At 37.4% G+C, this 115,343-nt stretch carries 104 protein-coding genes, 29 tRNA genes, 4 rRNA genes, 2 pseudogenes and 3 other annotated features (1 of these 142 running past the window's edge); of the genes and pseudogenes, 33 read left to right on the top strand and 106 right to left on the bottom strand.

The annotated features are described in order from the left end of the window. Positions 1-6: 6 nt before the first annotated feature. The 26 genes from CAO17_RS21435 to CAO17_RS14770 form a co-directional block, all read right to left on the bottom strand. Positions 7-273 (bottom strand): hypothetical protein, encoded by a 267-nt coding sequence (locus CAO17_RS21435; RefSeq protein ID WP_218775516.1) that lies wholly within the window; start codon positions 271-273, stop codon positions 7-9. 407 nt (positions 274-680) lie between these two features. Next, positions 681-2,245: ribosomal RNA gene (locus tag CAO17_RS14650) — 16S ribosomal RNA — on the bottom strand. Positions 2,246-2,429: 184 nt separating this feature from the next. Beyond that, positions 2,430-2,505 (bottom strand) — tRNA-Ala (locus CAO17_RS14655). Between the two features lie 15 nt (positions 2,506-2,520). Beyond that, positions 2,521-2,597: transfer RNA gene (locus tag CAO17_RS14660), tRNA-Pro, on the bottom strand. Between the two features lie 4 nt (positions 2,598-2,601). Then, positions 2,602-2,678 (bottom strand) — tRNA-Arg (locus tag CAO17_RS14665). 3 nt (positions 2,679-2,681) lie between these two features. Next, positions 2,682-2,770: transfer RNA gene (locus CAO17_RS14670), tRNA-Leu, on the bottom strand. Positions 2,771-2,778: 8 nt separating this feature from the next. Then, positions 2,779-2,853: transfer RNA gene (locus tag CAO17_RS14675), tRNA-Gly, on the bottom strand. Positions 2,854-2,881: 28 nt separating this feature from the next. Beyond that, a tRNA-Leu gene (locus CAO17_RS14680) sits at positions 2,882-2,966 on the bottom strand. 5 nt (positions 2,967-2,971) lie between these two features. Beyond that, a tRNA-Lys gene (locus CAO17_RS14685) sits at positions 2,972-3,047 on the bottom strand. A gap of 16 nt (positions 3,048-3,063) precedes the next feature. After that, positions 3,064-3,139: transfer RNA gene (locus CAO17_RS14690), tRNA-Thr, on the bottom strand. 163 nt (positions 3,140-3,302) lie between these two features. Then, positions 3,303-3,378 (bottom strand) — tRNA-Val (locus CAO17_RS14695). Positions 3,379-3,385: 7 nt separating this feature from the next. Beyond that, positions 3,386-3,500 (bottom strand): 5S ribosomal RNA (gene rrf, locus CAO17_RS14700). 113 nt (positions 3,501-3,613) lie between these two features. Beyond that, positions 3,614-6,534, bottom strand: a 23S ribosomal RNA gene (locus CAO17_RS14705). A 221-nt stretch (positions 6,535-6,755) separates the two neighbouring features. Continuing rightward, positions 6,756-8,320, bottom strand: a 16S ribosomal RNA gene (locus tag CAO17_RS14710). Together the 16S, 23S and 5S rRNA genes with 20 tRNA genes alongside form the textbook arrangement of a ribosomal RNA operon. A 282-nt stretch (positions 8,321-8,602) precedes the next feature. Next, a tRNA-Ile gene (locus CAO17_RS14715) sits at positions 8,603-8,676 on the bottom strand. A gap of 10 nt (positions 8,677-8,686) precedes the next feature. Next, positions 8,687-8,760: transfer RNA gene (locus tag CAO17_RS14720), tRNA-Gly, on the bottom strand. Between the two features lie 65 nt (positions 8,761-8,825). Next, positions 8,826-8,902: transfer RNA gene (locus CAO17_RS14725), tRNA-Pro, on the bottom strand. Between the two features lie 10 nt (positions 8,903-8,912). Continuing rightward, positions 8,913-8,989 (bottom strand) — tRNA-Arg (locus tag CAO17_RS14730). Between the two features lie 44 nt (positions 8,990-9,033). After that, a tRNA-Leu gene (locus CAO17_RS14735) sits at positions 9,034-9,117 on the bottom strand. A 14-nt stretch (positions 9,118-9,131) separates the two neighbouring features. Continuing rightward, a tRNA-Lys gene (locus CAO17_RS14740) sits at positions 9,132-9,204 on the bottom strand. 49 nt (positions 9,205-9,253) lie between these two features. Beyond that, positions 9,254-9,325 (bottom strand) — tRNA-Gln (locus CAO17_RS14745). A gap of 8 nt (positions 9,326-9,333) precedes the next feature. Continuing rightward, a tRNA-Asp gene (locus CAO17_RS14750) sits at positions 9,334-9,407 on the bottom strand. Between the two features lie 24 nt (positions 9,408-9,431). Continuing rightward, positions 9,432-9,503, bottom strand: a tRNA-Glu gene (locus CAO17_RS14755). A gap of 7 nt (positions 9,504-9,510) precedes the next feature. After that, positions 9,511-9,601: transfer RNA gene (locus CAO17_RS14760), tRNA-Ser, on the bottom strand. A gap of 3 nt (positions 9,602-9,604) precedes the next feature. After that, positions 9,605-9,679, bottom strand: a tRNA-Asn gene (locus tag CAO17_RS14765). A gap of 728 nt (positions 9,680-10,407) precedes the next feature. Further along, positions 10,408-10,863 carry a SprT family protein gene (locus CAO17_RS14770; RefSeq protein WP_085993414.1) on the bottom strand — a complete coding sequence of 152 codons (456 nt, stop codon included), beginning with the start codon at positions 10,861-10,863 and terminating at the stop codon, positions 10,408-10,410. A gap of 439 nt (positions 10,864-11,302) precedes the next feature. On the opposite strand from CAO17_RS14770, the pseudogene CAO17_RS14775 reads away from it, so the two are divergent. Continuing rightward, positions 11,303-11,827, top strand: a pseudogene (locus CAO17_RS14775) (catalase); the annotation flags it as partial. A gap of 67 nt (positions 11,828-11,894) precedes the next feature. Here the strand turns inward: CAO17_RS14775 and CAO17_RS14780 are convergent. The 10 genes from CAO17_RS14780 to CAO17_RS14825 all read right to left on the bottom strand — a co-directional run bounded on the left by CAO17_RS14780 (position 11,895) and on the right by CAO17_RS14825 (position 13,932). Then, positions 11,895-11,971, bottom strand: a tRNA-Pro gene (locus CAO17_RS14780). 10 nt (positions 11,972-11,981) lie between these two features. After that, positions 11,982-12,058 (bottom strand) — tRNA-Arg (locus CAO17_RS14785). A gap of 44 nt (positions 12,059-12,102) precedes the next feature. Then, a tRNA-Leu gene (locus CAO17_RS14790) sits at positions 12,103-12,186 on the bottom strand. A gap of 14 nt (positions 12,187-12,200) precedes the next feature. Beyond that, positions 12,201-12,273: transfer RNA gene (locus CAO17_RS14795), tRNA-Lys, on the bottom strand. Between the two features lie 49 nt (positions 12,274-12,322). After that, positions 12,323-12,394: transfer RNA gene (locus CAO17_RS14800), tRNA-Gln, on the bottom strand. 8 nt (positions 12,395-12,402) lie between these two features. Then, positions 12,403-12,476, bottom strand: a tRNA-Asp gene (locus CAO17_RS14805). Positions 12,477-12,500: 24 nt separating this feature from the next. Beyond that, positions 12,501-12,572 (bottom strand) — tRNA-Glu (locus tag CAO17_RS14810). Between the two features lie 7 nt (positions 12,573-12,579). After that, a tRNA-Ser gene (locus CAO17_RS14815) sits at positions 12,580-12,670 on the bottom strand. A 3-nt stretch (positions 12,671-12,673) separates the two neighbouring features. Continuing rightward, a tRNA-Asn gene (locus tag CAO17_RS14820) sits at positions 12,674-12,748 on the bottom strand. 728 nt (positions 12,749-13,476) lie between these two features. After that, positions 13,477-13,932: a SprT family protein gene (locus CAO17_RS14825; RefSeq protein WP_085993414.1), complete on the bottom strand. Its 456-nt coding sequence runs from the start codon at positions 13,930-13,932 to the stop codon at positions 13,477-13,479. 439 nt (positions 13,933-14,371) lie between these two features. On the opposite strand from CAO17_RS14825, the gene CAO17_RS14830 reads away from it, so the two are divergent. After that, positions 14,372-15,856, top strand: a complete 1,485-nt coding sequence (locus CAO17_RS14830) for a catalase (protein ID WP_085993415.1) — start codon at positions 14,372-14,374, stop codon at positions 15,854-15,856. Between the two features lie 428 nt (positions 15,857-16,284). On the opposite strand, the gene CAO17_RS14835 is transcribed toward CAO17_RS14830, so the two are convergent. The 14 genes from CAO17_RS14835 to acpS all read right to left on the bottom strand — a co-directional run bounded on the left by CAO17_RS14835 (position 16,285) and on the right by acpS (position 28,449). Continuing rightward, positions 16,285-18,453: a Tex family protein gene (locus CAO17_RS14835; protein ID WP_085993416.1), complete on the bottom strand. Its 2,169-nt coding sequence runs from the start codon at positions 18,451-18,453 to the stop codon at positions 16,285-16,287. Between the two features lie 101 nt (positions 18,454-18,554). After that, positions 18,555-19,154 (bottom strand): SpoIIE family protein phosphatase, encoded by a 600-nt coding sequence (locus CAO17_RS14840; protein WP_085993417.1) that lies wholly within the window; start codon positions 19,152-19,154, stop codon positions 18,555-18,557. Next, the gene (gene sigB, locus CAO17_RS14845; protein WP_085993418.1) at positions 19,151-19,942 is read right to left on the bottom strand and encodes an RNA polymerase sigma factor SigB; all 792 of its coding nucleotides are present in this window, start codon (positions 19,940-19,942) and stop codon (positions 19,151-19,153) included. Before sigB ends, CAO17_RS14840 begins: the two co-directional genes overlap by 4 nt. Further along, entirely contained in the window at positions 19,917-20,390 is a 474-nt protein-coding gene (rsbW, locus tag CAO17_RS14850; RefSeq protein WP_085993419.1) for an anti-sigma B factor RsbW, read from the bottom strand. The genes sigB and rsbW overlap by 26 nt, the downstream gene beginning before the upstream one ends. Next, on the bottom strand, positions 20,380-20,721 hold the full coding sequence (locus CAO17_RS14855) for an STAS domain-containing protein (RefSeq protein WP_085993420.1): 342 nt from the start codon (positions 20,719-20,721) through the stop codon (positions 20,380-20,382). Before CAO17_RS14855 ends, rsbW begins: the two co-directional genes overlap by 11 nt. A gap of 95 nt (positions 20,722-20,816) precedes the next feature. After that, positions 20,817-21,830, bottom strand: coding sequence for a PP2C family protein-serine/threonine phosphatase (locus tag CAO17_RS14860; RefSeq protein ID WP_085993421.1), 1,014 nt, complete (start codon positions 21,828-21,830; stop codon positions 20,817-20,819). An 83-nt stretch (positions 21,831-21,913) separates the two neighbouring features. Beyond that, positions 21,914-22,321 carry an anti-sigma regulatory factor gene (locus CAO17_RS14865; protein WP_085993422.1) on the bottom strand — a complete coding sequence of 136 codons (408 nt, stop codon included), beginning with the start codon at positions 22,319-22,321 and terminating at the stop codon, positions 21,914-21,916. A 4-nt stretch (positions 22,322-22,325) separates the two neighbouring features. Next, positions 22,326-22,682 (bottom strand): STAS domain-containing protein, encoded by a 357-nt coding sequence (locus CAO17_RS14870; RefSeq protein ID WP_085993423.1) that lies wholly within the window; start codon positions 22,680-22,682, stop codon positions 22,326-22,328. Positions 22,683-22,687: 5 nt separating this feature from the next. Beyond that, the gene (locus tag CAO17_RS14875) at positions 22,688-23,557 is read right to left on the bottom strand and encodes an RsbT co-antagonist protein RsbRA (RefSeq protein ID WP_085993424.1); all 870 of its coding nucleotides are present in this window, start codon (positions 23,555-23,557) and stop codon (positions 22,688-22,690) included. Between the two features lie 603 nt (positions 23,558-24,160). Next, complete coding sequence (locus tag CAO17_RS14880; RefSeq protein WP_085993425.1) at positions 24,161-24,520, bottom strand: type II toxin-antitoxin system PemK/MazF family toxin; 360 nt, start codon at positions 24,518-24,520, stop codon at positions 24,161-24,163. A gap of 4 nt (positions 24,521-24,524) precedes the next feature. After that, entirely contained in the window at positions 24,525-24,809 is a 285-nt protein-coding gene (locus tag CAO17_RS14885; RefSeq protein WP_085993426.1) for a CopG family ribbon-helix-helix protein, read from the bottom strand. Positions 24,810-25,417: 608 nt separating this feature from the next. Beyond that, a complete protein-coding gene (locus CAO17_RS14890) occupies positions 25,418-26,473 on the bottom strand; it encodes a LolA family protein (RefSeq protein WP_085993427.1) in 1,056 nt (351 codons plus the stop codon). Between the two features lie 41 nt (positions 26,474-26,514). After that, on the bottom strand, positions 26,515-28,038 hold the full coding sequence (locus CAO17_RS14895) for an NAD(P)H-hydrate dehydratase (protein ID WP_085993428.1): 1,524 nt from the start codon (positions 28,036-28,038) through the stop codon (positions 26,515-26,517). Positions 28,039-28,095: 57 nt separating this feature from the next. Beyond that, positions 28,096-28,449, bottom strand: coding sequence for a holo-ACP synthase (acpS, locus tag CAO17_RS14900; RefSeq protein WP_085993429.1), 354 nt, complete (start codon positions 28,447-28,449; stop codon positions 28,096-28,098). A gap of 372 nt (positions 28,450-28,821) precedes the next feature. On the opposite strand from acpS, the gene CAO17_RS14905 reads away from it, so the two are divergent. Next, positions 28,822-29,586, top strand: coding sequence for a rhomboid family intramembrane serine protease (locus tag CAO17_RS14905; protein ID WP_085993430.1), 765 nt, complete (start codon positions 28,822-28,824; stop codon positions 29,584-29,586). Positions 29,587-29,637: 51 nt separating this feature from the next. Here the strand turns inward: CAO17_RS14905 and cshA are convergent, their stop codons facing one another. Further along, the gene (gene cshA / locus CAO17_RS14910) at positions 29,638-31,104 is read right to left on the bottom strand and encodes a degradosome RNA helicase CshA (RefSeq protein ID WP_085993431.1); all 1,467 of its coding nucleotides are present in this window, start codon (positions 31,102-31,104) and stop codon (positions 29,638-29,640) included. Positions 31,105-31,534: 430 nt separating this feature from the next. Between cshA and CAO17_RS14915 the strand changes: the two genes are divergently transcribed. Then, positions 31,535-32,446, top strand: a complete 912-nt coding sequence (locus CAO17_RS14915) for a DMT family transporter (protein WP_085993432.1) — start codon at positions 31,535-31,537, stop codon at positions 32,444-32,446. Positions 32,447-32,471: 25 nt separating this feature from the next. Continuing rightward, positions 32,472-33,326 carry a DegV family protein gene (locus tag CAO17_RS14920; protein WP_085994511.1) on the top strand — a complete coding sequence of 285 codons (855 nt, stop codon included), beginning with the start codon at positions 32,472-32,474 and terminating at the stop codon, positions 33,324-33,326. Positions 33,327-33,420: 94 nt separating this feature from the next. On the opposite strand, the gene CAO17_RS14925 is transcribed toward CAO17_RS14920, so the two are convergent. After that, complete coding sequence (locus CAO17_RS14925) at positions 33,421-34,107, bottom strand: alpha/beta hydrolase (RefSeq protein ID WP_085993433.1); 687 nt, start codon at positions 34,105-34,107, stop codon at positions 33,421-33,423. A gap of 173 nt (positions 34,108-34,280) precedes the next feature. Further along, positions 34,281-34,676 (bottom strand): YppG family protein, encoded by a 396-nt coding sequence (locus CAO17_RS14930; protein ID WP_179151969.1) that lies wholly within the window; start codon positions 34,674-34,676, stop codon positions 34,281-34,283. Between the two features lie 142 nt (positions 34,677-34,818). Here CAO17_RS14930 and CAO17_RS14935 point away from each other — a divergent pair. Further along, positions 34,819-35,079, top strand: a pseudogene (locus tag CAO17_RS14935) (5'-nucleotidase C-terminal domain-containing protein); the annotation flags it as partial. A gap of 199 nt (positions 35,080-35,278) precedes the next feature. On the opposite strand, the gene CAO17_RS14940 reads toward CAO17_RS14935, so the two are convergent. The 6 genes from CAO17_RS14940 to CAO17_RS21440 form a co-directional block, all read right to left on the bottom strand. Further along, on the bottom strand, positions 35,279-36,010 hold the full coding sequence (locus tag CAO17_RS14940) for a PepSY domain-containing protein (RefSeq protein WP_179151970.1): 732 nt from the start codon (positions 36,008-36,010) through the stop codon (positions 35,279-35,281). Between the two features lie 182 nt (positions 36,011-36,192). Beyond that, positions 36,193-37,578, bottom strand: coding sequence for a HAMP domain-containing sensor histidine kinase (locus CAO17_RS14945; protein WP_085993437.1), 1,386 nt, complete (start codon positions 37,576-37,578; stop codon positions 36,193-36,195). After that, positions 37,575-38,270, bottom strand: coding sequence for a response regulator transcription factor (locus CAO17_RS14950; RefSeq protein ID WP_085993438.1), 696 nt, complete (start codon positions 38,268-38,270; stop codon positions 37,575-37,577). Before CAO17_RS14950 ends, CAO17_RS14945 begins: the two co-directional genes overlap by 4 nt. Before the next feature lie 239 nt (positions 38,271-38,509). After that, positions 38,510-38,830 carry a thioredoxin family protein gene (locus CAO17_RS14955; protein WP_085993439.1) on the bottom strand — a complete coding sequence of 107 codons (321 nt, stop codon included), beginning with the start codon at positions 38,828-38,830 and terminating at the stop codon, positions 38,510-38,512. Positions 38,831-38,921: 91 nt separating this feature from the next. Continuing rightward, on the bottom strand, positions 38,922-39,737 hold the full coding sequence (locus tag CAO17_RS14960; RefSeq protein ID WP_085993440.1) for a DUF368 domain-containing protein: 816 nt from the start codon (positions 39,735-39,737) through the stop codon (positions 38,922-38,924). A 129-nt stretch (positions 39,738-39,866) separates the two neighbouring features. Continuing rightward, positions 39,867-40,016 carry a hypothetical protein gene (locus CAO17_RS21440; RefSeq protein ID WP_218775572.1) on the bottom strand — a complete coding sequence of 50 codons (150 nt, stop codon included), beginning with the start codon at positions 40,014-40,016 and terminating at the stop codon, positions 39,867-39,869. 279 nt (positions 40,017-40,295) lie between these two features. Here CAO17_RS21440 and CAO17_RS14970 point away from each other — a divergent pair, with 279 nt between their 5' ends. Beyond that, positions 40,296-40,478: a hypothetical protein gene (locus tag CAO17_RS14970; RefSeq protein ID WP_085993442.1), complete on the top strand. Its 183-nt coding sequence runs from the start codon at positions 40,296-40,298 to the stop codon at positions 40,476-40,478. 58 nt (positions 40,479-40,536) lie between these two features. Next, complete coding sequence (locus CAO17_RS14975; protein WP_085993443.1) at positions 40,537-41,391, top strand: dimethylarginine dimethylaminohydrolase family protein; 855 nt, start codon at positions 40,537-40,539, stop codon at positions 41,389-41,391. Positions 41,392-41,407: 16 nt separating this feature from the next. Here the strand turns inward: CAO17_RS14975 and CAO17_RS14980 are convergent, their stop codons facing one another. The 7 genes from CAO17_RS14980 to CAO17_RS15010 form a co-directional block, all read right to left on the bottom strand. After that, positions 41,408-41,680 carry a YkvA family protein gene (locus CAO17_RS14980; RefSeq protein ID WP_085993444.1) on the bottom strand — a complete coding sequence of 91 codons (273 nt, stop codon included), beginning with the start codon at positions 41,678-41,680 and terminating at the stop codon, positions 41,408-41,410. A 67-nt stretch (positions 41,681-41,747) separates the two neighbouring features. Beyond that, on the bottom strand, positions 41,748-42,467 hold the full coding sequence (gene treR / locus CAO17_RS14985) for a trehalose operon repressor (RefSeq protein WP_085993445.1): 720 nt from the start codon (positions 42,465-42,467) through the stop codon (positions 41,748-41,750). Between the two features lie 90 nt (positions 42,468-42,557). Further along, positions 42,558-44,198, bottom strand: coding sequence for an alpha,alpha-phosphotrehalase (gene treC / locus CAO17_RS14990; protein WP_085993446.1), 1,641 nt, complete (start codon positions 44,196-44,198; stop codon positions 42,558-42,560). A 37-nt stretch (positions 44,199-44,235) separates the two neighbouring features. Further along, positions 44,236-46,161, bottom strand: coding sequence for a PTS system trehalose-specific EIIBC component (gene treP / locus CAO17_RS14995; protein WP_085993447.1), 1,926 nt, complete (start codon positions 46,159-46,161; stop codon positions 44,236-44,238). A 281-nt stretch (positions 46,162-46,442) separates the two neighbouring features. Continuing rightward, positions 46,443-48,272 carry a translational GTPase TypA gene (gene typA / locus CAO17_RS15000; protein WP_085993448.1) on the bottom strand — a complete coding sequence of 610 codons (1,830 nt, stop codon included), beginning with the start codon at positions 48,270-48,272 and terminating at the stop codon, positions 46,443-46,445. Positions 48,273-48,359: 87 nt separating this feature from the next. Then, on the bottom strand, positions 48,360-49,700 hold the full coding sequence (locus tag CAO17_RS15005; protein ID WP_085993449.1) for a sensor histidine kinase: 1,341 nt from the start codon (positions 49,698-49,700) through the stop codon (positions 48,360-48,362). After that, complete coding sequence (locus CAO17_RS15010) at positions 49,700-50,389, bottom strand: response regulator transcription factor (RefSeq protein ID WP_085993450.1); 690 nt, start codon at positions 50,387-50,389, stop codon at positions 49,700-49,702. Before CAO17_RS15010 ends, CAO17_RS15005 begins: the two co-directional genes overlap by 1 nt. A gap of 279 nt (positions 50,390-50,668) precedes the next feature. Between CAO17_RS15010 and CAO17_RS15015 the strand changes: the two genes are divergently transcribed. Beyond that, positions 50,669-52,138: a S1C family serine protease gene (locus tag CAO17_RS15015; RefSeq protein ID WP_245831858.1), complete on the top strand. Its 1,470-nt coding sequence runs from the start codon at positions 50,669-50,671 to the stop codon at positions 52,136-52,138. 35 nt (positions 52,139-52,173) lie between these two features. Here CAO17_RS15015 and CAO17_RS15020 read toward each other — a convergent pair whose 3' ends face one another. Together CAO17_RS15020 and CAO17_RS15025 are read right to left on the bottom strand one after the other, a co-directional pair. Continuing rightward, complete coding sequence (locus CAO17_RS15020; RefSeq protein ID WP_085993451.1) at positions 52,174-52,380, bottom strand: zinc ribbon domain-containing protein; 207 nt, start codon at positions 52,378-52,380, stop codon at positions 52,174-52,176. A gap of 47 nt (positions 52,381-52,427) precedes the next feature. Then, positions 52,428-53,114, bottom strand: coding sequence for a TraR/DksA C4-type zinc finger protein (locus tag CAO17_RS15025; RefSeq protein ID WP_085993452.1), 687 nt, complete (start codon positions 53,112-53,114; stop codon positions 52,428-52,430). Positions 53,115-53,355: 241 nt separating this feature from the next. On the opposite strand from CAO17_RS15025, the gene CAO17_RS15030 reads away from it, so the two are divergent. Next, positions 53,356-54,231, top strand: a complete 876-nt coding sequence (locus tag CAO17_RS15030; protein WP_085993453.1) for an NAD(P)-dependent oxidoreductase — start codon at positions 53,356-53,358, stop codon at positions 54,229-54,231. A gap of 81 nt (positions 54,232-54,312) precedes the next feature. Here CAO17_RS15030 and CAO17_RS15035 read toward each other — a convergent pair whose 3' ends face one another. The 4 genes from CAO17_RS15035 to CAO17_RS15050 form a co-directional block, all read right to left on the bottom strand. Beyond that, complete coding sequence (locus tag CAO17_RS15035) at positions 54,313-54,612, bottom strand: hypothetical protein (protein ID WP_085993454.1); 300 nt, start codon at positions 54,610-54,612, stop codon at positions 54,313-54,315. A 1-nt stretch (position 54,613) separates the two neighbouring features. After that, positions 54,614-55,303, bottom strand: coding sequence for a class I SAM-dependent methyltransferase (locus CAO17_RS15040; RefSeq protein WP_085993455.1), 690 nt, complete (start codon positions 55,301-55,303; stop codon positions 54,614-54,616). Between the two features lie 520 nt (positions 55,304-55,823). After that, positions 55,824-56,021 (bottom strand): cold shock domain-containing protein, encoded by a 198-nt coding sequence (locus CAO17_RS15045; RefSeq protein ID WP_017795660.1) that lies wholly within the window; start codon positions 56,019-56,021, stop codon positions 55,824-55,826. A gap of 295 nt (positions 56,022-56,316) precedes the next feature. Continuing rightward, positions 56,317-59,163, bottom strand: a complete 2,847-nt coding sequence (locus CAO17_RS15050) for a 2-oxoglutarate dehydrogenase E1 component (protein ID WP_085993456.1) — start codon at positions 59,161-59,163, stop codon at positions 56,317-56,319. Between the two features lie 543 nt (positions 59,164-59,706). Between CAO17_RS15050 and trhO the strand changes: the two genes are divergently transcribed. Beyond that, the gene (gene trhO / locus CAO17_RS15055) at positions 59,707-60,684 is read left to right on the top strand and encodes an oxygen-dependent tRNA uridine(34) hydroxylase TrhO (protein WP_085993457.1); all 978 of its coding nucleotides are present in this window, start codon (positions 59,707-59,709) and stop codon (positions 60,682-60,684) included. Between the two features lie 156 nt (positions 60,685-60,840). Here the strand turns inward: trhO and CAO17_RS15060 are convergent, their stop codons facing one another. Together CAO17_RS15060 and CAO17_RS15065 are read right to left on the bottom strand one after the other, a co-directional pair. After that, complete coding sequence (locus CAO17_RS15060; RefSeq protein WP_085993458.1) at positions 60,841-61,713, bottom strand: IS3 family transposase; 873 nt, start codon at positions 61,711-61,713, stop codon at positions 60,841-60,843. Further along, positions 61,710-62,000 (bottom strand): helix-turn-helix domain-containing protein, encoded by a 291-nt coding sequence (locus CAO17_RS15065; RefSeq protein WP_085993459.1) that lies wholly within the window; start codon positions 61,998-62,000, stop codon positions 61,710-61,712. The genes CAO17_RS15060 and CAO17_RS15065 overlap by 4 nt, the downstream gene beginning before the upstream one ends. 209 nt (positions 62,001-62,209) lie before the next feature. Here CAO17_RS15065 and CAO17_RS15070 point away from each other — a divergent pair, with 209 nt between their 5' ends. Next, positions 62,210-62,686 carry a glutathione peroxidase gene (locus CAO17_RS15070; protein ID WP_085993460.1) on the top strand — a complete coding sequence of 159 codons (477 nt, stop codon included), beginning with the start codon at positions 62,210-62,212 and terminating at the stop codon, positions 62,684-62,686. A gap of 167 nt (positions 62,687-62,853) precedes the next feature. Here CAO17_RS15070 and CAO17_RS15075 read toward each other — a convergent pair whose 3' ends face one another. The 16 genes from CAO17_RS15075 to ytzI all read right to left on the bottom strand — a co-directional run bounded on the left by CAO17_RS15075 (position 62,854) and on the right by ytzI (position 79,605). Then, the gene (locus tag CAO17_RS15075) at positions 62,854-63,576 is read right to left on the bottom strand and encodes an amino acid ABC transporter ATP-binding protein (RefSeq protein WP_085993461.1); all 723 of its coding nucleotides are present in this window, start codon (positions 63,574-63,576) and stop codon (positions 62,854-62,856) included. Then, the gene (locus tag CAO17_RS15080; protein WP_085993462.1) at positions 63,569-64,228 is read right to left on the bottom strand and encodes an amino acid ABC transporter permease; all 660 of its coding nucleotides are present in this window, start codon (positions 64,226-64,228) and stop codon (positions 63,569-63,571) included. Before CAO17_RS15080 ends, CAO17_RS15075 begins: the two co-directional genes overlap by 8 nt. A gap of 21 nt (positions 64,229-64,249) precedes the next feature. Next, positions 64,250-65,071 carry a transporter substrate-binding domain-containing protein gene (locus CAO17_RS15085; RefSeq protein WP_085993463.1) on the bottom strand — a complete coding sequence of 274 codons (822 nt, stop codon included), beginning with the start codon at positions 65,069-65,071 and terminating at the stop codon, positions 64,250-64,252. A 36-nt stretch (positions 65,072-65,107) separates the two neighbouring features. Further along, a complete protein-coding gene (locus CAO17_RS15090) occupies positions 65,108-66,280 on the bottom strand; it encodes a M20 family metallopeptidase (RefSeq protein WP_085993464.1) in 1,173 nt (390 codons plus the stop codon). 415 nt (positions 66,281-66,695) lie between these two features. Continuing rightward, complete coding sequence (proS, locus tag CAO17_RS15095; RefSeq protein ID WP_085993465.1) at positions 66,696-68,135, bottom strand: proline--tRNA ligase; 1,440 nt, start codon at positions 68,133-68,135, stop codon at positions 66,696-66,698. A gap of 113 nt (positions 68,136-68,248) precedes the next feature. Beyond that, positions 68,249-68,490, bottom strand: a binding site (T-box leader). Positions 68,491-68,653: 163 nt separating this feature from the next. Then, a complete protein-coding gene (locus CAO17_RS15100) occupies positions 68,654-70,117 on the bottom strand; it encodes an aldehyde dehydrogenase family protein (protein WP_085993466.1) in 1,464 nt (487 codons plus the stop codon). Positions 70,118-70,270: 153 nt separating this feature from the next. Beyond that, positions 70,271-70,822, bottom strand: a complete 552-nt coding sequence (locus tag CAO17_RS15105) for a cysteine hydrolase family protein (protein ID WP_085993467.1) — start codon at positions 70,820-70,822, stop codon at positions 70,271-70,273. Positions 70,823-70,840: 18 nt separating this feature from the next. Further along, a complete protein-coding gene (gene thiD, locus CAO17_RS15110) occupies positions 70,841-71,671 on the bottom strand; it encodes a bifunctional hydroxymethylpyrimidine kinase/phosphomethylpyrimidine kinase (protein ID WP_085993468.1) in 831 nt (276 codons plus the stop codon). 20 nt (positions 71,672-71,691) lie between these two features. Continuing rightward, positions 71,692-72,177, bottom strand: a complete 486-nt coding sequence (locus CAO17_RS15115; RefSeq protein ID WP_085993469.1) for a DUF456 domain-containing protein — start codon at positions 72,175-72,177, stop codon at positions 71,692-71,694. 15 nt (positions 72,178-72,192) lie between these two features. Beyond that, positions 72,193-72,816 carry a glycerol-3-phosphate acyltransferase gene (locus CAO17_RS15120; RefSeq protein ID WP_085993470.1) on the bottom strand — a complete coding sequence of 208 codons (624 nt, stop codon included), beginning with the start codon at positions 72,814-72,816 and terminating at the stop codon, positions 72,193-72,195. 518 nt (positions 72,817-73,334) lie between these two features. Next, a complete protein-coding gene (locus CAO17_RS15125; protein WP_085993471.1) occupies positions 73,335-74,780 on the bottom strand; it encodes an ABC transporter ATP-binding protein in 1,446 nt (481 codons plus the stop codon). A 12-nt stretch (positions 74,781-74,792) separates the two neighbouring features. Further along, positions 74,793-75,575 (bottom strand): ABC transporter permease, encoded by a 783-nt coding sequence (locus CAO17_RS15130; RefSeq protein ID WP_085994513.1) that lies wholly within the window; start codon positions 75,573-75,575, stop codon positions 74,793-74,795. Positions 75,576-75,616: 41 nt separating this feature from the next. Further along, positions 75,617-76,606, bottom strand: coding sequence for an ABC transporter permease (locus tag CAO17_RS15135; protein ID WP_085993472.1), 990 nt, complete (start codon positions 76,604-76,606; stop codon positions 75,617-75,619). A 15-nt stretch (positions 76,607-76,621) separates the two neighbouring features. Further along, entirely contained in the window at positions 76,622-78,202 is a 1,581-nt protein-coding gene (locus tag CAO17_RS15140) for an ABC transporter substrate-binding protein (RefSeq protein WP_085993473.1), read from the bottom strand. Positions 78,203-78,484: 282 nt separating this feature from the next. Then, positions 78,485-79,447: a Gfo/Idh/MocA family protein gene (locus tag CAO17_RS15145; protein WP_085993474.1), complete on the bottom strand. Its 963-nt coding sequence runs from the start codon at positions 79,445-79,447 to the stop codon at positions 78,485-78,487. After that, on the bottom strand, positions 79,444-79,605 hold the full coding sequence (ytzI, locus tag CAO17_RS20805; protein ID WP_143833769.1) for a YtzI protein: 162 nt from the start codon (positions 79,603-79,605) through the stop codon (positions 79,444-79,446). The genes CAO17_RS15145 and ytzI overlap by 4 nt, the downstream gene beginning before the upstream one ends. Positions 79,606-79,964: 359 nt before the next feature. Here ytzI and ehuB point away from each other — a divergent pair, with 359 nt between their 5' ends. The 4 genes from ehuB to ehuA all read left to right on the top strand — a co-directional run bounded on the left by ehuB (position 79,965) and on the right by ehuA (position 83,303). Next, positions 79,965-80,891 (top strand): ectoine/hydroxyectoine ABC transporter substrate-binding protein EhuB, encoded by a 927-nt coding sequence (ehuB, locus tag CAO17_RS15150; protein WP_085993475.1) that lies wholly within the window; start codon positions 79,965-79,967, stop codon positions 80,889-80,891. A 260-nt stretch (positions 80,892-81,151) separates the two neighbouring features. Then, a complete protein-coding gene (locus tag CAO17_RS15155; protein WP_085994515.1) occupies positions 81,152-81,814 on the top strand; it encodes an amino acid ABC transporter permease in 663 nt (220 codons plus the stop codon). Next, positions 81,811-82,530: an ectoine/hydroxyectoine ABC transporter permease subunit EhuD gene (ehuD, locus tag CAO17_RS15160; protein ID WP_085993476.1), complete on the top strand. Its 720-nt coding sequence runs from the start codon at positions 81,811-81,813 to the stop codon at positions 82,528-82,530. Before CAO17_RS15155 ends, ehuD begins: the two co-directional genes overlap by 4 nt. Further along, positions 82,530-83,303 carry an ectoine/hydroxyectoine ABC transporter ATP-binding protein EhuA gene (gene ehuA / locus CAO17_RS15165; protein WP_085993477.1) on the top strand — a complete coding sequence of 258 codons (774 nt, stop codon included), beginning with the start codon at positions 82,530-82,532 and terminating at the stop codon, positions 83,301-83,303. Before ehuD ends, ehuA begins: the two co-directional genes overlap by 1 nt. Before the next feature lie 236 nt (positions 83,304-83,539). Here ehuA and murB read toward each other — a convergent pair whose 3' ends face one another. The 4 genes from murB to CAO17_RS15185 all read right to left on the bottom strand — a co-directional run bounded on the left by murB (position 83,540) and on the right by CAO17_RS15185 (position 86,804). Next, on the bottom strand, positions 83,540-84,457 hold the full coding sequence (murB, locus tag CAO17_RS15170; protein WP_085993478.1) for a UDP-N-acetylmuramate dehydrogenase: 918 nt from the start codon (positions 84,455-84,457) through the stop codon (positions 83,540-83,542). Positions 84,458-84,613: 156 nt separating this feature from the next. Continuing rightward, positions 84,614-85,429, bottom strand: coding sequence for an alpha/beta fold hydrolase (locus CAO17_RS15175; protein ID WP_085993479.1), 816 nt, complete (start codon positions 85,427-85,429; stop codon positions 84,614-84,616). Between the two features lie 16 nt (positions 85,430-85,445). Continuing rightward, on the bottom strand, positions 85,446-85,829 hold the full coding sequence (locus tag CAO17_RS15180) for a YbaN family protein (protein ID WP_085993480.1): 384 nt from the start codon (positions 85,827-85,829) through the stop codon (positions 85,446-85,448). 171 nt (positions 85,830-86,000) lie between these two features. Beyond that, the gene (locus CAO17_RS15185) at positions 86,001-86,804 is read right to left on the bottom strand and encodes a histidinol-phosphatase HisJ family protein (protein ID WP_085993481.1); all 804 of its coding nucleotides are present in this window, start codon (positions 86,802-86,804) and stop codon (positions 86,001-86,003) included. A 214-nt stretch (positions 86,805-87,018) separates the two neighbouring features. On the opposite strand from CAO17_RS15185, the gene hisZ reads away from it, so the two are divergent. The 8 genes from hisZ (at position 87,019) to hisIE (ending at position 93,919) form a co-directional block, all read left to right on the top strand. Further along, positions 87,019-88,254, top strand: coding sequence for an ATP phosphoribosyltransferase regulatory subunit (hisZ, locus tag CAO17_RS15190; protein ID WP_085993482.1), 1,236 nt, complete (start codon positions 87,019-87,021; stop codon positions 88,252-88,254). After that, on the top strand, positions 88,255-88,881 hold the full coding sequence (hisG, locus tag CAO17_RS15195; RefSeq protein WP_085993483.1) for an ATP phosphoribosyltransferase: 627 nt from the start codon (positions 88,255-88,257) through the stop codon (positions 88,879-88,881). 6 nt (positions 88,882-88,887) lie between these two features. Next, the gene (hisD, locus tag CAO17_RS15200; protein WP_085993484.1) at positions 88,888-90,174 is read left to right on the top strand and encodes a histidinol dehydrogenase; all 1,287 of its coding nucleotides are present in this window, start codon (positions 88,888-88,890) and stop codon (positions 90,172-90,174) included. Continuing rightward, positions 90,167-90,751 (top strand): imidazoleglycerol-phosphate dehydratase HisB, encoded by a 585-nt coding sequence (gene hisB / locus CAO17_RS15205; protein ID WP_085993485.1) that lies wholly within the window; start codon positions 90,167-90,169, stop codon positions 90,749-90,751. The genes hisD and hisB overlap by 8 nt, the downstream gene beginning before the upstream one ends. A gap of 448 nt (positions 90,752-91,199) precedes the next feature. Next, on the top strand, positions 91,200-91,808 hold the full coding sequence (hisH, locus tag CAO17_RS15210; RefSeq protein WP_085993486.1) for an imidazole glycerol phosphate synthase subunit HisH: 609 nt from the start codon (positions 91,200-91,202) through the stop codon (positions 91,806-91,808). Then, positions 91,805-92,527, top strand: a complete 723-nt coding sequence (gene hisA / locus CAO17_RS15215; RefSeq protein WP_085993487.1) for a 1-(5-phosphoribosyl)-5-[(5-phosphoribosylamino)methylideneamino]imidazole-4-carboxamide isomerase — start codon at positions 91,805-91,807, stop codon at positions 92,525-92,527. Before hisH ends, hisA begins: the two co-directional genes overlap by 4 nt. Continuing rightward, complete coding sequence (gene hisF, locus CAO17_RS15220; protein ID WP_085993488.1) at positions 92,517-93,275, top strand: imidazole glycerol phosphate synthase subunit HisF; 759 nt, start codon at positions 92,517-92,519, stop codon at positions 93,273-93,275. The genes hisA and hisF overlap by 11 nt, the downstream gene beginning before the upstream one ends. Before the next feature lie 5 nt (positions 93,276-93,280). Next, a complete protein-coding gene (hisIE, locus tag CAO17_RS15225; protein ID WP_218775573.1) occupies positions 93,281-93,919 on the top strand; it encodes a bifunctional phosphoribosyl-AMP cyclohydrolase/phosphoribosyl-ATP diphosphatase HisIE in 639 nt (212 codons plus the stop codon). 229 nt (positions 93,920-94,148) lie between these two features. Here the strand turns inward: hisIE and CAO17_RS15230 are convergent, their stop codons facing one another. The 8 genes from CAO17_RS15230 to fni all read right to left on the bottom strand — a co-directional run bounded on the left by CAO17_RS15230 (position 94,149) and on the right by fni (position 102,061). Beyond that, positions 94,149-94,847, bottom strand: a complete 699-nt coding sequence (locus CAO17_RS15230; protein WP_179151971.1) for a SurA N-terminal domain-containing protein — start codon at positions 94,845-94,847, stop codon at positions 94,149-94,151. Between the two features lie 183 nt (positions 94,848-95,030). Continuing rightward, positions 95,031-95,645: a PH domain-containing protein gene (locus CAO17_RS15235; protein ID WP_085993490.1), complete on the bottom strand. Its 615-nt coding sequence runs from the start codon at positions 95,643-95,645 to the stop codon at positions 95,031-95,033. Between the two features lie 98 nt (positions 95,646-95,743). Further along, positions 95,744-96,685: a siderophore ABC transporter substrate-binding protein gene (locus CAO17_RS15240; RefSeq protein ID WP_085993491.1), complete on the bottom strand. Its 942-nt coding sequence runs from the start codon at positions 96,683-96,685 to the stop codon at positions 95,744-95,746. A gap of 347 nt (positions 96,686-97,032) precedes the next feature. After that, a complete protein-coding gene (locus tag CAO17_RS15245; RefSeq protein WP_085993492.1) occupies positions 97,033-97,788 on the bottom strand; it encodes an iron ABC transporter ATP-binding protein in 756 nt (251 codons plus the stop codon). Continuing rightward, complete coding sequence (locus CAO17_RS15250; RefSeq protein ID WP_085993493.1) at positions 97,782-98,732, bottom strand: iron chelate uptake ABC transporter family permease subunit; 951 nt, start codon at positions 98,730-98,732, stop codon at positions 97,782-97,784. Before CAO17_RS15250 ends, CAO17_RS15245 begins: the two co-directional genes overlap by 7 nt. Beyond that, complete coding sequence (locus CAO17_RS15255) at positions 98,722-99,675, bottom strand: ABC transporter permease (protein WP_085993494.1); 954 nt, start codon at positions 99,673-99,675, stop codon at positions 98,722-98,724. The genes CAO17_RS15250 and CAO17_RS15255 overlap by 11 nt, the downstream gene beginning before the upstream one ends. Before the next feature lie 469 nt (positions 99,676-100,144). Continuing rightward, positions 100,145-100,879 (bottom strand): DsbA family oxidoreductase, encoded by a 735-nt coding sequence (locus CAO17_RS15260; RefSeq protein ID WP_085993495.1) that lies wholly within the window; start codon positions 100,877-100,879, stop codon positions 100,145-100,147. Between the two features lie 132 nt (positions 100,880-101,011). Continuing rightward, positions 101,012-102,061 carry a type 2 isopentenyl-diphosphate Delta-isomerase gene (gene fni / locus CAO17_RS15265; protein ID WP_085993496.1) on the bottom strand — a complete coding sequence of 350 codons (1,050 nt, stop codon included), beginning with the start codon at positions 102,059-102,061 and terminating at the stop codon, positions 101,012-101,014. Between the two features lie 641 nt (positions 102,062-102,702). Between fni and CAO17_RS15270 the strand changes: the two genes are divergently transcribed. Continuing rightward, positions 102,703-103,242 (top strand): HD domain-containing protein, encoded by a 540-nt coding sequence (locus CAO17_RS15270; protein ID WP_085993497.1) that lies wholly within the window; start codon positions 102,703-102,705, stop codon positions 103,240-103,242. Between the two features lie 184 nt (positions 103,243-103,426). On the opposite strand, the gene CAO17_RS15275 is transcribed toward CAO17_RS15270, so the two are convergent. From CAO17_RS15275 to CAO17_RS15285, 3 genes are all read right to left on the bottom strand, one after another. Beyond that, complete coding sequence (locus CAO17_RS15275; RefSeq protein WP_085993498.1) at positions 103,427-104,251, bottom strand: aldo/keto reductase; 825 nt, start codon at positions 104,249-104,251, stop codon at positions 103,427-103,429. Positions 104,252-104,340: 89 nt separating this feature from the next. Beyond that, positions 104,341-104,835, bottom strand: coding sequence for an uL29 family ribosomal protein (locus CAO17_RS15280; RefSeq protein WP_342744212.1), 495 nt, complete (start codon positions 104,833-104,835; stop codon positions 104,341-104,343). Between the two features lie 128 nt (positions 104,836-104,963). Further along, on the bottom strand, positions 104,964-105,806 hold the full coding sequence (locus CAO17_RS15285) for a sulfurtransferase (RefSeq protein ID WP_085993500.1): 843 nt from the start codon (positions 105,804-105,806) through the stop codon (positions 104,964-104,966). A 149-nt stretch (positions 105,807-105,955) separates the two neighbouring features. Between CAO17_RS15285 and pepT the strand changes: the two genes are divergently transcribed. Both pepT and CAO17_RS15295 read left to right on the top strand, forming a co-directional pair. After that, on the top strand, positions 105,956-107,188 hold the full coding sequence (pepT, locus tag CAO17_RS15290) for a peptidase T (protein ID WP_085993501.1): 1,233 nt from the start codon (positions 105,956-105,958) through the stop codon (positions 107,186-107,188). A gap of 294 nt (positions 107,189-107,482) precedes the next feature. Beyond that, positions 107,483-108,508, top strand: a complete 1,026-nt coding sequence (locus CAO17_RS15295; RefSeq protein WP_085993502.1) for a D-alanyl-D-alanine carboxypeptidase family protein — start codon at positions 107,483-107,485, stop codon at positions 108,506-108,508. A gap of 231 nt (positions 108,509-108,739) precedes the next feature. Here CAO17_RS15295 and CAO17_RS15300 read toward each other — a convergent pair whose 3' ends face one another. Continuing rightward, the gene (locus CAO17_RS15300) at positions 108,740-109,198 is read right to left on the bottom strand and encodes a DUF2269 family protein (RefSeq protein WP_085993503.1); all 459 of its coding nucleotides are present in this window, start codon (positions 109,196-109,198) and stop codon (positions 108,740-108,742) included. Positions 109,199-109,434: 236 nt separating this feature from the next. On the opposite strand from CAO17_RS15300, the gene CAO17_RS15305 reads away from it, so the two are divergent. The 6 genes from CAO17_RS15305 to CAO17_RS15330 all read left to right on the top strand — a co-directional run. Continuing rightward, complete coding sequence (locus tag CAO17_RS15305; protein WP_085993504.1) at positions 109,435-109,986, top strand: nitroreductase family protein; 552 nt, start codon at positions 109,435-109,437, stop codon at positions 109,984-109,986. 501 nt (positions 109,987-110,487) lie between these two features. After that, positions 110,488-110,731 (top strand) — a binding site (T-box leader). Between the two features lie 34 nt (positions 110,732-110,765). After that, positions 110,766-111,041 (top strand) — a binding site (T-box leader). An 83-nt stretch (positions 111,042-111,124) separates the two neighbouring features. Beyond that, positions 111,125-112,525, top strand: a complete 1,401-nt coding sequence (trpE, locus tag CAO17_RS15310; protein ID WP_085993505.1) for an anthranilate synthase component I — start codon at positions 111,125-111,127, stop codon at positions 112,523-112,525. Further along, a complete protein-coding gene (locus CAO17_RS15315) occupies positions 112,509-113,087 on the top strand; it encodes an anthranilate synthase component II (RefSeq protein WP_085993506.1) in 579 nt (192 codons plus the stop codon). Before trpE ends, CAO17_RS15315 begins: the two co-directional genes overlap by 17 nt. Continuing rightward, positions 113,084-114,109 carry an anthranilate phosphoribosyltransferase gene (trpD, locus tag CAO17_RS15320; protein ID WP_085993507.1) on the top strand — a complete coding sequence of 342 codons (1,026 nt, stop codon included), beginning with the start codon at positions 113,084-113,086 and terminating at the stop codon, positions 114,107-114,109. Before CAO17_RS15315 ends, trpD begins: the two co-directional genes overlap by 4 nt. A gap of 1 nt (position 114,110) precedes the next feature. Continuing rightward, positions 114,111-114,893 (top strand): indole-3-glycerol phosphate synthase TrpC, encoded by a 783-nt coding sequence (gene trpC, locus CAO17_RS15325; RefSeq protein WP_085993508.1) that lies wholly within the window; start codon positions 114,111-114,113, stop codon positions 114,891-114,893. A gap of 2 nt (positions 114,894-114,895) precedes the next feature. Next, positions 114,896-115,343 carry the 5' portion of a phosphoribosylanthranilate isomerase gene (locus CAO17_RS15330; RefSeq protein ID WP_085993509.1) on the top strand. Its footprint extends 191 nt past the window's final position, so only the first 448 of its 639 coding nucleotides appear in the window; its start codon is at positions 114,896-114,898; the stop codon falls past the right edge of the window.

Here is a 115,343-nt window from a genome sequence, read left to right on the forward strand (position 1 = left end):
TTTTGACTACAGGGCTGTTACCCTCTTTGGCTCATCTTTCCAGATGGATTCGTCTAAAGAATTCCTTTGTAACTCCATGTGGAGTGTCCTACAACCCCAGAGAGCAAGCTCTCTGGTTTGGGCTGTTTCCGTTTCGCTCGCCGCTACTTGGGAAATCGCATTTGCTTTCTCTTCCTCTGGGTACTGAGATGTTTCAGTTCCCCAGGTATGCCTCTTGTGCCCTATGTATTCAGACACAAGTCCTGTTCCATTACGAACAGTGGGTTTCCCCATTCGGAAATCTCCGGATCAAAGCTTACTTACAGCTCCCCGAAGCATATCGGTGTTAGTCCCGTCCTTCATCAGCTCCTAGTGCCAAGGCATCCACCGTGCGCCCTTATCCACTTAACTAATTAACAATGAATAAGCGTTGTATCGCTTTAATTTGATGTCTTGATTACTCTTATTTAGTTTTCAAGGTACAAAAATTGAAAGAGATTTACTCTCTCAAAACTGAACCAAACAACTCAGTATGTTTTATCCAAATAAATATTTAGATATTCCGTAATAATCTAGCTTCAGCTCCTAGCGGTTCGCGTCATAAGCAATTGACACTCCAAGCACCAAAGACCAGGTGCTTTACGGTCCCTTGCTTATGCGGTCACCGCTGAACAGTCGCTTACGCCTTTTATCTTCCTTAGAAAGGAGGTGATCCAGCCGCACCTTCCGATACGGCTACCTTGTTACGACTTCACCCCAATCATTGGTCCCACCTTCGGCGGCTGGCTCCAAGAGGTTACCTCACCGACTTCGGGTGTTACCAACTCTCGTGGTGTGACGGGCGGTGTGTACAAGACCCGGGAACGTATTCACCGCGGCATGCTGATCCGCGATTACTAGCGATTCCGGCTTCATGTAGGCGAGTTGCAGCCTACAATCCGAACTGAGAATGGTTTTATGGGATTTGCTTGACCTCACGGTTTCGCTTCCCTTTGTACCATCCATTGTAGCACGTGTGTAGCCCAGGTCATAAGGGGCATGATGATTTGACGTCATCCCCACCTTCCTCCGGTTTGTCACCGGCAGTCACCTTAGAGTGCCCAACTGAATGCTGGCAACTAAGATCAAGGGTTGCGCTCGTTGCGGGACTTAACCCAACATCTCACGACACGAGCTGACGACAACCATGCACCACCTGTCACTCTGTCCCCGAAGGGAAAATCCTATCTCTAGGAGTGTCAGAGGATGTCAAGACCTGGTAAGGTTCTTCGCGTTGCTTCGAATTAAACCACATGCTCCACCGCTTGTGCGGGTCCCCGTCAATTCTTTTGAGTTTCAGCCTTGCGGCCGTACTCCCCAGGCGGAGTGCTTAATGCGTTAACTTCAGCACTAAAGGGCGGAAACCCTCTAACACCTAGCACTCATCGTTTACGGCGTGGACTACCAGGGTATCTAATCCTGTTCGCTACCCACGCTTTCGCTCCTCAGCGTCAGTTACAGACCAGAGAGTCGCCTTCGCCACTGGTGTTCCTCCACATCTCTACGCATTTCACCGCTACACGTGGAATTCCACTCTCCTCTTCTGTACTCAAGTCCTCCAGTTTCCAATGACCGCTCACGGTTAAGCCGCAAGATTTCACATCAGACTTAAAAGACCGCCTGCGAGCGCTTTACGCCCAATAAATCCGGACAACGCTTGCCACCTACGTATTACCGCGGCTGCTGGCACGTAGTTAGCCGTGGCTTTCTGGTTAGGTACCGTCAAGGTATGATCAGTTACTATCATACTTGTTCTTCCCTAACAACAGAGTTTTACGATCCGAAAACCTTCTTCACTCACGCGGCGTTGCTCCGTCAGACTTTCGTCCATTGCGGAAGATTCCCTACTGCTGCCTCCCGTAGGAGTCTGGGCCGTGTCTCAGTCCCAGTGTGGCCGATCACCCTCTCAGGTCGGCTACGCATCGTCGCCTTGGTGAGCCTTTACCTCACCAACTAACTAATGCGCCGCGGGCCCATCTGTAAGTGACAGCCGAAGCCGTCTTTCAAACTCTCCATCATGCGATGAAAAGTATTATCCGGTATTAGCTCACGTTTCCGCAAGTTATCCCAATCTTACAGGCAGGTTGCCCACGTGTTACTCACCCGTCCGCCGCTCGTTCCACTAACGTCACCCCCGAAGGGGATCAGTTAGCTTCCCGCGCTCGACTTGCATGTATTAGGCACGCCGCCAGCGTTCGTCCTGAGCCAAGATCAAACTCTCCAAAAAAGTTTGTATAGAATTAACACCAATTAATTCTATGTCTTAGCTATAGTTAAAAGAAAAACGAGTTCCTTTTAATATCTTAACATACTGGTTGTTTTGTTCAGTTTTCAAAGAGCAAATTTGGTTCGCTTTGTAACAGCGACTTTATTAATTTAACATACTAATTAACTTCTGTCAATCGATATCCTGGTGGAGCCTAGCGGGATCGAACCGCTGACCTCCTGCGTGCAAAGCAGGCGCTCTCCCAGCTGAGCTAAGGCCCCATCATTCATCTATAATGGTCGGGAAGACAGGATTTGAACCTGCGACCCCATGGTCCCAAACCATGTGCTCTACCAAGCTGAGCTACTTCCCGATAATGGCGCGCCCGAGAGGAGTCGAACCCCTAACCTTCTGATCCGTAGTCAGACGCTCTATCCAATTGAGCTACGGGCGCTTATGGTGCCGAGGACCGGAATCGAACCGGTACGGTAGTTACCTACCGCAGGATTTTAAGTCCTGTGCGTCTGCCAGTTCCGCCACCCCGGCACATAGTCTGGAGCGGAAGACGGGATTCGAACCCGCGACCCCCACCTTGGCAAGGTGGTGTTCTACCACTGAACTACTTCCGCATGACAATGTTTTTATAGTATATTATAATGGTGCGGGTGAAGGGAGTCGAACCCCCACATCCGAAGATACTAGATCCTAAGTCTAGCGCGTCTGCCAATTCCGCCACACCCGCATAAATGGTGAGCCATGAAGGATTCGAACCTTCGACCCTCTGATTAAAAGTCAGATGCTCTGCCGACTGAGCTAATGGCTCATATATTTTATAGAAATGGTGCCGGCCAGAGGACTTGAACCCCCAACCTACTGATTACAAGTCAGTTGCTCTACCAATTGAGCTAGGCCGGCGTATTATGTTTTAGATAATATTATTAGATGGTGCACTACTTTTTTTATGCTCGTCGTGTTGTAAGTTCATTCGGTTAAGTTGCACTTCTCACAAGCCTGCACATAGTAGGTTTTGATGAAATAAACGGCTTGCTCTACCAATTGAGTTAGACCGGATTATATATGGTGGAGGATACAGGACTTGAACCTGTGACCCCCTGCTTGTAAGGCAGGTGCTCTCCCAACTGAGCTAATCCTCCGGATGAAACCTGGCGGCGTCCTACTCTCGCAGGGGTTAACCCCAACTACCATCGGCGCTGGAGAGCTTAACTACTGTGTTCGGCATGGGAACAGGTGTGACCTCTCCGCCATCGCTACCAGATAATACTTATTCATAAGAACAAGTTATATTATATGCATTTTTGACAAAAAGTGCAAGGGTTTTTTATACCCTAAAAACTAAATAAGAGGTAATCACTGACATCCTTTAAGAAGTTAGTTAAGTCCTCGATCGATTAGTATTCGTCAGCTCCACGTGTCACCACGCTTCCACCTCGAACCTATCTACCTCATAGTCCCTGAGGGATCTTACTCACTTAGAAGTGATGGGAAGTCTCATCTTGAGGGGGGCTTCATGCTTAGATGCTTTCAGCACTTATCCTTACCATACGTAGCTACCCAGCTATGCTCCTGGCGGAACAACTGGTACACCAGCGGTATGTCCATCCCGGTCCTCTCGTACTAAGGACAGCTCCTCTCAAACTTCCGGCGCCCACGACGGATAGGGACCGAACTGTCTCACGACGTTCTGAACCCAGCTCGCGTACCGCTTTAATGGGCGAACAGCCCAACCCTTGGGACCGACTACAGCCCCAGGATGCGATGAGCCGACATCGAGGTGCCAAACCTCCCCGTCGATGTGAACTCTTGGGGGAGATAAGCCTGTTATCCCCGGGGTAGCTTTTATCCGTTGAGCGATGGCCCTTCCATGCGGAACCACCGGATCACTAAGCCCGACTTTCGTCCCTGCTCGACTTGTAGGTCTCGCAGTCAAGCTCCCTTCTGCCTTTACACTCTGCGAATGATTTCCAACCATTCTGAGGGAACCTTTGGGCGCCTCCGTTACCTTTTGGGAGGCGACCGCCCCAGTCAAACTGCCCGCCTGACACTGTCTCCGAACCGGATCACGGTCCTGGGTTAGAAGGTCCATACAGCCAGGGTGGTATCCCACGGATGCCTCCACGTAAGCTGGCGCTCACGCTTCTGAGGCTCCCACCTATCCTGTACAAGCTGCACAGACATTCAATATCAGGCTACAGTAAAGCTCCACGGGGTCTTTCCGTCCTGTCGCGGGTAATGCGCATCTTCACGCATAGTATAATTTCACCGGGTCTCTCGTTGAGACAGTGCCCAAGTCGTTGCACCTTTCGTGCGGGTCGGAACTTACCCGACAAGGAATTTCGCTACCTTAGGACCGTTATAGTTACGGCCGCCGTTTACTGGGGCTTCGGTTCTAAGCTTCGGACCAAAGGTCCTAACTCTTCCCCTTAACCTTCCAGCACCGGGCAGGTGTCAGCCCCTATACTTCGCCTTTCGGCTTCGCAGAGACCTGTGTTTTTGCTAAACAGTCGCTTGGGCCTATTCACTGCGGCTCTATCTCTATAGAGCACCCCTTCTCCCTAAGTTACGGGGTCATTTTGCCGAGTTCCTTAACGAGAGTTCTCCCGCTCACCTTAGGATTCTCTCCTCGCCTACCTGTGTCGGTTTGCGGTACGGGCACCTGTGATCTGGCTAGAGGCTTTTCTCGGCAGTGTGAAATCCGGAACTTCGGCTATAGTTGCCTCCCCATCACAGCTTGAAATGGCCAGACGGATTTGCCTATCTGACTTTCTCACTGCTTGGGCGCACACGTCCATCGGTGCGCATTCCTTATCCTACTGCGTCCCCCCATCACTCATAACGATCACGAGGTGGTACAGGAATATCTGCCTGTTGTCCATCGCCTACGCCTTTCGGCCTCGGCTTAGGTCCCGACTAACCCTGAGAGGACGAGCCTTCCTCAGGAAACCTTAGGCATTCGGTGAAAGAGATTCTCACTCTTTTTTCGCTACTCATACCGGCATTCTCACTTCTAAGCGCTCCACCAGTCCTCACGGTCTGACTTCACAGCACTTAGAACGCTCTCCTACCATTGTCTAAAAGACAATCCACAGCTTCGGTGATACGTTTAGCCCCGGTACATTTTCGGCGCAGAGTCACTCGACCAGTGAGCTATTACGCACTCTTTAAATGATGGCTGCTTCTAAGCCAACATCCTGGTTGTCTAAGCAACTCCACATCCTTTTCCACTTAACGTATACTTTGGGACCTTAGCTGGTGGTCTGGGCTGTTTCCCTTTCGACTATGAACCTTATCACCCATAGTCTGACTCCCAAGTCTAAGTAGCTGGCATTCGGAGTTTGACTGAATTCGGTAACCCGATGAGGGCCCCTAGTCCAATCAGTGCTCTACCTCCAGTACTCTTATCTTTGAGGCTAGCCCTAAAGCTATTTCGGAGAGAACCAGCTATCTCCGTGTTCGATTGGCATTTCACCCCTACCCACACCTCATCCCCGCATTTTTCAACATACGTGGGTTCGGGCCTCCTGTCAGTGTTACCTGACCTTCACCCTGGACATGGGTAGATCACACGGTTTCGGGTCTACGACCGCATACTCATTCGCCCTGTTTAGACTCGCTTTCGCTGCGGCTTCGTGTCTTCCACTTAACCTTGCATACGATCGTAACTCGCCGGTCCATTCTACAAAAGGTACGCCGTCACGCGTAAATGCGCTTCGACTACTTGTAGGCACACGGTTTCAGGTACTCTTTCACTCCCCTTCCGGGGTACTTTTCACCTTTCCCTCACGGTACTGGTTCACTATCGGTCACTAGGGAGTATTTAGCCTTGGGAGATGGTCCTCCCGGATTCCGACGGAATTCCACGTGTTCCGCCGTACTCAGGATACACTCCGGAGAGAATTCTCTTTTGACTACAGGGCTGTTACCCTCTTTGGCTCATCTTTCCAGATGGATTCGTCTAAAGAATTCCTTTGTAACTCCATGTGGAGTGTCCTACAACCCCAGAGAGCAAGCTCTCTGGTTTGGGCTGTTTCCGTTTCGCTCGCCGCTACTTGGGAAATCGCATTTGCTTTCTCTTCCTCTGGGTACTGAGATGTTTCAGTTCCCCAGGTATGCCTCTTGTGCCCTATGTATTCAGACACAAGTCCTGTTCCATTACGAACAGTGGGTTTCCCCATTCGGAAATCTCCGGATCAAAGCTTACTTACAGCTCCCCGAAGCATATCGGTGTTAGTCCCGTCCTTCATCAGCTCCTAGTGCCAAGGCATCCACCGTGCGCCCTTATTCACTTAACTAAGTTTACAATGAATAAGCGTACTAAATTAATAGCCTTGCTTTACGTTTTAATCTAGATTCAGCTCCCATAATCAGTCGCTGCATCCTTTTATTTTTGATGTCGTTGATTACTCTTATTTAGTTTTCAAGGTACAAAAATTAAGAGATTCACTCTCTCAAAACTGAACCAAACAACTCAGTATGTTTCATCCTAAATAGGATGTTCCGTAATAATCCTTAGAAAGGAGGTGATCCAGCCGCACCTTCCGATACGGCTACCTTGTTACGACTTCACCCCAATCATTGGTCCCACCTTCGGCGGCTGGCTCCAAAAGGTTACCTCACCGACTTCGGGTGTTACCAACTCTCGTGGTGTGACGGGCGGTGTGTACAAGACCCGGGAACGTATTCACCGCGGCATGCTGATCCGCGATTACTAGCGATTCCGGCTTCATGTAGGCGAGTTGCAGCCTACAATCCGAACTGAGAATGGTTTTATGGGATTTGCTTGACCTCACGGTTTCGCTTCCCTTTGTACCATCCATTGTAGCACGTGTGTAGCCCAGGTCATAAGGGGCATGATGATTTGACGTCATCCCCACCTTCCTCCGGTTTGTCACCGGCAGTCACCTTAGAGTGCCCAACTGAATGCTGGCAACTAAGATCAAGGGTTGCGCTCGTTGCGGGACTTAACCCAACATCTCACGACACGAGCTGACGACAACCATGCACCACCTGTCACTCTGTCCCCGAAGGGAAAATCCTATCTCTAGGAGTGTCAGAGGATGTCAAGACCTGGTAAGGTTCTTCGCGTTGCTTCGAATTAAACCACATGCTCCACCGCTTGTGCGGGTCCCCGTCAATTCTTTTGAGTTTCAGCCTTGCGGCCGTACTCCCCAGGCGGAGTGCTTAATGCGTTAACTTCAGCACTAAAGGGCGGAAACCCTCTAACACCTAGCACTCATCGTTTACGGCGTGGACTACCAGGGTATCTAATCCTGTTCGCTACCCACGCTTTCGCTCCTCAGCGTCAGTTACAGACCAGAGAGTCGCCTTCGCCACTGGTGTTCCTCCACATCTCTACGCATTTCACCGCTACACGTGGAATTCCACTCTCCTCTTCTGTACTCAAGTCCTCCAGTTTCCAATGACCGCTCACGGTTAAGCCGCAAGATTTCACATCAGACTTAAAAGACCGCCTGCGAGCGCTTTACGCCCAATAAATCCGGACAACGCTTGCCACCTACGTATTACCGCGGCTGCTGGCACGTAGTTAGCCGTGGCTTTCTGGTTAGGTACCGTCAAGGTATGATCAGTTACTATCATACTTGTTCTTCCCTAACAACAGAGTTTTACGATCCGAAAACCTTCTTCACTCACGCGGCGTTGCTCCGTCAGACTTTCGTCCATTGCGGAAGATTCCCTACTGCTGCCTCCCGTAGGAGTCTGGGCCGTGTCTCAGTCCCAGTGTGGCCGATCACCCTCTCAGGTCGGCTACGCATCGTCGCCTTGGTGAGCCTTTACCTCACCAACTAACTAATGCGCCGCGGGCCCATCTGTAAGTGACAGCCGAAGCCGTCTTTCAAACTCTCCATCATGCGATGAAAAGTATTATCCGGTATTAGCTCACGTTTCCGCAAGTTATCCCAATCTTACAGGCAGGTTGCCCACGTGTTACTCACCCGTCCGCCGCTCGTTCCACTAACGTCACCCCCGAAGGGGATCAGTTAGCTTCCCGCGCTCGACTTGCATGTATTAGGCACGCCGCCAGCGTTCGTCCTGAGCCAAGATCAAACTCTCCAAAAAAGTTTGTATAGAATTAACACCAATTAATTCTATGTCTTAGCTTTTAGAAGTGTTACCTTCTATTTATAATGAAAGAAAAAACGAGTTTCTTTCTTGACATACTGGTTGTTTTGTTCAGTTTTCAAAGAGCAAATTTAATTATCACTTCTTAAAAGCGACCTTATTAATCTATCATACCAGAACACCTTTGTCAATATTTTTTACATCTTATCTTTTGGTATTTTTCGATAGATTTATACAATATCATTTCTCAATAATGAAAGTCAACAACTTTTTATTGAGTGGGCCTGAGTGGACTCGAACCACCGACCTCACGCTTATCAGGCGTGCGCTCTAACCAGCTGAGCTACAGGCCCACATTTATAATGGAGCGGGTGAAGGGAATCGAACCCTCGACATCAGCTTGGAAGGCTGAGGTTTTACCACTAAACTACACCCGCATAGTATTAATCGATTCTGTCATCGATAATTTCATGAACAACATATCAATCCATTAATCTATCAATGGTCGGGAAGACAGGATTTGAACCTGCGACCCCATGGTCCCAAACCATGTGCTCTACCAAGCTGAGCTACTTCCCGTTTTTATAAATGGCGCGCCCGAGAGGAGTCGAACCCCTAACCTTCTGATCCGTAGTCAGACGCTCTATCCAATTGAGCTACGGGCGCTTAAAAAACACTATATTTCTTCTGGTTTGTTATATGAATCAAAGTGCGGTCGAGAGGACTTGAACCTCCACGGGATTAACTCCCACTAGGCCCTCAACCTAGCGCGTCTGCCATTCCGCCACGACCGCATAAATGGAAAAAGTGAGCCATGAAGGATTCGAACCTTCGACCCTCTGATTAAAAGTCAGATGCTCTGCCGACTGAGCTAATGGCTCATATTATTACTACGTTAATAGTTAATGTGTTTTTTGAGAATAAAAAAGGCTGGGCCACTAGGATTCGAACCTAGGGTACACGGGATCAAAACCCGATGCCTTACCGCTTGGCTATGGCCCAACAACTGACGGTCCGGACGGGACTCGAACCCGCGACCTCCTGCGTGACAGGCAGGCATTCTAACCAACTGAACTACCGGACCCAACTTTTTTATTAACATTTGTGATGACCCGTACGGGATTCGAACCCGTGTTACCGCCGTGAAAGGGCGGTGTCTTAACCACTTGACCAACGGGCCAATAGAATGGCGGAGAAGGAGGGATTTGAACCCTCGCGCCGCTTACACGACCTACACCCTTAGCAGGGGCGCCTCTTCAGCCACTTGAGTACTTCTCCATATGGCTCCACAGGTAGGATTCGAACCTACGACCGATCGGTTAACAGCCGATTGCTCTACCACTGAGCTACTGTGGAATATTTTTTAGGATTGATTGAATCACACCTAAATATCAACAACATTTTACATAATACATTAAATAACTATTTTTGTCAACGTTTTATTATAATATTTTTTACCTTCGTATCTCAAATCGACAGCTTTATTAATTTATCATATATTACATTGTACGTCAATAACTTTTATGAATAGACATAAAACTTCCCCTTTATTCCTCACGCTTAACATCAAAAGTTAGTTAACCTATCCTTGTAGATAATGCATCAGATCCATCTCTGTAGATGCAAAAACCGATAACAATTTACAACTTCCATTAAAATAATTCCGATTATAATTTTGTAACAACCTGTGAGGGTCATAAGGGTAGAGCAGTTTCACTCTTTCAGCTACAATAATCTATTTTACTCCAAGAATCTTCTACAAGAAGAAATGCCTTTTAGATATATAATAAGTATCTCTATCATCTTATTATTCCACTTCACCGTGATTAATACTTCCGTCACAATTAAATGAAAGTACCGAAATCTCATTTAAATAACCTAGCACCCGTTCAAGAAGTTTTAAAAACCTTCCATCTTTATACTTTCGATAATAACTCCAAATTAATTACATAAGGCTTTACTATTTCCTATCAGAATATACAATATAGTTGTTCTGTAAAGTAGTAGTACATTTTATTGTAAAAATTATTATCGACCAACCAGGATTGGAAGATATTATTTGCAAAAGCTCACTCTAGAAACAGCTATGAACGTAATAATATCTTTCCCCCGCATTTTCCACAACGATACTTTGTTACATTCACTCTACGTTTTCTTTTATATTTACTTTGACACTTCTTACATATATAAAGATACTTATATCCATCCTTTTGTGAAGGTAATGGTTTACAGAACCTTGGAGAACCAGTCTCCCTTAATAATTGTTTAAAATCATTATCACCATGTTTATAGCCTCTTCCTTCTATATGAAGGTGGTAATGGCATAGTTCATGCTTAATGATACCTATAAATTCACTTTTTTCCATTTCTTGAACATATTTTGGATTTAACTCAATTATCCTTTTTGTAGGGATGTACCTTCCTCCAGTCGTTCGCAGTCTATTATTAAATGTAACCTCATCAACAAATGGTTTGCCAAAGTATTCAAGCGATAATTCATTTACTAATTCATATAATGCTTTCTCATTGATTGGACCCATTCCTATTAAACACCTTCATTTCATTTGTTGTTATTGTAACATATTACACTTAATTCTCTGGTACACACTCATATAATTCGTTTATAACGAATAGGAATAATATTGTTTTTCCTCTAAAATAATATATAATATAAATTGTAATGAATTTTATATTTCTTCTGAATTATTATAAATTTCCATATAATACTATTGAAACAGCCAAAATAGCTCCACTTTATATTCATTTTTTAGCAAGGTGGGTACGTTTGTAATAAAAATATTCTCATTTAAAATAAACAAATGAGAATATATCATACGATAGAATTTAATAATCAGGAATAGAAAATGCCTGAATTGGTGCAGTCTCGCTTTTTATTAATTTGTGAGTCTACAAAATAGTAATTTTATAATTACTATGATATTATAATAATTGTATTTAACATGTAGGAGGGATTTATGAATGAGTGAAGAAAAGAAAAAATTGACTACAGCGTTTGGTGCTCCTGTACCTAATGATGATGATGTTAAAACAGCGGGAAAACGTGGTCCTCTATTAATGGAAGACTTCTGGTTTATTGAAAAACTTGCACACTTTGATAGAGAGGTTATTCCTGAGCGTAGAATGCACGCGAAAGGTTCAGGTGCATATGGTACATTCACTGTAACAAACGATATTACTAAATATACAAAAGCTGATATTTTCTCTGAAGTTGGTAAGAAAACAGATATGTTCATCCGCTATTCTACCGTCGCTGGTGAACGCGGTGCTCCAGACGCTGATCGTGATATTCGCGGTACGGCAATGAAGTTCTATACAGAAGAAGGTAACTGGGACTTAGTAGGTAATAATACTCCTGTATTCTTCATGAGAGATCCTAAGAGATTCCCAGATTTAAACCATGTTGTTAAACGTAATCCAAAAACAAACATGCATAGCCCTCAAGCAAACTGGGATTTCTGGACATCTCTACCTGAAGCACTTCATCNATAGTATTAATCGATTCTGTCATCGATAATTTCATGAACAACATATCAATCCATTAATCTATCAATGGTCGGGAAGACAGGATTTGAACCTGCGACCCCATGGTCCCAAACCATGTGCTCTACCAAGCTGAGCTACTTCCCGTTTTTATAAATGGCGCGCCCGAGAGGAGTCGAACCCCTAACCTTCTGATCCGTAGTCAGACGCTCTATCCAATTGAGCTACGGGCGCTTAAAAAACACTATATTTCTTCTGGTTTGTTATATGAATCAAAGTGCGGTCGAGAGGACTTGAACCTCCACGGGATTAACTCCCACTAGGCCCTCAACCTAGCGCGTCTGCCATTCCGCCACGACCGCATAAATGGAAAAAGTGAGCCATGAAGGATTCGAACCTTCGACCCTCTGATTAAAAGTCAGATGCTCTGCCGACTGAGCTAATGGCTCATATTATTACTACGTTAATAGTTAATGTGTTTTTTGAGAATAAAAAAGGCTGGGCCACTAGGATTCGAACCTAGGGTACACGGGATCAAAACCCGATGCCTTACCGCTTGGCTATGGCCCAACAACTGACGGTCCGGACGGGACTCGAACCCGCGACCTCCTGCGTGACAGGCAGGCATTCTAACCAACTGAACTACCGGACCCAACTTTTTTATTAACATTTGTGATGACCCGTACGGGATTCGAACCCGTGTTACCGCCGTGAAAGGGCGGTGTCTTAACCACTTGACCAACGGGCCAATAGAATGGCGGAGAAGGAGGGATTTGAACCCTCGCGCCGCTTACACGACCTACACCCTTAGCAGGGGCGCCTCTTCAGCCACTTGAGTACTTCTCCATATGGCTCCACAGGTAGGATTCGAACCTACGACCGATCGGTTAACAGCCGATTGCTCTACCACTGAGCTACTGTGGAATATTTTTTAGGATTGATTGAATCACACCTAAATATCAACAACATTTTACATAATACATTAAATAACTATTTTTGTCAACGTTTTATTATAATATTTTTTACCTTCGTATCTCAAATCGACAGCTTTATTAATTTATCATATATTACATTGTACGTCAATAACTTTTATGAATAGACATAAAACTTCCCCTTTATTCCTCACGCTTAACATCAAAAGTTAGTTAACCTATCCTTGTAGATAATGCATCAGATCCATCTCTGTAGATGCAAAAACCGATAACAATTTACAACTTCCATTAAAATAATTCCGATTATAATTTTGTAACAACCTGTGAGGGTCATAAGGGTAGAGCAGTTTCACTCTTTCAGCTACAATAATCTATTTTACTCCAAGAATCTTCTACAAGAAGAAATGCCTTTTAGATATATAATAAGTATCTCTATCATCTTATTATTCCACTTCACCGTGATTAATACTTCCGTCACAATTAAATGAAAGTACCGAAATCTCATTTAAATAACCTAGCACCCGTTCAAGAAGTTTTAAAAACCTTCCATCTTTATACTTTCGATAATAACTCCAAATTAATTACATAAGGCTTTACTATTTCCTATCAGAATATACAATATAGTTGTTCTGTAAAGTAGTAGTACATTTTATTGTAAAAATTATTATCGACCAACCAGGATTGGAAGATATTATTTGCAAAAGCTCACTCTAGAAACAGCTATGAACGTAATAATATCTTTCCCCCGCATTTTCCACAACGATACTTTGTTACATTCACTCTACGTTTTCTTTTATATTTACTTTGACACTTCTTACATATATAAAGATACTTATATCCATCCTTTTGTGAAGGTAATGGTTTACAGAACCTTGGAGAACCAGTCTCCCTTAATAATTGTTTAAAATCATTATCACCATGTTTATAGCCTCTTCCTTCTATATGAAGGTGGTAATGGCATAGTTCATGCTTAATGATACCTATAAATTCACTTTTTTCCATTTCTTGAACATATTTTGGATTTAACTCAATTATCCTTTTTGTAGGGATGTACCTTCCTCCAGTCGTTCGCAGTCTATTATTAAATGTAACCTCATCAACAAATGGTTTGCCAAAGTATTCAAGCGATAATTCATTTACTAATTCATATAATGCTTTCTCATTGATTGGACCCATTCCTATTAAACACCTTCATTTCATTTGTTGTTATTGTAACATATTACACTTAATTCTCTGGTACACACTCATATAATTCGTTTATAACGAATAGGAATAATATTGTTTTTCCTCTAAAATAATATATAATATAAATTGTAATGAATTTTATATTTCTTCTGAATTATTATAAATTTCCATATAATACTATTGAAACAGCCAAAATAGCTCCACTTTATATTCATTTTTTAGCAAGGTGGGTACGTTTGTAATAAAAATATTCTCATTTAAAATAAACAAATGAGAATATATCATACGATAGAATTTAATAATCAGGAATAGAAAATGCCTGAATTGGTGCAGTCTCGCTTTTTATTAATTTGTGAGTCTACAAAATAGTAATTTTATAATTACTATGATATTATAATAATTGTATTTAACATGTAGGAGGGATTTATGAATGAGTGAAGAAAAGAAAAAATTGACTACAGCGTTTGGTGCTCCTGTACCTAATGATGATGATGTTAAAACAGCGGGAAAACGTGGTCCTCTATTAATGGAAGACTTCTGGTTTATTGAAAAACTTGCACACTTTGATAGAGAGGTTATTCCTGAGCGTAGAATGCACGCGAAAGGTTCAGGTGCATATGGTACATTCACTGTAACAAACGATATTACTAAATATACAAAAGCTGATATTTTCTCTGAAGTTGGTAAGAAAACAGATATGTTCATCCGCTATTCTACCGTCGCTGGTGAACGCGGTGCTCCAGACGCTGATCGTGATATTCGCGGTACGGCAATGAAGTTCTATACAGAAGAAGGTAACTGGGACTTAGTAGGTAATAATACTCCTGTATTCTTCATGAGAGATCCTAAGAGATTCCCAGATTTAAACCATGTTGTTAAACGTAATCCAAAAACAAACATGCATAGCCCTCAAGCAAACTGGGATTTCTGGACATCTCTACCTGAAGCACTTCATCAAGTAACAATTGTAATGAGTGATCGTGGAATTCCAGCAAGCTATCGAAATATGAATATGTTTAGTAGCCATGCGTATAGTTTAATCAACGCGGATAACGAACGTGTATGGGTGAAATTCCACTTTAAAACACAACAAGGGATTAAGAACTTAACAGATCAAGAGGCTGAGATTTTAAGAGGTAAAGAACCTGATAGCCATCAAAAAGATTTATATAATGCTATCGAAAACGGCGATTATCCAAAATGGACTATGTACATCCAAGTGATGACAGAGGAAGAGGCAAATAACATGCCATATAATCCATTTGACTTAACAAAAGTTTGGTATAAAGAAGATTTCCCATTAATCGAAGTTGGTGAGGTAGAACTTAATCGTAATCCTGAAAACTACTTTGAAGAAGTTGAGCAAGCTGCCTTTGCTCCAACAAATATTGTACCTGGAATTGGATTCTCACCTGATAGAATGTTACAAGGCCGCCTATTCTCATATGGGGATGCTCAACGTTACCGTTTAGGTGTGAACCACTGGCAAATTCCAGTTAACTATCCGAAAAATGCGAAAAACTTCCACCCTTATCATAGAGACGGTCAAGGAAGAGTAATTCCTGCTTCTGGTGGACAAATTTCATACTCTCCAAACAGTTATGGGGAATGGCAAGATAGTAAAGAACATAACGATCCAGTGTATGATGGTGGAGGAATCGGTTATTATGATTTCCGTGAAGATGATGATCTTTACTACGAACAGCCTGGTAAGTTATTCAACTTAATGTCAGAAGGTCAACAACAACAATTATTCGAAAATACTGCCCGTGCTATGGATGGCACAACAAAAGACATTCAACTTAGACATATCAATAACTGCTATAAAGCTGATCCTAAATATGGAGAAGGTGTAGCAAAAGCTTTAGGCGTTTCCTTGAGCGAAGTTGAAGCTGCTAGTAATGTAGAACGATAATCTATTAAACTGCCCAATACAAGAATTGGGCAGTTTTTTTGTGACAATATGGAACCACAAGGGATGTTTTTATCATAAATCAAACATTTGTTTTAATTTTTGCCACCTCCCACTATTGACAAATTCATACATGTGTATCCTCTAGCATTTTTCGAATTTTGTCGAATGATCAAACAGCTCGGAGTATATTGAAATTTTCTGTTCGTGGTTCAAACGTTTGTTTAAAATGATAATTCGATTTATTTCCAATAGACCAAACGTTTGTTTAAATATATTTCTAAGATCATAAGGGCTGAATGTAAACATGGCTATTCTCCCTTATAAATGGAATACCGCCATCATTTTATACTTCCTACCTAATAAGAAAAAGGACTAATTACACCGAATGTAATTAGCCCCTTTCTTATTCCTTTCACATGAAGGTCGAGTTATTGATTATTAATCATCGATAATGCAACTCGCCCTTTTTCAATATCAATTTGTTCTACCCAAACGGTTACGACATCCCCAACCGCTGCGATGTCCATTGGATGTTTTACAAACTTGTTTGCCATCTTGGATATATGAACTAACCCATCCTGTTTAACCCCAACATCAACAAATACACCAAAGTCAACGACATTTCGTATCGTCCCTTGTAATTCCATTCCTGGTTTCAAGTCTTCTAGTGTCATAACATTTTGCTTCAATAGTGGTTGTGGGAAATCATCACGCGGATCTCTTTCTGGACGGCTTAATGCATGTAAAATATCTTCTAGTGTTGGTTCCCCAATTTCTAGACGTTCTGCTGTCCCTTTTTTATTCAAGGCATTGATTTTTTCTCGAATTACCTCGGTCCCAATATCAGCGATTTCACAATCCATTATTTTTAAGAGTTCCTTTGTACTTGCATAGCTTTCTGGGTGAATTGGTGTACGATCTAATGGATTGTCTCCATCGATAATACGCAAGAAACCAATTGCCTGCTCATACGTTTTTGCACCAAGTCTTGGTATTTTTTTTAACTCTTGTCGTTTGGTAAACTTCCCATCTTCATTACGATGTTTAACAATATTATTAGCTACGGTCTTACTGAGGCCAGATACATATTGCAATAATGAAGAAGAGGCAGTATTTACATTCACCCCTACTTGGTTAACGGCCGTCTCTACAACAAATGTTAATGATTCATTGAGAGCCTTTTGACTGACGTCATGTTGGTATTGCCCTACACCTATCGATTTCGGATCAATCTTCACCAATTCCGCTAATGGATCTTGTACACGCCTTGCTATGGATGCGGCACTTCTTTGTTCCACCTGTAGGTCAGGAAATTCCTCACGTGCAAGTTTAGACGCAGAATACACACTTGCACCCGCTTCATTTACAATAATGTATGGAATATCTAAGCTATTATTCGATATAACATCGGAAATAAAATGCTCCGTTTCCCGAGAAGCCGTTCCGTTCCCAATCGCAATTAACTCTACATCATATTGACGAACCAATTCCATAACAATTTTCTCGGAACCAGCAAAATCATTTTTAGGTGCGGTTGGGTACATCACTCCCACTTCAAGCACTTTTCCTGTTTCATCTACCACAACTAATTTACAACCTGTCCGATATGCCGGATCGACACCTAGAACGGTTCTTCCTTTCAATGGTGGCTGTAATAATAAATTCTTTAGATTTACTGCAAAAACTTCTATTGCTTGCTCCTCAGCTTTTTCTGTAAGGCTAGTACGTATTTCTCTTTCGACAGAAGGCTGAATTAATCGTTTATAACCATCCTCAATAGCATCATCTAAGATCACTTGAACTTGTTTATCTGCCTGTCCTTTAATAACCTTTTTCTTAAGAAACGCAAGAATACGCTCTACTGGCGGCTCAATGGATACTTTTAGCACACCCTCTTTTTCACCACGATTTAATGCAAGAACACGATGGGATACGAGAGAACGTACAGCTTCATGGTATTCGTAATACATCTCATAAACACGTTTTTCATCTTTTCCTTTATCTTTAGCCTCTGATTCTATGGTGCCACGCTTAAACGTTTCCTCACGTATAAAATCACGATATTCCGGATCATCTGATATCCATTCTGCAATGATATCATTAACACCTGCTAACACATCTTCTACATGATGTAACTCATTTTCTTCTGATATGTATTTACTAGCTTCTTCCTGAACTTGTGACATCTCTTGCTGAAAGATAAGTTCTGCTAAAGGTTCTAGCCCCTTTTCTTTCGCAATTGTCGCTTTTGTTCGGCGTTTTTGCTTATAAGGGCGGTATAAATCCTCCACACGCTGTAATTGTGTTGCTTGTTGTATGTCTTTCTCTAATTCCTCTGTTAATTTTCCTTGCTCATCAATAATTCGAATAACTTCTTGTTTACGGTCTGATAGTTGAACCGAATATTGCCATCGATCTTGTATGTTCTTTATTTGAACCTCGTCTAGACCACCAGTTACCTCTTTTCGGTATCGGGCTATAAATGGTACTGTATTCCCTTCACCTAAAAGAGTAATCACTTTTCTAACTGTATTTGTATTTACATTCGTTTCATTGCTGACTTGATTGATTATTCCTTGATCTAATTCTACTGCCACGAAAGCTCCTCCTTCTTCAAGGCCATATGATTTATTTTATCATATTGTCTTAAAATTTAATAAGGACAACAAAGGCTGACACGTATTCCAATGCCAGCCTGTTAGTTCCCATTATACCGTATAGCGATGAATGTTGTATCATCTTTTCTTTCATCTTCACTAATATATACATAGGATTTGGTAATACATTCCACTTCCTTATCCTTTATATAGAGCTTAGATAATTCCTTATCCTTCACTCCATCTGAGAACATAATAAATGTCATATTATCTTCTAATGTATCCTTAAAAACCTTAAATGGACGTTCATATCCCCCTAAATAACCTGAATTGGGGATACTTCGCTTTTTCTTTTCTGCTGTATATTGTATAACTCCTATATTACCAATCGAAGAGAATGAATATTCCTTTTTACTAAAATCCATCTTCAAGATACCGAGAACAACACCACGTTTACCGTACAACTGTTGATTCGCCTTTTTAACGAGTTCCTCCACACTAATGTTCATATTTTCCTTTATAATTTGGATAACAATTTGTGATGATTCCGTTGCATATTCCCCACTACCTAGACCATCGGCTATGACACATAAGAACTCATTTTCCGTTTCCGCATAAAAGTAACTATCACCACAGTAATAATTTCCTTTTTTCGGTTTTTGAAAAACGGATACGTCTACTTTATTATTTGCAGTACTCAATCGAAAACCTCCGTACTTTTAGATTGAATCGCCTCTTTTAGCTTCCGTAACGCACGTCTTTGTAGTCTGGATACATGCATCTGTGATATTCCCAAGAGCTCACCTGTCTCTTTCTGGCTTAAATGATCAAAATATGTATGCTTTAATATTTCCTGCTCTCTTCCCGTTAATATAGGTAAAATCTTTTCAAGTAAAATTTTATAATCTATAGATTCATAGCCAGTTTCGTCTTTTCCAATTAAATCAATTAAAGCAACTTTACTACCATCAGAATCTGATTCTACTTTATGATCGACGGATAGTGCATTATAACTTTTACTCATTTCCATCGTTTCCAACACTTCTTCCTCTGACACTTCAAGATAGTTAGCGATTTCCTTAACGGTTGGGGATTTTTGATTCGTTGTTGTTAAAAAGTCTACCGCTTTTTTTATTTTTGGTCCTAGTTCTTTAATTCTTCTGGGGACATGAACACTCCATGTCTTATCACGAATAAAGCGTTTAATTTCACCAATCATTGTTGGGATGGCGAAAGATTCGAATGTTTTACCGAGAGATGCATCATACCTTCTAACAGAAGCTAATAATCCAATCATACCAACCTGTACGAGGTCTTCATGGATGGAGTGGTTTTTAGAATATTTCATAGCAATAGATTCTACGAGGTGTTTATATTTAAGTACAATTTTCTCCTGAATCTCTTTATCGTCTGGATTATGTTGAAGGTGTTCTATCCATTGGTAAACCTCATCTCTCCCCTTATTATCTGGTTGAGATTTGGTCGCCATCAAAGTCCACCCCAATTTCATCTAGATACTTCGTCATGAACACAGTTACTCCTTCATGGTTGTTTATCTTCACTTCATCCATCAGTGCATCAATTAAAAATAAACCAAATCCACCTTCTCTCAGACTCTCAACGGACCCCTCTTCTTCAAACGGTCCTATTTCTTTTTTTACTTTCTCTAAATGAAAACTTTCCCCATTATCTGCTACCATCACTTCCAAACGATTATGGTAGATTCCAAAACCAATCTTTATCTCACCAGCTTCTTTTTCATTACTATATGCATGTGCTACTGCATTCGTAATGGCTTCAGATACGGCAATTTTTAAGTCTTCTATATCTTCATAAGTAAATCCCATTCTATTCGCTATACCTGACAAACTTAAACGAATGACCCCTACGTATTCCGCCTTCGCAGGTATCTTCATTTCTATAAAATCATTCCCCATTATTTTTCTCCACCTTACAACTGGGTTCTATATCCATAATTTCATCGAGTCCGGTTATCTGAAAAACTCGATATACACGATCCACTATATTAATTAATTTCATTTGACTCTTGTTCTCTTTCGTTGATTTTAATGCACTGATAAATACACCTAATCCTGTACTATCCATATAAGAAACATTTGACATATCTATTTCAATAAAACTCCCAGTTTTTTGGGTTGCTGGAAGCAATCTTTCTTTTAATTTCGGTGCCGTATAAGCATCTATTTCACCAGATAAGGCGAATACCAGGATTTCGTTGTTTTTAACCAAATCAATAGAGAGTTCCATCCAATTTCCTCCTAGTTTTACAGTTTATATGATTCATAAACTGTCCTTTTAATTCGTATTATTGTACTTCTTTTTTTACCCTTTTTCATTTAAAGTTAAACTACTTTCCTAAGAATAATTAATGTAAAGTCATCTCTCAATTGAAAATCCTGTAATCGCTCAAAGTATTTAAAAACATGGTTTACGATTTCCTGCGCTGTATTGTCTTTATGTTCCTGGATCACATCAAGCACTTCCTGCACTTCAATAAAGCGGTTATTATCCCTACATTCCGTAACTCCATCGGTTAAGAAAATCACCATATCATTTAAATCCATTTCGAGTTCATATTCTTGATAATCGACATCCGGCATAATACCAAGGGCTAAACCTTTTGTCTTTAACTCTTCAAATTTACCTTCACTTGCACGATAATAAAAACCTGGCTCATGTCCTGCAGAAGAAAATTTCAGCTTACTTACGGATGGGAAGTATTTTGCGTAAATCATGGTAATAAACATGCTTGGGTCCACATTTCTTTCCACAACACGGTTAAGATTCTCTAGAATTCCATTGGTATTCATTGATTCCTCTGGATAACTATCAATGGCATATTTAATCATCGACATACACAAAGCTGCAGGAATCCCTTTTCCAATAACGTCAGCAATGGCTAACCCTAGTAAACCACTTTTACCCCTAACAAAATGATAATAATCCCCATTCATTTGATGCGCAGGGGTACTAATAACACCAATATCTAATCCGTCAATGGTTGGCACCTCTGTTTTTAATAGGGTATTTTGCATTTCCGCAGCAACGGAAATTTCCGATTTAATAGCAATTTGCTGTTCCTTTAATGCTTGAATCTCTTGCTGTTTTACTCCATAGGATATCATTGCTTCTAATAAGAAATTCATCGAGTGTTTGATTTCCTCTGCTAAGCTTGGATATAACTCAACTAATGCCTGAATATGTAAATTAACTATTTCCTCTGGAAGAATATTATTTTTCAAGAATGACTTACTCATCATCTCTACCCCATATAATGAGCGTTCATCTTGAGTCATAATATAATTTTTTAATAGGTTTTTATAATTCTCTATACTTGAATTAACCACTTTACCCATATGCTTCCTCCTATTTTCCAATAGAGACATTAACCAGATATGGAAGAGTGTGCACTATAAAAGTACACACCCCAAAATTAGCCTCATTGACGAACCCATTTATTTGCAATAATAGTCGTTCCCTCACCAAGTTCTGATTTAATGACAAAATCATCCATAAGACGTTTAACACCAGGAAGTCCAGCACCAAGACCACCAGATGTTGAAAAGCCATCCTGCATGACCTCTCCAATGTCCCCTATACCTGGACCAGAATCCATTGCTTTTATACGTAATCCTTTTCTTTCCATACTTTCTATTTTTTCGAAATGAACTTGACCATTCTTTGCGTATAAATATATATTGCGAGCCAATTCTGATACAGCTGTTGCAATTCTTGCTTGATCAACCGTTCCAAAACCTAAGGATTTTGCCAAGTCCCTAGCAACATGCCTCGCTCCAACAATATCCCATTCTTTTTGTATGTTTACATAGGAAGACTGAGAATTCATCTACTCAATCCCCCAATTCCTGATGCAATTTAATAAGACCTTGCTCTAAATTCAATGCAGTTGGTATATTCTGTAGATGTATCCCAAGATCAATTAATGTCATTGCAACAGCTGGCTGTATGCCAGTTAAAACTACTTTCGCCCCCATAAGACCAGACATAGCTACCACATCACCAAGAACCTTGGCTATAAAGGAGTCTATTATTTCTACTGAGGTTAAATCGATGACCACTCCTGATGCGCCTGTATTATAAATTTTATCTAACAAATCTTCCTGAAACTCTATTGCTGTTTTATCATCAATCTCTGTTTGAATAGAGACTAATAGATAATCATGCAGTTTTAATATAGGTATGGGCATAGAGTTCACTCCCCTTGTAAAGATTCAATCAATTTTTCCATGCTACTTTCTTTCTGATTCACTTGAACTACTTTTCTATTTGTAATCTCTAGGGCAGACATAAATCCTTTTTTCAATGAGCTTTTCGTGGGGAAATTTGTCAAATCGATGCCTAAGTTCACAATCGTTTGTGCAATTTCCGGACGAATTCCAACAAGAATACATTTCACACCTGTTAAACGTACCGCTTCCGCTGCTTGTATAAGATGATGCGCAACCATTGTATCAACAACAGGAACACCTGTAATATCAATTAATACAACCTCTGAATTATGGAAAATGACTCCTTCAAGAAGACTTTCCATGATTAGCTTTGCTCTGTCTGTGTCAATTGTCCCAACGAGTGGCATGATGGTTATTCCCTCTATCACGGGAATAAGTGGTGCAGATAATTCCTGCAGGGCAACACGCTGGAGTGAAACAATGTTTTCCCAATTACCGGAATACTCATTTACTAACACTCTAATAATAGGTTCTATCCAATAATCAACACTCTCTAAAACATTTGATATGTATTCGGTATCTATATTATCTGACTGTCTAAGTATAAAATCTATGGTAACGCGTCGAAATACTTGCAACCCATCTGTTATATAACTTAATGGCCAACCTAGTGTAATAATTTTCTCGGAGAACGTTTCTAACACATTCGTCTTTCCATTATCCTTTATACTAAAAAAAATAACATCAACAAATTCTCGATTCGTACTCTCATATACATCATCCGAAATGGTTGCAGTACGATTTTCTTCCTTCAATGATGCTATTTCCTTTAACCACATATCAATAATCGTATCACTATTCTCTAACACAATATGTTTGAATTTTGAATCCATGAACAATCCTCCGCCCTATCACTATAAATAAGTTACAAATATTGTTTCATAATACTATATTTTCTGCAAACAAATTATATTAATCACCTGCGTTATTATAGCATGAATAGAAATGAAATTATAAGGGACCTTTATACCAATCGAATGCTTCCTATTTTGCTTTGGACAGGACTATAATAAGTAATTGTAGTTCACTATTTACTATGTCTATTCAGAACAAGCATAAAGAATGTATTTTCTAGTTACGGTATAAAGTGAATCTTCAATCACTAGGGGTTTCAACACACACGGACGTGCTAGTGTCTACGGTGGGGCGAGTAATCGCAGTCCTAGGACGCCCGAGTTTTTGTCGGCTTCCGCTATAACAAAGGGGCAGTTTATCCCCCCACCTAAAAGGATTCATTTTTCCTCCATTTTTAAGGTGGGGGGATTACTGCCCCTTAACCTGCGATAAATTCTATAAGCTGTTCAGAAATTAGCTTTTTTCGTCCTCTATCATCATAAGATGACATAACATGTCATGTTGACTACCCCAATCATACAACAACAAATATCAGCCAAAATAAAAATACCCATTCTCCTATACTAGAGAAGGGTACACCTTTATCCATTATAAATTTCTTTTAATCCAAGACTTATTTCTACCGCCTGGTTTATCTTTTTCATCATATCAACATCTAATTTAGTTATCCTGTCTGTTAATCGTTGCTTGTCTAATGTCCGAATTTGTTCTAACAATATAACTGAATTACGATCAAACCCATATTTTTTCGCATCAATCTCAACATGGGTTGGTAATTTAGCCTTTTGAATTTGCGCAGTAATAGCAGCAACAATCACAGTCGGGCTAAATCGGTTTCCAATATCGTTCTGTAGGATCAACACTGGGCGAACGCCCCCCTGTTCTGACCCAACAACAGGTGAAAGATCGGCGAAATATACCTCGCCTCTTTGAACGATCAAAATGTTACACCCCGATCACAGTGCGTTTAAAGGTGACTTCGGCCTCTTCTTCAGCTTGAAAAGCCTCCGAAGCAATTGTTAGATTAATGCGGCCCATTTCTTGATAACCACGTTGCATCGATTCTCTAAATTGTTGAATGTGTTCATCCTTTTTATGCTGCAAGTAATTCCTTGTAGCCTGACAAATGAAATCACTGAGGTCACTATTTTCATATTTCATTAATCCATCCACCTCATTTAGTAGGTTTGTTGGTAATTTCACCAATACTTCTTGTAAACTCTCTGACAAACCAATGCACCTCCGCCAACTGTTGAACGTTCTATAAAATGTCTCTTATATAATAGCATTGAATTTCTCCGTTTGCAAAGGGGTCTGGCGTTTTTTTGAAAAAAAACTTACATTTTGTCGTTTTACACATCCCGAAAGAGGAAATAAGTAGAAAAACACCTATTTCATCTGTTTTTCTTATACTTAGAACTTTAAAAGTTTACAGCGTCGAATAATTACCTTACTAAAAGTATATAATTTCCTAGCGGATAATACAACTATACACATATAAATGCACTCCTGTAAACTATATGCAATAATTGAAAATTAATGCATTGTAAATGTAAAAAATTGTTTATTATGGCATGAAATATAGAATACATACTCATTTGAGATTGGTTTTTCTCAAATTATAGACCTTCCCTCACCTTTATCAGCCCTTACACAATTTATTAGCTTCCTTCCAACCAATTAATCAACGTTTCCTCTCTTTTTTCAGCGTTTCTCTCTTCCCTCTTCCTTTTTACCATGAAAAGCACATTATCACTTTGGAAATACCCACAAGTACTTTTAAACAAACAAAAAAGCAGACCCCCTCTCCATGTGCGAGTCTGCTACATATATTCATGTTACTTCACTGCTTTTCCTTGAACGGATTGTGCCACTTGAACTAATTCTTCTCTTGTCAATTCTTCACTAGCTAATGTAAAGTCAACCCCATTATAGCTCCATTCTATCTTATTATCACTTAAAGCCCCAATGGCATGACCTAAATTAACAATATCCCCCTCTACTTCCTGAGGAGCATTCAAGGTTGGAACAGAATTTCTATTTTCCTGTACTAACGTAAAGTTCTTTTCTCCATCAAACGTTACAATAACTCTTTTACCATTTTCTAGATCCACTTCTCGCTTTTCCATCACTTCAGCACCTGCTGTATATTCCGGCATAATTACTTCCAAAACATTTTCAGATGGGTCAGTTGAAGCTGGAGAACTTGCATCTTCCTCATCATCTTTGGAATCTTCTTCTCCTTTATCTTTAGATGACATGTTTTTCTCCATAGAAAAGTCATCTTCGTTAAACGTTGGATTCATCTCAAAGCTAGAGAATTTAACCTCAACTAGAGGATTTGAATCTTTATCAAGAACCTTCACTAAAGTAGGTGTGTAACTCTCTTTGTCAAAGTAGATTTCTTGGAATGGCAGGTTATTATTACTTTGATAGTTAGTTTTAGTTTTAAATATATAGGCATTTTCTGTCGTTTCGAAGGTTGCTTCCGGATCTGCTACAACATCCTCAACAAGTGATTGATATAAATATGGCTGACTTCCATTGTCAGGCCATTCGGTTTGAAATTTAAAACTCTTGTCTAAGGCTGGTGTTAAAACGAAAACACCCTCATCATTTTTTAGAATGATTTGACTACCTTTCTCATCTGTTTTACTGGAGAGGGCAACACGATAAAAGTCTTCTTTTTGATGCCATATATCAATCGTAAAATTTTGTTCTTCTTGACCAGTATTCATAACCATCTCTGCTTGAGATTTATATCCAGTCATTTCTTCTACATTCTGTTGCAATTCCTCTACGACATCTTCCTGAGACTTTTCACCACATGCTGCTAACACGAAAACAGTTAAGCCAAGAATTAATAGTTTCCAACTAAAATTAAGTTTTCTCATATACATGTCTCCCTTGTCTAAAACATCAGGGAACATTATCACTACACGTGAGAAATAGTACGATAAACCTTGGGAATTCCATTAATAACATCTGTCGCCATTAAATCATAGTAAGTGTTTTGCTCTTCTATCTGCATATCCGCCGACTTACCATGAAGATAACAAGCGTTACATATGGAATGAAGGATGTTCTCATGTTGCATGATCATGGCTAGGATTATGCCGGTTAACACATCCCCACTTCCACCCTTTGCAAGTCCTTGATTTCCTGTGCTATTAACCATCTGAGTTCCTCCAGGTGTCGTAATGATGGTATGTTTCCCCTTCAATACAACGAAAACATTATATTCCTTTGCAAACTCCAAGGAGTACCGAAATGGTGCTAATAGCAACTCTGAAACAGTAATGTCTAATAACATAGCCATTTCGCCGGGATGTGGTGTTATAACTGTAGGAGCCTGTCTGTTTTTCACGTCCAGTAGGACAGATTTCAAGTGAAAGAGTCCGTCAGCATCAAGAATTACAGGACAATTTGCCTGGTTGACAATACTCCGTACCAGTTCTGTTGTTTGAGCCACCCTGCCCATTCCAATGCCTAAGCCAATTGCATGATAATTAGAAGTCTGGATAGAATTTACATTTGTTAAGAAACCATCTGTTTCTGATAATGTATGAAACGTTGCTTCTACACTGCGAGAAGCTATTACTGGGAAAATTTCTTTCATGGTGCCTGCCGTAATTAACCCTGCACCTGCTTTTAGTGCTGCTTCTACCGTCATTGTAATCGATCCAGGCATTTCTGCACTTCCACCGACTACTAAACCTTTGCCATGATTACCTTTATGGGCATAAACTAATCTTTTAGGAAGTGTTTCTTTAAAAGACGCTTCAGCCCAATGTTTTCGTATAGCAAACTTCTGAAAGGCTTTCTCCGGAAATCCAATCGAAACAACCTCCCACTTGCCATATTTCGGTGCTGTTGCTTGTAGGAATGCACTAAGTTTAGCTGCACCGATTACAAATGTATAATCAGCTTGTACACTAAGGAAATTATCCTCTCCTTCATCTGCAGGTAATCCAGAGGGAATATCAACAGAGATAATCTTAGCAGTAGAACGGTTTACCTGTTTTACCATTCCGGCTAACGGCTCGCGTAATACCCCTTTCACACCTATTCCTAACAGACAATCTATGACTACATCTGTTTTAGAAAGAAGTTTTTCCAAATCCCGCTCCGTTTGAATGGAATCGATGGTTAAACCGCTTTTTAATAAAATGTTCTTATGATAGCTAGCATCCCCAGTAATTTTCTCATCCGGCACAACTTGTACCGTTTTAACAGAGAAAGAATCCTCCCACAATGTCCTTGCAATCACAAATCCATCTCCACCATTGTTCCCTGGGCCTATTAAGACAGTAATAGAGTCAGACTTCTTAATTATTTGCTTGACTTTTTCACTTACAGCCCTGCCGGCATTTTCCATTAAGATTTTTCCATCCATTCCAATGTTATGCATTGTATAATGGTCAATATCGTACATTTCTTTTGCAGTGACAATATACACTTTGTTCCCTCCTGCTGCATTAAAATATATGAGACAAACTAGTCAATTATGCAAAGGTTATTCTTCAATAACTACTTGAGCTACAGCATATTCCTTACTGTGTGTAATGGAAATAAAGATTTTTTCCTTTTTAAAATTCTTGACATGGATTACTGGTGCCCCGAACTCATTCGGTAATACCTTCATATCCTGAAAACTTAATTTCCCAATTCCAGTTCCTGTTGCCTTTGCAAAAGCTTCCTTTGCTGCAAATCGCCCCGCAGCAAACTCTACCCTTCTCCTTTCCCTTGTTAATTGTTCATATAACTGTCTTTCTTCATTTGTAAGAATTCGCTCAATGAATTTATGGTTTTTTACACTTTTCTGAATGCGATGTAATTCAATTATATCTATTCCAATACCTTTTATCATTCTCTATTCCCTTTCTCTTGCATTATGTAATCGTAGCTATCATTGGTCATATGATCTAAACTTAAGTATTATAATAGTAAAGTAAAATTGGTTATGACACATTAATCTGTATTATGCGCTGTAACTTGATAAGAAATATTGTGGTTTTTAACAATGAATTATTTATTAATTGGTTAAATATGGGAAAATAAATTTTCTTCTATTATAAATGTTGATTGGAGCGAAGAACAGTCGACTCCTTAAAAATACAAATCAATTTTCTAAAGTACGTGACGAAATTAACACGCAAAAATTAAGTTATATCGCATCATCCAACCAAGAAATAGCCACAAAATGGAAGATTAAATTTTTGGAAGGAGGGAAACCCTCAATATGTTTTTGCGACATGAACGAAGCATAAAGGAATTCATGGAAAATTACCCGATTGTTTCAACTTTAGTGATTATTCACCTTGTACTGTGGTTAATCATAGACTTCCTAGCCTTACCCTTTGGTATAGCTATAGAAAACTGGGGCATTGGAATGAATTTCTTGATTGCAGAAGGACAATACTGGCGTTTATTTACCCCTATTTTCCTTCATGGTGACCTTATGCATGCTATCTTCAATTCATTTTCTCTTGTTTTATTCGGACCTGCTCTTGAGCAAATGATCGGTAAATCAAAATTTCTACTGGCGTATTTTGGTGCAGGTATCATTGGGAATATTGGTACATTTTTCTTTGGACCACTAAACTATTGGCACTTAGGAGCATCTGGCGCCATCTTTGGATTATTTGGTATTTATATATTCATGGTCATGAACCGAAAACATCTTATTGATCAAGGTAGCGCCCAAGTCATTACTACCATATTAATTATTGGCCTCATTATGACATTTTTACGATCCGGAATAAACATTTACGCCCATCTATTTGGCTTTATTGGCGGGTTTATCATTGCACCACTTGCCTTAACAAATGCTAGACCCTACTTCCCATGGAGAACCAAGAGACGTTATTACCGGGATGACGATATCCAATTTGATCCAAATCGTTGGAAAAAGAAAAGATGGGTTCCAGCAAAGGTTAGGAAAAATTGGCTATTGATTCTTATTGGGATTCTTGCTGCAATTGGACTGCTTAGTAGAATCTTTTAATACCAGAAAACGCAAAAATCGCTCAGAAATTCTGAGCGATTTTTTAAAATGTTATTTACTTCGATTTCGGCTCTTTTGATAATTACCTTTACGGTTACGTCCTCCTTGGTTTCGGCCACCTTGATTCCGGCCTCCACGTCCACCGTAGAATCGCTTTTTACCTTTCGATTTTCGTTTATCACCCTGAGCTTTTTTTACACTGATTGGGGCAACAGAAGAAATTTTAACAGGAGTATCCTTCCGTTCCTTCGTCAACAGCTTCATAGCAGCAGCAATTACGGTTACTGAATCATGCTCTTGCAATAATTCCGTTGCAGCCTCATGATAATCCTTGAGATCCTTACGATTAATCGTTCTTTGCAGCTTATCGATGGTTGCCTGCTGCTGTCCTCTTTGTGCATCCTTATAAGAAGGAGGCATTAATCGTTTCATTTTGCTTTTCGTTACTTTCTCAATTAAATGGAGATGTGCCATTTCTCTTGGTGTAATGAAGGAAATAGCTTCTCCTGTCTTACCGGCTCTCCCTGTACGTCCAATTCGGTGAACATAGCTCTCCGGATCCTGAGGTATATCAAAATTGTAAACATGCGTTACACCAGAGATATCTAGTCCTCTTGCAGCAACATCTGTTGCAACTAATACATCTAGTCGTCTATGTTTAAATTTATTTAAAACAGACATACGCTTCCCTTGTGTTAAATCACCATGAATCCCTTCTGCTCGATAACCTCTAGCCTGTAATCCCTCTGTGATTTCATCTACTCTTTTTTTCGTTCTAGCAAAAACAATAGCTAATTCCGGAGAATTAATATCAAGATGGTTGTTTAAGGTTTCAAATTTATGTTTTTCCGGGATTTCAATAAAGTATTGTTCAATATTTTCTACAGTCATTTCTTTCGCTTTTACTTTTACTTCTTTCGGGTCATTCATTAAGTTCGTAGCAATATCCCGAATTTCCTTTGGCATAGTTGCTGAAAAAAGCAATGTTTGATGTCCTTCAGGAATATTTTTTAAAATTTCTCGAATGTCATCGATGAAGCCCATGTTCAGCATTTCATCCGCTTCATCTAAAACAGCAACTTGAACCATACTAATATTAATTGTTTTTCTTCTCATATGATCAAGTAATCTTCCTGGGGTTGCAACCACAATTTGTGGGCCATCCTTTAATGCACGAATTTGTCGTTCCATATGCTGGCCACCGAAAATTGCCAGTGCACGAATTCCTGTGAATTTCCCTATACGATTTAGTTCCTCAGCAACTTGAATAGCAAGTTCCCTCGTGGGTGCGACAACCAGACCTTGGATTTTCCGTTGTTTTGCATTGATTTTTTCAATCATTGGAATTCCGAAAGCCGCAGTCTTCCCTGTACCTGTTTGCGCTTGACCAATAACATCGTTACCTTCTACACCGAGTGGAATTGTTTGCGCTTGTATTGGTGTTGCTTCTTCAAACCCCATATTATTTAAAGCTTTTAAAATTGGGGATGAAACACCTAACTCATTAAATGTAGTCACCTAATAGTCTACTCCTTTTTTTGTGAAAATTTCCGCTAAAGAGGCCTATATAATTCTTATACTTTATTTATAAATAGTTTTTCCTGTAACAGATAAACTTATAATCATCAAAGAAACGAATCCTTTTTCCTATCAATTGTTAAAGTACAAAAAGGCGTAACCAATATTTGGTAAGAGGCCTCTAAAATACGCATAGTTAATCTTACCACAACTAAGACCCTTATATCTACTTGACAGTTTCGTGATTTTTCCTATTCAACATGGTAAAATATAACTTATTAATCATATTATGCCCAAATACCAACTCTTTTACATATCTAATAGGGGAATGACTTTTCCTTTTTACATCCCTTATAGTTAATTTGTTCTTTGTCTACAATAACCAAAGAACAAAAACCTAAACATTTAAACAACGGAAAGGGAGGTAAGCATGCGTATTCCTCCATTCAATCCATATATAACTTTAATAATAGGAGTTCTAGCGGTAGCCACCTCGGCTATTCTTGTTAAATTAGCAGATAATGTACCAGCAGCAATAATAGCCAATTATCGTCTTCTTTTTGCTTTTTTCATTATTTCCCCAATTGTATTAACCAAATATATACATGAATTTGGAAATATCAACAGAAAGGGTTGGCTATTTTCTATCCTAGCAGGTATTTTTTTAGCAATTCACTACCTGTTCTGGTTTAAATCACTTGATCATACCTTTGTTGCAAATTCCATTGTATTTATCATGCTTCAGCCTATTTTCACTTTTGTTGCCACTTGGTTATTCTCAAAGGATAGATTCTCATCTGGGATTGTTATTAGTATCGTTATTACACTGTTTGGAAGCATTATCATTGGATGGGGAGACTTTCAAATCAGCCATGCAGCCCTTTTTGGCGATTTTCTAGCTATATTGGGGGCAATAGCAATGACTTTTTACTTGCTGTCCGGCCAACAGCCACAAAAGAAATTATCATTATTAACCTATACTTTTATTGTATATGGCGTAAGTTCCATCGTACTGATATTATATAATGTAATGGTTCAAAACCCATTAATCGGTTATAGCCCGGAGTATTGGTCCATCTTTTTAGCGTTAGCCATATTACCGACTTTTTTTGGACACATCCTATTTTATTGGTCACTAAAGTGGTTAGGACCATCTACCGTTTCAATGGCGACGGTGTTTATTCCGATAACCGCAACGATTCTTGCCTTTTTCATATTAGGAGAACAAATTACTTGGTCCCAATTATTAGGTGGAACAATTATAATCTTTGGATTATTTTTGTTCATTTTAAGCACATCACGAAAATCCAATGTTACGATTTCAAAAAAAGAGAATAAATGAAAATGTGAATGGAGCAGGTGAAACCATGACTATTCAATTAATGACAGATAGCAGTGCCGACATCCCTCACCGTCTATATGACGAAGTAAATATACAAGTGGTGCCATTGTATTTACATTTTAGCGATGGTGAATATAATACAGAACAAGTAAACCTGTCTAATTTCTATAAAAAAATTAAGGAGTTAAAAGAATTACCACGTTCAGCAGCACCAAGTCCAAATGATTTTTACGAAACATACAAGACAGTAGACCCAAATAAACCTATCCTGATGCTAAGTCTTTCGAAAGGTCTTAGCAGTACCTATGAAAATGCAGTGGCAGGGAAAAATCTACTATTAGAAGAAGAGCCTGACCGAAAGATTGAAGTGATTAACACAAGAACGGCATCATGCGGAATTTCTCTGTTAATCCACGAAGCAAGAAAGAAAATAAATGAGGGTTATTCATTTGATCAACTTGTCCAACATATGCATGAACGAGTGAAACAGACAACCACTCTTTTTGTATTGAAGACATTGGAAAACCTAGTTATTGGTGGCAGATTGGACAAAATGAAAGGAAAGCTTGCCAAGACGTTAAACATCCGTTTGCTTATGCGGGGCAGTAATGAAGGTACCATTGAAGTTGTAGAAAAAGTTCGGGGAGATAAAAAGTCCATCCGAAAATTTGTAGAACAAATTGGTGAATATACGAAAAGTGTAGAAGACAAAGTCATTTCTATGTCACATGGTAATGATGAAAATCGAGCAAAAAAAATTTTAGAAGAAATCAGGAAAAAGTATGCATTTAACAACTCCCTCCTTTCAGAAACGGGCCCATTAATATCGACCTATGGTGGAGAAGGAGCCATTGTTATTGCCTTTTTTAACGATTATTAAAGAAATGACTCAGGGGAAAAGAGCACACCTGATACAGCAGAGGAGTTTACCCTCTGCTGAAAAAATACTCTTGTCTGAGCCTTTTACAATTCCTTTATTTTTGCAAAAATTCATAGACCATTTTATTTAAAATATCTTTATCATCACCAAGGCAGATTAAATGTTTCGATTGTTCAAATAAGACTAATTCCTTTTCTTCGGAATGAATTTCTTTATCTAAATCATAGACCGTCTTATAGGGAACCATGCCATCCTGCTGTCCCTGGGCAATTAAAACAGGTACTTTTACTTCACCTAAATATGGCTTTGTATACTTTACTAGTTTCATAAATTCTATATTCGCCTTAACTGGAACCATACCCAATTTATTTTTATAATGAGTGTATAATTTATTCTCATTTAATATACCTTTCACACCATCTCCTACGACTTCCCCAATATCATGTGCAATTTGCCGAAATGATAAGTATTTTCTGGATGGAGCTAATAATACTAATTTCTCTATGTTATATTTTGCAGCTAAATAAGCAGCAATCATCCCCCCCATGGAAAAACCGATAAGGTAAATCGTTTCATATTGGTCCTTTAGCTTTTTTAATGTATATTCTGCTTCAGTGATCCATTCTTTATAAGAAACATCTTTTAAGTCCAATTCACGCCCATGTCCAGGTAAGGTTGGAACCTCAATATGCCAGTTTGTCTGTTTACGTAAAAAATCTGCTAAAGGATTGACCTCATACGGACCTCCTGTAAAACCATGTATAACTAAACAGCCTATCATCTTGATTCACCTCTTTCTAATGAGATTGGCTCTACGTTCAATACTTGTACTATTTTTCTATAGTATGGACAAATAGCACATTCATACTTCCAATTATCCTAGAAAATATAAAATTTTTCTTCCTTTTTGACTATAGGTAGAAAAGGGAAGCTGATTTAACTCGCTATCCTTAATCAGCTTCCCGCTCTAAAGTTCTTCATAAACGACCCAAATTGCTGAACAATTGGAGCTACTTGGTGATACGTACTTGCAAGTTGACCTACTGTAGTGAGTACCTTATCAAGATCTAATTGACCGTTTTCCTTTTGAAATGATGACATCATATTTGGTGGCATTTGTTGTTGATTTTGAGCTTGTTGCGGCTCATAAGGCATGTTATTAGGCCATGTCATTGGTTGCTCTGGTTTTTGAAAGTATTCATAAGGATTGGAATTTGCATTTTCTGATAATGGAAATTGTGGAGGCTGTGCTGATGGATAATTCATCTTCTGCTGTGGCATAAACGGAAAATTCATATGGTTATATGGCTGTGGTTGATTTTGGCGATAATAGTAGGATCCATAATGCATGCTAACACCTCTTTTTTCTATATGGCAAATCCCCATAGAAATTCCCTAATTGGGGGCCTACATTTCTTTTGCTTTATATGCATTAATAATTTATGCAAAGCGGGATAAATGTGTGTAAAGATACGAAACAAGTTATCTCTTTCATATGAAAAAGCCAATTGGTTCAAGAATAGAAGAAATTACTTATCAAGGGAACCCTTTAATAGAATCAGAAACATATCATGTCGTTTTAAATAATTATCGAGCAACAGGTGGCGGAAATTACGATATGTTTAAAAGGAAACCTGTTGTCAAAGAAATTCAAAAAGACGCCGTTGAATTAATTCGCGAATACCTTGAGAAGCATCAAACCGTAAAAGCCTTTGTAAAGAATAACTTTCGAATAATGCCGAAACAACAATAGAGTGTAATCTAAACTGTGTAAGTAGAAGAGCGTACGGCTTCTACTTATCAGTTTAGATTACACTCACACACACTTTATCTTATAAACCCCAACAATATAAGACTTTCCCGTAATGGCACTTTAACTTACATATGTCTACGTACTAAAAGGCTGGGACACTTTGGTTATGTCCCAGCTCTATTTGTTAATTGTCTACATATTAATCATCTTCATCGTCTTCGTCTTCATCGTCTTCTGTTTCAATTTCTAATACAAGAACCTTACCTGTATAAGCATCAATCTCAATTCCCGCTTCTCTATTTCCATTAGCCATTTCTATTTCATATATTAAGCGGTCATCATCGTCATCTAAATCAAGTTCCACTATCTCACCTGAAAAATTATTCAATGCAATTTTTTTTGCTTGCTCCACACCAATAACCGTTTTCTTTGGAGTGTCTTTTTTATCTTCATTCACAGCTTTATCTTTACCGTCATCCTTGTTCTCTTTCGCTTCCGTACCCTTATTCGATGCATCTTTATCAGTTGCTTTTTCGGTTTTCTCGTTATTGTTTTTACGTTCACTAGTATTTTTGTTATCAGGGGTTTTCTCCACGATTTCTATCTTTTTATTATCCGTATCATCATTAGTAGAACCTTTTTGTTGAGTAACTTTTTCCTCTAATTTTAAGACTTCGCCATTATCACCGTCAATTTTCATTTCATATTCTCTGTCTTCCAGTTCCATTTCTACCTCATAAACCGTACTCTTTCCTTTTCTTTCTAGCTCTAATTCTGTAATGTTTCCAGCGTACTGATCTAATACTTGTTTACGGATATCTTCTTTACTTAACTTAGGATCCGCATTAACCACACCAGACTGGGAAAAGGCAAACCCAATTAATCCTGCTAAAGACATCGCTGCAATGGTTGCAATTACCTTCTTCTTCAATTTTTCAATACCTCCTGATTTATTTGTTACCATCAGTCTATACTTACTTCATGAAAGGAGGATGTGACAATGATTAGAATTTGATTAGAAATATGTTAATCTATGTGAACCTTTAATTAGTAGTGGGGCGTTCATTCCTCACCTATAAAAATTTGTTTTCTCTATTTATAGATTCCTATTTATCAGTGCTCCCTCGCTTTTTCCAGCGCTTTTTCTTCATGAACATGGAGCCTAAGTGTAAACGTTGATCCTACACCAAGTTCACTGTTTACCATAAGATCACCATGATGTATTTCTGCTATCGTTTTAGCAATGGATAATCCTAATCCCGTTCCTCCTGTATCCCTGCTTCTCGCTTTATCTACACGATAAAAACGGTCAAAAACTCTTTTCTGATCTTCTTTCGATATTCCTTGTCCATAGTCTCTAACTTCAAAAAACGCTTCTTCCTTTTCTTGAAAGACACAAACATCAATTTCCCTATCACTGTACTTCATTGCATTCTCGATTAAGATATAAATAATTTGTTCTAATTGCCCCCGATTTCCTTGAACAAATAATACTTCTATATCTTTTTTATACTTTATTTCTCTACTATACCCCCCGCGGAATGTGGTTACCGCCTCGTCAATTAATTCAACAAGATTTATTGTATCATTTAACTCAACTTGCTTATTTTTTGCGAGGGCAAGCATTTGCTCAACTAGCTTTTTCATACGATCTGCTTCGGAATCAATCGCACTGACTGACTCCTTAAAAATATCCTGATTTAAATTTCCCCTACGATCCAGTAATTGAGCATAGCTTTTAATTATTTGTATAGGGGTTTTTAATTCATGTGAAGCATCTGACACGAATATTTCCTGTTTCTCATAATTTTCCTTTAAATGCTCAATCATTTTATTAAAGGTTGATTCCATTTCATAAATTTCGTCTTGTGATCGATTTTCCATACTGATTTTCTTCCAGTTTCCTTGCTTCATATTTTCCTTCATCGTTTTAATCAGATTTTGAATCGGAGTTAATAAAAAGCGACTTAACACCGAACTAGCAAAGATTACTGGAATGAGTACAAGGATGGATAATGTTCCTAAAACATATAATAATGTTCGCATTGTCCCATACAATGTTACAAGTTGATTCGAAACTTGAATCGTTACCACTTCACCTGCATGTTCACCGCTCTTCCAAATGATTGGTTTATCAATCACCGCAATATCAGGTCCATTGTTTCCAGTAACAATTCGCTGTGATTCTGAATTAGTAAAATGCAATGGAAGACTTAAATAATCATCCTTTCTTGTTTGCTCTAGTTGCCATGTTTCGTTTTCAGAAATAATTCGGATCATTCCATTTGCTGGTAAATAAGCTTTCATTAAATCACTGGGATCTACTGCCGGGTTTTCATTTAATGTGGTAATAACATCATTTGTTACCATTTCTAACTCTTCCAACTCTGCATTTGTACTCATCTTATAAAATAGGAAATAAATAGAAACATTTACGATTAATATTAGTACAAGCATAAACAAACTAGAGAAAAGCTGAATTTTTGTTCTTAATTTCATCGATTTATATCCTTTATAGTATATCCAACTCCTCTTACCGTTTGGATATAGGCTATATCATATCCTTTATCTATTTTCTGCCGTAAATAGCGAATATAGACATCTACCACATTGGTCTCTCCAAAATAGTCATATCCCCAAACCTGCTCAATTAATTGTTCTCTGGTCATCACAATATTTTTGTTTTTAAGTAAGCATGCCAATAAATCAAATTCTCTAACAGTTAAATCCACAGATGTGTCTGCACGCATTACCTCACGCCCATCTAAATCAACGATTAAATCTCCTACCGAAAGTTTATTTGTTGCATGTTCTTGTTTCATTTTTGGTTTACGCAAATGAACCCGAATCCGAGCTAATAATTCTTCAATCTGGAATGGTTTTGTTATATAATCATTCGCTCCCAGGTCCAAACCACTAACCTTATCATAAATTTCATCCCTTGCCGTTAGTAATAGTATGGGTGTAACCTCATCGGATTTACGAATTCTCCTCAGTACTTCTAACCCGCTTAATTCTGGAATCATGATATCCAGTAACACTAAATCCCAATCCTTTTCCTTCATTAACCGGAGCGCATCCTTGCCATTATCAGCAACCTCTGTGCTATAGTTCTCATATTCTAACTCAAGCTGCAATACTCTACTGATTTTCCTTTCATCTTCTACAATTAATATATTGGTATCACTCATATTTTCACCTGCTATCCCAATCTTTCTACATTTATTATACAAGGTAAGAGGTTCTATTACGACACTACGTTTACCTTATTTTCTAACAATTGTTTATAAAAGGGCATTAACCTTTTATTCTTCATTGAAGGAAAGCTAAAGCAGCCTATCTACAAAACTAGATTAACTACCTCAACCCCATTTCCCTCCTACTAAAAAAGAACGCCCATCCTTTTTCAGGTGAACGTTCTCCCTTTTTATTAACCTAGTTGCTGATGAAGAAATTCTGTTACAGACTCTGGCGTTTTCGTATATGCACTGTGTTGATGGGCTAATTTCTCACCTTTTTGAAAAATAAGGATACTAGGAATCCCCATCACTTCATATTCTTGAGCAATACCTTCTATTTCATCCGTATTCACTTCATACCATTCATAATTTTTGAATTCCTCTAAAATACCGTCGATAAACATATCCATCCGTTTACAGTCTGGACACCAATCTGCAAAGAACTTTACTATTACAGGTTTTTCACTTTGAATAACCTCATCAAATTTTTCTTGTGTTTGAATATGTTCCACTATACTCGCCTCCATTTAACTTTCTCTATTAAATTACCTGACCCATAAAGCTATTGTACCCATTCTTTTTCCAAATGTCTTTCCCTTTGCTTCACTCTTCATATTCTATCCGACCAAGTAAATAGGCTGCAAATAACCCTACAGCAAAAGTTACGACACTTAGTAGTAACATGGAAGTAGTTGTAGGCCATCCTGGAAATACAACAAAAACCGAGCCAATCACTAGCCCAATAATGATAGCAAATGTCCCTGTGTAATAATTATTTAAAAAGAAGTTGATTACCTTACTCATTACCAATATTCCAAGTACAATACCAATTCCTGTCACTGCAATAATATCTAATTGTAAATTACTAATCGCAGAAATAATGGTTGCATACACACCAATTAGAAGTAACATGAAGGAACCACTGATTCCTGGAATAATCATGGCACTACTAGCAATAAAACCAGAAAAGAATAGTAGTACATATGTAGAACCTGTCACGTCTTCTATAACTGTTCCTTCATTTGGATTGAAGAAAGCCATGGACGCTACTACTACAATCCCAATCACTAGTAATACATAGTGATTCCCTTTGAAAGCATACTTTGCATCAGCTTTATAGAATAAATAAGGTAGCACACCAAGAATTAAACCTAAAAAGAAAAATTTAGTCGGTCCTGGATAATGTGCAAACAGCCATTCAATGACATTAGCCAGTAAAAAAATCGCCGTGAGGACCCCAACCCCTAAGGGTATTAAAAATCCAAGGTGTTTTTTCCATTCTTTACTTAAAAGTCCATTAATAGCTGCAATCAAGCGGTCATATATTCCAAGAAGCACAGCAATCGTTCCCCCACTTACCCCTGGAATAACATCACTTACACCCATAATCAAACCTCTATAAATATTCTTCCATTCCATCCAAGAATCTCCCCTATTTCACAGATAGCATTATCATATCAAAAAACACTTGAAAATTATAGATTAAACTGCCTACTGTAATCAGCTGTTATTAGGATGAGGTAGCACTTTATTTAAGAAGGTTGTCCCCTACCTGTCATGCATATGCAACAAACCTATAGATATGATTTGTCTATGAAATTGCATTATATCCACACTGTTATAAAATAGAAATGTAATAGGAATAAAGATGCTCTCCTTTGTTTGATTCGCTTCCTTTATTGGTTGATTTTCAGCCATTCTGGGGCATTTGTTTAACACTATCCATCCCCATCTTACTATGGTTGTTATATGTTTTCCTTTAAGGAATGCTCCTAAAGCACTCAATATGAAACATTTTCCTGATTGATTCATAACAATTGTTGCAGACTAATAAAAGAAGGTTCTTTTATTATGGAAATTATCATCTTATACCGTCAGTTTGACGAAATTTGCTATACTAATTATGTAATAACACGTTCTGATTATTAAACGAATATAAATAAATATTATTAAAGGATTTTTTTAGGGGGATTTATGATGAAACGCTACCTTACATTAGTGTTTATCTTACTTAGTCTATTTTTCGTGGCACTAGGACTTGGCTTAGATTTATATTGGAGTGGAATTGCCGGTTGGGGGCTTGCTTTTATTAGTCTCATATTCGCTGCATACTATACAAAATATATACCAAACGATAAAAAAGAGAACAAGAGAAAATAAATCTTACACTTGGGATACGTTACCTATAAGCTTTCAAATGAATTGGAGGAAAAAAATCATGCAACCGTCAAAGAATAGTAAACCCAAAGTTCAATGTTTTAATGAATATGATGTATTAAAACAAGTGATTGTCGCTCCCCCACAATTTATGGAAATAAAAGAGGTAATTAATACAACACAGCGTCAATATTTCAAGGAAAATATTGATCGTGACATCGCATTAGAACAACATGAGCAATTTGTGCAAACCCTGAAATCAGAAGGGATAGATGTGGTCAAATTTGACGCCATTCCTAACTTAAACGAACAGGTTTACACCCGTGATATCGGCTTTACTGTAGGCAATCAGATTTTTGTTGCCTATCTTAAAAAATCATTAAGAAAACCTGAGAAAAAAGTATTAGTACAGTGGTTAAATGAACAGGAAATCCCCTATCAAAAAATCGACATAGAATCCATAGAAGGTGGAGATGTTATGGTTGATCAAGATAAGATTTGGGTTGGAGTGAGTGATCGTACTTCACAGGAGGCTATTCACCTTCTAAAGCAAAAACTCACCAAACATACCGTCATACCTGTCTCCATCCGAAAAAATATTCTACACTTAGACTGTACATTTAATATTCTTAGTAAAGACACAGCTATCCTCTACAGAGACGGTGTTGATAAGGATTCCTACCGTAAAATGAAAGAATCATATACATTAATAGAAGTTACGGAGAAAGAACAATTTACAATGGGTACCAATGTTCTTTCTATTGGGAATAAAAAAGTTATTAGTTTGCCTGAAAATCAACAAGTAAACAAGGAACTTACTCGGAATGGGTTTCATGTTATAGAAGTAGAGTTCTCTGAAATCATTAAATCTGGTGGGTCCTTTCGATGCTGTACCTTACCAATCATCCGAAACTAACTTTGTTATAAACTTTTTACAGTTTATGTTTTTCTTTCAAAGATTCCGGAGCTACTTTTACCATTTGTTGTAGTAAAAAAAGCGCTATAGATACATCATCAATTATTCCAAAGAAGGCCAGAAAGTCAGGAATAATATCAAATGGTATAAAAAAATAACCCAAAATGGTTACCAAGAAAAAAAGTTTTTTTGAGATTTTCACTTCACTAGAAACAAAAAAGTCAAATAAAAACGGAATAGATTTATGCAACTTTAATAGAAAAGATAAACGCCGGAAAAAGCGTCTCATTCTAACTTCACCTCTTAAGTTTAAATCGCCTATGTACATAGGCGATTTATTGCTATATTCTTGATTATTACCTTTTGACCCTCCTAGCAAAATCTACAAAACGAAACTTATCTGGGCGGTGCCTTGACTCAGAATATTGGAAAATGGTAGTATCCTCCAAATGTACATGACTTCTAATAACCACAATATTGGAGTATCCTTCTAAATCCAGCATTTCCCTATCCTCTTCAGTAGGCTCTTCTACCACAATCTCTTTTTGAGCAAAGCTAATGACCAAACCCAACTCATTTTCAATATACTTATAAATCGAGCCCCCACATGTTTCTTTACTTAACAATGGAACAATCCTTTCGTTAAAATAATCTTTATCCAAAAGAACTTTCTCTCCATTTATTTCACGAACCCTCGTAACATGCCATATTTGCTCATCTTTTTTTTCACCCAAGGTATTCTTGATTTCCTCTGATTCAGTATACCCTAAATCTTTTACGATGGTTTGGCTAGACATACCAAGCTCGTCTACTAGTTCGGTATAGCTTATAATACCAGAGACAGGGAATGAGAACTTATTAAGGTCAAGAACAACCGAACCTTTTCCACGAACTTTTTGAATATAGCCATTTTGTGCCAAAAGATTTAATGCTTTTCGTATCGTTTCTCTTGAAGTGTTATACATAGTGGTTAGTTCATTTTCTGAAGGTAATAATGTATTTTTTGGACAAACATTTGTTTGAATTTTTTTCGCCAAATCATGGTAAATGGATAAGTACTTCTTATTTCTCGCCATAATATACCTCTACTCTTTCATACTTATACTATATACTTTCTCTTATATAATAAGATTCCTCACACAAAGGTGAGGAATCTTATTATATTTCTATTTTACCATATATACAACAGACTCATATGGTCTGAGCACGTTTTTCTTCGTATCTTTATAGTTGGATAATAGTACTTCAGCATTTGCTTCAAGCTGCAAATCTACTTCAACATCTTTTGCATAGAAATTACCAACAACCACTAGTTTCTCATCATTCCAGTTTCTAGTGTAGGCAAAGATTTCTGGGTGATCTGCCAAAATCAACTGATAGTCCCCATATGTTATAATATCATGTTTTTTACGCATTTCGATTAACTTCTGATAGTGATAGAATATGGAATCCCTATCTTCCAAAGCTTTTTCAGCATTGATTTCCGTATAATTTTTTGCTACATCAATCCAAGGTTTTGCCTTTGAAAAGCCTGCGTTTTCTTCTGTCGACCATTGCATCGGTGTACGTCCATTATCTCTTGATTTTTGCTTGAGTATATCAAGAATTTCCGCTTCTGACTTCCCTTGTTCCTTTAAAAGCTTAAAGGCATTAAGAGATTCCACATCACGATAATCCTCAATCGAGTTGAAGTTCGGATTAGTCATTCCAAACTCTTCACCTTGATAAATATAAGGGGTTCCTTTCATCATATGCAATGTCGTAGCAAGCATTTTTGCTGACTCTTTGTGATATTTTCCTTCATCACCAAAGCGGGAAACCGCACGTGGCTGATCATGGTTACACCAAAATAGTGCATTCCATCCATTCCCCTCATGCATTCCAACCTGCCATTTGGATAAAATTTGCTTTAATTCTATAAAATCAAACGGTGCTTTTGCCCATTTTTCACCATTGGGATAATCTACTTTTAAATGATGAAATTGAAAGGTCATGTCCAGTTCTTTTCTATCTGGATTTGTATAAAGGACACAGCTTTCTATCGTAGTAGATGACATTTCTCCTACCGTCATCATGTTATATGGGGAAAAGACTGCCTGATTAACCTCATGTAAATACTCATGAACACGCGGTCCATCTGTATAGAATTTACGTCCATCTCCAGTATCATCACTAGGAAAATCTTGATTTTTCGAAATTAGGTTAATAACATCTAACCGGAAACCATCAATACCTTTTTCTGCCCAAAACTGAATCATTTCAATTAACTTTTCTCTAACCTTTTTATTTTCCCAATTTAAGTCAGCCTGGGTTACATCAAATAAGTGAAGGTAATACTGACCCGATTTTTCATCGTACTTCCAAGCAGAACCACCAAATTTGGATTGCCAATTATTTGGTTCCTCTCCATCTACAGGCTCTTTCCAAATATAAAAATCACGGTATTCATTATCCTTTGAAGAAATTGATTGCTTAAACCATTCATGCTCCGTTGAAGTATGATTAATCACAAGATCCATAATTAATTTCATATCCCGTTTATGAACCTCTTCTAACAACTCTTCAAAGTCTTCCATCGTACCATAAGCCGGTTCGATGGAATAGTAATCACTAATATCATAGCCGTTATCCTTCTGTGGGGATTGGTATACCGGAGTCAACCATAATACGTCGACCCCTAATTTATGAAGGTAATCAAGTTTCTCGATAATCCCACGAATATCCCCTATACCGTTCCCTGATGTATCACGGAAACTCTTTGGATAAATTTGATAAACAACTGCTTTTTTCCACCATGGTTCATTCATTGTCTTTATTCACTCCTACTTTCTAATGTTCTTGCCATTATTTAAATTTACGTTTTGCAAGTATGAAAGTGATAATAAACGGTATGACAATTACGATGACCATACCAATTAAGAAAGAAATCATACCCGATGCAATGGATAATGGGGCTGGTATTCCACCTACTCCGATGGAAGATGCTTGAACAGATTGCATAGTAATGAACGCACCAGCAATACCAGTTCCAATAATCGCTGCGTAAAATGGAAACTTATATCTTAAGTTAACCCCGAACATTGCAGGTTCCGTAACCCCTAGATATGCGGACAAACCAGATGTACCAGCTAACCCTTTTAATTTTTCATCTCTAGCTGCTAGCATGATTGCAAACACAGCTGAACCTTGCGCAATATTAGAAAGAGCAACAATAGGCCATAAGAAAGTTGTGCCAGTACTTCCAATTAGTTGTAAGTCAACCGCAAGAAATGTATGATGCATACCTGTAATCACAAGTGGTGCATAGAGCGCTCCATATAAAAGTCCACCTAGTAATGGAACAGCTTCAAATATACTTACTACTCCATTTGTTATCCAATTACCGATTGTATACGTAACTGGTCCAATGATGATAAATGCCAAAAATCCAGTTACTAGTAGTGCAATAGGAGCGACTACAAGAAGTTGCAGGGAGTCATGGACACGTTTCTTAAGCCAAATCTCAATTTTAGCAAGTACCCAAGCCGCAACCAAGACTGGTAATACTTGCCCCTGATAACCTAGCTGATCAATTTGAAGACCAAACAAATTCCATGTCGGTGCCGTGCCTTCTAACTCTAATTGTGCAAATTCACTTGCTGGAGTTAGAGCTGGATGCACAAGAATCAAACCTAATACAATCCCTAAGAGCGGACTTCCATCAAATCGTTTAACCGCCGACCAACCAATTAATGCAGGTAAGAAAGTAAAAGCGGTATTCGCAATAATATTAATCATATCCGCGATTCCTGCAATAGATGGATATAATTCAACTAATGGTTCATCTGTAAATATTGGATTTACTAAAATATTATTAATCCCAAGTAATAAACCAGCAGTTACAATTGCGGGTAGTATAGGAATGAAAATATCTGCCAACACTTTAATTCCACGTTGTAAGGCATTTTGATTATGCTCAGCACCCGCTGCCTTTACCTCATCCTTCGTTGCCTCAGTAATTCCAGTATTTTGTACCATTGCTTTATATACTTTCTCTACGGTACCTTGCCCAATGATTACTTGGAACTGACCATTAGTGGAAAAGGATCCTTTTACAACATCCATATTCTCTAAAGCTTCTCTGTCTACTTTATCCTCATCATTTAAAGCAAATCGTAGTCTTGTAACACAATGGGTAGCCATATCCACATTATCTTCTCCACCAATTGCTGCTACGATATCCTTCGCTTCTTCCGCATATGGTGAGCCAGAAGATTTTGGAGACTTTTTAGTATTTGATTCTTCAGGCTCCTGTTTTTCTTCACTTGTTGAAATGGCCTGGAAAATTTCTGTTTCCCCTGCAATTACTGTTTTGTTACTCGTTAATCCGCTTACAGTAAAGTCACTTCCATTGGTAATAATTATTGGTGTTAGGTGACTTGAAGCCTTTTCTTTAATGAAATCAAGGTCAAATGTAACAAGTGTTTCTCCTTTTTCCACCTGATCTCCTTGTTGTATATGAACTTCAAATCCTTCACCATCTAGAGCAACCGTCTCTAAACCGATATGAATTAAGACTTCTACTCCAGAATTTCCTTTAAGTCCAACAGCATGCTTCGTGCCTGCAACAAGCATGATTTCTCCATCGAACGGAGAAACTACTCTTCCCTCTGTTGGCTCTATAGCTAATCCGTCACCCATCATTTTTTGAGAAAATGTGGGGTCTGGAACGTTTTCTAGCTTGGTAATTGGCCCACTTAGTGGTGCATAAAGTAACTCTTTATTTGCCAAAGCCTTATCCTCCCTTTGTAAAACCACATATATTATTTGAACTAACTTGTATATACAAATTATTGTACCGTTAAATTATAACTTGTATATACAAATTCTGCAATGGAAATGGTTTCATGCGTTATTTATTGTTCCCGAATTCTCTTTCCCGATTATAATTAATTGAAACGACGGATAAAAATGGATAACGTTAAAGGAGGAAAGGCGCATGTTTGCAGAGCATACAGCAAAGGACCACCAAAAAAGCTAGCAAATACCATAAAGGATTTGCTAGCTTTTCATTAGCTTAGTTTATTTCGTTTGGCTGCTTTTTCTCGTTCATTTTTGTTTAGGATTTTCTTTCGTAAACGTATTGTTTCTGGAGTCACTTCACAGTACTCATCATCATCTAAATACTGAAGTGCTTCTTCCAGTGACATGGAACGCGTTTTACGAATAGTTGCTGTTTGATCCTTCGTTGCTGAACGAACGTTTGTAAGGTGCTTCTCTTTTGTAATATTTACGGTTAGATCGTTTTCACGGTTATGCTCACCCACAATCATCCCAGCGTATACTTCTGTTCCAGGTTCAACGAAGATAACACCGCGATCCTCTAATTGCATAATACCGTAAGTTGATGCCTTTCCGTTTTCTAATGCAACTAATACACCTTCACGACGTCCACCCACTTGTCCTTTAATTAAAGGCTCATATGCTTCAAAGGTATGGTTAAGGATTCCATAACCACGAGTCTGCGACATAAACTCTGTGGAATAGCCTAATAATCCACGAGAAGGGACCTTAAATTCTAGTCGTACCTGTCCATTACCTTGGTTTACCATATCTAACATTTCACCCTTACGTTCACCAAGAGATTCCATAATAGCTCCAGTATACTCTTCTGGTACGTCTACTTGAACACGTTCAACTGGTTCACATGATACTCCATCTATTTCCTTAATGATAACCTTAGGCTTAGAAAGCTGTAATTCAAAGCCTTCACGACGCATGTTTTCAATTAAAATGGATAAATGTAATTCACCCCGACCAGATACAATCCATGCATCTGGAGATTCAGTTGGATCCACTCGTAAACTAACATCTGTTTCCAACTGTTTCATTAGCCGTTCTTCAATTTTACGAGAAGTAATATATTTACCTTCTTTTCCCGCAAATGGACTATTGTTTACTAGGAAGGTCATTTGTAATGTTGGCTCATCAATTCGAAGCCATGGCAATGCCTCTGGATGTTCCTGAGGACACACGGTTTCCCCAACATTTAAATCCTCCATACCAGAGATGGCAACAATGTCTCCGGATTGAGCCTCTTCTATTTCGATGCGTTTCAAACCAATAAATCCGAATAATTTAGAAACACGGAAATTCTTTTGTGTTCCATCTTTTTTCATAACAACTACTTGCTGGCCAACTTTTATGGAGCCACGAACAACTCGCCCAACACCAATACGACCTACGTAGTCATTATAATCAAGAAGAGTCACTTGAAACTGTAATGATTCCTCACTATTATCAACTGGAGCAGGAATGTGATTTAGTATGGTTGTAAATACAGGATCCATTGTTTCCTCTTGTTCACCTGGTTCCAATCCTGATGTACCATTTAAAGCTGAAGCATAAACTACTGGGAATTCTAATTGTTCATCATCTGCTCCTAGCTCAATAAATAAATCTAATACTTCATCAATTACCTCTTCTGGTCTTGCATTCGGACGGTCAATTTTATTTAAAACAACAATGGGAGTTAATTTTTGTTCTAATGCTTTTTTCAAAACAAACCTTGTTTGTGGCATTGTTCCTTCATAAGAATCAACAACCAAAGCAACCCCATCTACCATTTTCATAATACGTTCGACTTCTCCACCAAAGTCAGCATGTCCTGGTGTATCTAAAATATTTATTGTTGTATCATTATATTTCACTGCAGTATTTTTAGCTAAGATTGTAATTCCACGTTCGCGTTCTATATCACCGGAATCCATTGCACGCTCATCAACATGTTCATTTTCACGAAAGGTTCCGGAATATTTTAGTAATTGGTCGACTAGGGTTGTTTTCCCATGGTCAACGTGCGCAATAATTGCGATATTGCGAATATCTTCTCTTAATTGCATAAATGTACGCTCCTCTTATATAGAAAGATGCATGAAACCATACTATTATATCATAAAACACTTTATAGGAATATTTTTTTTTAAAACTTATACCTCTTTATCAGGTAAAATAATGATAAACTTTGCCCCACCTAAAGCAGACTTATCTACTGCAATTTTCCCATGTGAATGCTCAACAATTGCTCTTGCAATGGCTAATCCTAAACCAGTCTCACCATCTTTACCCTTCACAAAACGGTGAAAGATATGGGGTGCTAATTCTTTAGGTATTCCCTTTCCATCATCCTCTATAATAATTGTGGTTTCATTATTATTATTCACTGCATGTATATTTACCTTACTTTTAGCATGTCTGATGCCGTTAACAGTAATATTTAACAAGGCTCTTAATAATTTTTCTTCGTCAGCATATATATTGATATTATTTTCTACTTTGCGTTGCAATACTATTCCCTTTTCATTAACTAGTGGAAGGGTACGATCAACGACTTTATCCATTAATTCTTTTACGTTAATATCTGTTGGTTCATATGCAGTTGGTTCAGTATCCAGTTTTGCTAAAAGAATCATCTCATTAATGATTCCCTTAAGTCGGTTCACCTCTGTTACCATGACTTTTAAGCCTTTTTCTGTTTCCTTTTCATCAAATATCCCATCTTTAATTCCTTCCGCATAGCCTTGAATGGTCATTAACGGCGTTTTCAATTCATGACTTGCATTTTGGAAAAACGTTTGCTGAGAATTCATATACCGCTGTAATTCCTTTGCCATATCATAAAAGCCTTCCGCCACTTCTTTGATTTCACCAGTGGCTTTTATATGCTTGATATCATCAAATTGTCGTTTCTCTATTTTCTTCACTTGCCGTTTAAGCTGTGATAATGGTGTAACTAATTTTCGAGTGAAAAAATAAGCCAGTAATATAGAAATAGAAATCCCAATTAAGAATACAAGAATTAGTCGAAAGAAAAAACTCTCCTGAACAACGCGCAAATCTTCAACAGGTGTAAGAAGGATGAGCTCCATTCCTGATATTTCTGGTAAAAATAAAATCCTTGATGTCACAAACTTCTCGTTTTTGTAATTCCATAATGTTTCGGTTGCATTAGAGAAGTCATTATTCTCACGGAAACCATGTGCAGCTGAACGGGGCATGGTGGAAAATAAAACCGTATCCAAGTTTCGATCATATAAAAATAATTGTAAATCTTGTTCCTCTAGCACATTGTAGAATTCTTGAATATTTCTTGTTGTGTTATATTGTTCATTTAAAATATCAACTAATAATTCACCAGTTTGACTGAGCTGACGCCTTTCATCCTGTATGAGTAAATCTAATAGTAGGGAATATATGACATACCAAACAATCGCCATAATTACCAATATTAGAAATGTAAAAGCAATGCTAAGCTGAGTTTGTAGTTTCATTATCCATCCTCTTCTTTACGCATTCGATATCCAAATCCCCACACGGTTTCAATCGGTATATCATCAAACTTTTTACGAATTCTTTTCACTAAGTCATCGACAGCGCGATCACTTCCAAAATAGTCATTCCCCCATATTTTCATAAGTAATTCATCTCGAGAGAAAGCTCGGTTAGGATTTTCAGCCAAAAGCATTAACATATCAAATTCTTTGGTTGTTACTTCATGCTCATGATTCTTCCAAAATACTCTTCTTTCATTTTTATAAATGAGCAAATTCTCTACTATTATTTTGTCATCCATTTCTTGCGTAGTATCCATGGTAACTTTTGCACGCTTAAATAGCCGCTTCACACGAGCCACCAATTCTCTAGGACTAAAAGGTTTTGTTAAATAATCATCTCCACCTAACTCCAATCCGAGAATTTTGTCAATTTCATCATCCTTCGCGGAAATTATAATAATCGGAACATCACTTTCATTCCTAATCTTTTTACAAAGTTCATATCCATCCATTCCAGGGAGCATAATATCCAGTATCCACATATTTGGAGGACTGTTTTCCCAGATCTCTAGAGCTTCTTCCGCAGTATCCATCACATACACTTCGTATCCTTCTTTTTTCAAATAAGCCGATACGATATTTTGGATATTTGAATCATCTTCAACAAGTCCAATACTATAATTCATCATCGATTCACCTTTTTTGGAAAATTTATCTAATAGATATTTTACACTTCTTCCAACTATAAATACACCCTTACCAATTGAACTTTTACACTATTTTAAAAGAGTTGTTAAATCACTCTTCCTTGTCATCGCACATTCTATATTGTGTTCGTTATTGATTTACACATTTATGCCACATTTCTCCCTAACCCTTCCCACTGGTACTGTCTATACTATAAAGTGTAAAATAATTAGAGACAAAGCAAAAGTGACATAGATTACAACGAAGCACTTTTGCTAATGAATATTATAAATAAGGAAGGGATTTTCATGGAACACAATGATAAACGCTATCCACAAAACTTTCATGATGACAATCAAGAAAATCAAAATGATTCTATGCAAAATCAACATCCAGAACAACATGATCATGATTTAAACCACGATCAAGAAAATAGGCAATATACTTATGAACCAAAGGATTCACAAACCGTATATAATCAGCAGTTCAGATCCCAGCCTTCAGGGGATTCTCATAATAATGATCAAAATAAAACACAGCAGCAAAGGGTATCACACCATTCTAAACCAAAACAAAAACAAAGGAATCCTTTGGTAACTGGAATTTTGGGTGGGATAATTGGTGGTGTTGTTTCTGCAGTAATGGTTGTTTTACTTCTAACAGGAGGATTGGTAGAAATCGAATCTGGTTCTTCTAATTCCACCAATGATTCAAGTGAAGAAGCAGTTCAAGTAGATGGAACCCCAATGGTAAAAGAACTTTCATCAGAAGATGCTAATGTATCAACAAACATAGAAGAAGTATCTAAAGCGGTGGTTGGTGTTGTAAATTTACAACAGCAAAGTATTTGGACAGATAGTGAAGAGGCCGGAACAGGTTCAGGAATCATTTATAAGAAAGAAAACGGGAAAGCCTATGTAGTTACTAATCAGCATGTGGTAGACGGGGCACAGCAGGTTGAAGTGGTACTAAACGATGAAGAACGGATTTCAGCAAAAGTTCTTGGAGAGGATTCATTAACTGATTTAGCTGTATTAGAAATTAATGGAGACAAAGTTAATACGGTCGCAAATATCGGAACTTCTAAGGATCTTATAGTTGGGGAAACGGTACTGGCTATTGGTAACCCATTAGGTCTTGAGTTTGCTAATTCCGTGACAAAAGGTATTATTAGTGGATTAAATCGTTCTGTTGCTGTTGATACCAATAGTGACCGTCAACCAGACTGGGTAACAGAAGTTCTACAAACAGATGCAGCCATTAACCCTGGTAACAGTGGTGGCGCACTAGTAAATTCCGAGGGTGAGGTAATTGGTATTAATTCCATGAAAATTGCCCAAGGTGCTGTAGAGGGAATCGGCTTTGCCATTCCAATTGACTCTGCCTTACCAATTATGGAACAATTAGAAACCAGTGGGGAGGTAACTAGACCACAGATTGGAATCTCGACCGCTTCCCTGTATCAAGTACCACCACAATACCGTTACGAAATAAACTTACCTGAAAATATTGAAGGCGGTATGGTCATTGCTAACGTTCAACCGAACTCACCTGCCGAGCAAGCCGGTCTGCAAAAGTTTGATATCATTACAAAAATAGATGGAAACAAAGTAACTTCTATTTTAGAATTAAGAAAATATCTATATTCCGAAACAACTGTTGGGGACGAAGTTGAAATAGAGTTCCTCCGCAACGGTGAAATACAAACAACAAAATTAGAACTAGCTGAAATGAAAAATGAAGAATAAAAAAGAACAGGTGCTCATTAAGAGTACCTGTCTTTTTATCCAAAAAACAAATCAAAAATATTGCTTCCACTTGAACTCTTTTTATTATAGAATTCGGAATATCCACAATCCTCACAGTAAACAACCAAGAATTGATTGTTCTGTACATCGAACATTTTGGAAAGCCCAGTTCCTGTCATGGCTACTTCCTTCTGATTTGCTCTAGTACTTCCACATTTTATACAGCCTTTATTTTCCCGCATGATTTATCACCTCTTATTAGGTAATACGAAAAATAAGGGGAAATGTTTCAATCTTCTTCATCATCTGTTCCATCATCAACTTCATATTTTTTATGATTCGGGGAAACCCCTATAAATTTCCCGTCGATATCCGCTTCAGCAAAGTTTTCATAATCCTCCACATAACCAACATTCTCATCACTGTTTGGGTACATATCATCATAATTTTCGATATCACTAAAAAAATCCGCTGTTGTTTCACTGGTTCCATAGCGACTTACTTCCTGCCATGCATCCTCTGCATCATAACCAACCTGCTCTTCATCGGTTACTTCATTCGGGTTAATATTCGGAGAGAAGACCTCTTCCTCGATGGTACGAGGATGATCAAACGTTTGTTTTTTTGCGTGTTTGATACAACGGTCCGTAGTCGGCATGGCTACCAAGCGTTCATATGGAATATCTTCCCCACACTGCGTACAAATACCATATGTCCCCTCTTCAATGGCATGCAATGCTTCATTAATTTCTTCTAATTCTTTTTCCACATGCTCATTTAGTGCTGTGTCCTTTCCCCTTTCATATAGTTCCGTCCCCATATCCCCTGGGTGATTATCATAATTTGATAATTCTCCAACAGATTCCTTTGCCATTTCAAGTGTTCTTCCATAATGGTCTTGTACATGATAAATTAACTCATTTTGTCGTTGTATTAAAGCAGTTTTACACTGTAATAGTTGCTCATTTGTGATCATGATGACCAGCCTCCATTAATTCAATATGTGTGGCTAAAAAATGATTACTATCTATACTATGTGTAACTGCTTTGGATTGATTCTTTACAAACTTCTCCAAATCATGTCAATATCGGGAATTCTATCCTCTACGTATCATCTACCGATGTCTATCCTTACAAATATTGTTAAATAGAATGAAAAGCGGTATGATTTAAAATAGATAATTAAATACTTATTGGAGAGAGGAGTGTAGGATTTTATGTTAACAAAAAGTAGTAAAATTGGATTCGTTGGAATTGGTGTAATGGGTAAAAGTATGGCATATAACCTAAAAAAGGCAGGCTATTCCATTAATATTTATACACGTACAAAATCAAAAGCAGAAGACCTAATCCAAGATGGGGCTGTATGGAAAAGAACCATTAAAGATTTGGCAATGGACTCTGATGTGATTATCACGATGGTTGGTTATCCATCCGATGTCAAGCAGGTTTACTTTGGATCGGAAGGCATTATAGAGAATGCCAAGGCAAATTCCTATGTTATTGATATGACAACATCTAGTCCTTCTCTTGCCATTGAAATTTATGAAAATGCTGCTAAAAAGGATGTACAAGCACTAGATGCACCTGTATCCGGAGGTGACATTGGAGCAAAAAACAAGACACTTGCCATCATGGTCGGTGGTGAACAAAAAGCATTTGATGAGTTGCTTCCGATTTTTCAGGCGATGGGGGAAAATATTAAATTACAAGGAGAGGCCGGCGCTGGACAGTATACAAAATTAGCAAACCAAATCACAATAGCTTCAAATATGGTCGGTGTTTGCGAAGCCATTGCCTTTTCGAGAAAAGCTGGACTAGACCCTGAACGTGTTCTGGAAAGTATTTCTACCGGAGCAGCAGCAAGTTTCTCCCTTTCTAAATTAGCACCACGCATGCTATATGAAGATTTTGCTCCTGGTTTCTACGTGAAACATTTTATTAAGGATATGACAATTGCTTTAGAATCGGCTAAAGAATTGGGTCTGTCTACACCAGGATTAGAACTTTCATTAAACCTTTATAAAGAGCTTGCCGAAAAAGGCGAGGAAGACAGCGGTACACAGGCATTAATTAAGTTATTTGAACAATAACTATAATTATAAGCTCGCATTCGCTAGTAACTAGGCGAATACGAGCTCTTTGTTTTTGCTAGGATAGGAATTAACCTATTTTTATTTTTTACGTTTTTCTATCTCGCTTTGAACAACAAATGCTAAATCATTATTACCAAAAAGCTGTAAAACATTTAAAACAGTTTCATCCTCTATCTTTTCAGCTTCCTGTTTAGGAACCGTCTGATCGATAACTTCCATTAAAGTACTATTTTTAGGTTGATTTGGATATGCCTGGTTATATATCTCTTCAGGCTGTAAATCATGATTAATACACCATTGCGCAAAAATCAAAATCATCATTTTCTCGTTTTCCTGATAATTTCGAATGACCTTTTCTTCTTTTTCTTTACTATTCAAATTAATCACCAACTTTTTGAAACATATGAATCCACATAAAGGATAACGCTTGCTTTAAGTGAATTGGCAAGCCCTCCAAATTATTTTCTATTACTTCTTTTTTATAAACACCATAGCCATCCAAATACGCTAAATTTTGTTCAGAGGCTAGCCTTGATAACTCCCATGGCATAATAGTATGAGAAATTGTTTTCTCCCCATATAATCTAGAATAGCCATTTTCTCTTGGCCCTGCTGTTGGACCTAGCATGCCAATACAGATCAAACCATCTTTTTTGACGATTCGTTTGATTTCCCGCAAGGCATGTAATGGATTTTCCGTCCACTCAAGGACTGTGATTACCATAACGCCATCAAAAGTCTGATTATTAAATGGAAGCTCATTAACATTTCCCTGTAAAAATCGTATTGGCTCTAATCCACGCTTTTGCTTGGCTAAAGCAATCATTTCACTGGATAAATCGATCCCTGTTACATCATATCCCTCTTCATAAAGCTTATATGATCCATAACCATCTCCACAACCTATATCAAGCACTTTACTGCCTTTTTTAAAGTAACTTGTTATTAATGGAACAATGTCTTTTCTACTTCCTGTCTCCCACATATTGACACTTCTGGCACTCCAGTCCAACGCCCGGTCATTCCATTGTATTTCTGCTTCCTTACTCCAGTCAAAAGATAATGTCATTCATCTAACCTCCCAGGGTATGCTTTCTTAAACTATATTCGATATAAGCAATATAAATCCTTTTTCACGGAGGATAGTTTGACACTATACATGAAAGATCCTATGTCTTAAACCTTATCATGTTTTATTTATATAGGAAAATATCCCGTCATCCTATCACTTAATCCCCTTCACCATTTCTAAAAAAGTATTTATACCTAGGAATTTGGTTCTAATCACCTTTTTCTAAAATATATAATAGATAAACGTGTTATTGCAAAAGGAGGAAATGAAGTATCCATTGCTAACGTTTTTAGAAGGAAAAATCAATAAGACAGAGAATACAAAATAAATGTAAAATCAATATATTGTTTGATTTTTAAACGCACTGCACATTTAAAAGTCAAACCACTATGAAACAGTATAGTAGGGGGGTATTTATATTTAACTCCCCTACATATACAACGGAACAAAAAATTGATTAACAAATTAAAAAAGGTTTACCCCATAAAATGAGATAAACCTTGGATATTTTTATTTATTATAGACGCACAACGTTAGCTGCTTGTGGTCCACGGTTTCCTTCAACGATTTCAAATTCAACGTCTTGACCTTCTTCAAGAGTTTTGAATCCTTCAGCTTGAATTGCTGAGAAGTGTACGAATACATCGTCTCCATCTTCGCGCTCGATGAAACCGAAACCTTTTTCTGCATTAAACCATTTTACTTTACCAGTCATAAATATGACCTCCTTATAACTTTTTGCTGCAAAGTAATTGAACAAAAATACTTTTACAGCTCCTTACCGGAGGTCGTAAAGTATTGCTCCAATTTCCTTTTGCTATCCTTACTTTACCTTTTTCTGAATCAAATTGCAAGCTTTTATCAAAATTTCCATAAAACTTTTAAGAAACAACATCCTGTCTTGTCTTCGTTTAAGATTTTGCAATTGAATTTAAACTACTTGCTAATACTGCCTCTTAACCTGCACTAAAAGAAACAGGCCCCAACTGCTGTGGCCTGTTTCTTAAACGTTACCCAATCTTACGCACTGCTGCTTTTTGTTTCATAGTTGGTGTTATAGCATTCGTAATAATTCTATTTTGCTCTTCTTTATGAACAAGTGGATCCCCTTCAGAAGGGCTTGCCATATCCGGACGGCCGTTATAGGTAACTTTGATATCACTGGACACTAATTCCTGCAATTTAGAGGATATATAAGTCCAAGCACCCATGTTTTGTGGCTCTTCCTGCGTCCAAACGACCTCTTCTAGGTTTTTAAATTTATCTAATACACGACTAATTTGTTCTTTCGGGAATGGATACAACTCCTCTATTCTAACGATATCTAACCAATCATAGGATTCTCTATCCTCTGCAACCTTTTCAGATAATTCGATAGCTAAACGACCTGTAGAGAAAACAACTCTCTTCACGTTGTCTGGATTATTCACTAAATTAGGTTCCTCCATAATTGGCTTAAACTCTCCATTTGTCAGTTCTTCTAAATATACCCCTGCTGTAGCATTCCGCAACAAGCTTTTCGGTGACATAATTACCAGTGGTCGTACTTCATCCGTTTGAAGTAATGCTGCCTGCCTTCTTAGAATATGGAAGTAGTTCCCTGATGTAGATAAATTTGCAACCGTCCAGTTATTTTCACCAGCAAGCTGTAAAAAGCGTTCTAATCTAGCACTAGAATGCTCGGGGCCCTGTCCTTCATATCCATGTGGAAGCAACATGACTAAACCGGATTTTTGTCCCCATTTTTCTCTTCCTGATGAAACAAACTGATCAAAAATCACCTGTGCACCATTTGCAAAATCACCAAACTGTGCTTCCCATAAAACAAGCGTTTCCTTAGAATAGACATCATACCCATATTCGAATCCTAAAACAGCCGCTTCCGAAAGCGTACTGTTATGAATGGCAAACGAGCCATTCGCCGAGCTAAGTTTATGGAGAGGACTATACTTCTCCCCTGTCTTTTCATCCGATAAGACAATATTGCGATGGGAGAATGTTCCACGTTCAGAATCTTGGCCTGTTAAGCGTATTGGAGTTCCATCTTTTAGAATGGATGCAAATGCCAATGTTTCTGAATGTCCCCAATCTATTTTTTTATGTTTTTCAAAGGCATCTTTTCTACGATTTAATATCTTTTTCAGTTTACCAAATACATTGAATCCTTCAGGCCACTCTAGTAGTTCATTATTAATTTTGGTTAATATGTCCTTATCTACCGAAGTATCCACTTCTGGTAACTCACTAGAATATAAAGAATGACGCTCTTCCATCGTTCTTAATGGTTCTTTTTCTTGATTAATGTTTTGGTAGGCCTGTTTAAATTTATTTTGTACGTTCTCTTTGACTTCATTAATTTTATCCTCTGGTATAGATCCTTCAGATAATAACCTTTCCTTATATAACGCTGTTATAGTAGGATGTTGGTCAACGTTTTGATAGATAAGTGGACTAGTTGTACGTGGTTCATCCATTTCATTGTGCCCTAGCCTACGATAACCAATTAAATTAATTAGTACATCTTTATGGAAAGTTTGACGATACAAAAAGGCAAATTTTACTGCTTTTAGACATGCTTCAGGATCATCAGCGTTTACATGAATAATTGGAACGTTATAGCCCTTCACAATATCACTTGGATTTTTCGTTGAACGGTCATCTTCTGGTACTGTTGTAAATCCAATACAGTTATTTGCAATCACATGAATCGTTCCACCTGTACCATAAGCCTTCGTGTTAGCGAAATTAAGCATTTCTGTTACAACACCCTGACCAGTAAATGCTGCATCCCCATGAACCAGCACAGCTAATGCCTTTGATACATCTTGCTTAGGATATCCTTTTTCCGAACGTTCCTCTTGCGCTGCTCTAGTATAGCCTTCTGCTACAGTACCAGCAATTTCTAAGTGACTTGGGTTATTTGCTAATGTAACCGTAACTTCCTTATTTCCAAATTCTTTCTTTTTCACAGCCCCTAAATGATACTTTACATCCCCTGTTGCACCTTCAGTTATTTCTAAGCTTGGATCACTGTTTTCCCAATTCGAATGCTGAAACTGAGAGAACATTGCCTCATATGGCTTCTCCAATACATGCGTCAGGACATTCAACCTTCCACGATGGGCCATGGATATAATGACATCATCCAAATTATCTTCTGCTGACAGTCGAGCAATCTCATTCATAGCCGGGACTAATGATTCCAAGCCTTCAACAGAAAAGCGTTTTTGTCCCACATACATTTTACCTAAGAATTGCTCAAATCCCTCAGCTGCAAATAGACTTTGAAGAAGTTCTATTTTTTTGTCTTCCGTAATACCACCTAAACAAAAACCACTCTCAATTTTCTCGATAAGCCACTCTTTTTCTTCTTGCTGCATATGCTGTACTTCAAAACCAACAGTAGACGTATAAATTTCTTTTAAATATTTGATTGCCGATAGACCATCACTAAGATCTTTATTTGCTTTACATATAAATTCTGCAGGGATTTCTTTCAAATCCTGTTCACTTAAATGATAAGACGATATATCTAATAATTTATTTAATGACTGTTTTTCTAACGGATAAATGTCAGCTTCTTGATGTCCATATGTTCGTATATTCTCCGCTAAAGTAATAGCGGATACCAGTTTTCTCATCTTATTAATCAATACATTCGGTGAAATAGAGACGTTATCACGAATGTCACCCTTGTAATCACTGTGTTCCGGTTCTCCCCATTGATCAAATAATTCTTTCAAACTCGTATCAACTGACTCTGGATTATTGGAATATAAATCATATTGCTCTAGAAGATAGCCCAGATTAGGACCCGTCACATCTGCCCATGGATTCGCCCCATTATTATTATCCATCTTGTTACACTCCTAAATTTTATATAGTAAGATAACGTAATTTATTACATACCATTTTTAACAATTCCCACTTTAAGATAATTATAATCGGGAATTTAAAATATTTTTTACCAAAACAACTGCTATTTCATTCTTACTAATCCTTCGTTTGTTCCTCTAATAGTTCATTCATTTTATCCTATTTTAATCTTATGGTGTATGGAACATTTGTTTATTACTCATACCTATATTATAGGTATATAAACTATTTTGCACGTATCACGTATAATAAGGATAATTATATTTATTCCTTTTCATAAATACCCCTTTCATAAAAAACACTTGCTGTAAGCACTTACACCATCTATATAAACTATCATATTACATTTCTAAAAAGAATGAAAGGGAATTCCGACGATTTTCTGACAATATCTGCATCTACTCTAAAAAGGTAGTAATTCTCTATTAATCATGATAGAATATTGTGTTGCAAGATAAAAATAAAAAAGCGACTACCAAAAACATTTGTATCTTGCAAATATAAATGGAACAGGTGGTAAAAAAATGGAAAATAAAGATTACCGTGTTTTGCTGTACTATCATTATGTAGATATCGAAGATCCTGAAGGCTTCGCAGCAGAACACCTACAATTTTGTAAAGACATCGGTTTAAAAGGAAGAATTCTCGTAGCTCATGAAGGTATTAACGGTACCGTTTCTGGAACAGTTGAAGCAACTAATAAGTATATGGAAACGATGCACAATGATCCTCGTTTCAGTGAATTAGTGTTCAAAATAGATGAGCATGAAGGGCATGCCTTTAAGAAAATGCATGTACGCCCTCGCAAAGAATTGGTTACACTTCGTTTAGATGAAGAAGAGGATATTGATCCAAAAGAATTAACTGGTGAAAACCTAAGTCCGAAAGAATGGTATGAAGCGATGCAACGAGAAGATACAGTTATCCTTGATGCGCGTAATGATTATGAGTATGACTTAGGTCATTTCCGCGGGGCTATTCGACCAGATATCGAAACCTTCCGTGAATTACCTGAATGGGTTCGTAAAAATAAACATTTAATTGAAGGAAAAAAAGTCTTAATGTACTGTACTGGTGGAATTCGTTGTGAGAAATTCACTGGTTGGATGATTAAAGAAGGCTTTGAAGATGTTGCCCAATTACATGGGGGAATCGTAACATACGGAAAGGATCCAGAAGTTCAAGGTGAGCTTTGGGATGGAAAATGTTATGTATTTGACGAACGAATCTCAGTTCCAATCAATCAAAAAGAACATGTTGTCGTAGGCGAAGACTATTTTGACGGACAGCCTTGTGAACGCTATGTAAATTGTGCAAACCCTGAATGTAATAAACAAATTCTTTGCTCAGAGGAAAACGAGCATAAATATATGCGTGGTTGTACACATGAATGCCGTGTTCACCCTCGCAACATGTATATTAAAGAACACAACTTAACGAATGAAGAAGTTCAAGCAAGACTTGAAGCACTTGGTGAAACATTAGAGCAGCAAGAAGCTTAAAAAAAGGTGACCAACAATGGTCGCCTTTTTTTATATTTAATGTTAATACAGAAAATATGTAGTTGGGAGTAGCTTTTAGACCTTCTTCCTGGTTTATAGCGTTTCTCCTTAGTGCACATGCACCTGTCAAGTAGACAAACTTAAAAACGCTTAATTTTAAGCAGCATTCACCCGATATTGAATAGGACTCATTTTCAGTTTCGTTTGTACTCTTTTATTGTTATAATAATGAATATATGAATCTACAGCTTCGCGAATTTCAATTGGTGTTTCTGGTTCAGTGAACTGATACATTTCATTTTTTAAATGGCCAAAGAAATTCTCGATGCATGCATTGTCCCAGCAGTTGCCTCTGCGGGACATGGATTGGGTTATATCCATTCTTTTTAGACGATTGATGTAACCGTGGTGTGTGAATTGGAACCCTTGATCACTATGTAGAATGGCTCCTTTCACATACCCTTTCTTTTTCAATCCATCTAAGGCTCTGTGTACAAGCTTTAGCTCCTGACTGCTCCCCATGGCTTGACTAACAATCTCCCCGTTATATAAATCCTTAATCGCACAGACATACTCCCATTTCTGCGGCCCCTTTTTTACCGGGACATAGGTTATATCAATCGCAAATTTTATTCCTGGTTTGATTGCCTTAAAATTTCGATTTAATAAGTTCGGTATATTTCCATGTGGTTGTGGACGATGCTTAAACCGTTTTCTTCTAATCTTGCATTGCAATCCATACTTTTTCATTATTCTAGAAATTCGCTTCTCATTTACCTGTAATTTGTATTCATTCTCCAACTCTATTTTGATACGCCTTCGCCCGTAAATCCCTTTATGTTCCTCGAATATCTTTAGAATATAAGACAATAATTCCTCATCTTTTTTATCTTGTTCATTGCCTCCCTTTCGATTTAGCCATTTGTAATAACCCGCACGCGAAACATTTGTAATATCCACAATTCTACTAATCGGATATTGCTTCGAATTGGCATGTATAAAAGCATACTGAACTTCCTTGTCATTCACCCCCTTTTCAGATCCAACAACTTTTTTAAGTACTCATTCTCTAATTTTAACCGTTCATACTTCTCCTCTAAGCTCCATTCTTCCTTTTTACTTTTCCCCTTACTCATTAACCCTCTTTTATCATCAAGTGCCTGGAATCCACCTTCTTTAGCTTTACTTACCCACTCCGTTACTCTTCTTTCATTTTTTATATCTAACTTTTTCGCCACTTCTCTACCTGAATAACCCTCTAAATACATCTCAACTGCTTGTTTTTTTAACTCGACTGAATACTGTCTCTTTTTCATTACTTCCTCTGTTCCTCCCCTGATGTACAAAACGAACCTATATTTACCACTATTAAAGGTATAATGGGCGTTTTTCTAAAACTGTCTACTATATAGGTACAATATCATAGTTATCAGCGAAATTTATCAGCAGTTCTTCTAATTTATCCTAATATTTTGACTACTGAGTAATGAAACTGTTATTCTTACAATAGGAGGTGTTCTAAACGATGAATGTATATCAATTCTCGGCTAAAACTATAAATGGAGAGGAAAAATCATTAGAAGATTATAAAGGTAAGGTTTTACTTATCGTAAATACAGCAAGTCAATGTGGATTTACACCACAATTTAAAGAATTACAACAATTGTATAATAAATATAAAGATCAAGGCTTCGCAATTCTTGGTTTTCCTTGCAACCAATTTGGTAGTCAAGATCCTGGAACTGATAAGGAAATATCGGATTTCTGTCAACTTAATTATGGAGTAACATTTCCCATGTTCAGTAAGATTGATGTTAATGGCCAAACAGCCCATCCACTATTTACATATTTAACATATGAAGCAAAAGGATTACTGACTGAAAAAATCAAATGGAATTTCACGAAGTTTCTTGTAGATAAAAATGGTTCTGTCATGAAGCGTTATGCACCACAAACAAAACCAATGAATCTTGAAAAAGATATTGAAAAACTGCTAACTTGATTACTTAAAAGGTTATTAATAGAATAAGAGCCACTTATTTTCCACAAGTGGCTCCTCCCATATAAGGATTTATCGCAGTTAAGAGGTAGTAATACCCTACCTCAAAAATGGCGGAAAAACGAATCCTTTTAGGTGGGTAAAACCCCTCTACTGTTTGAAGCTCTACTTTATAACACCTTAGCCAAAAAGTCTCTTGCCCGGTCCGTTTTCGGTTGATTGAAAAATTCCTTTGGATCTCCTTCTTCTAAAAGAACCCCATCATCCAAAAATAAGACTTTATCTGCAACCTCCTTTGCAAAATTCATCTCATGAGTGACAATGACCATAGTCATCCCTGTATCGGTTAGGTCTTTCATTACGTCTAATACTTCTTTTACCATTTCGGGGTCTAGGGCAGAAGTTGGCTCGTCAAATAACATGATTTCCGGCTCCATCGCTAGTGCTCTAGCTATCGCAACACGCTGCTTCTGTCCACCAGAAAGTCGATTAGGATACGCGTCTTCCTTCTCCGTTAAACCAACCTTTGCTAGTAAGTCCTTTGCTATTTTTTCTGCATCTGTTTTCGATTTATTTTTTACCTTTTGTGGTGCATACGTAACATTTTCTAAAACCGTCATATGAGGAAATAGATGAAAATGCTGGAAAACCATTCCGATATTCTTCCTAATCTCTAATTTGTTGGTTTTCTTTTCTGTGATTTTTTTATCTTCAATATAAATATCACCTGTTGTGGGCTCTTCTAATAGATTTAAACATCTTAAAAAGGTGGATTTCCCTGAACCTGAAGGACCTATAACAGCAACAACTTCCCCTTGATTAATCGTTGTAGATATATTTTTTAAAACGGTATTTTTCCCAAAGATTTTCGTTATCTTAGATGCCTTAATCACTTTGTCTCATCCTCCGTTCTACTGCTTGACCAATTTTAGTAAGTATGAATACCATTACCCAGTATATCGCACCCGCTATTAATAAGGGTTCAAAGTTTCTATATATATCCGCACCAACTATCTGAGCCCTACGCATAAGGTCTAAATAACCAATTGTAGAAACAATAGCGGATTCTTTTGTTAATGTAATGAACTCATTCATTAAAGCAGGTAATATATTTTTAATTGCTTGCGGTAAAATGATATTTAACATCATAGGTCGGTAGGGAACACCTAAGGCTTCTGCAGCCTCTGTTTGGCCCTTATCAACTGCCATAATACCAGCACGAATAATTTCCGATACATATGCTGCTGAGTTTAAACCAAATGCTAATATAGCGGATAAAAATGCTGGGATATCATATCCGGTAAGTTGTGGAACTGCAAAATAAATAATCATTAATTGCAGAATAAGGGGAGTTCCACGGAAGATGGATGTATATGCGTTAGCAAGTCCTTTCAAGAAAGGAGCATTTGTAATTTTACATAACGCCAATAGCGTACCTAATACAAGTCCTATTAAAATAGAAACGATAACAAATTCTAATGTTGCCCATATTCCCTCTAAGATAAAAGGAATATAAGGCACGATTTGGCTAAAATCCAAATTCATGCCCTAACACCTCATTTCTGTTTATTGTTTATCTAGCTGCCACTTTTCTTCTAATTCTTTCACTGTACCATTATCAATTAATGTCTCTAATGCGGTATTAATTTCTTCTTGAAGTTCACTATCTTTAGGAAATGCAATCGCCATTCCTGGTGAGCTTGATGTTGGATCATCAAACCCTTCTAATCCTTGCTCTTCAATAAAACCTTCTGCAACGGTCTTATCCATGTAACCTACATCTACACGATTAGAGTTTAACTCTTGGATAATCAATCCGGCTTTGTCAATTTTCTTCACTTCAAATCCATATTCCTTACTTAATTCATCCGCACCTTCCTCTTGGATAGTACCTAGCTGAACGCCAACTACCTTTCCTTCTAAATCTTCCAGGGAGTTAATATCTGAATCTGGCTTTGTTACAAACATTTCTCCAGAACGGTGATATTCTACTGAAAAGTCAACATTTTGTCTACGTTCCTCGGTTGCACTCATACCAGACATAACCATATCCACTCGTCCAGATTGTAATGCACCGATTAATCCGTCAAAATTCATGTCCTCAATCTCTAATTCATAACCAAGCTCATCAGCGATAGCTTTGGCTAAGTCAATATCAAATCCTTCAAAATTACCTTCTATATCAAATGATTCGAAAGGAGGAAAGTCTGCTGATGTCCCCATTTTTAATACTTCTTTTTCCGCTTTTGCCTCGGTTGATTCCTCTGTTCCTTGTGCAGTATCTTCTACATTGTTATCCGTCTCATTTTCCGTTCCTGTTGATCCACAAGCTGCAAGTATTGCAATAAATAATGTTACAAATAATAATTTTGTGATAGACTTTTTCATGCTCATTCTCCTCATTTTTATTTTTAATTAAATAGATTAAACGTTTGTTTGACTGTTTTTATTAAACTCATTTTTTATTTTCTTTAACAATTCCTCGTCTACAATAACATCAAAGCCAGTTTGCGCTAATGCTAGAACGCCACTTACTAGTGTTTCACAACCATCCTCAGAAACGGTCTTATCAGCAAACTCTGTTGTATGATGTACAAGACCTGGTTTATTTAAACCTATGTATGGGTGAATAGCTGGTACAACATGGCTAACATTTCCCATATCAATGGATCCAGTACCTTGTTTAGGTGGCTGTATTTCATGATGATATGTTTGCCTAATATTCTTATCAAAAGCATTAGATAATGTTTGATTTGTAATCATGTCATCGTAGCTTAATTCATAATTCGAAATTTCTAGGGATGCACCAGTCATAAGAGCTGCACCTTCTGCAATATTTTTAACTTGTTCTACTACCTCATTTAAATAATTTCTATCCTTCGCACGAATGTAAAATTGGGCAACTGCATAATCTGGTACAACATTTGCTGCTTGTCCACCTTCTGAAATGACCCCATGGATTCGAACATCTGACGTTACATGCTGTCTTAATGCGTTAATGCCATTAAATAATTGAATCACACTGTCTAGTGCATTAATTCCTTTTTCCGGAGATGCTGCGGCATGGGCTGACTTTCCCTTGAATGCATATTGAATCGCATCCATTGCAAGGGAATCTCCACTTTCATAAGACTGATCACTTGGGTGAAGAATCATGGCGACATCTATATCGTCGAAAATTCCTTGTTCACTCATCGGAACCTTTGCCCCATTTGTTTCTTCTGCCGGTGTTCCTAATACTACTACATTTCCACCCGTTTCATGAACTACTTTACTAAGCGCGACACCTGCACCAACACTCATGGTTCCTATCAAATTATGACCACAGCCATGCCCAACACCCGGTAGAGCGTCATACTCTGCTAAATAAGCAATAGTTGGTCCAGGTTTCTCACTTTTATATACAGCTTTAAATGCTGTTGGTCGATTTACCTTTCCCGTTTCAACTTTAAAATCATGTTCCATAAGAAAATGAGTTAAAAGTTTCATAGATTCGAATTCCTTGTCACCTAGTTCGGGATTTTCATACAGTTGATTATTCATTTTCCAAAGTTTATCTTGAATCCCCTTAACTGTTACACTCAATTGTTCTTTCACGATGTTCCGCCACCTTAATAGTGTATATTTATAAATTTTCATGCATATTTATTAGTTATCTATGTATAATTTATACCATGTTATTAGAAATTGTGCAATAGATTTTTCATACTTTAGTACGGTTTTTTAAGTGGTGGAATTATTTATGATTACAAAGATTGTTTTCTAAATGATTGTTGCTTATGCACAAAATAGAAAAAATGTATAGGAAGCTTCAGACTCGCGCTTTTTCCACAGGACAAGGAAGTTACTGTTCATTTTCTGCAGCCAGACCAAACAAATAAAAAACTGCACCCCCAATTGTAATTAACTTGAACAATTGAGATGCAGTTTAAGATACCATTTTCATAAGATGGTTAAAGCTTCTTAAGATATTCTTCTGTATTCGTTATCGGATTACCTTTTTACTTTTTTATTAGTAGGCTTTTGCCCAGTAAACCAATTCTTTTGCCTCTTTACCACAGCATACACATGTATCCGCTACTATTTCTTGTTCGAATGGGATGCAGCGAGATGTTGCAGTTGTTTCTTCCTTAATTTTTTCTTCACAAGCTGTGTCACCACACCACATAGCTTTGATGTATCCGCCTTTTTCTTCAAGTGTTTGCTTGAACTCATCCATATTTGTTGCTATAAATGTCATTTCATTACGATGTTCTAATGCTTTATTGTATAGATTAGTTTGAACTTCTTCTAATAATTCAGGTAAACGTTCCTCTAGTCCACGGAGGGCAACAAATTCCTTCTCACCAGTGTCACGACGAACTAAGACAACTTGCTCTTTCTCAATATCTTTTGGTCCCATTTCAATTCGAACTGGGATACCTTTCATTTCATATTCATTAAATTTCCATCCTGGCATTTTATCGCTTGCATCAATGTCAACACGTACTATACCTTTTAATTGATCTCGTAATGCATAGGCTTTGTCCAAAACGCCTTCTTTATGTTGGGCAATTGGTACAATCATAGCTTGAGTTGGTGCAATACGTGGAGGAACAACTAAACCTCGATTATCGCCATGCACCATGATGAGTGCACCCATAATACGAGTAGAAAGTCCCCATGATGTTTGATGTACATACTGACTTTCACCATTCTCATCTAAATACGTAATATCAAATGCTTCAGCAAATCCAGATCCAAAATGGTGAGATGTAGCTGATTGCAATGCTTTCCCATCATGCATCAAACTTTCAATCGTTAAGGTATATTTAGCTCCAGCGAATTTTTCCTTTTCTGTTTTTCTTCCACTTATTACAGGAATAGCTAAATATTCCTCAACAAGATTAGCATATACCCCTAACATTCTATCCGTTTCATTCGATGCATCTTCATCTGTTGCATGTGCGGTATGCCCTTCTTGCCAATGGAATTCAGATGAACGCAAGAATGGACGGGTTGTCTTTTCCCAACGAACAACATTCGCCCATTGGTTATAAAGCATAGGGAGATCACGATAAGAATGGATGTTTTTGGAATAATAATCACAGAAAAGCACTTCTGATGTTGGACGGAATGCTAAGCGTTCTTGAAGCTCTTCTTCCCCGCCATGTGTAATCCATGCAACTTCTGGAGCAAATCCTTCTACATGGTCTTTTTCTTTTTGTAAGAAGCTTTCTGGGATAAACACTGGAAAAGCCACATTGGAATGACCCGTGTCTTTTATTTTTTTATCTAATTGCTCTTTTATATTTTCCCAAATGGCATATCCATATGGTTTAATAATCATCGTTCCACGAACCAAACCATAATCAACTAATTCCGCTTGTTTGACAACATCTGTGTACCACTGTGCAAAATCATCTTCCATAGCAGTGATCTTTTCTACAAACTGTTTATTTTTCTTTCCCAAAATAGACACCTCTTTATATAACAATTTATTAATTTTTATCTTTGACAACATAAACGCAACTGTAATATACCCTGTATTGAGCTTTTCTGTGCATAAAAAAATCCTCCATCCAAGAAAGGGACCGAGGTTTGGCGTTACCACCCTTGTTTGCAAGAAAACTGTATTTCTTACACTCTCTAATTAATAACGGTTATGAACCGCGCCCATCTTACAGCTATAAATGGCTAAACCCTAATAGCTTATCCGATGGCGAACTCTTGAGGCAGGTTCTAACTTGCGTCTTTGGAAATTCACAGCGCCATTTCCTCTCTTAAAAAGACTAACAAATTATACTAATCCTCTTCCACGTTTCGTATATAATGAATATAGACTATATATTATATGGATGAAAATAGAAAGTCAAGCTATTGGCTAGATAAGCCATCATATGTAATGAAAAGATTTATCATACTGAAGTAAATAAACTTTTTTTCTCCAAAAGGGGCGGAGAACAGCCAATGAAGCTGATCTCCCATTTATTAAAACGGAAATTCACGATATTCTTCTTGTACAGAAATCCATTTTAATTTCGTAAATTCATCAATGACCCAAGGGTTTCCAAATCTCCCCATTCCACTTTGCTTATTACCTCCAAATGGAATATTTGCAGCATCATTAACGGTCTGGTCATTTATATGTGTCATTCCACTATCAATTTTCAAACCATATGCTTCCCCTTTTTTAAGGTCTGAAGTAAAAATCGATGATGTAAGTCCATATTTCGTATCATTTGCCATTTCAATGGCATGGTCGTCTGAATCTGCTTTTATGATAGAGACAACTGGAGAGAATAATTCACTTTGGGCGATTTCCTCTGAGTTATCTACATCCACAAAAACGTGCGGCGTTATGACATTACCTTCTCTTTTTCCTTTAAGCCCAAGCTTTACACCATTTTTCTCAGCCTTTTCGATAAGTCCCATTACCTTTTCTACTTGTCCTTCATTAATAAGTGGCCCAATAACTGTTTCTGGTTTTGTTTGATCTCCATAAGGTAACTTAGACGCATGTTCTATGAATTTTTCTGTAAATTCATCATATAAATCTTTGTGTACAATGATTCGGTTCACACACATACAAATTTGTCCTTGATGCATAAATTTTCCAAATACAGCTGCTTCTACTGCCTTATCCACTTTTGCATCTTGAAGAACAATAAAAGGATTATTTCCTCCAAGTTCCAGTGCAACTCGTTTTAAATTCTCCCCCGCTACTTTTCCAATGTGTTTTCCAAATCCTGTAGAACCGGTGAAAGCTACTAATTGTATAACTGGATTTTCTAACATTTCGTCTCCAATTTCCTCTGGGGTGGTAAAGATGGATTGAAACACACCACCAGGTAGTCCTGCGTAATCAAAAGCCCTTGCAATAATAGAACCACCTGTTAAACCTACCTGTAAATCAGCTTTATGAACTACCGTATTTCCTAAAGCAAGTGCAGGGGCAATGGAACGCATAGATAAATTCATTGGAAAATTAAAAGGCGAAATAGAAGAGATGACACCAAGTGGCTGACGATAGATTTTATTTCTTTTTCCATCAATTGTCGCATGAACTTCTTTTACCTCATCGATCGCATCCATATAATTGAAAGTTTCCTTTAATACATCAATTGTAAGATTTAACTCTAATTCCGCCTTCAGAAGCGTTCCACCGGTCTCCCTACTGACAATTGGAATGATTTCATCACGGTTGTTTTGTAAAAATTCCGCTACTTTTTGGAAAATTCCTCTTCTTTCGTTCACCGAGGTATGAGCCCATTCCTTCTGCCTTTCTTCTGCGGTTTTATAAGCATCTTTCAATTGTTTTAGTGAAGCTAATCCAACCGTTGTAATGACGGAGTGATCGTACGGATTGACAATATCCTCCTTACGCCCCGTATCCCCATCAACCCATTTACCGTCTAAATAACTTTTGCTGTACTTTTCCGTAAAATTTTCCATTATCAATACACCTCAGCTTAGATATTCATTTAGACTTATCTTTACCCTTCACTGTAAATACATGCATAAAGGAAAAACGAATAAGAAATATTTCTTATTCGCTTTGATATTCCTTCCCTTATCAGGGGCAGTAATACCCCATTGATTGAAGACTCACTTTATTTCTGCTCCCAATGTATCTTTAAAGTGCCCGATTGCCCATTCGTGTCCCACTTGATTAAAGCTTGCAACAGCATCTTTATGGACAACAATGCTAAACCCCTTGTTATAGGCATCGACTGCGGTGTGTAGAACGCAAATATCCGTACAAACTCCAACTATGTGAACTTCCTCAATACCACGTTCACGTAATTTTATTTCCAAATCCGTCCCAGCAAATGCACTATAACGTGTTTTATCATAGAAATAAACATTTTCTTTATATTTGTTCTCTTCATAAACTTGTGCAAGTTTTCCATACAAATCACGGCCAGACGTTCCAATTATATTATGTGGTGGAAATAACTTGGATTCAGGGTGAAGCTTATCTCCCTCTTGATGGGCATCAATTGCAAAAACAACATAATCACCAGCACTAATAAATTCCTTAGTCATACTAACTACTTTTTCTTCAATAGCCTGTCCTGGTTCTCCGCAGGTAAGAGCACCATCTTTTGCAACAAAATCAACCGTATAATCCACGTTAATCAATGCACGTTTTGTCATTTCCCTCTCCCCCATTATCTAATTTGTTTCTATTTTAATAGTAAAGGCCTCACCGTATTTACGTTCTGCTGCATGATAGGTTGGACCTACCATTTCAGTATAAGAAAAACCATGTTCTATCGCAGTCGTTACATAACCTTTTGCTTTTCCAACCGCTTCGTTAATTGGTAAACCTTTTGCCATATATGCTGCAATGGCTGCAGAATAAGAGCAACCAGCCCCACTTGTATTGACTGTATCAATCCGTGGTGCTTCATACGTAGTAATGGTATCCCCATCATATAATACGTCAATTGCCGGTCCTTCTAATCTTCCACCTTTTACAAGCACATTGTCTGCCCCTAATTTATGTAAATCAACGGCTGCCTCTTTCAAATCTGATACACTATTTAATGGCCTATCATCCAATAAAACAGCCGCTTCCGGAACATTCGGTGTAATAATCGATGCAAGTGGAATGAGTTGGTCTTTCATTGCTTCTATCGCATCATCCTCTAATAGTTTAGAATCTAACTTTCCAACCATGACAGGATCCACCACTATTTTTTCTATTTCTGTTTCTTTCATCAATCTAGCTACAGTTTCGATAACTTCTTTGGAAAATAGCATTCCTGTTTTCAACCCATCCATGCCTACTTGCTCGATTGCAGTAGCAAATTGCGCTTCAATAGCCTCAATGGATATAGGATGGACATTTTTATTTGTTTTTGGATGCCTTCCAACAATAGCTGTAACCGTACTCATTCCGTAAACATCTAGTTCCTGAAAAGTCTTTAAATCCGCTTGAATCCCTGCACTACCTCCTGCAGCTGACCCAGCTATAGTCATTACCCTTGATGGATATTCCATAATATAAAGTTAACCTCCTTTTAAAATATAACAACGACAAAAAACCAAATAATCATAATCAACTGGATAAGAATCTTTGCCACTGATCCTCCAAGGAATCCGAATAACGAACCAATCGATGCACGCGCCGCTTCATGTGGTGGCCTCTTTTGTATCAATTCTATAATAAAAACGGTGATAAATGGAACGATAATGATTCCAAATGGAGGAATGATAAATGAGCCGACAATGACTGCAACAGCAGCCCCTCGTTCTCCCCATTTACTTCCACCATATTTTTTCACAAAATAACTATTCGCTAGTATATCTGCAACAAACAAGAAAGCAGTAAAAACGACCATCACAATCCAAAATAGAGCAGTTAATTCATTGGGGTTAATAAAAAACTGATAAAGCAAGAACCCAACCCAAATAACTAAAACGGATGGTACGATTGGATAAATAATCCCAACAAAGCTCAATACAAATAAGGCGATAATAACAATCCAAATCATAAAATCTAACACCTAATCTACCTCCTATTAGGAAATTTTCTTTTTATACATACTAGAAAGTTTTGTTTCTTCCTTTTTAATTATACGTTTATAGTTTTCCATATGTTTCAAAATACTTAACATAGAAAGTAAAATAACTACCAGGGTCGGATCGATTCCAAAGAAAAGGAATGTGGTGATAAGGAAAGAAAAATACATAAACAGTACACCAATAACCAAATAGTCCGTTGCAAGAGTAAAAATGAATAATACCCCTATTCCTATAACAGCAACTTTCCAATCAATAACTAACAAAGCTCCGACTAAAGAAGCTGTCCCTTTACCACCATTAAATTTCATGGTAACTGGATAATTATGACCAATAATAACAAAGAATGCGGTGGTATATACTAAGAGGGTCTGCATATCTCCATAAATTCCATTTTCACTTACGACATACAACACCAACAGAATGGCAAATGTTGCTTTAAAAATATCAATAAAAGCAACTAAGACCCCATATTTCCAACCTAGGAGAATGGTTGTATTAGATGCCCCTGCATTCTTTACTCCAGAATTTTTTATATCTATACTTTTCCATTTACCAACTAACTGTGAGCCATGTAAACAACCAAATAAGTAACCTATCATACTAACCATTAAAAAATACATTCCCATTCCCCCTATAAAAAGAGGCTGGGACAAAAGTATTTTTTCAACACAAAATCCGAACGGTTGGTGCGAAAAGCCGCTTCGGAAATATACTTCGCGCACCTTAGGGCGGCTGATGAGCCACCTTCGTGCTAACGCACTACGGTGTCTCACCTAGGCCTATCATCCCGCAGGACAAGGAACGCTTCGTCAGCGAAACATCGCACGCAGAAAATTGGTTTGTATTTTCAAGGAGTCTACGTATATTTCATACGCTGATCAGTACATTGTTCGTTTTTTGAGTTAAACACTTTAGTTATGTCTCAGCCTCTTTTTATGTTTATTACTATTCTATTATAAGCACTTTTCGTATATTTTGTTTTTTCTTCGCTGTTAAAAAATAATCCTCGGTTAAACAACTTAGTGAAAGGATTAGTGCGTAATTACCACTGGCGAAATACACTTCGCTTGTGTTGTGGTTTCAAACACTGAATCATTTCGCTATTAAAGAGCCTTATTTTCAGAAACAATTCACCTCTTTATTTTTTATGACTAATTTCATTAAAATTAATTATCCGGTCACTGATTCTCTTTAATAGTTTATGATCATGACTGATTGCTAAAACACCTATATTTCTTTCCTTTACAAGCCTTACTATAATCTCCCATAATTTAGCTTGTGTAACAGCATCAAGCATGGTTGTCATTTCATCGGCAATTAAAAATCTTGTTTCGTCGTGAAGGACTCTCGCTATGCAGAATCTCTGCAATTCTCCTCCAGAAAGTTCACTTGGCCATCTGGAAAGCCATTCATTTTTAATTCCTAATTCTCGAGTGATTGGACTTTTTTCCATCCCGCTCTCCTCTAACACTTTACGCATACGCCAGCGTGGATTAATCGCTTTTTCTGGATGCTGCCAAATGTATTGAATGGTTTGCTTACCACTTCTTTTTATTTTGTTTCCGTTTAATAGAATGTCCCCTTCATCCGGTTTTAGATAGCCTGCAATAACCTGAGCCATCGTCGTTTTCCCCGAACCACTATATCCATGTATTCCAACAATTTCTCCAGAATGAACCGTCACATGAAGATTCTTAAAGAGAAAAGGCTGGTTTCTATATTTAAAACTAATTCCTTTCACTTCAAGCTTCTCATCATCTTCTTCAATTTCTAAATTATCTTTTCCCTTAAAAAATTCATTTCCTGGTAGTGCATTCCACAGGGCTTTAGTATAAGGATGATTTAGTTGTTCACCCTTCCCCGTAAAGGCTTCTGCATCAGCTACCTCAATCGTCTCCCCTTCATGAAACACTACAACTCTATCTGCAATTTCTAATGCTGATTCAATATCATGCGTGATAAACATAATCCCCTTACCGGCTTTTGCTAGTTTTTTCATTTGAATGGTTGTTTCTTTTAAAACTTTTGGGTCTAATCCCGGGGTTGGTTCATCTGCTACAATAAGCTCAGCAGGAGAGACCATTGCAGTTGCAGCTAATATCCTCCTAGCCATTCCTCCTGATAGTTCAAATGGATATTTCTCTTCTGTCTCCTTTGGAAGTCCAATATTCTTAAAGATTTCCTGTTGAAGCTCTTTCTTATTTTTCGAATGAATGGCATCTCGTACCTGTTTTCCTGTCTTCATTAAAGGATCTAACGACTTAACCGATTGAGGTATAAGGAAAATCGCCTTGCCACGAAGTTTCTCCTGACATGCCTTGTTTAATATTTCTCCTTTAAACTTAAGAGTCCCCTTGCAGATCGCGTGCTCTGGTAGAATACCAAGAATGGCATTAGCTAAGAGGCTTTTTCCTGACCCGCTTGCACCAACGACTGCGACTATTTCTCCTTTATGAATGGTCATGTCCAGCCTTTTTATAACCTCTGTTTTCGTTTCTATTAGCCCTTTTTTATAAGCAAGAAAGGACAGAGAAAAATTTTCCACCTGTAATATGGGAGGTTGGCTGTTAACTTGTTTTTCCATCCTAGTAACCTCCTATAAGCTTCGTCCATGAAAAGGATCTATAAACCGCTGAATACTTTTTCCTAGCCAATCAAAAAGACCAACCATAATCAATAAAGCTAACCCAGGAAAAAAGGCCAGCCACCACATTCCAATAGATAGATACCTCATAGACTCTGACAGAATAATCCCAATGGCTGGTTGTTCTGGCGGAAGGCCAAAGCCAAGAAATGTTATAGCTGCCTCATGCAGGATAGCATGAGGAAACAAAAGTAGAAATCCTATAAATAATTGTGGTAATAAATGTGGTATAAAATGATGTCTCGCTACCCAGAACTTTGATTTCCCTAATTTCCGTGACATTTCTACATATTCCATTGATTTAATTTGTAACATTTCCGAACGAAGTACCCGTGTAAGGCTTGGCCAATGGGTTAAAGCAAGTCCAATCACAACCCCTCGAAAGCCTCCACCCAATGTAAATGCAATTAAAATTAGTAGGACGATATGTGGAATGCTTAGAAAGAGGTCAACCAGCCATGTTACAATCCTGTCCCAGGTATTATTCCATGAAGCTAGTAAACCTAAGAATAAAGCTATTATCGCACTTGAAAAAGCGGCTAGAATGCCAACTCCAATACTTAATGTAAGTCCCTTAATGGTCCTAGCGAGCATATCTCTGCCTAGCCAATCCGTACCAAAAGGGTGAGTAAAAGTTGGTGCTTGATTCTTATTTTCCATTTGAATAGAGAGACTATTTTCTCCAATGAAAAGCCCACTTATAATAATTGCTAAAAGAATAAATAGGGTAAACATAATCGTCCATAATGTCCTTCTTCTTAAACCTGCCGATTTCACTAGCTCACCCTCCTTCTTATGCGAGGGTCAATGACTTTATATAGTAGGTCAGCAAGCACATTCCCCGTATACACAAATACAGTACTAAACAAGACAATACCTAGCAGTAATGGAACATCTCCTCCTAAACCTGCTTGAACGACTGCTTGACCGAGGCCAGGATACGAGAAGACTTGTTCCGCCAAAACAGCTCCACCGAAAATTTCTCCAAAGGAAGCAAAGTGAAGAGAAATGGCTGGTAGCGAAATATTTCTTAGTCCGTGTTTCCAAATAAGCCTGAATCCTCGCTCTCCTTTTGACATAGCATACCGGACATAATCGCTATTCCATACATCAATTAATTTTTGTCTCGTATGTAATGCAATATTGGATACCCCTATAACACTCAATGTTAGAGCAGGTAAAAATAAATGTCTGAGTTTATCCATAAAAGAAACATCTGCTGCTAAAACACCTGCTGGGGTTCCCAATCCAACCGGAAACCACCCTAACCACACAGAAAATACCATCAGTAATACAAGTCCTAACCAAAAGGCTGGTGTGGATGCTAATGTGTAGCAATAAACTTTAATCATACGATCTATCCATGTTCCTTGCTTCATACCCGCAAGAACCCCAAGTATAAATCCAATCATGCCCGATATAATCCAGGCTACCCCCATTAGTGCCAAAGATAGAATAAACCGCTCAGCAATGACATCCACAACAGGAGAACGATACAGAAGAGAAGTACCTAAATCCCCTTGTAAAACAGCCTTTCCCCAATTTGCAAATTGCACGATTGCTGACTCATTTAGTCCCCAGTATGCTGCTATTTCTTCACGCTGTTCTGGGCTTACTCTTGTCATATCCGCTCCAATATAAGATCTAACAGGATCAATCGGGGAAATACTTACCAATGTAAATGACAAAATACTAACCGCAATTAGTAAAGTTATAAGTTTAAAGGTTTTACCTACGATATAAATTGATATACGTTTAGCATTCAATGTACTGCCTCTTTTCTATTCCTTCCAGTGCCAATCCTCAATAAAGTCTGTAATTGGCCATCCATGTCCATGCGGCTGAACCTTTTGCTTACCAATTTCCAGGTTTTCATTTACAAAATATAAATGCTTAAGATTTACTAACCAAGCCCAAGGTGCATCACCTTTTGCAGAAAATCCCTCTTCTCCATCCCATTGTGCCTTTTTCCAATATTCATTCGCCTCTTCGGTTGTTGTTGCATGTAATGCCTGTTCCATATAGTCATCAACTACTGGATTAGAGTAATAATTGGAATTATAATAACCAATACCTCTTGTACTCGAACTATAGATATTATACATTTCAAGTGGATTGTGACTTCCCCATCCCATCATTACCGGTTGGGAGTACATCAACTTTTCCAACTCATTCCAGCTTTTTCCTTCTGTAGTAACTGAAATCCCAAGTGGTTTCATCATTTCAGCAAATGCCATGGATAATGACTGACGAATTTGATCATCGGCAGGATATAATAAGGTAAAGGCTGCTTCTATACCATTCTTAATACGAATTCCATCTGCAGATTTCTTCCAGCCTGCTTCATCTAAAATTTTCTTGGCTAACTCTATATTACTATCCTCTATCACCGTATCTGGATTCCACCATGGCAAATGATCAGCTACAGAATAGGCAGGGGTACCAAATCCATTTAATACACCTTCCACTAATGCCTCTCTGTCAACCCCAATATTAATTGCCTTACGAATGGCGATGTCTGAGGTTACATCATTGCCAATAGGGTGTCCCTCCTCTGTTACCTCACCACTTGGCACATATGGAAACATTACTCCTCGGTTATCTACAGACACGAGCTCAACCAATTCCATTCCTTGAATATCCTCAGTAGCATAGGTAGATGGTACGGAGACAACATCAACCTCTCCAGCCTTTGCTGCTGCAAATGCTGCATCCTCAGATAAGAATAGGAAGGTTAACTTTTTAAAAGAAGGCTTCTTTCCATAGTAATATGGATTTCTTTCCACAATAATTTGTTGTCCCTTATCCCATTGCACAAGTTGATATGGACCTGATCCAATTGGTTCCTCATTATAATTTTCGTCATATGCATGCTTTGGAACTATCCCCGTTGTAACAAGTAAATAGATAAACGTTGAATTCGGTTCTTCTAGTGTAAATTGAACGGTATACTCATCTTCTACTTCTATTTTTTTAACATTGCTTAAATCTACAATAGAACCACTTTCCTTTGTTGTTTTAAAAGTAAAAGCAACATCCTCTGCAGTTAGCTTTTCTCCATCGGAAAACTTAACATCATCACGAATGGCTATTCTCCACACTAATCCGTCTTCACTAACTTCATAACCTGTAGCCAAATCATATTCCACATTAAATTCTTGGTCATATCTCAATAGCGTACTTTGAAAGAGCGGTGATCCATAACGTCCCCATCCAGTGGTTGGATCAAATCCGTCATTAGGTTCACCTCCAATTGCTAAAATCAATTCATCCTTATCTATATCCGCGGAGTCACCCACTTCATCCGAATCAGGTGAGCAAGCTGCTAGTAAAACAATTAATAGTAAAAATAATTTTTTCATACAGATATCGGTCTCCTTCCTTGGTAAAATCGAGACGGTTCTCTTGCAACATCAAGGTAATCTGTCACATTATTTAATAAGATCACCTATTCATTTTAATTTTTCTTTATAAAAACCGCAATGTTCATACATGTAAAAGTCTATTGAAACAGATATCTTAGAGATTAATAGGCAGATAATACCTTTTAACGTTTTTTCGTACAATGTATTTTTCCTTTGACATGGAATCATTAATAAAGGGCAATCCTCGCGTCTCTTGTACGAGTATTGCCCTTCCAAAATTTAATTACTTTCCCCTCTAACTCTATCCAACCACTTCACAACTAACCGACTTCTTTCCATGGACTTTTCATAGCTCTCCACATCATTCTCCGTTATCATGCGGATAAATTCTTCCGCCTCATATATCATGTCCATTTCATGCTGTTCTTCCGCCCATTCATGATTTTGTTTTGCCTTTCGATCATAATACGTGATTCTCGAAATTGGAGCAATATGATCTACAGTTAAGGTTCCAGCTTCTCCATGAATTTCAGAGGGAATCAGACCTTGAGCTATTTTCGAACATAATATAGTGATAACAAAATCCTCGTAAGTAAGCACTAATGTCCCACTTCCGTCCACTCCATTTTTCAGCTGTACAGGAAAATACTGAATACCCTCGGGTTCACCGAACAAATCAATGGCCATACTTAATGGGTATACACCTAAATCCATTAGGGAACCGCCAGCAAATTCTTTCGTAAACACATTCGGTTTAAAACCTTCTTTATATTTATCATAACGTGAGGAATATTGAATATATTGTAAGACAGCGCTTCTAACAGGTCCAATCTGTGGAATGGATTCTTTTAACTTTTGATAATTAGGAGTGTATAAATGACGGAATCCCTCAAGAACAAAAACATCATATTCTGCAGCCAATCGTGAAATGTCCTTCCATTGTGTTTCTGATAGGACCATTGGCTTCTCACAAAATACATGCTTTTTTTGTTTAATTGCCTTTACCATCTGCTCAAAATGCAAAATGTTCGGAGAGGCAATATAAATAAAATCGGTATCTTCCTTTAACATTTCATCGATATCTGTATACCAGCTTTGTACATCATGTTCTGCTGCAAACTGCTTGGCCTTCTCTTCTGTCCTAGAATATACGGATACAAGTTCAGCCTTTTCCGTTTTATTTACGGCCTCAATAAACGAACTTACTATCCAACCTGTTCCAATTGTTGAGTATGTCTTCACTTAGTCTCACTCTTTTCTCTTCCATTATTATTTTCATCTGGTAGTGGGTCAATCGTATGCTTATAATCATATGCTTTCTTTGTCTGAGTCAAGGTTAGAAGTAAAATTAAAATAACAAAAATAACTGAAACAACGATAACTCCTACTAAAGTACCCATTTGTCTATCACCCTTTATCCATTCTCTTAAATTAAGGGTATACTACATCCATCCCACTTTCAATGAAATATTTTTCTAGCTTATTAAGAGTATTTAAAAGAATAATCGATTATTTTCAAGCATATCTTTGTAATAACACATGATTATTATCAAATTAGGTAAAATCACGGTTTATCCGCAATTATCAGAAAATAACAGATTTGAATGAATTATCAAACAAGACTATCATAATAATAGTAAACATTTTTAGCATCTTTTCATTTATTATTTTGACATCAAAGAGGTATTTTTACCTAATCTTTTTTCATCAGAAACACATTGTACAAGTTATAACTAGTCAAAAGGGAGGTTTTTTAGTCTTGAAAAAATTTTTAATCACATTAATTACAGTATTTGGTCTAATCTTTTTAGCTGCCTGTGGATCCGGTGATTCCACATCGGGAGAAGGCAGTGACTCAGAAGAAACAGAAGGAACTGCAGAATCCGGTGAAAGTGATGGAAGCAAATTAGCTGAACTGCAAGAATCTGGAACAGTAACCATTGGATTTGCTAACGAAGCACCATATGCTTATGAGGAAAATGGGGAACTAAAAGGAGCAGCTGTCGATATTGCAACTGCAGTATTTGCTGAGCTTGGTGTTGAGAATGTTGAATCTAAACTTGCAGACTTCAGTCAGCTTATCCCAGGATTACAAGCAAAACAATTCGATGTTGTAACAGCTGGTATGGCAATTAATCCTGACCGATGTGAAAATGCATTATTTGCTGAACCGGAAATGCAATATGGGGAAGGTTTAATCGTACAAGCTGGTAACCCATTAGGATTAGAAAGCTATAAAGATATTGCTGATAATCCTGACGTAAAAGTAGTTGTTATGGAAGGCGCTACTGAAATCGAATTCTTAAAATCTGAAGGAGTTAGTGAGGATCAAATCGTAACTGCTCCAGATATTCCAGCAACATTCTCTGCCGTTCAATCTGGACGTGCTGATGCTACAACAGGAACTGAAATGACAGTTAAAATGGCACTTGAATCAGCTGATACAGATGCATTAGAATTCGTTGAGTCATTCGAACAACCAGATGTTGAGGGTGTACCAAGTTATGGTGCAGCAGCATTTAACTTAGAAGATCAAGCATTAGTTGATGCATATAATGAAAAGCTTGCTGAATTGAAAGAAGATGGCACCGTTGCAGAATTATTAGAAGCGAATGGCTTCAGTGAAGAAAGCAATATGGTACCTGCTGAAGTAACAGCAGAGGCTGTCTGCAACGGAGAATTTTAATTTAACTTTATAATAGTATTTTAAGTGAATTTCAAAACGATGACTCCATAGGGTCCGGTTCCCTCACCTAGGGGCCTGACCCTATATTTTTTCCTTATATGTTTTTACATTAATAGTCATTCCAGTTCAAAAAAACAAAATGATGAAGAAACGATGACAGAGCAGGAATACTATTATTTCGACCAAAATGTAATGGGCCTCATCATCCTTATCCTATTACCCAAATAAGTAATTAAAAAATCCATAAAGGAGTGATTATCATTAGTGCAATCATTGATATTTTTCCACAGCTCCTAAGAGGGCTTGGGGTAACGGTATCCGTACTACTTGCTTCTGCTATTTTCGCTTATCTTATGGCATTTATTGCCGGATTGTGTCGTCTATCTCAAAACGTCATTATTCGCAAGTTTACAGGATTTTATGTCGAAGTTTTCCGTGGTACCTCTTTAATTGTACAATTATTCTGGCTATATTACGCCATTCCTATGCTATTTGGTATTCAGCTAGGTTCAAACTGGTGGACAGGTGTTATCGCAATCGGTCTAAACTATGGTGCCTATTTATCAGAAGTAGTTCGTGGTTCGATTCTTTCCGTAGCTAAAGGACAGACGGAGGCAGCAGTTGCTTTAAATATGTCACGTTTTCAGCGAATGAGACTTGTTATTTTCCCCCAAGCAGTCCGCATGATGCTTCCAGAGTTTGGAAACTATACCATTCAAATGTTAAAAGGAACATCCCTTGTATCTCTAATTGGTATGACAGATGTTCTTTACTATGGTGATATTATGAGAAGCACGAATTTATCTCAAGCACCTTTAATTTATCTATTAGTACTAGTCTTATACTTTATCATTGCATTACCATTAATTTGGTTAACTCGAAAAGGAGAAAGTATTTCTAAGAAAGGAGTGGCTAGCGGATGAGTTCTACATATTGGAGCTGGGAAACATTTTTCGAAGCCCTGCCAATCGTTTTACAGGGTCTTGGTATTACCGTTGGACTAACTATCTCATGTTATCTCTTTGCACTTATTTTCGGCTTTGTATGGACTTTCTTAAGAAGAGTACCTAATAAACTGTTCCATTTTATTGTTACTTGGACCATGGAATTTATCCGATCCACTCCACCACTTGTCCAATTATTTTTCATTTATTATGCGTGGCCGATGATTCCAGGTATTGGGGTTACACTAAGTCCATTTACAAGTGCCGTATTAGGCCTAGGTGTACACTTTAGTACGTATATTGGTGAAATCTATCGTTCTGGTATCGAGGGAGTGGATAAGGGACAGTGGGAAGCATCTAAAGCATTAAACTTCTCAACCCTTGATAAATGGAGGAAAATTATTCTTCCACAAGCATTACCTCCTACCATCCCTATGCTAGGAAACTATTTTATTATCATGTTTAAGGAAGTACCGTTAGCATCTACAATCGGAGTTGCTGGTATCCTATTGATGGCAAATACGTATGGTGCTCAGAATTGGGCATATTTAGAGCCATTAACCATTGTAGGTATTATTTTCTTAGTATTAAGCTATCCATCTGCAATCTTAATTAAAAAATTAGAAGTGAAAATGAATACACGCTTTGATAAAAAAGCGACATTAGAAAAAACGAAAAAAGGAGCGGTGATGTAATGTCAGAGCCAATTGTTAAATACCGTGATGTTCACAAATCCTTTGGAGATGTGAAGGTTCTAAAGGGCATCAACTTGGATATATACCCAGCTGAGAAAATCGCTGTCATTGGCCCTAGTGGGTCAGGAAAAACGACGATTATTCGCATGCTTATGACACTAGAAGAGCCTACTTCCGGTGATATCATTGTGGATGGTACCAACCTTTGGAAAATGGAAAAGAACGGAAAAATGCACAGGGCCAATGAAAAGCATCTACGAGAGGTTCGTGGGGATATCGGAATGGTTTTCCAGCATTTTAACCTTTTCCCACACATGACCATTTTAGATAATTGTATGTCAGCTCCGATCCACGTTAAAAAAGAAAGTAAGAATGAGGTTCGTAAGCGGGCAATAGAAATGCTAGAACGTGTTGGTCTTGGTGATAAATTAGATAACTACCCTAGCCAGCTCTCTGGTGGACAAAAACAGCGGGTTGCAATGGCCCGAGCATTAGTCATGCGTCCGAAAATTATGCTCTTTGACGAGGTCACCTCCGCACTAGACCCTGAATTAGTTGGTGAAGTATTAGAGGTTATTCGTGATATAGCAAAAAACGACGATATGGCAATGGTCCTTGTTACACACGAAATGGACTTTGCTCTGGATATTGCAGATAAAGTATTATTTCTAGATGAAGGTGTTATTGCTGAACAAGGAACAGCAAGTGAGGTCATTGAGCACTCCGACAACGAGCGTCTCCAATCCTTCTTGCATCGTTTTAGAAAGGTATAAAGACTTCGCAGTAATCCAATAGACTCGCTAACGATGCAGAATAGATAGAATGCGCAGTAACCTGTCGGAGATGTTTAATACCGCTACGGAAATACACTACGCTTTCCGTAGCGGTATTATCACACTATCTTGAGTTATTGCGCATTTTCCTTCAACTACGACAGTAAAAGCACAACCCAAAAAAAGAACCTGTATCTTAAAAAGGAGTACTCCAACGTATTGGAGTACCCCTTTTTTTATTTATCTTCACCAATAATCCGAACTTCCCTCTCAAGGGATACATCAAATTTTTCCTTCACGGTTTTCTGCACAAAGTGAATTAGATCAATATATTCACTTGCTGTTGCATTGTCTATATTCACGATAAACCCTGCATGTTTTTTAGAAACCTGCGCTCCTCCGATTTGCTTTCCTTGTAATTCACTGTCCTGAATGAGCTTTCCAGCAAAATATCCTGGTGGTCGTTTAAATACACTTCCACACGATGGATATTCTAATGGTTGCTTGGATTCGCGTTTAAAAGTTAAATCATGCATAACCTCTTTAATTTCTTCATATTTCCCATTTTTTAGAGAGAACTCTGCTTCTAATACGATATATCCTTTATCCGGAATATTACTTTTGCGGTATGCCAAATCCAGTTCATCTGCTGCCAATGTCAGTAATTCCCCTTCTTTTGTAACGACAACCGCTGTGGTTAGAACATCCTTAATTTCTCCACCGTAGGCTCCTGCATTCATATATAGTGCTCCACCAACTGAACCAGGGATTCCACAAGCAAATTCAAGTCCTGTAAGCCGTTCGTTCAATGCTTTCCCTGAAACATCAATAATTCGAGCACCACTTTGCGCAACAATTACATTCTCTTCAACTTTGATTTCATTTAATTTTTGCAGATTTAATACAATTCCTCGGATTCCACCATCTTTTACAATTAAATTGGAACCATTTCCTAGTAATGTAAAACGAACTTTCTCCTTGTTCGCCAATCTGACAATATCTTGTACTTGACGGTATGTTTCAGGTGTAACATAATAATCAGCATTGCCTCCAAGTTTTGTATACGTATGCTTTCTTATCTGTTCATTTACCAAAACATTCTCTGAAGTGACAATTTGCGTTAATTTATCATAAAGTTGATGATTTCCTTCCAATTTAAAATCATTCCTTTTATTCGAAATTAAAATAATAGTAGTCCATACGCCCACTATATTCTGTTAATAAATAAAAAATACTTAACTATATGTTTATACTCAAATAAAAAACCACCAATTTCTATGGTGATTTTTTTCCTACTTTTATATTGTAAGTTATAGGCCTTCATCTTGCCACAAAAATGAATGAATCATTTTGTCAACTTGTAAACTTTCATGTAATTCACTATGACCAAGTTTATCATTTTGAACTATAATTTCTGTTAATTGGCTTGGATGAACCATTTTTCGAATAGCTTTTACACTTTTAGGAATGGAGATTGGATCACCTGTACTTCCAATATTTAATACCTCAACTTCCCTCGGTATCCTCCCTTTATGGAGGAGCTGAAATGCTAAGGAATGCGGTTTTAAATCAGTTGCCGCCCTATCATGATTAATCTTAAAATACTTCTGACTATATATCCCATCAAATGGACTTCCAATCGCTACAAAACGATGAACCTTAGGAAAGTCATTCGACTGGTATTCCATCATATATTTCATAGAAATGAGCCCACCCATCGAATGCCCAACAAGATTTATGGTATCTATATCATATTTATCTTTTAGATGCCGTAACACAGTAGCTAGCCACTCCGTACTATCACTAAAGCTAGCCCTATTATTCCTTAAGATAATTTGAACAAACGTTTGATTGGATGCTTCCTTATTGACATAATGATCAGTTAGTCTACCTCTAGAAGATACATAATAAATGAATCTCTTTTTCCCCCACCCATTATCTTCAAAACGCTCCAGCATACTTCCAAAAGAGTTCTTCGTCCCTTTATAACCATGAACAAATACGGTCGGCACTCCGAAATTATTTTCTGATTTTGCTTCATTAGGTACATGCACATAAATAAATATACAAGCAATACATGCTATTAATAATCCAACACTTACACCGTGCTTTAATTTAATCTTCAAGTACCTTCCCTCTCTATTACATCACCTTCGTATGCAATGTTTTTTGTTTTAGTATAAACCAAGTAAAGTAAGAGGCTGTTAAAAATAGTAGTATTTTAACAAAGATAATTGGTACAACAAAAATAATGGTATATAGCATAGAAATCCAAAGTAGGGTAACACCTATAACCTTTGCTTTTAGAGGGATTCCTTTTCCTTCTCTATAATTTAATATATATGGACCGAAGTGCTTATTAGTAATTAACCAGTGATATAGTCGATCAGAGCTACGAATATAACAAGCTGCAGCTAAAATAAGTAAGGGGGTCGTTGGGATTAGTGGAAGGACAATTCCTATAATACCTAGACCTAATGAAAGGGACCCGACTATTATTAGAAATACCCTTTTTATTGATTTCACGGAAAACACCTTCTGTTAAAAGTATTTATCTCTTTTAGTATAACACCGTGATTATCCCGAAAACCCTCCTAGTTGGAACATTTTTATGAATTTTTCCCATTCCACTCTTTTTTATTAGGCTTTAGCAAGTCTGTTTTTAAAAGCTAACCCCTTATAACACAGTGATTATAATTATGCACGCATTACTTTTTCAACAGGATGAAAAATAGCTTCACCTTTGTCGTAGGTTGCGATATATCTAAATCCAATTGATTTTAGAAGTTCTAATGCATCAGCAAATTTATATGCAAGTGTTGTTTCTACATGAGAATCAGAACCAATTGTAATAATTTCTCCACCACATTCCTTATATAGGGTTAAAATATCAGCACTAGGCATACCACCTTCTAACCCATATCTGTATCCTGAAGTGTTTAGTTCAATTCCTTTCCCAGCTGGAATGATTTCCTTGAAAATTTCTTTAATAATTTCATGAAAGTTATTTTTACTTTTATCCTTCGTATAGCGTTTAACTAAATCAATATGACCTAAGATACTAAAGTCTTTATAATGCTTTACACAATCATATAGTTCCTCATAGTAAATACGATATGCTTCATCTACAGACTTTCCTTCAAAAAAGTTTCCAGAATGCAAATCCTTCTTTTCTGTAGAATGCATAGAGCAAATAACAAAATCAAAAGACTCTTCTTTCATTAACTGATTATATCGAGGCAAGAGATAAGGCTGCACACCAATTTCTACTCCTTTTTTTATGCTTATCTGTCCCTCATATTCCTTTTGCATCGCTTTTACTTTCTTGTCATATTGTTTTAAATCAAATTCAAAAACCCAATCCTTATCAGGGTATTCATAATCAATATGCTCTGTAAAGCAAATTTCTTCTAAACCCATTTCAATAGCTTTCTCTATTGTTTTTTCCATTGTTGTATCACAGTCTGCTGAGAAATCACTATGGATATGATAATCAAACATATTTTTACTCCCCCTATGGTTGACTTTTATCTATACCTTATCTATAATACTATATAACTTTAATTAGATAAAGTGATAAAGCGATAAAGTTTATATAAAGTATTCCTTCTATACAAATTATAACAAAAATCAATAATTTCCTTATCTTTTATAGCAAAAAAAGATATAATCTTTAAAAAGGTATGCTAGAAAGCAATGGAAAAGGAGAAATTTCATGCAGAGATATGTGATTGATATTAACAAAAATACAAACGTTGAAGATTTCCAAATAAGAGATGAGGTGATTTCAACACTTAAAAAACGGTTTATTACCTATGGTTTTAAACAGGTTAGAACATCAACCTTCGAATCTTATGACATGTATTCTGACATTACCGGCACCGTGAATAAGGATGAAATGATAAAGGTCATTGATACATCAGGTAAGGTATTGGTTCTGAGACCAGATGTGACAATTCCTTTGCATCGAATGACATCATTAAATAAAACCACAGACAGCCAGCGACTTTTCTACGTCTTAGATGTATTCCGTCAATCCCAAGAACAAGAAAATCATAAAGAGAGTACACAGGCTGGAGTGGAATGTTTTGGCCAAAACTCCACTTTAGTCGATTCAGAAATCATCATGATGGCTATCCATACGTTCCAAGATCTTGGTTTTCAAAATTTCAAGCTAGAGATTGGTCATGCAGGCTTTTTCAAGGAGCTTGTTCAACAAACGAATCTAACAGAGGATGAACTAGAATCCTTGCAGTCTCTTATCCAATCTAAAAACCTAGTCGAAATCGAACCATTTTTATCTCAGCTAGAGATAGATGAAGATGTTAAAACAGCATTACAATCGATTCCTATGATGTATGGTGACCCCCAACATGTCATTAACCAGGCAAAGGATATGATTCGCAACGAATCCATGCAACGTATTCTTCAAAATCTGATTGAAATCTATGAAGGACTTCAAGCTTATGGAGCAGAAAATTCAGTGGTCTTCAACTTAGGTTTAATCAACAATATGAACTATTATTCAGGGGTTATTTTTCAGGGTTTTGTAGATAGCATCGGAAAACCCGTATTAATGGGTGGTCGTTACGATAACCTAGGTCAACAACTCGAACAGTCCATTCCCGCTATCGGATTTGCCTTTGAGGTTGATTTATTAGTTCATGCCATGCAACAACAAGGAATGGCAATTAATTCACTTCCTACAATGGATGTGATTATTCGTTATGTAAAAGAAAAACAAAAGGAAGCACTTCGTATAGCCTACCTTCTACGCGACAGTGGTTTTCATGTTTTAACACATCCATTGGAATCAAGTGAGGAATATCAAGTTAATTCTTTATATACAATCGTTTTCGATACAAATCAAAATCGATTATCTAGTAAAAAGACAGAACAGATATTTACTGATCAAGAGGAAGTTTTTGCGATGTTACAGGAGGGGAACTAATTGGAACAAATAACACTAGCCTTAGCTAAGGGTAGACCTGCTAAAAGCACAATCGATTTATTAGAGCAAACAGGAGAACACTTTGTTGATTTACATGAAGATAGTAGAAAACTTGTTTTTTATAATACAGAAAAAACGATTAAAGTTATTTTCGTCAAAGCTCTTGATGTTCCCACTTACGTCGAAAAAGGGGCTGCAGATATAGGTATCGTCGGTAAGGATAATATTATGGAGTCTCAAGCAGAGGTTTACGAACTGCTAGATTTAAAAATCGGGAAATGTAAATTTTCTGTTGCGGGAAAGTCGAATCAACAAGTAAACAGAAGCCAAAAGCTTACCATTGCCACAAAATATCCAAATGTTGCAAAGAAACACTTTCAAAAGAAGGGGCAACCCATTGAAACCGTCAAGCTAAACGGTTCTGTAGAGCTAGCACCACTTATCGGCCTCTCCGATTACATTGTTGATATTGTAGAAACCGGTAGTACCTTAAAGGAAAACGGATTAGTTGTTTTAGAGGATATTGAAAAGATAAGTACTAGGTTAATCGTGAATAAGGCTAGCTTTGCAACAAAAGCAACCCATGTTCAAAAGTTTATCAATCAACTAAAATCAGCCATGGAGTGATTTGAAATGAGAATACTAACATTCGAGGAATTTCTTGAGAAAAATACCTCTCCCACTTCCAGCCAATTAAGCGAGGAACAACTAGATAGTACCGTGTTGGAAATTATTAAACAGGTTCGATTAGAAAAAGATGCGGCATTGTTTCGTTATACGAAGGAGTTCGACGGTATCGAATTAAATCAGTTTCTGGTATCTGAGGAAGAGATAGCTGAAGCAGAAATCAAAGTGGAGACAGAATTTATGGAGGCCATCCGTAAAGCCAAGAGTAATATCCGAGAATTCCACCAAGCTCAAAAGGAACAATCATGGATGATGGAAAAAGAAAATGGTGTACTCCTTGGACAAAAAGTAAGCCCTATTGAGAAGGTCGGTGTATATATTCCAGGTGGAAAAGCAGCATATCCATCCTCCATTTTAATGGATGTTATTCCTGCCCAAATTGCTGGGGTTGAAAAAATCGTGATTACTACTCCCCCACAATCAGATGGAAAAATAAGTCCTTATGTTTTAGCTACCGCGAGTGAACTAGGAATTGATACCGTTTATAAAGTTGGCGGGGCTCAGGCAATTGCTGCATTAGCTTATGGCACAGAATCAATTGAAAAGGTAGATAAAATCGTTGGTCCAGGAAATGCATTTGTCGCTCGTGCAAAGAAATGGGTGTTTGGTGATGTAGCAATTGATATGATTGCCGGACCTAGTGAAATTTGCGTTGTAGCAGACGAAACAGCACCACCTCACTATGTTGCAGCAGACCTTTTATCACAGGCAGAGCATGATGAGTCAGCAAGCGCCATTTGTGTCACAACAAACCAAGATCTTGCTAATCAAATTAAAGCAGAGGTTGAAAATCAAACAATTCAATTAGAACGAAAAGCAATTGTGGAGGAATCCTTAAAACAAAATGGCAAAATTATTATTGCAAGGGATGAAGCAGAGGTATTTCAGATTGTAAACGAAATTGCACCAGAGCACCTGCAATTAATGATTGAAAACCCAATGGAGAAAATGCAACAAGTAAAACATGCTGGAGCAATTTTCCTTGGCACTCATTCTCCAGAGCCACTAGGCGATTATTTTGCTGGACCTAATCATACGTTACCAACGAGCGGTACAGCACGATTTGCTTCACCACTTGGCGTGTATGACTTCGTTAAGAAATCGAGCATTATTCGTTATTCAGAAAATGCATTATCACAGGCAACAGATCATATAGCAACCATTGCTAATGTCGAAGGGTTAACTGCCCATGCAAAATCTATAACAATAAGAAAGGAAAATGAAAATGCGTAAAGCAAGTGTATCTCGAAAAACCGGTGAAACAGCAATAGACTTAGAATTTACCATTGATGGAACAGGTAAATCTACCATAGATACAGGAGTTGGATTTTTCAACCACATGCTCACATTAATGTCTAAGCATGGGTTATTTGATTTAAATGTAACCTGTAATGGGGACCTTGATGTAGACCAGCATCACACTGTGGAGGATATTGGGATTGCGTTAGGACAAGCCTTTCATGAAGCATTAGGAAACAAAGAAGGTATTACTAGGTATGCTACTGTTACAACCCCAATGGATGAAAGCTTATCCACAATTTCCGTTGATATAAGCGGTCGCTCTTATTTTGTTTACCATGTGGAAGGTTTAAAAGATAAAGTAGGAGATTTTGATACAGAGCTAGTTGGGGAATTTTTCCAGGCATTTGTAAGTAATGCGAAAATTAATTTACATATTAATCTAGCTTACGGAACAAATACCCACCACATGATTGAGTCGATTTTCAAAGGATTTGGCCGCTGCCTAGACCAAGCAACTCTAAAGAACCCTAGAATTCAAGGCGTACCTTCCACAAAAGGATCATTGTAGAAGACTGGTTTATTACACAATATATATGATGTTCGTTAACTTAATACGGTTATTGGGGCGTAAATATCGCTGCGAAAATACACTACGCTTTCCTCGGGCGGCTGATGAGCCCCCTTCGTGCTAACGCACTACGGTGTCTCACCTAGGCCTATCATCCCGCAGGAGTCTCCGTGTATTTCCTTCGCTGGTTAGCGCCCTAATTCATCATATCCACCTTTGTAGCGGGACGTAGGTCAGTCTATTTCTTGAATAAGAACTAGGTAAAGATGACGAATCCTGCCTTATCCTATGGGAATAGCACGTGTATAATATATTCCCACAGCGGTATTTACGCACATTCTAGTATTAAGCTAATAAGTAAAGTTACATCGACATGCACCATCAGTTAAGTCACATCATCTTTCAACTGTGAAGGAATGGAAAGCAAACAAGAAAGGAGCGGTTGCGTATGATTGCCATTATCGATTACGATGCTGGAAATATCAAAAGCCTGCAATTTGCTTTAGATAAATTAAATGTTGAATCTATCTTATCAAAGGATCCAGAAACGATAAAAAAGGCTAAATCCATTATTCTACCAGGAGTAGGAGCTTTTAAAGATGCTATTGCTTCTCTAAATGAATTAGGTATGACGAACGTCTTACGGGAAGAAGCAAGTAACGGTAAACCAATTTTAGGTATATGCCTAGGCATGCAATTATTTTATGAAACGAGTTATGAAGATGGTGAATGGGAAGGTATAGGATTGCTCAAAGGTAGTGTCAACCGGATAACAGATAGAGTGAAGGTTCCACATATGGGATGGAACACATTACAGACTCATAAAGACAGCATCCTTTTTAAAGACATCGCGGATAATCCATATGTTTATTTTGTTCATTCCTATGAAGTGGGCGGTTCCTATGAAGCTGACACCCTTATTGCAAGTTCTGAATACGGGGGAATCGTTCCAGCAATTGTTCAAAAGGGAAATATTATTGGTATGCAGTTCCACCCTGAGAAAAGCGGAGAGGTCGGACTTAAACTATTAAAAAATTATGGGGAGATGATTTCATGATCCTATTTCCAGCGGTTGATATTCGTGGAGGAAAATGTGTTCGTCTAACACAGGGAGATTATAATAAAGAAAAGGTTTATAGTGATGCCCCTACAGAAATGGCTAAAGAATGGCAAGGTAAAGGTGCAGAATGTTTACATATCGTTGACCTGGATGGTGCAAAAACAGGTGAATCCATAAATAAAGCAGCAATACAAGCTATTGCCGAAGAAACTAATATTCCAGTACAAGTTGGTGGTGGAATCCGTTCTTTATCCGTTATTGAGGATTATGTAGCATCAGGAATTAACCGTGTCATTATTGGAACAGCAGCGATTAACGACAAGAAATTTTTAATGGATGCCGTCGAAAAATATGGTTCCAAAATCGCTGTATCCATCGATGCTAGGAACGGCTTTGTCGCTACAGATGGTTGGACGAAAGATAGTACGGTTAAAGCAATTGATCTCGTTAAGGATTTAGAAGCCATAGGTGTTGAAACCATTGTGTATACCGATATTTTAAAAGATGGTATGCTAAAAGGTCCTAATTTTGAAGAATTACAAACGATTAATGATGCAACAACCATGAATGTCATCGCTTCTGGTGGTGTTTCTTCCAAAGAAGACATTCACAAACTAAAAAATCTGAACATGTATGGAGCAATTATTGGGAAAGCCTTATATGATGGCACATTAAAATTTGAAGATGTATTGGATGGTGAAGAAAATGCTCGCTAAACGAATTATTCCTTGCTTAGATGTCGATAAAGGTCGTGTTGTAAAAGGAAAAAAGTTTCAGAATATCCAAGACGTTGCAGATCCGGTTGAACTTGCTAAACGCTATAATGATGCAGGAGCCGATGAGTTAGTATTTTATGATATTACAGCATCCAATGAAGAAAGAAATATATTTTTAGACGTAGTAGAAAAGGTAGCACGTGAAATTTCCATCCCCTTTTCAGTAGGAGGAGGCATTCGTTCCATTGATGACATCAACAGCGTGTTACGTTCAGGTGCTGAAAAGGTTTCTATAAACAGTGCTGCAGTAAAAAATCCAGAATTAATCAAGGAAGCTGCAGTAAAATTTGGTAACCAATGCATTGTCCTATCTATTGATGCTAAAGAAACCTCTTCAGGAAAATGGGAAGTATTTATCAATGGTGGACGAAAAAATACTGGAATGGATGCCATCGAATGGGCTAAACGCGGGGAAGAGCTAGGTGCTGGGGAAATCGTCGTAAACGCGATTGATACCGATGGTGAGAAAAATGGCTATAACCTTACCCTAACCAAAGCCATTGCTGATGCAGTTAATATCCCAATTGTGGCAAGTGGTGGCGCAGGTGTGAAGGAGCATTTCTCTACTGTTTTGACAGAGGCAAATGCCGATGCAGCATTAGCAGCCTCAGTATTTCACTATGGGGAAATTTCCATACCAGAATTAAAAGCGTACCTAGAGGAACAAAACATAACCGTTAGGAGGTAAGACAATTGGAAATAAACATCGAAAAGTTAAAATGGGATACAAATGGGTTAATCCCTGTAATTGTACAACATGAAGAAACGGGAAAAGTTTTGACATTGGCTTATATGAACAAGGAATCATTAGAAAAAACAATCGAGACGAATGAAACTTGGTTTTTCTCACGGAGTAGACAAGAACTTTGGAATAAAGGTGAGACATCCGGAAATAAGCAACAAATTAAGAAGATTACGTATGACTGTGATGCAGATGCGCTTTTAGTTCAAGTGTCCCCACTCGGTCCAGCATGTCATACAGGAGAAGATTCTTGCTTTAATAATGAACTATATAAAACAGAAGAGCCTTCAGGGGAGATTATTCCACAAGTCGTAGGCAAAATTAAAGAACGACGCGAAAACCCTGTAGTGGGATCCTATACCAATTATTTATTCAATGAGGGATTAGACAAGATTTTGAAAAAGATTGGGGAAGAATCCACTGAAGTTGTCATCGGTGCTAAAAATAAGGACAAACAAGAAGTAACGAATGAAATTGCGGACCTTACCTATCACACGCTAGTATTAATGGAATTACTTGATATTTCAACCACAGATATTAAAGAAGAACTGAAAAATAGACATGTAGAAAAAGATAAAAAGAATAAGTGAGTTAGGAAAACCGGGCAAAAAGCAGCCCGGTTCTTTTCTTACCTGCTCCCCAAATTAAAACCGTTTTTCCCTCTTTTCGGAAAACTTTCGGTCCTTATTACTCGCCATAAAGAAGATTATGTAGTGATGTGATTTGCATCGTTAGATAAAAAACTTACACACTTTATTTGACAAACCCCTAAAAATAGAAACATCCCCAAACTGGAGATGCTTCCATTTTCCTTCTTCATTAAATTAATGTTTCAATATCAGCTTTTTTCTTTAACTCGTCCACTTTGGCTTGTAATTGTTCATTCTTTTTTTGTTCTGTTAAAATGGATTTTATATCTTCTTTTACCTCATCTAGCTCGCCAATATTTTCATTTTGTTCTTTCATTTGATTATAATACTCTTCTACTTCTTCATCACTAACCTTAGTGTCCATTTTCTCTTCCATGTACTCTGCAGTAGTAAGGTCATCTTTTAGCTGCTCTTTAAAAGCTTCTTCATCCATTTGATATTGGTCTAAAATCGTTGTAAATTGATCTCCAGTTTCCTCTTTTATTTTCTTCAATTCTTCATCTGCTTCTTTATCTGTTACTTCAATACCTAATTTAGCAGCTTCCTGATTAATCAATTCCTGCTGAACTAAGACCGTAATCACCTGTTCTTTAAGCTTTTCAGTATTACTGACGTCTTGTCCATATTGGTACATCATTGTTTTTACCTGAGTATAAATTTGATTGTATTTGTCACCAGCAATTTCCTCACCATTAACACTAACAACTGGCTTTTCCTCATCGACCCGTTCTTCATCAGAGAATTCCAGTTGTTCTTTCTGTGACGTTGCTTCTTCAGTTCCTTCCTTTTCTTCCGTGCCTTCATTATTACAAGCTGCTAGTAACAAAACCATGCTTAAAATAATCATATAACCTAACTTCTTCTTCATTAACTTTCCCTCACTTCTCATTAGATTTAGATACTTTCCATTCAAACACACCTTACGTACACATTTCAAGTTGAAGGAAGTTACGTATCATTATTTAATATATCGGTAACTTTTTAGTAACTTATTTATAATAAAGAAAGGCTAAGGTGAACACACCCTAACCTTTCTCTTGTTGACTAAGCATTAATTGTTGATATATTTTTCAAATACTTCTCCAAAATCCTTTTTATGATACTTATTGCGAGCAGATTCTAACCATGAGAAGCTAAACTCTGTTAACTCCTTATATTGACTAGCAATATTCTCCTGATCTGTTCTAGAGTTTTGTAGCACGGATACAGCCTTATCAATGCTTTGACTTGCCATATTCATTAATACATCATTTTCATGTGTTACCTCAGCAATAAACACCAATGCCTTATATAAATCCTTAAGCTTCTCAATTTCATCTTTATGAACATCGATACTATATTGGGTACCACCTAAATTAAATTTAATCTCAATATCTAAATCTACCCTTCCCGCTGTTTCTAGCATAACATTTGAAAACTTATGCTGAGCATAGGGGTACCGTTTTAATGTTCGCTTAGAGGACGTTGCACTTTCTCCATCTACATGAATAAAGGCAAGATTAGTAAAGCAATACTCATCCGCCTTTGTCTTGATCAAGAAATAGATCTTTTCATTGTCCTCATGTCGTACATAATCATCTGCATCTGTTTTGTCATAATCCGCAGGACCAATAATTTTTCCGATATCAGATAAGCCTAATGCATCTGAAGCTATTTTTTTAAACAAACATATCATTCCCTTCAATATTTTTGTATATATTGTAACACTTCTGAAACTTTATAACACCATAAATCAAGGGCAACCTTATTAGGTTGCCCCTCTTTCTATTCATTAATTGTAGCTTCAATTTCCTTAACCATTTCTGAGACAGATACAAGTCCGCCACCAGATAAATACCAAAATTCAGGATCTAAATAGTGAATATCATCATTTTGATATGCCTTTGTATTTTCTACCAATTCATTTTCGACAAGTTGTTTTGCAGAGGACTCTCCACCCACAACCGCACTTCTATCAATAACATATAATAGATCAGGATCCTGTTCCATCACATATTCAAAAGTTACATTCATTCCATGTGTTGATGCCTCAATGGATTCATCCACCGCTGGAACACCAAATACATCGTGAATTAAGCCAAATCTTGAATTAGGACCGTACGCACTGATTTTATCATCATTTGCTAAAATAATTAGTCCTTTTTGGTCCATTTCTGAAGCCTTTTCCTGTAAAGCAGCAATGGATTCATCAATATCTGCTAACTTAGAATCGATTTCTTCCTGTTTATCAAATAGTTCACCAATCACTGCCATATTTTCCTTAAAGGATTCCATATAGTTTGTTGTATCTACCCCAAGGTGAATGGTTGGTGCAATTTCTGATAATTGATCATACAACTCTGCTTGACGCGCTGAGATAATGATAACTTCCGGATCTAGCTCAGCTATCTTTTCAAAATCTGGTTCTTTTAGACTTCCAATATTCGCATAATCTTCACTTTCATATTTTTCTAAATAAGATGGAACTACACCAGATTTTGCAATTCCAGCAACTTCAATTCCTAATTCATCAAGGGTATCTAAAATACCAAAATCAAACACAACCACATTTTGTGGTTTTTTAGGGACTTCGGTGTCACCTAGTTCGTGACTAACCGTAATCATTTCCCTTTCTGTCTCTGCTCCTTCACTGCCCTCCGTTGAGCCACATGCAGTAATAAATAATAAAAGAAAACTAAGTAATAGGATTAGTGATAATTTCTTCATTATGTTTACTCCTTTATTCTATTTTATATTTAAAACAACTCTGCATGAATATAAATGACGACTTATTAATTAAACCTTTTTCAAAACATGGATACAGCAAATGAGCTGTTTTATATTAAAACATTACGAACCCGGGCGCCCAGGATATAATTATTTTAAAGCAAAAGGATTTACCATTTTATAAATTTAAGGTAATATAAGTATTAGGGTGTTCCCTATATGATGTATTGGTATTTTTCCAATCATTATATGGGGGATTTTTTGTATATTTTGAAAACCATTTAACTAATCCACCGTCAGTTACAGCGCATGCAGCGCCCTTACAGGCTAAAAGCGCAACGTACCTGTTAAAAATAAACACAAATACGTCTATTATCAACCTCTTTAATATCGATGTCCATGTCATACAAATCCTTTAGAACACATTTATCGATAACATCACATGCTCTTCCTTGCTTCATAATTTTTCCATCCTTCAGTGCAACAATATTATCAGAGTAGCAGGATGCAAAATTAATATCGTGAATAACTACTAAAATAGTTTTATTCATTTCGTCAACAAGCTTCCGCAATGTTTTCATGATTTGAACAGAATGTCTCATATCCAGATTATTTAGCGGCTCATCCAGAAGAATATATTCTGTATCCTGTGCTATAACCATTGCAATATGGGCTCGTTGTCTTTGACCACCACTTAATTCTTCTAAAAACTTATTCTGCATGTCACGAAGCTCCATATAATCAATGGCCTCATCTACTTTTTCCCAATCTTGTTTTGTTAATTTACCTTGAGAATAAGGAAAACGGCCGAAAGAGACTAATTCACGAACAGTTAATTTTAAATTAACGGAATTTGTTTGTTTTAAGATGGAAATTTTTTTGGCAAGTTCATTATTTTTAGTCTTAAGGATGTCTTTCCCATCAATAGTAATTTCGCCATTATCTTTTGCAATTAAACGACTAATCATCGAGATTAACGTACTTTTCCCTGCACCATTCGGACCAATAAATGAAGTTATTGTTCCTTTTTCTATTTTTAGGGAAACATCTTCAATAATCGGCTTGTTGTTATACGCTTTAAATACATTTTTCAAATCTACCATGATTTATTCTCCTTTAACAAAAGATATATGAAGTACACGCCACCAATAAAATTAATAATAACACTTATCGTTGTTTCAAATACAAATACCTTCTCAACCACAAATTGACCACCCAGTAAAGCAATTATACTAACAAACACACTTCCTAAAATAATATATAAATGACGATACGTCTTCATCATTTCATACGCAACATTTACGACAAGTAACCCTAAAAAAGTTATCGGTCCAATTAAAGCTGTCGCAACCGAAATCAGAATAGCAACAACGATTAGTAACCGCTTCACTACATAGTTGTAAGGTACTCCTAGATTAATAGCGTGATCCTTTCCTAGTGATAAGACATCTAAGTATTTATAAAACTGTGAGAAATAGACCATTACTAATGCTACAATTATCACAGAAATCCAAACTAAATCCGTATTAACATTGTTAATACTTGCAAACATGGCATCTTGTGCAACCATAAACTCATTTGGATCAATGAGTACTTGCATGAAGTCTGTAAAGCTATTGAAAAATGTTCCCAATATCATTCCTATTAGTAATAGGAAATAGATATTGTTACCTTCCCCCTTAAATAGGAATTGATAGAGTAGCAGTGAGAACAATATCATCAGGAAGACTGAAATGAAATAATTGATGCTACTTTCCATCATAACAAGGGAGTTAGAACCAAATATAAATATAATAAACGTTTGCAATAATAAATAAAGTGAATCAAGCCCAAGAATACTTGGTGTTAAGATTCGATTATTTGTGATTGTCATAAATATGGTCGTTGCAAAGGCAATAGCTCCACCCGTTAAAATGATTGCAATAACCTTGATTGTTCTTCGCGGTAAAATATAACCTATGTTTCCACTTAAATCATAAAAGATGTATAGCAATGCTAGTAATAATGCGATAACGGCAAGTATGATTGTTTTTTTCTTATAACCCATATTTTTTTCTCCTTAACAGTAGATAGATGAATATACCACTACCTATAACTCCAACTGTTAAGCTTATAGGAATCTCGTATGGATAAATAATAATTCTGCCGATGATATCGCAAAACATTACAAATACGGCACCTAGCAATGCAGTATGTATTAATGTGTTTTTTAAGTGGTCCCCCTGATAAATAGTAACAATATTGGGGATAATTAAACCAAGAAAGGGGATAATCCCTACTGATAAAACAACAGAAGCTGTAACCAATGCACTGATAATTAAGCCAAGATTAACCACTTGTCGGTAATTTAAACCTAAGTTCTTAGAGAAGTCTTCTCCCATCCCAGCAATGGTAAATTTATTAGCATAAATGTACGCTAGGATTAAACCTGGAATACTGACATACATAATCTCGTAATTCCCACTCATGATCATCGAAAAGTCACCTTGCATCCATGAGGACATGTTCTGAATTAAGTCATTTCGATAAGCAAAAAAGGTTGAGATGGAATTAACAATATTTCCAAACATTAAACCAACTAGTGGAATAAAGATTGCATCCTTAAATTTAATCTTTTCTAAAATTTTCATAAAAATGAATGTCCCTAGCAGTGCGAATGCAAAGGATATAGTTATTTTTTGTAATGTTGTAGCTGAAGCAAACAGCATCATAGAGACTAGTATACCTAATCTCGCAGAATCCATCGTACCCGCAGTTGTCGGAGATACAAATTTATTTCTACTTAGTTGCTGCATAATCAGGCCAACAATACTTAAACTCATTCCCGCAATAATTATACTAATTAATCGTGGGATTCTACTTACAGTCAATACTTGTACTTGATCCTCAGTTAGTTGGAATAGGTCTAATGGTGAAATATCAGAAACACCAATGAATAATGATGCCACTGAAAGAACTATTAGTACTATTATTAGGTATCGTATTTTCATAAAATGCCCTTCTCCATCAATGTCTTTCGCTATAAGCTGTGGCAGATTACTTTATATCTCCCATATACAACGTTATTAATAATAATTATTATCTTTTAGTAATTCTAATTAATAATGAGATTCATTATCAATTAGTTCTCACTTATTAGTATATCAGAATTATAGGTTCCGTCAATATTAAATAAGCGTAAATTCGGATAATATTGGAAGTTATTCTACTCTTTCATTACACATATTGGTTTTTTTGGTTCACCGTAGAAAGATTATCCGACATTATTTGCCACAAATAGATTGACGCAACGGGCAAGCCGCTCTAAGGTTCATGCAGTGTATTTCCTTAGTGATAGTTACGCTCTAACTACCGCATTCATTTAGTGAAATAATATAGAAGGTATGTACGTAAAAAGCACATAATAAAAAAAAAGACTAACAAACCACGGATGGTTTATCCGCGGTTGTTAGCCTTCAATTATTCCTTTATTTCACAACCATCGTCTGTACAATAAGAAGTCTTGGACTTGGAAGTCTTGGACTTGGATGGGTTTAAAGATTCTAATACAGGTTTTTTATTTTCTTCTTCCCAGACTTTTTCAAGTACCTCAGAGAATACTTCTTCAGGTTGTGCGCCTGAAACTGCAAATTTCTCATTAAAAACGAAGAATGGAACACCTTGTACCCCAATTTGTTGAGCAACATTAATATCTTCTCGAACATCTTTAGAAAAACGATTGGATTCTAATACGTCTTTTACTTCATTTTTATCCAATCCTACTTCACCTGCTAGTTCAATCAGCGTATCGTGGTCGCTTAATAACCTTGATTGTGTAAAATATGCATGAAGGAAACGTTCCGTAATTTCTTTATTCTTCCCTTTTTCCTCTGCAAGTTTTGCTACACGATGTGCGTCAAATGTATTACAATATTTCATCGTATCAAAGTTATATGTTAATCCAACCTTAGTTGCTTGTTGAGCTACTTGATTATTCATTGCCGTTACTTGTTCAAGTGGTATTCCTTTCAATTCAGAAAAGGTTTCATAAAAGTCCTTTCCTGGAATATGCTTCGCATTCGGATCCAGTTGATAGCTTTTATAATAAACTACAATTCTATCTTTAGAGGGAAATTTTTCCATTGCATGCTCTAACTTTCTTTTCCCTATATAGCAAAAAGGACAAACAAAGTCAGACCAAACTTCAATTTTCATATCATACACCACCTTCGTGAAAAACATTGTAGCACAGCCCGCTCCTTTATTAGAAACTATGTGCTTACTGCCTGTCTCATACTTAGTATGAACAAATCATTGAAAAGCTTACTCACAATTTACCTTCGAAACCTATTCCTCCAAAAGAGAGCGACCCATAATGCTGACACGATTGGTATTTTTAAGTTCTTCAATATTTTTAACACCAATTCCAAACATGGTCATTTTTAATTCCAATTCAATTTGACTCATTACCCGTACAACTTCTTCCGTAGATTCTGTCGCAGCCTTTAACAGGTGACGTGCAAAACCAATTACATCTGCTCCTAGTGTAATAGCCTTTGCTGCATCTACGCCTGTTTTCATTCCTCCACTCGCAACAAGAGGAACGGTTGGTAATTTACTTCGAACAGAAACAAGGCAATCTTTCGTTGGAATTCCCCAATTATTAAAGGCTTCTGCTGCAGCCTTTTTTAGAGGGTCTCTAGAACGTAATTTTTCTACTTGGCTCCATGAAGTTCCACCTGCACCGGCTACATCAATATAAGATACACCAGCATTATACAGTTTTTCTGCAACATGACCGTCAATTCCAAAGCCAACTTCCTTTGCTCCTACTGGGACATTAATATTTTTACTAACCGCTTCAATTTTTGGCAATAAATCTTTAAAATCAAGGTCTCCCTCATCCTGAACTGCTTCCTGTAAACTATTAAAATGAAGAACAATCGAATCCGCATTAGTCTGATCAACAATTCGCTGTGCCTCATCGACACCATATCCATGATTTAACTGTACTGCTCCAAGATTAACGATTAGCGGAACGGATGGAGCATATTCTTTAATTAAAAAGGATTCTTTATGGGCATTACTTTCTAACATAGCCCTAGTTGAACCTAACGCCATCGCCCACCCTTTTTTCTCGGCTGCAATAGCTAGGTTTTTATTAATTTCCGTCGCTAATTCCGAACCACCTGTCATAGAGCTAACTAAAAATGGTGCTTGCAAATTCTTATCCAAAAATGAAGTACCTATTTGTATGTCATCAAAATTTATTTCTGGTAATGCGTTATGTATAAAATGTATTCCCTCTAGGCCCGTGGATTTATTAATCCCTTCTACATTCCCCGTAAGACAAAGACGAATATGCTCTGTTTTACGTTGATTTATGCCTTTATCCATGATGAAGTACCTCCGCTTTCATATAATAGTCTTAGTAATAGTTTACCCATTTCTGGTTAAAAATGAAAGAAAAGCATGTCTGCATTTGCATGATGTTATTTTGCTTATTTATTTTGTATACTTTGATGTTTTGTTCGTAGTTGAAGGATGTTGTGACGTAACTAGGTAAAGCTTGCCGGTGCGCGCTGATTTCCACTGCGGGCAGTCGCGGACCTTAGGGCACGGCTTCAGCCCACCTCGGAAGAAAACCACTTCCTGCTCAGGTCTAGACACGTGCTTTTCACGCAGAACAAGGAAGGCTTCGTCAGCGCAACAACGCACGTAGAAAATCGGTTTTTATTTTCAAGGAGTCGACTGCCCTCCGTTTCAACCAAATTGTGAGAATAGCTTATAAAAATAGTTAACGTAGCTTTTATACCACCAAACCAGCGGTACACGAAGACTCCTCGAAAATAAAGTTCAATTTGTCTGATTGCGATGCGTTGCTGCCGTAGCGTTCCTTGTCCTGTGGGAGCAGAGGCCTAGGTGAGCCCCCGGAGTGCGTACACGAGGAGGGCTCAGCAGCCGCCCACGAACAGTTTACTGCGCATTCTATATATTTTGTGTATAAAGAAAAAATGCTAGTATGGAGGTTGATTACATTGATTGAAAAGGCAAAAGTATTTGCAACAGAAGCCCACAAAGGTCAAATGCGTAAGAACTCCAATACTCCCTATATTACCCATCCAACCCGTGTGGCTACTCAGTTACAAAAGGCTGGTTTTCGTACAGAAGTGATTTGTGCAGGATATTTACATGATGTTGTAGAAGACACACCATATAATATAGAAGACATTGAAAAGCATTTTGGTTCAACTGTTGCTAAGTTAGTAGCTACCCATACAGAGGATAAAACAAAATCATGGCAAGTACGTAAACAGCATACCATTGATACATTAAAAAATGCTAATAAGGAAGTAAGATATATAATTATAGCCGATAAGTTAGATAATTTATTAGGATTAGAAAAAGATCTAAAAGAACAGGGAGATTCTATTTGGGAAAACTTTAATGCGGGATATGAGAAACAAAAATGGTATAACAAATCGATTGCAGAAAATATGTATACAGGGCTGAATGATGATGAGGTCCCTAGCTATTTTCGAGAATTTGAGGAGGCTGTTAAGCGGGTCTTTGGATAAAAGATTGGGAGTGGTGGTTATCTTTTGTGGGGGATGATATTCTTCAGTTCCAGTTGATTTATGCTTCCGTACAGCGGTGACGGTCGGCTCACCTGTGCTTAAGTTAATCCTCTACCCTTCCATCACTATACCGTAATGAAACACAAGAGAATCCATATCTCTTGTGCTTCATGTTTCAAGCCAGCTACCTCTTATTCATTTCACTTGGCATATTTCCAACTCTCAGATTCCGGTCTAGTTCAGCAATCTTATCCATATCTTCATCAGTTAATTCAAAATCAAACACATTTAAGTTCTCTTCTATTCTAGAAGGTGTTACTGATTTTGGTATGACGACAACATTTGTTTGTAAATGCCAGCGCAAGATGACCTGAGCTGGTGTTTTTCCGTATTTCTCAGCTAATTCTTTAATAACCTCATCATGCAAAATATCACGGCCATTCATTAATGGACTGTACGCTTCGAGTTGAATCTTATGTTCTTCACAGAAGTTTTTTAATTCCTTTTGTTGTAGGTATGGATGGTATTCAACTTGATTGATGGCTGGTACCACTTCACACTCATCCAATAATCGTTGTAGATGTTCAACGTCAAAATTACATACACCTATCGCTTTTACGCGGCCATCCTTATTAAGCTTTTCCAGTGCTTTATATGTATCAACATACTGATCATATTTAGGCGTTGGCCAATGAATAAGGTATAAGTCAACATACTCTTGTCCTAATCTTTCCAGACTTTCATCAAACGCCTTTAATGTATTTTCATATCCATGGTCACTATTCCAAACCTTTGTTGTTATAAAAAGCTTCTCGCGAGGGACACCACTATTCTCGATAGCCTTTCCAACACCTACTTCATTCCCATAAATCGTAGCTGTATCAATGGAACGATATCCAAATTCTAGAGCTTTCTGAACAGCTGGAGTTGCTTCTTCATCTGTTACCTTCCAAACCCCAAATCCTAATTGAGGCATTTTTAGACCATTGTTTAATGTAACATAATCCATATTACATGCTCCCCTTCTTTATTAGTACTATTAGTTTAACAAAAACTGGGATGGTACAAAAAAAGAAGACTATCTTCATAACAGCCTTCTTACTCATCATTCCATGTAACATCACCACATTTTTCTTTGTGGTCAATGTTTACATTAAAGTAATGTTTTTTATAAAAATACTCTAACCGATCAAAATGGTCCACATCACGCTTCGCAATGTCACCGGTAATAAACTGTACATTTTCATCCCGGGCAACCTCTTTTAAATGGTTCATTAATACCGAACCATATCCCTGGTTCTTTTCACCTTTTATATCTGCAATGTGTAACGTACTTTCATCTTTATATTCTACTTGGATAGCTGAATCCCATGTTCCACGAAATGGCTTTCTGCAATCGTGCAGCATTAATTGAAACATTTCTTGATCTCGGTTCACATAGATAACTACCCAATTGTCATTTCTTGCTTGATCTATACTAATGATTTCTGAGGATTTTGCTATTTCTTTGATATTATTTTGCATACGAAATAGTTGGGTTTCTAGGGTATCTAGTTCTTCTTTTAATTCATTTTTACTCTTTTCCTTTTCCAAAAAGGCTGAATACACCATACTATACCCCTCTCATTTCCATAACTATTCTTGAAACATACAGTTTGTTATTCTACTAGATAGAAATAGTCATTGCAAGGGCATATTCTAAATCTCATATATTTCCATAGTTAATTCTCATCCAACTCGATATCATTCTCATCATAGGAAATCCAGTCACTAAAACTTCCTGGATATAATTTAACATTTTTATATCCCAAAGACTTAAGTGCTAAGACATTTGGACATGCTGAGACACCAGATCCACAGGAAACAATAATTTCTCCATCTTTCGGTAGTGTTGAAAAGTGCTCTCGAAGCTCTTTTTCATTTTTCCACATTCCATCCTCATTGATTACATCCTTCCAGAAGAAATTCTTTGCCCCTGGGATATGTCCCGCCTTGCTATATAATGGTTCCTCCAATCCTAAATAACGTTCTTTAGCACGAGAATCTATTAATACAGCAGTCTTTTGTTCCATTTTTTGTCTTACCTCTTCCATATTAACCGTTTCATCTACACGAATTTGGGGTTCAAACTGTTTTTTCTCCAAAGACGGTATCTTATTTGTTACTTCGTATCCTTCATTTATCCACCCCTTATACCCACCTTCCAAAATATAAACATTCTCATGACCCATATAGTGAAGAAGCCACCAAAGCCTTGCTGCAAACATATCGTTCTCTTGGTCATAGATAACGACCTTTGTTTCTTGATCTATGCCAATATTCCCCATCTTGGCTGCAAATGTGTTTATGTCTGGTAATGGATGATTTCCACCATGTTTAGCTACCTTTCCTGCTAAATCTCTATTTAAATCTAAATACACCGCACCAGGAAGATGGCTTTCTAGATACATTTTTCTACCTGCATCTGGATTCGTTAATTCGAAGCGCACATCTACTATCACAATATTATCCATATTACTGTCTAACTCTTCCTTCAATTTATCTAAACTTATAATGTAAGACATTATTTTCCCTCCAGTAATTTGCTGCTTCTTCCATGCTTTTCCCTTACTTATATTCGACAGCAGTATTTCCTATTCCTGCTCGCGGCATTTCTATTCCCTTTATACAATATGCTAAAATATGCTTATACCATTAAAGGAGCGAATATAGAATGAACGAGGAACTTATTAAACGGTTTATTACATATGTAAAAGTTGATACACAGTCAAATGAGGAATCTAATAACACCCCTTCCACCCCTGGTCAATTAGAGCTTGCAAAAATCCTAGGTGAGGAGTTAAAGGAAATTGGAATGGAAGAAGTTGAAATCGATGAAAATGGTTATGTAATGGCTACTCTTCCGTCAAATACAGATAAGGATATTCCAACCATTGGATTTTTGGCACATATAGATACTGCAACAGATTTTACTGGAAAAAATGTTAACCCACAGATTGTTGAGAACTTTGATGGGAATGACATCACACTAAATGAAGAACTGAATATCATCTTATCTGCAAAGGAATTTCCAGAACTCCCCAGCTATAAAGGACATACATTAATTACAACAGATGGTACAACCCTGTTAGGTGCGGACAACAAAGCTGGAGTTGCAGAAATCATGACTGCAATGAACTTCTTGATTCAACATCCAGAAATAAAACATGGACGAGTCCGCATAGGTTTCACTCCTGATGAAGAAATCGGACGTGGGCCACATAAATTTGATGTCGACCGCTTTGATGCATCTTTTGCGTACACGGTGGATGGTGGACCATTAGGAGAACTGCAATATGAAAGCTTTAACGCAGCCGCTGCAAAAATAACCTTTAAAGGGAACAATGTCCATCCCGGAACTGCTAAGAATAAAATGATTAATTCCGGAAAGCTAGCTGTTGAATTTATTAGCAAATTCCCTGAACAGGAAGCACCTGAACATACAGAAGGCTATGAAGGCTTTTATCATCTCATTTCAGTAAATGGTGACGTAGAACAAACAGAGGTCTATTATATCGTTCGTGACCATAATCGTGAAAAGTTTGAAGAAAGAAAGTCAACTGTCGAGCAGTTTGTTAAAGAAATGAAGGGAAAGTATGGTGACGAAAGTGTAAGTTTTACATTAAAAGATCAATATTATAACATGCGCGATAAAATTGAGCCCGTTAAAGAAATTGTAGATCTAGCAAAAGATGCTATGGAAGGACTTGGCATTAGACCAATAATTGAACCAATCCGCGGAGGTACAGACGGTTCCCAACTCTCCTACATGGGACTTCCTACGCCTAATATTTTTACCGGCGGAGAAAACTTCCACGGAAAATTTGAATACATCTCCGTTGAGAATATGGAAAAGGCAACAAACGTTATTGTAGAAATATGTAAGCTATTTGAAAAGGGAAAATAGTAATCGTTAAGCTGATGTTCATTACCCAAAATGGACATCAGTTCTTTTCTGGGTACAAATTAAACAAACGTTTGATTCATGAATAATTAAACCATATATAACCGATGTTTCGAATGAATTCTAGTATTTGATTCACCCCTTGATTTTCCTGCTCCCTTTTCTTATTTTTTAAGTTTTTGGAAAAAATTATATTTCACCTATTCTATTGCTTGGAGTTAAACACTTATGCGAGAATAATAAAATATGAATCTTATATCCTTTGTTACAGCAACAAATTCTAAAAGGAGAATTATAATGTTACTAAAAAGAATAATGATAGCATGTTTATTTATATGTATATTTACTTTACTGTCAGCATGCTCCACAGACGAACCTAGCGAATCAACAGATGAAGTAACAAGTGAACCCACTTCCGAAACAGCCGAAGAAACAGAGAGCCTACCCACAGAAGCGATATTTCCTGAAGTTGAGCTTCAAAAGAAAGATGTGGGGAAACATGTAAAATTATTGCAGTACGCTCTTAATCAAATTGGTTATGACCTAAAAGTAAATGGAACCTATGATGAAGCTACGACTTGGGCCATTACGGATTTCCAGTTACAACATGAGGAATTAATGGACATCGGCGTTTATAATGAGGAGACTAGAGCTATATTAAAACAATATTTAAATGAAAATAATCAGATAGATCCTGGTTTGGGTCTTCCGTATAATACTGAAACAACTTCAACCCAATCAGGTTCCAAGATAATTGGTAATCCATATGATCAATTATCCCTAATTAACAAAGATTTTGCTTTACCAGCTGACTATATCCCTGAGGATTTAGTCGTACCAGATGTACGTTTTCCATTCACAGAAGATCTACCTAAAAAGCAAATGCGTGAAGTTGCGGCAAGGGCATTGGAAGACTTATTCGAAGCTGCAGATGAAGAAGGGTTAGAACTCTTTGCCCAATCCGGTTACCGTTCATTCGAAAGACAGGAGGCCATCTTCACATCTAATGTTAATTTACACGGAGAAGAAGCAGCAAATACATTTAGTGCTCGCCCAGGTGAGAGTGAACACCAAACCGGATTAACCATGGATGTTACTAGCCCTGATATAGGCTTTAAACTCATCGTTGAATTTGGTGAAACCGATGAAGGTAAATGGATAGCAGAACATGCAGCAGACTTCGGTTTTATCATCCGCTATCCAAAAGGAAAAGAGGAAATCACCCAATATCAATATGAACCTTGGCATCTTCGTTATGTCGGGGAAAAGGCAGCAAAGGAAATAACAGAAAAAGGGATTACATTAGAAGAATATTTATTGTAGTTGTTTGACTACAAATTATTGGAGAGTTGATAAGGGACTGTTTTCAACTCTCCATTTTACGCTTTATGTGTTGTACCAAAATAAAAGGGAACATATTATGAAGTAGATTTCATATACAGTTTGTTTAGACTATCATTCTACTTATCTGTTTAACTGAAACGAACATAAAATGAATCTTCAATCAGTAAGGTATTAACGCCCCTTAACCAGCGAAATGAACATACTATTTTTTTAAAAGGGCTTCAAAATCATTAAAGCAATAATAATAATAAAAATTAAATTCTCAACATGCTCAACATTAAATAGTTTTTTGGAATAATAATAGTATTCTTTTGGTATATCTTCCCCTTGATAATCATTTAGTATTTGCTTTATCGGGGCAGATCTAGGTTTCAATAGGAATGGACCAAAAGATAATGCTATTAAGAATAGGATAAGACTAGTAACATACCACCCTTGGGTAAACCAATAAATATTTAAAAATCCCATCCATAGCCCCGAAATGAGCAGCATAGTCCCTCCTATCATCGTTAAAATATGCAAGGAATTACGAATTTTAAAGGCTGTTCTAAGTTCTGTCATATTGTTTGGCTTCGATTGGATTACTACAAAGGTCATAAGTAGTCCCGGTCCCATGCCAATAATTGCAGAAAATATATGAATAAATACTAAAAATTTATAAAAACTCATAATTGCGCCCCCTATCTACTACAATTTTAACCAAAGGTACAACTACATAGTTGTGATGATTGTCACTTGTTAATGGTCTATTTCAACAATTTCATGAAATTCTAAGATGATATTATCAATCTTTTATATTTAGTATCTTTCCTTTGTCTTTACAGTGATATAAATTTGCATTTAACATAGCTTTTTATTAAACTTTATGGAAATGAAATATTACTAGTAATTCGGGAGGGACAGGGATGGGAAATAACAATTATTTAGCCAATATTATTCGGGAAAGACGAGCTGTAAAAAATGGGTATACAAATAAAGAAGTAAAGGAAGAAACCATTCGGGAATTACTTGAAACTGCAATATGGGCACCTACACATGGCATGCGTCAACCTTGGAGGTTTATTTTTGTTGGTGCCGACCAATTACCAACATTTGCGAAAAAAGTTGCCTCCACCTACCCAGAGGAAAGACAACAAAACCGTGAAGACTATTTAAATGAGCCAAATGCCATTCTTGTTGTTGTCATGGAAGAAACGGACGTTCAAAAACAATGGGATGAAAATTTCGGTGCAACAGCATCCATGATTCAAAACTTCTGGCTACTCGCATGGGAAAAACAACTTGGTGTCGTGTGGAAGACTAATCCACACATATACGATCCAAAGGTAAAAGAAATACTAAACGTTGGAGATAATGAAAAAATTATAGGTTTTGTCCACTTGGGATATTTTGAGGAAGCACCTGCCAAAAAGGATCGCATTTCTTTAGATGAGAAATTCTCAACGTTTAACGGATAGAACAAAGACACAAGAACCCTTACTTTCTAACTTCGTATCGTATTCACAAAAAGCCTAGATTCATTCTAGGCTTTTTTTCTTTTTATGATCAAACGTTTGTTTAAATTTTTTTAATTGCAAAATGAAACATTATTCTACACCAGGCTACAAGGATAACAACTCTAAAGCTGAGTTTTTTAAAACATATCCACATATCCACATTATTGTTAACAAGTAATTGTGGATATAAACCTCCCTATTTATGACTGCTTTCGGAGTTATTAACAATAATACAAAATCTGTGGATAATACCTGTGTATAATTTCTAAAACAAACGTTTGATTTTTAAGAAATGAACTTCATTCGATAACTTTTTTAGCAGGTCATTTATAACAGAAGTAAATCAGTTTATCCGTTTCTCCCTTTTTTAATTCCCTTAACATTTTTGAAAAAATAATCAAATACCTCTTGACATTCATTTCAAACTATTCTAATATAACCATTAATAATTAAAATAAATGAAATAAAGCTTTGACGAAGAAGAGTAATCTATTTTGAACTCTAAAGAGAGCTGGTGGTTGGTGTAAACCAGCGTGGTCGAATAGATGAATGGACTTCCGAGCTCCAAACCGAACCATAATGCAGTAGGCTTTGGCGACTTGATCTCATCGTTATTTGAGATAAATACAAAGCATATGCTTTGTATTGTTAAAGATGAGCTGTTTTGAAGCTAATAAAGGTGGTACCGCGGTCCCTCGTCCTTTAAGGATGTGGGACCTTTTTATATGTAAAAAAATAAATTAAAATCGAGGAGTAAGAATAGTAAGCAATAATAAAAGCGTTATAGAGAGCTGGAGATGGTGGGATTCCAGCACGCCGGTTTTGCTGAATGGACTTACGAGAGGTTTCTTGAACCTAACAAGTAGGGAAACACGTTATTCCGACGTTACACGGATAGGATATTGGATTACTTTTAAAGCACTTGGCAACGTTTTATAAACATCCTGTATCTGATTAGAGATGGAAGGTCTTACCTTTCAATCTGAGGTGGCACCGCGGCCCTTATCGCCCTCAATAAACACTATATGTGTTTATTGAGGGCTTTTTTAGTTTCTTAATACGATAATTTCCACTAATTAACTTTAATGAATTTGAAAGGATGAACAAAATGGCAGGAGATTCTTATAAACTCATGAAAATAGATGCTAAGTCCTTAACACCTACAAAAGTCTACAGACAACTCCAAGGCAAGAAGAAATTTTTACTTGAAAGTACCTTTCAGCATGAACAAAAAGGAAAATTCTCATTTATGGGATCAGACCCCTATCTAGAAATAATCGGAAATAACCAAACAACCATGATAATGAATCATGATACAGGAGAAAAAAAGAAGATTGAACAAACTGCTCTAACTTATCTAAAAAGCCATTTACCTAAGTTGAATCTCGACATTCCTCTTCCCTTCTATGGAGGTGCTATTGGATACGTCAGCTATGATGCGATTCGAGAATTCGAATTTATTGGTGAAATGTTACCAGATGAGCTAAATATGCCAGATATACATTTTATGCTTTACCGAAACATCATTGTTTTCGACCATACAAATAAAGATATCTACTTAATTGTTATCAACACGAATCAACAATCAAACGAAGAATTAGAAAATCGTCTAAGCCAATTAGTAACAGCTTTATTTGATACAACCAACGTTACATCAGGTGATAGTATTGTAAACTTTGAACCTGAAATAACGAAAGATGCATTTATGGAAAAAGTAAAGATTGCAAAGGATTACATCCAAAGAGGGGACATTTTTCAAGTAGTGTTATCACAAAGAATGGCAGCCAAAATGGATGGAAATCCCTTCTCCTTCTATCAAAAATTAAGCGAAGCAAATCCTTCCCCATATATGTTTTATATCGAATTTGGAGACTATTTACTGTTGGGCGCTTCACCTGAAAGCCTTGTGCAAACACAAGGGCGTGAAATCATTACCAATCCTATTGCAGGAACTAGACCACGTGGGACATCGAAAGTAGAAGATGAGCATTTAATGAAAGATCTGCTAGAGGATGAAAAGGAAATTGCTGAGCACCGTATGCTGGTAGACCTAAGTCGAAATGACCTTGGGCGTGTTTGTGAAATCGGAAGTATCACCATCCCTACTTACATGAAAATTGAAAAATACCAGCATGTGATGCATATCGTCTCTGAAGTAAAAGGAATATTGAAAAAGGATTATTCAAGCTTAGATGCATTAATTTCTTGTTTACCTGCAGGAACTGTTTCCGGGGCACCTAAAATTCGAGCAATGCAAATCATTAATGAACTAGAAGAGAAAAAACGTGGTGCGTATGCAGGAGGCATTGGTTTTATCAATTTTAATCACGATATCAATATCGCCCTTGCCATTCGCTCTCTTGTAGTAAAGGATAAGATGGCTTATTTGCAAGCTGGAGCAGGGATTGTCTTTGATTCGGATCCAGAAACAGAATACCAGGAAACACTTAATAAAGCTAAATCCTTAATGGAGGTGAATAAGTATGATCTTATTAATTGATAACTACGATTCGTTCACTTATAACCTTTATCAATATTTTTCCGAGGAAGGGATCGAAGTTAGGGTAGTAAGAAATGACGTTATTACCATAGATGCTATAAAAGCTCTTAATCCAGATGCCATTCTAATTTCTCCAGGACCGGGATTACCTTATCAAGCTGGAATATGTATAGAAATGATTCAACAATTATATAAAGAAAAGCCTATTTTCGGTATTTGTTTAGGGCATCAAGCCATTGTAGAAGCTCTTGGTGGTTCACTAAGGCCAGCAAAAGATATTAAGCATGGAAAAACATCACTAATTTCTCATGATAGTCAAAGTGTCTTTCAGTTGTTGCCGAATCCAATTGAAGTCATGCGCTACCACTCCCATGTAGTTAATACCATCCCAGATGAATTAGAAGTAGTCGCCAAATCCATGGATGATAACGAAATTATGGCAATAAAACATAAGGAATACCCTATTTTTGGCGTTCAGTTTCATCCTGAATCTATTGGTACGATAGCTGGAAAGCAAATTATTCATAACTTTTTAAGTGAGATAAAGGAGGATGCAAAATGAAAACCTATCTTGAAAAATTAATTAATCGTAATGACTTAACGTTAGATGAAATGAAAAATGCAACAGAGTATTGCTTATCCGCGGCTGCCACAGATGCTGAGATTGCTTCACTATTAACAGCTTTACAAGGGAAAGGGGAAACTGGTGAAGAGGTTGCTGGTATTGTTGAGGTCATTCGTTCCAGATCTACCTTCCAAACAAAGCCATTTCCTGATGCCATTGATAATTGTGGAACTGGTGGAGATAAATCATACAGTTTCAACATAAGTACCACCTCCGCCTTTGTCCTTGCTGGTGCAGGAATAACAGTTGCAAAGCATGGAAATCGCAGTATTACAAGTAAATCTGGTAGCGCAGATGTCCTTGAAGAATTAGGTGTTTCCTTATCACTGACTAAGGGTCATGTGGAAGAATTACTATACGAAAATAAAATAGCCTTTTTATTTGCACCAAATGTTCATGAAGCATTAAAACCATTCACCAAAGTAAGAAAGGATTTAGGCATTCGCACCATATTTAATGTTATTGGACCATTAACCAATCCAATTGAATTAGATACACAGTTGCTCGGTGTATATAGCAAGGATTTACTACCAATGCTTGCTGAATCCCTAAAAACATTAGGTAGACGACGTGCTGTTGTTGTAACTGGAGCTGGGAATGTGGATGAAGCTACACTATCCGGCGAAAATCATCTTATCGTACTAAATGAAGGAGAATTGACAGAATTAACCATCACTCCTGAAGAGGTTGGATTACCGAGGTATTCTAAAGAAGATATTATGGGTGGTGATGCGAAAAGAAATGCTGAAATTCTGCTAAATGTATTAAACGGAAAGAAAGGTGCTTATTATGACACGGTTCTATTAAATGCGGGACTTGGTATTTTTACAAACGGAAAAGCGCAAACCATACAGAGTGGGATTGAGTTAGCACGAGAAAGCATTGAATCTGGAGCAGCTCTAGAAAAACTTCAACAACTCATTACATTCAGCCAAAAAATTCCTAGTGAGGTGTATTAAAATGACTATTTTAGAAAAAATTTTACGTGAAAAAGAAAACGAAATAGAAAAATTATTCAATCAAACGTTTGAACAAACGAACCAAAAGGCAATTGTTCCTTTTAAACAACGGGTTCTTTCTGCAGATTCAATTAGTATTATCTCGGAAATCAAGCGTTCCTCTCCCTCTAAAGGAGATATCGATATGACGGTAAACCCTGTAGAACAGGCAAAAAAATATGAAGCTTTAGGAGCTTCTGCCATTTCCGTATTAACGGACCAGGCATTCTTCAACGGAACGATGGATGACCTTCGTGCCGTTAGAAATAATGTGAATCTACCAATATTATGTAAAGACTTCATTATTGATACTGTACAAATCGATCTTGCCAAAGCATCTGGGGCAAACATTATTTTATTAATTGTGGCCGCTCTAGAAGATAAGGACCTAGTAAACTTGTATGACTATGCAAAAAACTTAAATCTTGAAGTTCTAGTCGAAGTTCACAATGAAGAAGAGATGGAACGTGCCTTAAAACTAAATCCAGATATTATTGGCATTAATAATCGAAACTTAAAGACGTTCGAAGTGGATATTACAACAACAGAAAGACTAGCATCCATGGTCACCAATCCTGATACCGTATTAATTAGTGAAAGTGGTATGAAAACGAAAGAGGACGTAACCCGTGCTCGAGATGCTGGTGCAAAAGCCATTTTAGTTGGTGAAACGCTCATGTGCGCTACTTCCCTTGAGACAACATTCGGAGAATTAAAGGTTCCCCTACAAAAAGGAGCTAAGTAATCGTGCTCGTTAAAATTTGCGGAATTCAAAACGTAGAGACAGCCGAGGCCGCTATTACATCCGGAGCTGATTTTATTGGTTTTGTTTTTGCTGATAGCAAGCGGAAAATCACTCCGGAGAAAGCAGCAAATATAGCTAAAGTTATCCCATCTTCCGTAAAGAAGGTCGGGGTATTCGTAAATGAAGAGGTAGATAGAATAAAAGCTATCGCACAACACGTGGGATTAGATTATATCCAATTGCACGGGGATGAATCACCATCCATAGCAAAAGATCTTCCATATAAAATTATTAAGGCCTTTTCGGTGGACCCTAACAAGCTTCAAGACATTCAAGATTATCCATGCGATTATTATTTATTGGACAGTCCCAAAGGAAAATATCGTGGCGGAAATGGAAAAACCTTCGACTGGAGATTATTAGAAAAAGTCTCTCTTAGTTCAAAAAAAG

The sequence above is a fragment of the Oceanobacillus senegalensis genome (genome assembly GCF_900176885.1).
GTDB lineage: Bacteria > Bacillota > Bacilli > Bacillales > Amphibacillaceae > Oceanobacillus > Oceanobacillus senegalensis.

Coding starts and splice junctions, on each gene's coding strand:
- CAO17_RS21435 (WP_218775516.1), bottom strand. CDS start 273: ATGGGGAAACCCACTGTTCGTAATGGAACAGGACTTGTGTCTGAATAC.
- CAO17_RS14770 (WP_085993414.1), bottom strand. CDS start 10,863: ATGGGTCCAATCAATGAGAAAGCATTATATGAATTAGTAAATGAATTA.
- CAO17_RS14825 (WP_085993414.1), bottom strand. CDS start 13,932: ATGGGTCCAATCAATGAGAAAGCATTATATGAATTAGTAAATGAATTA.
- CAO17_RS14830 (WP_085993415.1), top strand. CDS start 14,372: ATGAGTGAAGAAAAGAAAAAATTGACTACAGCGTTTGGTGCTCCTGTA.
- sigB (WP_085993418.1), bottom strand. CDS start 19,942: ATGGCGACCAAATCTCAACCAGATAATAAGGGGAGAGATGAGGTTTAC.
- rsbW (WP_085993419.1), bottom strand. CDS start 20,390: ATGGGGAATGATTTTATAGAAATGAAGATACCTGCGAAGGCGGAATAC.
- CAO17_RS14855 (WP_085993420.1), bottom strand. CDS start 20,721: ATGGAACTCTCTATTGATTTGGTTAAAAACAACGAAATCCTGGTATTC.
- CAO17_RS14860 (WP_085993421.1), bottom strand. CDS start 21,830: ATGGGTAAAGTGGTTAATTCAAGTATAGAGAATTATAAAAACCTATTA.
- CAO17_RS14865 (WP_085993422.1), bottom strand. CDS start 22,321: ATGAATTCTCAGTCTTCCTATGTAAACATACAAAAAGAATGGGATATT.
- CAO17_RS14870 (WP_085993423.1), bottom strand. CDS start 22,682: ATGCCCATACCTATATTAAAACTGCATGATTATCTATTAGTCTCTATT.
- CAO17_RS14875 (WP_085993424.1), bottom strand. CDS start 23,557: ATGGATTCAAAATTCAAACATATTGTGTTAGAGAATAGTGATACGATT.
- CAO17_RS14890 (WP_085993427.1), bottom strand. CDS start 26,473: ATGAGAAAACTTAATTTTAGTTGGAAACTATTAATTCTTGGCTTAACT.
- acpS (WP_085993429.1), bottom strand. CDS start 28,449: ATGATAAAAGGTATTGGAATAGATATAATTGAATTACATCGCATTCAG.
- CAO17_RS14905 (WP_085993430.1), top strand. CDS start 28,822: ATGTTTTTGCGACATGAACGAAGCATAAAGGAATTCATGGAAAATTAC.
- CAO17_RS14915 (WP_085993432.1), top strand. CDS start 31,535: ATGCGTATTCCTCCATTCAATCCATATATAACTTTAATAATAGGAGTT.
- CAO17_RS14920 (WP_085994511.1), top strand. CDS start 32,472: ATGACTATTCAATTAATGACAGATAGCAGTGCCGACATCCCTCACCGT.
- CAO17_RS14925 (WP_085993433.1), bottom strand. CDS start 34,107: ATGATAGGCTGTTTAGTTATACATGGTTTTACAGGAGGTCCGTATGAG.
- CAO17_RS14930 (WP_179151969.1), bottom strand. CDS start 34,676: ATGCATTATGGATCCTACTATTATCGCCAAAATCAACCACAGCCATAT.
- CAO17_RS14945 (WP_085993437.1), bottom strand. CDS start 37,578: ATGAAATTAAGAACAAAAATTCAGCTTTTCTCTAGTTTGTTTATGCTT.
- CAO17_RS14950 (WP_085993438.1), bottom strand. CDS start 38,270: ATGAGTGATACCAATATATTAATTGTAGAAGATGAAAGGAAAATCAGT.
- CAO17_RS14960 (WP_085993440.1), bottom strand. CDS start 39,737: ATGGAATGGAAGAATATTTATAGAGGTTTGATTATGGGTGTAAGTGAT.
- CAO17_RS21440 (WP_218775572.1), bottom strand. CDS start 40,016: ATGGCTGAAAATCAACCAATAAAGGAAGCGAATCAAACAAAGGAGAGC.
- CAO17_RS14970 (WP_085993442.1), top strand. CDS start 40,296: ATGAAACGCTACCTTACATTAGTGTTTATCTTACTTAGTCTATTTTTC.
- CAO17_RS14975 (WP_085993443.1), top strand. CDS start 40,537: ATGCAACCGTCAAAGAATAGTAAACCCAAAGTTCAATGTTTTAATGAA.
- CAO17_RS14980 (WP_085993444.1), bottom strand. CDS start 41,680: ATGAGACGCTTTTTCCGGCGTTTATCTTTTCTATTAAAGTTGCATAAA.
- treR (WP_085993445.1), bottom strand. CDS start 42,467: ATGGCGAGAAATAAGAAGTACTTATCCATTTACCATGATTTGGCGAAA.
- treC (WP_085993446.1), bottom strand. CDS start 44,198: ATGAATGAACCATGGTGGAAAAAAGCAGTTGTTTATCAAATTTATCCA.
- typA (WP_085993448.1), bottom strand. CDS start 48,272: ATGCAATTAAGAGAAGATATTCGCAATATCGCAATTATTGCGCACGTT.
- CAO17_RS15005 (WP_085993449.1), bottom strand. CDS start 49,700: ATGAAACTACAAACTCAGCTTAGCATTGCTTTTACATTTCTAATATTG.
- CAO17_RS15010 (WP_085993450.1), bottom strand. CDS start 50,389: ATGAATTATAGTATTGGACTTGTTGAAGATGATTCAAATATCCAAAAT.
- CAO17_RS15015 (WP_245831858.1), top strand. CDS start 50,669: ATGAATATTATAAATAAGGAAGGGATTTTCATGGAACACAATGATAAA.
- CAO17_RS15020 (WP_085993451.1), bottom strand. CDS start 52,380: ATGCGGGAAAATAAAGGCTGTATAAAATGTGGAAGTACTAGAGCAAAT.
- CAO17_RS15025 (WP_085993452.1), bottom strand. CDS start 53,114: ATGATCACAAATGAGCAACTATTACAGTGTAAAACTGCTTTAATACAA.
- CAO17_RS15030 (WP_085993453.1), top strand. CDS start 53,356: ATGTTAACAAAAAGTAGTAAAATTGGATTCGTTGGAATTGGTGTAATG.
- CAO17_RS15040 (WP_085993455.1), bottom strand. CDS start 55,303: ATGACATTATCTTTTGACTGGAGTAAGGAAGCAGAAATACAATGGAAT.
- CAO17_RS15045 (WP_017795660.1), bottom strand. CDS start 56,021: ATGACTGGTAAAGTAAAATGGTTTAATGCAGAAAAAGGTTTCGGTTTC.
- CAO17_RS15050 (WP_085993456.1), bottom strand. CDS start 59,163: ATGGATAATAATAATGGGGCGAATCCATGGGCAGATGTGACGGGTCCT.
- trhO (WP_085993457.1), top strand. CDS start 59,707: ATGGAAAATAAAGATTACCGTGTTTTGCTGTACTATCATTATGTAGAT.
- CAO17_RS15065 (WP_085993459.1), bottom strand. CDS start 62,000: ATGAAAAAGAGACAGTATTCAGTCGAGTTAAAAAAACAAGCAGTTGAG.
- CAO17_RS15070 (WP_085993460.1), top strand. CDS start 62,210: ATGAATGTATATCAATTCTCGGCTAAAACTATAAATGGAGAGGAAAAA.
- CAO17_RS15080 (WP_085993462.1), bottom strand. CDS start 64,228: ATGAATTTGGATTTTAGCCAAATCGTGCCTTATATTCCTTTTATCTTA.
- CAO17_RS15085 (WP_085993463.1), bottom strand. CDS start 65,071: ATGAAAAAGTCTATCACAAAATTATTATTTGTAACATTATTTATTGCA.
- CAO17_RS15100 (WP_085993466.1), bottom strand. CDS start 70,117: ATGGAAAATTTTACGGAAAAGTACAGCAAAAGTTATTTAGACGGTAAA.
- CAO17_RS15105 (WP_085993467.1), bottom strand. CDS start 70,822: ATGACAAAACGTGCATTGATTAACGTGGATTATACGGTTGATTTTGTT.
- thiD (WP_085993468.1), bottom strand. CDS start 71,671: ATGGAATATCCATCAAGGGTAATGACTATAGCTGGGTCAGCTGCAGGA.
- CAO17_RS15120 (WP_085993470.1), bottom strand. CDS start 72,816: ATGTATTTTTTAATGGTTAGTATGATAGGTTACTTATTTGGTTGTTTA.
- CAO17_RS15125 (WP_085993471.1), bottom strand. CDS start 74,780: ATGGAAAAACAAGTTAACAGCCAACCTCCCATATTACAGGTGGAAAAT.
- CAO17_RS15130 (WP_085994513.1), bottom strand. CDS start 75,575: ATGTTTACCCTATTTATTCTTTTAGCAATTATTATAAGTGGGCTTTTC.
- CAO17_RS15140 (WP_085993473.1), bottom strand. CDS start 78,202: ATGAAAAAATTATTTTTACTATTAATTGTTTTACTAGCAGCTTGCTCA.
- ytzI (WP_143833769.1), bottom strand. CDS start 79,605: ATGGGTACTTTAGTAGGAGTTATCGTTGTTTCAGTTATTTTTGTTATT.
- ehuD (WP_085993476.1), top strand. CDS start 81,811: ATGAGTTCTACATATTGGAGCTGGGAAACATTTTTCGAAGCCCTGCCA.
- ehuA (WP_085993477.1), top strand. CDS start 82,530: ATGTCAGAGCCAATTGTTAAATACCGTGATGTTCACAAATCCTTTGGA.
- CAO17_RS15185 (WP_085993481.1), bottom strand. CDS start 86,804: ATGTTTGATTATCATATCCATAGTGATTTCTCAGCAGACTGTGATACA.
- hisZ (WP_085993482.1), top strand. CDS start 87,019: ATGCAGAGATATGTGATTGATATTAACAAAAATACAAACGTTGAAGAT.
- hisD (WP_085993484.1), top strand. CDS start 88,888: ATGAGAATACTAACATTCGAGGAATTTCTTGAGAAAAATACCTCTCCC.
- hisB (WP_085993485.1), top strand. CDS start 90,167: ATGCGTAAAGCAAGTGTATCTCGAAAAACCGGTGAAACAGCAATAGAC.
- hisH (WP_085993486.1), top strand. CDS start 91,200: ATGATTGCCATTATCGATTACGATGCTGGAAATATCAAAAGCCTGCAA.
- hisA (WP_085993487.1), top strand. CDS start 91,805: ATGATCCTATTTCCAGCGGTTGATATTCGTGGAGGAAAATGTGTTCGT.
- hisF (WP_085993488.1), top strand. CDS start 92,517: ATGCTCGCTAAACGAATTATTCCTTGCTTAGATGTCGATAAAGGTCGT.
- CAO17_RS15230 (WP_179151971.1), bottom strand. CDS start 94,847: ATGAAGAAGAAGTTAGGTTATATGATTATTTTAAGCATGGTTTTGTTA.
- CAO17_RS15240 (WP_085993491.1), bottom strand. CDS start 96,685: ATGAAGAAATTATCACTAATCCTATTACTTAGTTTTCTTTTATTATTT.
- CAO17_RS15245 (WP_085993492.1), bottom strand. CDS start 97,788: ATGGTAGATTTGAAAAATGTATTTAAAGCGTATAACAACAAGCCGATT.
- CAO17_RS15250 (WP_085993493.1), bottom strand. CDS start 98,732: ATGGGTTATAAGAAAAAAACAATCATACTTGCCGTTATCGCATTATTA.
- CAO17_RS15255 (WP_085993494.1), bottom strand. CDS start 99,675: ATGAAAATACGATACCTAATAATAGTACTAATAGTTCTTTCAGTGGCA.
- CAO17_RS15260 (WP_085993495.1), bottom strand. CDS start 100,879: ATGAAAATTGAAGTTTGGTCTGACTTTGTTTGTCCTTTTTGCTATATA.
- fni (WP_085993496.1), bottom strand. CDS start 102,061: ATGGATAAAGGCATAAATCAACGTAAAACAGAGCATATTCGTCTTTGT.
- CAO17_RS15275 (WP_085993498.1), bottom strand. CDS start 104,251: ATGGATTATGTTACATTAAACAATGGTCTAAAAATGCCTCAATTAGGA.
- CAO17_RS15285 (WP_085993500.1), bottom strand. CDS start 105,806: ATGTCTTACATTATAAGTTTAGATAAATTGAAGGAAGAGTTAGACAGT.
- pepT (WP_085993501.1), top strand. CDS start 105,956: ATGAACGAGGAACTTATTAAACGGTTTATTACATATGTAAAAGTTGAT.
- CAO17_RS15295 (WP_085993502.1), top strand. CDS start 107,483: ATGTTACTAAAAAGAATAATGATAGCATGTTTATTTATATGTATATTT.
- CAO17_RS15300 (WP_085993503.1), bottom strand. CDS start 109,198: ATGAGTTTTTATAAATTTTTAGTATTTATTCATATATTTTCTGCAATT.
- CAO17_RS15305 (WP_085993504.1), top strand. CDS start 109,435: ATGGGAAATAACAATTATTTAGCCAATATTATTCGGGAAAGACGAGCT.
- trpE (WP_085993505.1), top strand. CDS start 111,125: ATGAACAAAATGGCAGGAGATTCTTATAAACTCATGAAAATAGATGCT.
- CAO17_RS15315 (WP_085993506.1), top strand. CDS start 112,509: ATGATCTTATTAATTGATAACTACGATTCGTTCACTTATAACCTTTAT.
- trpD (WP_085993507.1), top strand. CDS start 113,084: ATGAAAACCTATCTTGAAAAATTAATTAATCGTAATGACTTAACGTTA.
- trpC (WP_085993508.1), top strand. CDS start 114,111: ATGACTATTTTAGAAAAAATTTTACGTGAAAAAGAAAACGAAATAGAA.